Annotated in this window: 105 protein-coding genes, 1 tRNA gene and 3 pseudogenes (2 of these 109 only partly in view); 56 read left to right on the forward strand and 53 right to left on the reverse strand. The window is 58.3% G+C overall.

Going from position 1 to position 114,321, the window contains the following annotated elements:
• The 5 genes in view from trbL to FIU93_RS06900 are tightly spaced (at most 2 nt apart) and all read left to right on the forward strand, a layout consistent with a single transcriptional unit that may run on beyond the window.
• Positions 1 to 768: the 3' portion of a P-type conjugative transfer protein TrbL gene (gene trbL, locus FIU93_RS06880; RefSeq protein WP_152505170.1), read on the forward strand. The gene continues 597 nt to the left of window position 1, outside the view; the window shows 768 of its 1,365 coding nt (coding positions 598-1,365); its start codon lies beyond the left edge, outside the window; the stop codon is at positions 766 to 768.
• The gene (gene trbF, locus FIU93_RS06885; RefSeq protein ID WP_152505171.1) at positions 765 to 1,454 is read left to right on the forward strand and encodes a conjugal transfer protein TrbF; all 690 of its coding nucleotides are present in this window, start codon (positions 765 to 767) and stop codon (positions 1,452 to 1,454) included. Before trbL ends, trbF begins: the two co-directional genes overlap by 4 nt.
• Positions 1,451 to 2,500, forward strand: a complete 1,050-nt coding sequence (gene trbG / locus FIU93_RS06890; protein WP_152505172.1) for a P-type conjugative transfer protein TrbG — start codon at positions 1,451 to 1,453, stop codon at positions 2,498 to 2,500. Before trbF ends, trbG begins: the two co-directional genes overlap by 4 nt.
• Positions 2,497 to 3,663 (forward strand): TrbI/VirB10 family protein, encoded by a 1,167-nt coding sequence (locus FIU93_RS06895; protein ID WP_152505173.1) that lies wholly within the window; start codon positions 2,497 to 2,499, stop codon positions 3,661 to 3,663. Before trbG ends, FIU93_RS06895 begins: the two co-directional genes overlap by 4 nt.
• A gap of 2 nt (positions 3,664 to 3,665) precedes the next feature.
• Positions 3,666 to 3,929, forward strand: a complete 264-nt coding sequence (locus FIU93_RS06900; protein WP_152505174.1) for a DUF2274 domain-containing protein — start codon at positions 3,666 to 3,668, stop codon at positions 3,927 to 3,929.
• On the opposite strand, the gene FIU93_RS06905 is transcribed toward FIU93_RS06900, so the two are convergent.
• The 5 genes and pseudogenes from FIU93_RS06905 to FIU93_RS06920 form a co-directional block, all read right to left on the reverse strand.
• Positions 3,880 to 4,758 carry a LysR family transcriptional regulator gene (locus tag FIU93_RS06905; RefSeq protein WP_269586234.1) on the reverse strand — a complete coding sequence of 293 codons (879 nt, stop codon included), beginning with the start codon at positions 4,756 to 4,758 and terminating at the stop codon, positions 3,880 to 3,882. The two genes, FIU93_RS06900 and FIU93_RS06905, sit on opposite strands and share 50 nt — an antisense overlap.
• A 179-nt stretch (positions 4,759 to 4,937) precedes the next feature.
• Positions 4,938 to 5,342 (reverse strand): annotated as a pseudogene (locus FIU93_RS31670) (IS3 family transposase); the annotation flags it as partial.
• Positions 5,343 to 5,772: 430 nt separating this feature from the next.
• Entirely contained in the window at positions 5,773 to 6,981 is a 1,209-nt protein-coding gene (gene pcaF / locus FIU93_RS06910; protein WP_152505175.1) for a 3-oxoadipyl-CoA thiolase, read from the reverse strand.
• A gap of 10 nt (positions 6,982 to 6,991) precedes the next feature.
• On the reverse strand, positions 6,992 to 7,669 hold the full coding sequence (locus tag FIU93_RS06915; RefSeq protein ID WP_152505176.1) for a CoA transferase subunit B: 678 nt from the start codon (positions 7,667 to 7,669) through the stop codon (positions 6,992 to 6,994).
• Positions 7,669 to 8,388 (reverse strand): 3-oxoacid CoA-transferase subunit A, encoded by a 720-nt coding sequence (locus FIU93_RS06920; RefSeq protein ID WP_152505177.1) that lies wholly within the window; start codon positions 8,386 to 8,388, stop codon positions 7,669 to 7,671. The genes FIU93_RS06915 and FIU93_RS06920 overlap by 1 nt, the downstream gene beginning before the upstream one ends.
• Positions 8,389 to 8,492: 104 nt before the next feature.
• On the opposite strand from FIU93_RS06920, the gene FIU93_RS06925 reads away from it, so the two are divergent.
• The gene (locus tag FIU93_RS06925) at positions 8,493 to 9,254 is read left to right on the forward strand and encodes an IclR family transcriptional regulator C-terminal domain-containing protein (RefSeq protein ID WP_152505178.1); all 762 of its coding nucleotides are present in this window, start codon (positions 8,493 to 8,495) and stop codon (positions 9,252 to 9,254) included.
• A 37-nt stretch (positions 9,255 to 9,291) separates the two neighbouring features.
• Here FIU93_RS06925 and FIU93_RS31335 read toward each other — a convergent pair whose 3' ends face one another.
• Positions 9,292 to 9,432, reverse strand: coding sequence for a hypothetical protein (locus tag FIU93_RS31335; RefSeq protein ID WP_173013793.1), 141 nt, complete (start codon positions 9,430 to 9,432; stop codon positions 9,292 to 9,294).
• Positions 9,433 to 10,208: 776 nt separating this feature from the next.
• Here FIU93_RS31335 and FIU93_RS06930 point away from each other — a divergent pair.
• The 7 genes from FIU93_RS06930 (at position 10,209) to FIU93_RS06960 (ending at position 19,443) form a co-directional block, all read left to right on the forward strand.
• Positions 10,209 to 10,898, forward strand: coding sequence for an HAD-IA family hydrolase (locus FIU93_RS06930; RefSeq protein ID WP_269586235.1), 690 nt, complete (start codon positions 10,209 to 10,211; stop codon positions 10,896 to 10,898).
• A 709-nt stretch (positions 10,899 to 11,607) separates the two neighbouring features.
• Positions 11,608 to 12,594, forward strand: coding sequence for an ABC transporter permease (locus tag FIU93_RS06935; RefSeq protein WP_269585038.1), 987 nt, complete (start codon positions 11,608 to 11,610; stop codon positions 12,592 to 12,594).
• A 60-nt stretch (positions 12,595 to 12,654) separates the two neighbouring features.
• Complete coding sequence (locus FIU93_RS06940) at positions 12,655 to 13,680, forward strand: sugar ABC transporter substrate-binding protein (protein ID WP_152505180.1); 1,026 nt, start codon at positions 12,655 to 12,657, stop codon at positions 13,678 to 13,680.
• A gap of 68 nt (positions 13,681 to 13,748) precedes the next feature.
• A complete protein-coding gene (locus FIU93_RS06945) occupies positions 13,749 to 15,878 on the forward strand; it encodes an SMP-30/gluconolactonase/LRE family protein (protein WP_152505181.1) in 2,130 nt (709 codons plus the stop codon).
• A complete protein-coding gene (locus tag FIU93_RS06950; protein ID WP_152505182.1) occupies positions 15,871 to 16,950 on the forward strand; it encodes a strictosidine synthase in 1,080 nt (359 codons plus the stop codon). The genes FIU93_RS06945 and FIU93_RS06950 overlap by 8 nt, the downstream gene beginning before the upstream one ends.
• Positions 16,951 to 16,960: 10 nt before the next feature.
• On the forward strand, positions 16,961 to 18,463 hold the full coding sequence (locus FIU93_RS06955; protein WP_152505183.1) for a sugar ABC transporter ATP-binding protein: 1,503 nt from the start codon (positions 16,961 to 16,963) through the stop codon (positions 18,461 to 18,463).
• A complete protein-coding gene (locus FIU93_RS06960) occupies positions 18,463 to 19,443 on the forward strand; it encodes a 3-hydroxyacyl-CoA dehydrogenase family protein (protein WP_152505184.1) in 981 nt (326 codons plus the stop codon). Before FIU93_RS06955 ends, FIU93_RS06960 begins: the two co-directional genes overlap by 1 nt.
• 192 nt (positions 19,444 to 19,635) lie before the next feature.
• Here FIU93_RS06960 and FIU93_RS06965 read toward each other — a convergent pair whose 3' ends face one another.
• The 5 genes from FIU93_RS06965 to FIU93_RS06985 all read right to left on the reverse strand — a co-directional run bounded on the left by FIU93_RS06965 (position 19,636) and on the right by FIU93_RS06985 (position 25,312).
• Positions 19,636 to 21,126 carry an aldehyde dehydrogenase gene (locus tag FIU93_RS06965; RefSeq protein WP_152505185.1) on the reverse strand — a complete coding sequence of 497 codons (1,491 nt, stop codon included), beginning with the start codon at positions 21,124 to 21,126 and terminating at the stop codon, positions 19,636 to 19,638.
• A 123-nt stretch (positions 21,127 to 21,249) separates the two neighbouring features.
• Positions 21,250 to 22,560, reverse strand: a complete 1,311-nt coding sequence (locus FIU93_RS06970; protein ID WP_152505186.1) for a TRAP transporter large permease — start codon at positions 22,558 to 22,560, stop codon at positions 21,250 to 21,252.
• Entirely contained in the window at positions 22,557 to 23,081 is a 525-nt protein-coding gene (locus FIU93_RS06975) for a TRAP transporter small permease (RefSeq protein ID WP_173013794.1), read from the reverse strand. The genes FIU93_RS06970 and FIU93_RS06975 overlap by 4 nt, the downstream gene beginning before the upstream one ends.
• A 63-nt stretch (positions 23,082 to 23,144) precedes the next feature.
• Positions 23,145 to 24,122: a TRAP transporter substrate-binding protein DctP gene (gene dctP, locus FIU93_RS06980; RefSeq protein ID WP_152505188.1), complete on the reverse strand. Its 978-nt coding sequence runs from the start codon at positions 24,120 to 24,122 to the stop codon at positions 23,145 to 23,147.
• Between the two features lie 116 nt (positions 24,123 to 24,238).
• The gene (locus FIU93_RS06985; protein WP_152505189.1) at positions 24,239 to 25,312 is read right to left on the reverse strand and encodes a zinc-binding dehydrogenase; all 1,074 of its coding nucleotides are present in this window, start codon (positions 25,310 to 25,312) and stop codon (positions 24,239 to 24,241) included.
• 514 nt (positions 25,313 to 25,826) lie between these two features.
• Between FIU93_RS06985 and FIU93_RS06990 the strand changes: the two genes are divergently transcribed.
• Complete coding sequence (locus FIU93_RS06990; RefSeq protein ID WP_152505190.1) at positions 25,827 to 26,837, forward strand: LysR family transcriptional regulator; 1,011 nt, start codon at positions 25,827 to 25,829, stop codon at positions 26,835 to 26,837.
• Between the two features lie 175 nt (positions 26,838 to 27,012).
• On the opposite strand, the gene FIU93_RS06995 is transcribed toward FIU93_RS06990, so the two are convergent.
• From FIU93_RS06995 to pcaD, 5 genes are all read right to left on the reverse strand, one after another.
• Positions 27,013 to 28,071 (reverse strand): 3-carboxy-cis,cis-muconate cycloisomerase, encoded by a 1,059-nt coding sequence (locus tag FIU93_RS06995; RefSeq protein WP_152505191.1) that lies wholly within the window; start codon positions 28,069 to 28,071, stop codon positions 27,013 to 27,015.
• 75 nt (positions 28,072 to 28,146) lie between these two features.
• Positions 28,147 to 28,746, reverse strand: a complete 600-nt coding sequence (pcaG, locus tag FIU93_RS07000; RefSeq protein WP_152505192.1) for a protocatechuate 3,4-dioxygenase subunit alpha — start codon at positions 28,744 to 28,746, stop codon at positions 28,147 to 28,149.
• A gap of 2 nt (positions 28,747 to 28,748) precedes the next feature.
• The gene (gene pcaH, locus FIU93_RS07005; RefSeq protein WP_152505193.1) at positions 28,749 to 29,492 is read right to left on the reverse strand and encodes a protocatechuate 3,4-dioxygenase subunit beta; all 744 of its coding nucleotides are present in this window, start codon (positions 29,490 to 29,492) and stop codon (positions 28,749 to 28,751) included.
• The gene (pcaC, locus tag FIU93_RS07010) at positions 29,489 to 29,869 is read right to left on the reverse strand and encodes a 4-carboxymuconolactone decarboxylase (protein ID WP_152505194.1); all 381 of its coding nucleotides are present in this window, start codon (positions 29,867 to 29,869) and stop codon (positions 29,489 to 29,491) included. The genes pcaH and pcaC overlap by 4 nt, the downstream gene beginning before the upstream one ends.
• Positions 29,866 to 30,648, reverse strand: a complete 783-nt coding sequence (gene pcaD / locus FIU93_RS07015) for a 3-oxoadipate enol-lactonase (RefSeq protein ID WP_152505195.1) — start codon at positions 30,646 to 30,648, stop codon at positions 29,866 to 29,868. The genes pcaC and pcaD overlap by 4 nt, the downstream gene beginning before the upstream one ends.
• A gap of 75 nt (positions 30,649 to 30,723) precedes the next feature.
• Here pcaD and FIU93_RS07020 point away from each other — a divergent pair, with 75 nt between their 5' ends.
• The 13 genes from FIU93_RS07020 to FIU93_RS07080 all read left to right on the forward strand — a co-directional run bounded on the left by FIU93_RS07020 (position 30,724) and on the right by FIU93_RS07080 (position 46,195).
• A complete protein-coding gene (locus tag FIU93_RS07020) occupies positions 30,724 to 31,635 on the forward strand; it encodes a LysR substrate-binding domain-containing protein (RefSeq protein WP_152505196.1) in 912 nt (303 codons plus the stop codon).
• A gap of 394 nt (positions 31,636 to 32,029) precedes the next feature.
• Positions 32,030 to 33,508: an aldehyde dehydrogenase family protein gene (locus FIU93_RS07025; RefSeq protein ID WP_152505197.1), complete on the forward strand. Its 1,479-nt coding sequence runs from the start codon at positions 32,030 to 32,032 to the stop codon at positions 33,506 to 33,508.
• 163 nt (positions 33,509 to 33,671) lie between these two features.
• Positions 33,672 to 34,526 carry a carboxylating nicotinate-nucleotide diphosphorylase gene (gene nadC, locus FIU93_RS07030; protein ID WP_152505198.1) on the forward strand — a complete coding sequence of 285 codons (855 nt, stop codon included), beginning with the start codon at positions 33,672 to 33,674 and terminating at the stop codon, positions 34,524 to 34,526.
• 139 nt (positions 34,527 to 34,665) lie between these two features.
• On the forward strand, positions 34,666 to 36,162 hold the full coding sequence (locus tag FIU93_RS07035; RefSeq protein WP_152505199.1) for a hydantoinase/oxoprolinase family protein: 1,497 nt from the start codon (positions 34,666 to 34,668) through the stop codon (positions 36,160 to 36,162).
• A gap of 15 nt (positions 36,163 to 36,177) precedes the next feature.
• A complete protein-coding gene (locus tag FIU93_RS07040) occupies positions 36,178 to 36,711 on the forward strand; it encodes a hypothetical protein (protein WP_152505200.1) in 534 nt (177 codons plus the stop codon).
• Between the two features lie 11 nt (positions 36,712 to 36,722).
• On the forward strand, positions 36,723 to 38,786 hold the full coding sequence (locus FIU93_RS07045; RefSeq protein ID WP_152505201.1) for a hydantoinase B/oxoprolinase family protein: 2,064 nt from the start codon (positions 36,723 to 36,725) through the stop codon (positions 38,784 to 38,786).
• A 71-nt stretch (positions 38,787 to 38,857) separates the two neighbouring features.
• Complete coding sequence (locus FIU93_RS07050; protein ID WP_152505202.1) at positions 38,858 to 39,361, forward strand: TRAP transporter small permease; 504 nt, start codon at positions 38,858 to 38,860, stop codon at positions 39,359 to 39,361.
• 26 nt (positions 39,362 to 39,387) lie between these two features.
• Complete coding sequence (locus FIU93_RS07055) at positions 39,388 to 40,668, forward strand: TRAP transporter large permease subunit (protein ID WP_286202302.1); 1,281 nt, start codon at positions 39,388 to 39,390, stop codon at positions 40,666 to 40,668.
• Positions 40,669 to 40,707: 39 nt separating this feature from the next.
• Positions 40,708 to 41,814, forward strand: a complete 1,107-nt coding sequence (dctP, locus tag FIU93_RS07060) for a TRAP transporter substrate-binding protein DctP (RefSeq protein ID WP_173013795.1) — start codon at positions 40,708 to 40,710, stop codon at positions 41,812 to 41,814.
• A gap of 67 nt (positions 41,815 to 41,881) precedes the next feature.
• Entirely contained in the window at positions 41,882 to 42,655 is a 774-nt protein-coding gene (locus FIU93_RS07065; RefSeq protein WP_152505204.1) for a hypothetical protein, read from the forward strand.
• Between the two features lie 25 nt (positions 42,656 to 42,680).
• Entirely contained in the window at positions 42,681 to 44,450 is a 1,770-nt protein-coding gene (locus FIU93_RS07070; protein ID WP_152505205.1) for a thiamine pyrophosphate-dependent enzyme, read from the forward strand.
• A gap of 2 nt (positions 44,451 to 44,452) precedes the next feature.
• Positions 44,453 to 45,490 (forward strand): 2-hydroxyacid dehydrogenase, encoded by a 1,038-nt coding sequence (locus tag FIU93_RS07075; protein WP_152505206.1) that lies wholly within the window; start codon positions 44,453 to 44,455, stop codon positions 45,488 to 45,490.
• A 186-nt stretch (positions 45,491 to 45,676) separates the two neighbouring features.
• Positions 45,677 to 46,195 (forward strand): MarR family transcriptional regulator, encoded by a 519-nt coding sequence (locus FIU93_RS07080; protein ID WP_209009886.1) that lies wholly within the window; start codon positions 45,677 to 45,679, stop codon positions 46,193 to 46,195.
• A gap of 32 nt (positions 46,196 to 46,227) precedes the next feature.
• Here FIU93_RS07080 and FIU93_RS31675 read toward each other — a convergent pair.
• Positions 46,228 to 46,566 (reverse strand): annotated as a pseudogene (locus FIU93_RS31675) (IS3 family transposase); the annotation flags it as partial.
• Positions 46,567 to 46,664: 98 nt separating this feature from the next.
• Between FIU93_RS31675 and FIU93_RS07090 the strand changes: the two are divergent.
• From FIU93_RS07090 to FIU93_RS07135, 10 genes are all read left to right on the forward strand, one after another.
• A complete protein-coding gene (locus FIU93_RS07090; RefSeq protein ID WP_152505207.1) occupies positions 46,665 to 47,654 on the forward strand; it encodes a TAXI family TRAP transporter solute-binding subunit in 990 nt (329 codons plus the stop codon).
• Between the two features lie 213 nt (positions 47,655 to 47,867).
• On the forward strand, positions 47,868 to 49,718 hold the full coding sequence (locus FIU93_RS07095; RefSeq protein ID WP_152505208.1) for a TRAP transporter fused permease subunit: 1,851 nt from the start codon (positions 47,868 to 47,870) through the stop codon (positions 49,716 to 49,718).
• A 125-nt stretch (positions 49,719 to 49,843) separates the two neighbouring features.
• Positions 49,844 to 50,398 (forward strand): hypothetical protein, encoded by a 555-nt coding sequence (locus tag FIU93_RS07100; protein WP_152505209.1) that lies wholly within the window; start codon positions 49,844 to 49,846, stop codon positions 50,396 to 50,398.
• A gap of 329 nt (positions 50,399 to 50,727) precedes the next feature.
• A complete protein-coding gene (locus FIU93_RS07105) occupies positions 50,728 to 52,026 on the forward strand; it encodes a Rieske 2Fe-2S domain-containing protein (protein ID WP_286202271.1) in 1,299 nt (432 codons plus the stop codon).
• Positions 52,027 to 52,173: 147 nt separating this feature from the next.
• Positions 52,174 to 53,346: an alpha-hydroxy acid oxidase gene (locus FIU93_RS07110; RefSeq protein WP_152505210.1), complete on the forward strand. Its 1,173-nt coding sequence runs from the start codon at positions 52,174 to 52,176 to the stop codon at positions 53,344 to 53,346.
• Between the two features lie 112 nt (positions 53,347 to 53,458).
• The gene (locus FIU93_RS07115) at positions 53,459 to 54,397 is read left to right on the forward strand and encodes a PDR/VanB family oxidoreductase (protein ID WP_152505211.1); all 939 of its coding nucleotides are present in this window, start codon (positions 53,459 to 53,461) and stop codon (positions 54,395 to 54,397) included.
• The gene (locus FIU93_RS07120) at positions 54,387 to 55,574 is read left to right on the forward strand and encodes a Gfo/Idh/MocA family oxidoreductase (protein ID WP_152505212.1); all 1,188 of its coding nucleotides are present in this window, start codon (positions 54,387 to 54,389) and stop codon (positions 55,572 to 55,574) included. Before FIU93_RS07115 ends, FIU93_RS07120 begins: the two co-directional genes overlap by 11 nt.
• On the forward strand, positions 55,571 to 56,563 hold the full coding sequence (locus FIU93_RS07125; RefSeq protein WP_173013797.1) for an ABC transporter substrate-binding protein: 993 nt from the start codon (positions 55,571 to 55,573) through the stop codon (positions 56,561 to 56,563). The genes FIU93_RS07120 and FIU93_RS07125 overlap by 4 nt, the downstream gene beginning before the upstream one ends.
• A gap of 13 nt (positions 56,564 to 56,576) precedes the next feature.
• Positions 56,577 to 57,020 (forward strand): hypothetical protein, encoded by a 444-nt coding sequence (locus FIU93_RS07130; protein WP_152505213.1) that lies wholly within the window; start codon positions 56,577 to 56,579, stop codon positions 57,018 to 57,020.
• A gap of 27 nt (positions 57,021 to 57,047) precedes the next feature.
• A complete protein-coding gene (locus tag FIU93_RS07135) occupies positions 57,048 to 57,974 on the forward strand; it encodes a DMT family transporter (RefSeq protein WP_152505214.1) in 927 nt (308 codons plus the stop codon).
• Between the two features lie 45 nt (positions 57,975 to 58,019).
• Here FIU93_RS07135 and FIU93_RS07140 read toward each other — a convergent pair whose 3' ends face one another.
• Complete coding sequence (locus FIU93_RS07140; RefSeq protein WP_209009887.1) at positions 58,020 to 58,406, reverse strand: MarR family transcriptional regulator; 387 nt, start codon at positions 58,404 to 58,406, stop codon at positions 58,020 to 58,022.
• Between the two features lie 171 nt (positions 58,407 to 58,577).
• Between FIU93_RS07140 and FIU93_RS07145 the strand changes: the two genes are divergently transcribed.
• The 3 genes from FIU93_RS07145 to FIU93_RS07155 are packed head-to-tail and all read left to right on the forward strand — an operon-like array spanning position 58,578 to position 60,477.
• A complete protein-coding gene (locus FIU93_RS07145) occupies positions 58,578 to 58,943 on the forward strand; it encodes a Rieske (2Fe-2S) protein (protein ID WP_152505215.1) in 366 nt (121 codons plus the stop codon).
• The gene (locus tag FIU93_RS07150) at positions 58,930 to 59,229 is read left to right on the forward strand and encodes a hypothetical protein (protein ID WP_152505216.1); all 300 of its coding nucleotides are present in this window, start codon (positions 58,930 to 58,932) and stop codon (positions 59,227 to 59,229) included. The genes FIU93_RS07145 and FIU93_RS07150 overlap by 14 nt, the downstream gene beginning before the upstream one ends.
• A 21-nt stretch (positions 59,230 to 59,250) precedes the next feature.
• Positions 59,251 to 60,477, forward strand: a complete 1,227-nt coding sequence (locus tag FIU93_RS07155) for an amidohydrolase family protein (RefSeq protein WP_152505217.1) — start codon at positions 59,251 to 59,253, stop codon at positions 60,475 to 60,477.
• A gap of 291 nt (positions 60,478 to 60,768) precedes the next feature.
• On the opposite strand, the gene FIU93_RS07160 is transcribed toward FIU93_RS07155, so the two are convergent.
• Both FIU93_RS07160 and FIU93_RS07165 read right to left on the reverse strand, forming a co-directional pair.
• Positions 60,769 to 61,560: an IclR family transcriptional regulator gene (locus FIU93_RS07160; RefSeq protein WP_173013798.1), complete on the reverse strand. Its 792-nt coding sequence runs from the start codon at positions 61,558 to 61,560 to the stop codon at positions 60,769 to 60,771.
• A 573-nt stretch (positions 61,561 to 62,133) separates the two neighbouring features.
• Positions 62,134 to 62,958: a universal stress protein gene (locus FIU93_RS07165; RefSeq protein WP_209009888.1), complete on the reverse strand. Its 825-nt coding sequence runs from the start codon at positions 62,956 to 62,958 to the stop codon at positions 62,134 to 62,136.
• Between the two features lie 352 nt (positions 62,959 to 63,310).
• Between FIU93_RS07165 and FIU93_RS07170 the strand changes: the two are divergent.
• Positions 63,311 to 63,845 (forward strand): annotated as a pseudogene (locus FIU93_RS07170) (methylase); the annotation flags it as partial.
• Between the two features lie 751 nt (positions 63,846 to 64,596).
• Here the strand turns inward: FIU93_RS07170 and FIU93_RS07175 are convergent.
• Entirely contained in the window at positions 64,597 to 65,625 is a 1,029-nt protein-coding gene (locus tag FIU93_RS07175; RefSeq protein WP_152505219.1) for an IS110 family transposase, read from the reverse strand.
• Between the two features lie 225 nt (positions 65,626 to 65,850).
• Positions 65,851 to 65,927 (reverse strand) — tRNA-Arg (locus FIU93_RS07180).
• 336 nt (positions 65,928 to 66,263) lie between these two features.
• Between FIU93_RS07180 and FIU93_RS07185 the strand changes: the two genes are divergently transcribed.
• Positions 66,264 to 67,208, forward strand: coding sequence for a hypothetical protein (locus FIU93_RS07185; protein WP_152505220.1), 945 nt, complete (start codon positions 66,264 to 66,266; stop codon positions 67,206 to 67,208).
• Positions 67,168 to 68,694 carry a M48 family metalloprotease gene (locus FIU93_RS07190; protein ID WP_208992226.1) on the forward strand — a complete coding sequence of 509 codons (1,527 nt, stop codon included), beginning with the start codon at positions 67,168 to 67,170 and terminating at the stop codon, positions 68,692 to 68,694. Before FIU93_RS07185 ends, FIU93_RS07190 begins: the two co-directional genes overlap by 41 nt.
• Positions 68,695 to 68,804: 110 nt before the next feature.
• On the opposite strand, the gene FIU93_RS07195 is transcribed toward FIU93_RS07190, so the two are convergent.
• The 5 genes from FIU93_RS07195 to FIU93_RS07215 form a co-directional block, all read right to left on the reverse strand.
• Entirely contained in the window at positions 68,805 to 69,668 is an 864-nt protein-coding gene (locus tag FIU93_RS07195; protein ID WP_055660074.1) for an RNA polymerase factor sigma-32, read from the reverse strand.
• 190 nt (positions 69,669 to 69,858) lie between these two features.
• Positions 69,859 to 70,443, reverse strand: coding sequence for a CarD family transcriptional regulator (locus FIU93_RS07200; protein ID WP_023002626.1), 585 nt, complete (start codon positions 70,441 to 70,443; stop codon positions 69,859 to 69,861).
• 456 nt (positions 70,444 to 70,899) lie between these two features.
• Positions 70,900 to 71,232, reverse strand: coding sequence for a ferredoxin FdxA (gene fdxA, locus FIU93_RS07205; protein ID WP_031270075.1), 333 nt, complete (start codon positions 71,230 to 71,232; stop codon positions 70,900 to 70,902).
• Between the two features lie 215 nt (positions 71,233 to 71,447).
• Positions 71,448 to 71,813 (reverse strand): RNA-binding S4 domain-containing protein, encoded by a 366-nt coding sequence (locus tag FIU93_RS07210; RefSeq protein ID WP_088665223.1) that lies wholly within the window; start codon positions 71,811 to 71,813, stop codon positions 71,448 to 71,450.
• Between the two features lie 35 nt (positions 71,814 to 71,848).
• Positions 71,849 to 74,911 (reverse strand): helicase-related protein, encoded by a 3,063-nt coding sequence (locus FIU93_RS07215; RefSeq protein WP_152505221.1) that lies wholly within the window; start codon positions 74,909 to 74,911, stop codon positions 71,849 to 71,851.
• Positions 74,912 to 75,710: 799 nt separating this feature from the next.
• On the opposite strand from FIU93_RS07215, the gene pyc reads away from it, so the two are divergent.
• Positions 75,711 to 79,151, forward strand: coding sequence for a pyruvate carboxylase (gene pyc / locus FIU93_RS07220; RefSeq protein WP_152505222.1), 3,441 nt, complete (start codon positions 75,711 to 75,713; stop codon positions 79,149 to 79,151).
• 261 nt (positions 79,152 to 79,412) lie between these two features.
• Here pyc and FIU93_RS07225 read toward each other — a convergent pair whose 3' ends face one another.
• The 3 genes from FIU93_RS07225 to FIU93_RS07235 all read right to left on the reverse strand — a co-directional run bounded on the left by FIU93_RS07225 (position 79,413) and on the right by FIU93_RS07235 (position 81,595).
• Positions 79,413 to 79,928 carry a DUF1697 domain-containing protein gene (locus FIU93_RS07225; RefSeq protein ID WP_152505223.1) on the reverse strand — a complete coding sequence of 172 codons (516 nt, stop codon included), beginning with the start codon at positions 79,926 to 79,928 and terminating at the stop codon, positions 79,413 to 79,415.
• Positions 79,929 to 80,268: 340 nt separating this feature from the next.
• Complete coding sequence (locus FIU93_RS07230; RefSeq protein WP_055660066.1) at positions 80,269 to 81,024, reverse strand: glutamine amidotransferase; 756 nt, start codon at positions 81,022 to 81,024, stop codon at positions 80,269 to 80,271.
• Positions 81,025 to 81,118: 94 nt separating this feature from the next.
• Positions 81,119 to 81,595 carry a TerB family tellurite resistance protein gene (locus tag FIU93_RS07235; protein WP_023002633.1) on the reverse strand — a complete coding sequence of 159 codons (477 nt, stop codon included), beginning with the start codon at positions 81,593 to 81,595 and terminating at the stop codon, positions 81,119 to 81,121.
• Between the two features lie 308 nt (positions 81,596 to 81,903).
• Between FIU93_RS07235 and FIU93_RS07240 the strand changes: the two genes are divergently transcribed.
• The 5 genes from FIU93_RS07240 (at position 81,904) to FIU93_RS07260 (ending at position 90,194) form a co-directional block, all read left to right on the forward strand.
• On the forward strand, positions 81,904 to 83,166 hold the full coding sequence (locus tag FIU93_RS07240) for an imelysin family protein (RefSeq protein ID WP_152505224.1): 1,263 nt from the start codon (positions 81,904 to 81,906) through the stop codon (positions 83,164 to 83,166).
• 82 nt (positions 83,167 to 83,248) lie between these two features.
• Positions 83,249 to 84,778, forward strand: coding sequence for a di-heme oxidoredictase family protein (locus FIU93_RS07245; protein ID WP_152505225.1), 1,530 nt, complete (start codon positions 83,249 to 83,251; stop codon positions 84,776 to 84,778).
• Positions 84,778 to 85,857 carry an imelysin family protein gene (locus FIU93_RS07250; protein WP_152505226.1) on the forward strand — a complete coding sequence of 360 codons (1,080 nt, stop codon included), beginning with the start codon at positions 84,778 to 84,780 and terminating at the stop codon, positions 85,855 to 85,857. Before FIU93_RS07245 ends, FIU93_RS07250 begins: the two co-directional genes overlap by 1 nt.
• Positions 85,838 to 86,989 carry a DUF1513 domain-containing protein gene (locus tag FIU93_RS07255; protein ID WP_209010299.1) on the forward strand — a complete coding sequence of 384 codons (1,152 nt, stop codon included), beginning with the start codon at positions 85,838 to 85,840 and terminating at the stop codon, positions 86,987 to 86,989. The genes FIU93_RS07250 and FIU93_RS07255 overlap by 20 nt, the downstream gene beginning before the upstream one ends.
• 283 nt (positions 86,990 to 87,272) lie before the next feature.
• Positions 87,273 to 90,194: an AsmA family protein gene (locus FIU93_RS07260; RefSeq protein WP_152505227.1), complete on the forward strand. Its 2,922-nt coding sequence runs from the start codon at positions 87,273 to 87,275 to the stop codon at positions 90,192 to 90,194.
• Between the two features lie 118 nt (positions 90,195 to 90,312).
• On the opposite strand, the gene FIU93_RS07265 is transcribed toward FIU93_RS07260, so the two are convergent.
• The 3 genes from FIU93_RS07265 to FIU93_RS07275 all read right to left on the reverse strand — a co-directional run bounded on the left by FIU93_RS07265 (position 90,313) and on the right by FIU93_RS07275 (position 92,364).
• Positions 90,313 to 91,365, reverse strand: coding sequence for an adenylate/guanylate cyclase domain-containing protein (locus FIU93_RS07265; protein ID WP_152505228.1), 1,053 nt, complete (start codon positions 91,363 to 91,365; stop codon positions 90,313 to 90,315).
• Positions 91,362 to 91,730, reverse strand: a complete 369-nt coding sequence (locus tag FIU93_RS07270) for a group 1 truncated hemoglobin (RefSeq protein ID WP_075282204.1) — start codon at positions 91,728 to 91,730, stop codon at positions 91,362 to 91,364. The genes FIU93_RS07265 and FIU93_RS07270 overlap by 4 nt, the downstream gene beginning before the upstream one ends.
• 262 nt (positions 91,731 to 91,992) lie before the next feature.
• The gene (locus tag FIU93_RS07275) at positions 91,993 to 92,364 is read right to left on the reverse strand and encodes a VOC family protein (protein WP_152505229.1); all 372 of its coding nucleotides are present in this window, start codon (positions 92,362 to 92,364) and stop codon (positions 91,993 to 91,995) included.
• Positions 92,365 to 92,410: 46 nt separating this feature from the next.
• Between FIU93_RS07275 and FIU93_RS07280 the strand changes: the two genes are divergently transcribed.
• Positions 92,411 to 92,944, forward strand: a complete 534-nt coding sequence (locus FIU93_RS07280; protein ID WP_209010300.1) for a winged helix-turn-helix transcriptional regulator — start codon at positions 92,411 to 92,413, stop codon at positions 92,942 to 92,944.
• Between the two features lie 220 nt (positions 92,945 to 93,164).
• Positions 93,165 to 93,515: a hypothetical protein gene (locus tag FIU93_RS07285; protein WP_023002643.1), complete on the forward strand. Its 351-nt coding sequence runs from the start codon at positions 93,165 to 93,167 to the stop codon at positions 93,513 to 93,515.
• A gap of 18 nt (positions 93,516 to 93,533) precedes the next feature.
• Here the strand turns inward: FIU93_RS07285 and phnN are convergent, their stop codons facing one another.
• The 10 genes from phnN to phnG all read right to left on the reverse strand — a co-directional run bounded on the left by phnN (position 93,534) and on the right by phnG (position 101,231).
• The gene (gene phnN, locus FIU93_RS07290) at positions 93,534 to 94,091 is read right to left on the reverse strand and encodes a phosphonate metabolism protein/1,5-bisphosphokinase (PRPP-forming) PhnN (RefSeq protein WP_077291443.1); all 558 of its coding nucleotides are present in this window, start codon (positions 94,089 to 94,091) and stop codon (positions 93,534 to 93,536) included.
• 13 nt (positions 94,092 to 94,104) lie between these two features.
• Positions 94,105 to 95,250 carry an alpha-D-ribose 1-methylphosphonate 5-triphosphate diphosphatase gene (locus FIU93_RS07295; protein ID WP_077291444.1) on the reverse strand — a complete coding sequence of 382 codons (1,146 nt, stop codon included), beginning with the start codon at positions 95,248 to 95,250 and terminating at the stop codon, positions 94,105 to 94,107.
• Positions 95,247 to 95,996 (reverse strand): DUF1045 domain-containing protein, encoded by a 750-nt coding sequence (locus tag FIU93_RS07300; protein ID WP_031270085.1) that lies wholly within the window; start codon positions 95,994 to 95,996, stop codon positions 95,247 to 95,249. The genes FIU93_RS07295 and FIU93_RS07300 overlap by 4 nt, the downstream gene beginning before the upstream one ends.
• A 146-nt stretch (positions 95,997 to 96,142) precedes the next feature.
• A complete protein-coding gene (gene phnL / locus FIU93_RS07305; RefSeq protein ID WP_035907933.1) occupies positions 96,143 to 96,847 on the reverse strand; it encodes a phosphonate C-P lyase system protein PhnL in 705 nt (234 codons plus the stop codon).
• A gap of 8 nt (positions 96,848 to 96,855) precedes the next feature.
• Positions 96,856 to 97,644, reverse strand: coding sequence for a phosphonate C-P lyase system protein PhnK (gene phnK, locus FIU93_RS07310; protein WP_055660045.1), 789 nt, complete (start codon positions 97,642 to 97,644; stop codon positions 96,856 to 96,858).
• Positions 97,641 to 98,570, reverse strand: a complete 930-nt coding sequence (locus FIU93_RS07315; protein ID WP_055660043.1) for an alpha-D-ribose 1-methylphosphonate 5-phosphate C-P-lyase PhnJ — start codon at positions 98,568 to 98,570, stop codon at positions 97,641 to 97,643. The genes phnK and FIU93_RS07315 overlap by 4 nt, the downstream gene beginning before the upstream one ends.
• Positions 98,567 to 98,995, reverse strand: a complete 429-nt coding sequence (gene fosX / locus FIU93_RS07320; protein WP_031270086.1) for a FosX/FosE/FosI family fosfomycin resistance hydrolase — start codon at positions 98,993 to 98,995, stop codon at positions 98,567 to 98,569. Before fosX ends, FIU93_RS07315 begins: the two co-directional genes overlap by 4 nt.
• Positions 98,992 to 100,116, reverse strand: coding sequence for a carbon-phosphorus lyase complex subunit PhnI (locus FIU93_RS07325; protein ID WP_152505231.1), 1,125 nt, complete (start codon positions 100,114 to 100,116; stop codon positions 98,992 to 98,994). Before FIU93_RS07325 ends, fosX begins: the two co-directional genes overlap by 4 nt.
• Positions 100,117 to 100,119: 3 nt before the next feature.
• Complete coding sequence (gene phnH / locus FIU93_RS07330; protein ID WP_152505232.1) at positions 100,120 to 100,746, reverse strand: phosphonate C-P lyase system protein PhnH; 627 nt, start codon at positions 100,744 to 100,746, stop codon at positions 100,120 to 100,122.
• A complete protein-coding gene (gene phnG / locus FIU93_RS07335) occupies positions 100,746 to 101,231 on the reverse strand; it encodes a phosphonate C-P lyase system protein PhnG (RefSeq protein WP_055660035.1) in 486 nt (161 codons plus the stop codon). Before phnG ends, phnH begins: the two co-directional genes overlap by 1 nt.
• Before the next feature lie 132 nt (positions 101,232 to 101,363).
• Between phnG and phnF the strand changes: the two genes are divergently transcribed.
• Complete coding sequence (gene phnF, locus FIU93_RS07340) at positions 101,364 to 102,104, forward strand: phosphonate metabolism transcriptional regulator PhnF (protein ID WP_023002654.1); 741 nt, start codon at positions 101,364 to 101,366, stop codon at positions 102,102 to 102,104.
• Positions 102,105 to 102,164: 60 nt separating this feature from the next.
• Here the strand turns inward: phnF and FIU93_RS07345 are convergent, their stop codons facing one another.
• Complete coding sequence (locus tag FIU93_RS07345; protein WP_173017285.1) at positions 102,165 to 103,220, reverse strand: AraC family transcriptional regulator; 1,056 nt, start codon at positions 103,218 to 103,220, stop codon at positions 102,165 to 102,167.
• 56 nt (positions 103,221 to 103,276) lie between these two features.
• On the opposite strand from FIU93_RS07345, the gene FIU93_RS07350 reads away from it, so the two are divergent.
• Positions 103,277 to 103,585, forward strand: a complete 309-nt coding sequence (locus tag FIU93_RS07350; RefSeq protein WP_173017286.1) for a DUF1330 domain-containing protein — start codon at positions 103,277 to 103,279, stop codon at positions 103,583 to 103,585.
• 40 nt (positions 103,586 to 103,625) lie between these two features.
• Here the strand turns inward: FIU93_RS07350 and FIU93_RS07355 are convergent, their stop codons facing one another.
• The gene (locus FIU93_RS07355; RefSeq protein WP_152505235.1) at positions 103,626 to 104,159 is read right to left on the reverse strand and encodes a hypothetical protein; all 534 of its coding nucleotides are present in this window, start codon (positions 104,157 to 104,159) and stop codon (positions 103,626 to 103,628) included.
• Between the two features lie 343 nt (positions 104,160 to 104,502).
• On the opposite strand from FIU93_RS07355, the gene FIU93_RS07360 reads away from it, so the two are divergent.
• Positions 104,503 to 105,237, forward strand: coding sequence for a Stf0 family sulfotransferase (locus FIU93_RS07360; protein ID WP_173017287.1), 735 nt, complete (start codon positions 104,503 to 104,505; stop codon positions 105,235 to 105,237).
• Between the two features lie 114 nt (positions 105,238 to 105,351).
• On the opposite strand, the gene FIU93_RS07365 is transcribed toward FIU93_RS07360, so the two are convergent.
• From FIU93_RS07365 to FIU93_RS07390, 6 genes are all read right to left on the reverse strand, one after another.
• Complete coding sequence (locus tag FIU93_RS07365; RefSeq protein ID WP_152505237.1) at positions 105,352 to 106,899, reverse strand: permease; 1,548 nt, start codon at positions 106,897 to 106,899, stop codon at positions 105,352 to 105,354.
• Complete coding sequence (locus FIU93_RS07370; protein WP_152505238.1) at positions 106,896 to 107,687, reverse strand: ABC transporter ATP-binding protein; 792 nt, start codon at positions 107,685 to 107,687, stop codon at positions 106,896 to 106,898. The genes FIU93_RS07365 and FIU93_RS07370 overlap by 4 nt, the downstream gene beginning before the upstream one ends.
• 125 nt (positions 107,688 to 107,812) lie before the next feature.
• Positions 107,813 to 108,640, reverse strand: a complete 828-nt coding sequence (locus FIU93_RS07375) for a hypothetical protein (RefSeq protein WP_152505239.1) — start codon at positions 108,638 to 108,640, stop codon at positions 107,813 to 107,815.
• A gap of 71 nt (positions 108,641 to 108,711) precedes the next feature.
• Positions 108,712 to 109,560: a hypothetical protein gene (locus tag FIU93_RS07380; RefSeq protein ID WP_139314088.1), complete on the reverse strand. Its 849-nt coding sequence runs from the start codon at positions 109,558 to 109,560 to the stop codon at positions 108,712 to 108,714.
• A 471-nt stretch (positions 109,561 to 110,031) separates the two neighbouring features.
• On the reverse strand, positions 110,032 to 110,775 hold the full coding sequence (locus FIU93_RS07385; protein ID WP_152505240.1) for a sulfite exporter TauE/SafE family protein: 744 nt from the start codon (positions 110,773 to 110,775) through the stop codon (positions 110,032 to 110,034).
• 27 nt (positions 110,776 to 110,802) lie between these two features.
• Entirely contained in the window at positions 110,803 to 111,840 is a 1,038-nt protein-coding gene (locus FIU93_RS07390; protein WP_152505241.1) for a TerC family protein, read from the reverse strand.
• Between the two features lie 460 nt (positions 111,841 to 112,300).
• On the opposite strand from FIU93_RS07390, the gene FIU93_RS07395 reads away from it, so the two are divergent.
• Positions 112,301 to 112,579 (forward strand): hypothetical protein, encoded by a 279-nt coding sequence (locus FIU93_RS07395; protein WP_152505242.1) that lies wholly within the window; start codon positions 112,301 to 112,303, stop codon positions 112,577 to 112,579.
• A 59-nt stretch (positions 112,580 to 112,638) separates the two neighbouring features.
• Here the strand turns inward: FIU93_RS07395 and FIU93_RS31340 are convergent, their stop codons facing one another.
• Complete coding sequence (locus FIU93_RS31340) at positions 112,639 to 112,782, reverse strand: hypothetical protein (protein WP_173017288.1); 144 nt, start codon at positions 112,780 to 112,782, stop codon at positions 112,639 to 112,641.
• A 367-nt stretch (positions 112,783 to 113,149) separates the two neighbouring features.
• Between FIU93_RS31340 and FIU93_RS07400 the strand changes: the two genes are divergently transcribed.
• Positions 113,150 to 113,758: a hypothetical protein gene (locus tag FIU93_RS07400; protein ID WP_152505243.1), complete on the forward strand. Its 609-nt coding sequence runs from the start codon at positions 113,150 to 113,152 to the stop codon at positions 113,756 to 113,758.
• A 213-nt stretch (positions 113,759 to 113,971) separates the two neighbouring features.
• On the opposite strand, the gene FIU93_RS07405 is transcribed toward FIU93_RS07400, so the two are convergent.
• On the reverse strand, positions 113,972 to 114,321 hold the 3' end of the coding sequence (locus tag FIU93_RS07405; protein ID WP_152505244.1) for a linear amide C-N hydrolase. Its footprint extends 718 nt past the window's final position; only the last 350 of its 1,068 coding nucleotides appear in the window; its start codon lies beyond the right edge, outside the window — the gene reads right to left on this strand; it ends in the stop codon at positions 113,972 to 113,974.

Raw genomic sequence — 114,321 nt, forward strand, 5'->3', positions numbered from 1 at the left:
GTCATCTCTTCCGGCATCAAGGTGCTGGTGCTGGCCGTCATCATCGGCATTGGCTCGACGCTGTTCGCGCAATTCACTGCCGGTTTCGGCAGTATCACGCCGACCATCGACGAGGCGATGGCCGTGGTGCTTGCGGCTTTGTCCCTGCTCGGCCTCGGGATCTTCGGTCCAGGCATCGCGAACGGTCTCGTCTCCGGCGGACCGCAGCTGGGTGCAGGATCCGCTGTCGGCACCGGCCTTGCGGTTGGCGGTGCTGCTGTCGCCGGAGTAGGGGCTGCTGGATTGGCAGCTCGTGGAGGCGCGCTCGCCTTGTCCAGGACCGCGGCGGCCGCACGCGGCGGTGCTGCCATCGCGGGTGGAGCGTCAACAGCCTACGGACTCGGATCGGCCGGGCAATCAGGCACAAGTGGTGTCGCCTCCGGCATCAGTGCTGTGGCAAGTGCTGGAGCGCGAGCCGCAGCATCGCCGCTCAAAAGACTGCAGTCAAAGGCAGCGGAAAGTTTTCAGGCGAGCCATCAATCCGGAGCCCGGACGGCCTTCGAGGCAACGGGCGGCACGGTTGGCAACACAGATAGTTCAGACGCCTCGTCTGCGTCTCCAGCACCCGCAGTACCTGCCGCCGCCGATGGCCCGCCGGCCTGGGCAAAACGCATGAAGCGTTCCCAGCAACTTTCCCACGGTGTTTCCGCAGCCGCTCATGCCGTCCGTTCGGGCGATAGTCACGGGGGCGGTGCTTCCATCAATCTTCAGACAGGCGACCGCTCATGAGCCTCTTCAAACGATCTACCGTTCACTACGGCAAATCCCCAGAGCCCGTAACGCCCTACCAGAAGGCCGCCCAGGTCTGGGACGAGCGCATCGGCTCGGCTCGCGTTCAGGCAAAGAACTGGCGGCTGATGGCCTTCGGCTCTCTCATCCTCTCCGGTGGTTTTGCCGCGGCACTCATCTGGCAGACCGTCGACGGCTCCGTCGTGCCCTGGGTGGTGCAGGTGGACAAGCTTGGTGAGGCGCAAGTTGTAGCGGCCGCCACCGCCGATTATGAACCGTCCGATCCACAGATCGCGTTTCATCTGGCGCGGTTCATCGAGAAGGTCCGCAGCATTCCGGCCGATGCCATCATCGTCCGGCAGAACTGGCTCCGGGCCTATGAGTTCACCACCGACCGCGGGGCGCTCGCGCTCAACGACTATGCGCGGTCAAACGATCCCTTCGCCCGGGTCGGCAGGCAGCAGATCGCGGTCGAGGTTTCCAGTGTCATCCGGGCCTCGCCGGGAAGCTTCCGCGTCGCCTGGACAGAGCGGCACTATGAGAACGGACAGTTATCCGCGACAGAGCGCTGGACCGCGATCCTGACCATCGTCATCCAGCCGCCCCGCGATGCAGCACGGCTGCGGGCCAATCCGCTCGGCATCTATGTCAACGCCATCAACTGGTCGCGGGAGATGGGGCAATGAAGACGGCTTTGCGTAAACCCGCGCTTCCGGCATTCCGGTTCTCCGCAAGTGCGGCAGTCCTTCTTTGTGCAACCGCGTTGGCGAGCTGTGCCACCTACAAGCCTCCGCAGATCAGCTACGATGCCAGCGTGCCGCCCCTGCCGGCGGTACCAAAAACTGCGAGCGACGATCGGCCCAAGCCTCTTCATGTGCCTCCGGCCTGGACCCCGGCAAAAGGAGGCGACGCGGCAACAACGTCAGCCGGCAGGATCGAGAATGCCAATGCGGCTGCGCGCATCGAGCCGCGCCGCGAAGGCTACTACAATGCCATCCAGATCTATCCCTGGTCGGAAGGGGCGCTCTATCAGGTCTATACGACTCCCGGAAAGATCACTGACATTGCGCTGGAACCGGGCGAAGCCCTGACTGGCGCCGGCCCGGTCGCGGCCGGCGATACGGCCCGCTGGATCATCGGCGATACCACCAGCGGCTCCGGCGAAGAGCCGCAGGTCCACATCCTCGTCAAACCGGCGCGCCCGGACATAGAGACCAATCTAGTCGTCACCACCGACCGGCGGGTTTACAGGATCGAGCTGCGCTCAGGCGAGGGTTTCTATATGCCCGCGGTCGCCTGGAACTATCCGCAGTCTTCGTTTTCACAGCGTCCCGTCGTCCCGACAACGCCTCGCATTCCGGCGCTCGCGGCACGGAACTATCGATATGCGCTCACCGGCGACACTCCGCCCTGGCGCCCGGTCTCCATCTATGACGATGGCAGGCGGGTCTATGTCGAATTTCCGGGTGGAATCGTCCAGGGGGAGATGCCGCCGGTCTTCGTTCTCGGGCCCGACGGAAACCCGGAAATCGTCAACAGCCGCGTTTACAGGAATATCCTGATCGTCGACCGGATATTTGGGGCTGCGGAACTCCGGTTTGGCAGCGGCAAGCACCAGCAGACGGTCAGGATTGTTCGGACCGATGGAAAACGCCATGACCTGACAAAGGGACATGGTGCTGGTGAGCCTTCAGAGCAACCAACGATCGGCGATGGAGGTGAGGGGGCATGAGCAGTCCGCAGCAGAATAGGGAAGACGACGATCCTCACCCGAACGCTGACGTCAGGGCGGCAATGCGTTTGCGAGTGGATCCGCCGCGGGTGACGCGTCTCTCGCGCAAGGTGCTGGCAGGGGTCGGGTTCGTTGCCTTGCTCGGCATCGGAGGGGCTTTGATCTACGCGCTCCAGGCACCGGACAGGAGGGGCGGCAGCGAGGAACTGTTTTCGACGGAAAACCGCAACACCGCTGACGGATTGAGTACCCTGCCGAGCGACTATGCCGGCCCGGTTCTAGGACCGCCCTTGCCGGGAGATCTAGGCCGGCCGATCCTCAAGGCGCAGGAACGCGGTCAGCCGGTCGTGCCTCCAGCGATCCAAACGCCCACGCTCGATGAACAGGAACAGCGCCGTCTTGCCGAGGTAGAGGCTGCCCGCACCAGCCGGGTCTTCTTCCAGACGGGACAGGCGGCATCGGGCGGAGCAAGGCTGGGTACAGTGCCGTCGATCGGCGGCAGTGTTTCAGGTGGAGTTTCGGCACAAGACAGCAATCTTGCGTTTTTGAATGCGTCCGTGGACCGACGGACCACGGCATCCGATCGCGTTACGGCACCGGCATCGCCCTATGTGCTGCAGGCCGGGTCCGTCATTCCCGCTGCACTCATCACCGGGATCCGCTCCGACCTGCCCGGGCAGATCACCGCCCAAGTCACGCAGCATGTCTATGACAGTCCAACCGGAAGACTGCTCCTGGTCCCTCAAGGCACGCGCATCGTCGGCGAATATTCCAACGATGTCGGGTTCGGTCAGCGCCGTGTGCTGCTCGTCTGGAACCGGCTGATCCTCCCGAACGGCCGCTCCATCGTGCTCGAACGCCAGCCGGGAGCGGACCCAAGTGGCTATGCCGGTCTGGAAGACGGTGTGGATTACCACTGGTGGGATCTCGCCAAGGCGGCCGGGCTGTCGACGCTGCTTAGCGTCGGTGCGGAACTCGCAGCAAGTGACGACGACCGCCTGGTTCAGGCGGTCCGTGAAGGTGCCCAGGACACGATCGATGATGCCGGGCAGCAGATCGTTCAGCGCCAGTTGCAGGTCGCGCCCACGCTGACGATCCGGCCGGGGTTCCCGGTGAGGGTGATCGTCACCCGTGATTTGGTGCTCGAACCTTACGGAGGATGACCATGGTGAGACTGAAGCTGGGGCCGTTACCGGACGACAAGCCGGTCAAGGTGAGTGTGGAACTGCCGGCGAAGCTGCATCGGGATCTGGTGGACTATGCCGAGATTCTCGGTCGGCAGAGCGGGCAGACCGTCGAGGATCCTTCTAGGCTGATCGTTCCGATGCTGGAACGGTTTATTGCGACGGATCGTGGGTTTGCGAAGGCGCGTCGGATTCTTAGTCACGGCCGGCAGGTGAGGGATAGCGTTCTTCCAGGAGAGCAATGAAGTTGCTCAAAGCCGGATTGTTGTTGTCGCTACGCCAACGCGCGGAAAAGCTGATGCGGTTTGCGCCAGTCCCGTCACGGACTTCGAGAAACGAAACGCCGGGAAAACTGGACCCCAGGCTTGCTTCGAGAATGAGGCTTATGCCGAAACCGGCTGAGACCAGACCTTTGATATTTTCCTGGCTGACATTGTGGGCAACCAACTTTGGTTGTCCGCCGAGCAGCGCAAGCTTGGAAACAAGGACATCTCGCAATTCAGGACCTGGATCATGATCGCTAATAAGGAAAGTTTCGTCTTTCAGGTCGGTCCAATGGAGGACTTTGTTTTGAGCTAGCGGATGCGTGCTGGGCATGAGGACCATAATACGTTCTGTCCAAAGAGACTTTGCGCCAACTTCTCCAGGAGAAGGATCGCCAGTGACTATGGCTATATCCAGGAAACCGCCAGCAAGATCAGACAAAAGACGCGAGCGCGAAGCTTCAATCGTGAGGATCTCCATATTGGGGAACCTTGTTGCAAATTCTGTGAGCCTTGCGCGTAATTTGCCCATCGAGAGGGACGTATAAAATCCAAGACGAAACTGTCCCGTATTGCCTCGGCTTAGCTCCTGGGCGTTTAGTGTCATTTGGTCCAATGACTGGATGAGATAGCGGGAAGTCTTCACGATCTCGGCACCCGCCTCTGTTAAGCGCGCACCGCCACTCGTTCGTTCGAAAAGGATCAGACCCAGACGAGCTTCCATCTGAGAAATGGTCCGACTGAGTGTCGATTGCTTCACTCTGAGCGCGAGTGCGGCTTTTCTGAAACTTCCATGACTTTCGACCGCCACAGCGTGGCGCAGGTGTCTTATTTCTATCGGCCCTGCGAGGCGTCTTTTGTGTTTCAAAGAATCAACCGACTTCAATTTCTTGCCCAGTTTTCCATGTCGCTCCTGTTAATTGTGAATGCTCTGGAACATCGTTAGCTCAATCGGGGATTTGGAAGATTAGAGTCGGCGACTGCGTGAAATCGAGAACACACCCTGCTCAGGGTTCTCGCAACATCCTCTCCCCGATCACTTGGCCGTGGATCAAGCCCCGGCACATAGCGAGAGAACGTATCGAACACGGTCAAAACGCGGATTTTCGATCAGTTGCGTGCTGGTCATGCATGAAGTCCATAGCCCAACGTCATTCGGCCCGACGGCCGATTGGCGATCTTCCTGAAGCGTTGCTTTCATCCGGCGCTCCAGAAACTTGTTCCTCATTGGAGGCCCAACTCGTTGTAGATCTGACGGGTTTTCTTCTGACTGATCATCCAGCACTCTCGGCACAGCAATACATCCAAGCATTGCTATCCGAACCGGATATGCCTCTGACAAATCTCTCTGATCCGCTGTTCCAAAGCGGCCTGACCGGGCCGACGGGATCTGTAACGTTTGTTCGTTGGGTCAAGCCGGTTCACCGCGTAAGTTCGGCAAACGGAAACCTACCACCCGAACGCAACTCATCGACTACGTTCTCTTCCGAGTAGGTCTATGATGCTCAAAAAGCCATGTTGATGTCCCTTTCATGTGACCTCCTCTCAGGCTCAATTGTTTTGGCGGACCGGCACATGATGCCGATGCAATTCGAGAGCTGAGTATAGTCTTGGGTGCTTTTCCAAAACATACCTCATGTGCCCCATCGCCGACGTAAATAAACTTTCTCCATATGCCTCCAGAAATGATAGATGTAGTGGAAAAGGTCAAAAATATACCTGCACCTTTCAATATGATATCAGATCGACCTTGGATCAATTTTAATAAATCCATCATCTAGTCTTGGTTCGTGTTTTGAAAGACGTGCAGCTCAGGTTCACGAAACTAGTTGCAAGCTCCCAGTGCAATTGCAATTCCTTGGCCAACTCCGATGCACATGGTCGAGAGGGCATAACGGCCGTTTTTCTCCGACAGTTCCAGAGCCGCCGTGCCGGTGATCCGGGCGCCGGACATGCCGAGCGGGTGGCCGAGGGCGATGGCGCCGCCATTGGGGTTCACCCGCGGATCGTCGTCGGCGATGCCGAGATCGCGCAAGGTGGCAAGCCCTTGGGAAGCGAAAGCCTCGTTCAGTTCGATCACGTCGAAGTCCGCCTGCGCCAGGCCGAGCCGCGCCATGAGCTTTTTGGAGGCGATCGCCGGACCGAAGCCCATGATCCGGGGCGCCACGCCGGCGGTCGCGCCGCCGAGCACCTGGACAATCGGCTTGAGGCCGTATTTTGCTGCCGCTTCGCCGGAGGCCACGATCAGGGCCGCCGCGCCGTCATTGACGCCGGAGGCATTGCCGGCCGTAACCGAGCCGCCGTCCCGGAAGGGTGCGCGCAGCTTGGCGAAACCTTCGAGCGTCGTTTCCGGGCGCGGGTGCTCGTCGATATCGATGATGACGGGGTCGCCCTTGCGCCTCGGGATCGAGACGGGCGTGATTTCGCGGGCGAGCCTGCCATTGTCCATCGCGGCCTTGGCTTTCTGCTGGGAGCGAAAGGCGAAGGCGTCCTGATCGGTCCGGGAAACGTTGAAATCCTCGGCGACGTTTTCGCCGGTTTCCGGCATGCTGTCGACGCCGTATTGGGCTTTCATCAGCGGGTTGACGAAGCGCCAGCCGATGGTGGTGTCGTGGATTTCGCTGGTGCGGGAAAAGGCACTTTCGGCCTTGGGCATGACAAACGGCGCGCGCGACATGCTCTCGACGCCTCCGGCGACGATCAGTTCGGCCTCGCCGGCCTTGATCGCACGGGCGGCGGTGATGACGGCATCCATGCCCGAGCCGCACAGGCGGTTCATCGTGGTGCCCGGCACCGTTTCCGGGTAGCCGGCGAGCAGAAGAGACATGCGCGCCACGTTGCGGTTGTCTTCGCCCGCCTGGTTGGCACAGCCGAAGATCACCTCGTCGATCGCCGCGAGATCCAGGCCCGGGTTGCGGGCCGCGAGCGCCTTGAGGGGGATCGCGCCGAGGTCGTCGGTGCGCACCGGGGCGAGGGCACCGCCGAAGCGGCCGATGGGTGTGCGGATGTAGTCGCAGATAAATACGTCTTGCACAGGTCTTTCCTCAGTCCAGAGCGGGTACGGTCAGGTCGGCGGGGTCGCCCTCGAGATGCAGCGGTGCTCCGGTCACGTCCTGCAATTCCTCCAGTGTCATTCCGGGAAGCTTTTCGCGCAGGACGAAATGACCGTCGACGATGTCGACCACGGCAAGGGAGGTGTAGACGCGGGTGACGCAGCCGACGCCGGTGAGCGGGAAGGTGCAGGTTTCGACCAGCTTCGGCTTGCCGTCCTTGGTGACGTGGTCGGTGACGACCGCGACCCGCTTGGCGCCGTGGACGAGGTCCATCGCGCCGCCGACGGCGGGCACGCCCTTCGAGCCGACACGCCAGTTCGCCAGATCGCCGTTCTGGGCCACCTGGTAAGCGCCGAGGACCGCAAGGTCGAGATGGCCGCCGCGCACCATGGAGAAGCTGTCGGCATGGTGAAAGAAGGAGGCACCCGGTTTCAGCGTGATCGCCTTCTTGCCGGCATTGATCAGGTCCCAGTCCTCTTCGCCCTCTTTCGGAGCTCCGCCGAACCCGAGCACGCCGTTTTCGGTGTGATAGATCACGTCCCGGCCTTCGGGCTGGAACTTGGCGATCATTTCGGGAAAGCCGATGCCGAGGTTGACATAGGCGCCGTCCTCGATGTCCTGGGCGGCGCGCCAGGCGATCTGGGCGTTGGTGAGTTTCGTATAGGCCATCAGTAAACCACTCCCGCGCGGACGAGCACTTCTTCCTGTTCAGGTTCCGGAACTGCGACCAGTCCGTCGACGAAGATGCCGGGCGTGACGACGGTTTCGGGGTCGATGCCGCCGGGTGCGACCAGATGGCTGACCTGGACGATGGTGCGGTCCGCGGCCATGGCCATCAAAGGGCTGAAGTTGCGGCCCGCACACCGGTAGGTGAGGTTGCCGAGCGTGTCGCCGACCTGCGCCTTGATGATCGCAAAGTCGGCTTTCAGCCAGCGTTCGCGCACATACATCTTGCCGTCGAATTCTTCCGTGGGCTTGCCTTCCGCCAGCTCGGTGCCGAAGGAGCTCGGCGTGTAGAAGGCGGGGATGCCGGCACCGGCTGCGCGGATGCGTTCCGCGAGTGTGCCTTGGGGAACGAGCTCCAGCTCGATTTCACCGGCCAGATATTTTTCGTTGAAGGCTTCCGCATTCGACGAGCGCGGGAAGGAGCAGATCATCTTGCGGACCATGCCGGCCTTGATCATCGCGGCGATGCCGATGCCGCCGTTGCCCGCATTGTTATTGATCACCGTCAGGTCCCTGGGGCTGCCGGTTTCGCGGAAACGGTCGATCAGGGCGTGGATCAACTCGATCGGCGCGCCGGAGCCGCCGAAGCCGCCGATCATCAGTCGGGAACCGTCCTTTATGTCCGCGACCGCAGCCGTAAGGGACGTTATTGTCTTATCCATGGAAACCTCCTCGGTTGAGGATTGTCTAGGCCCGCTGCTTCGGTTCGGCCAGTCAATTTGTTCGCATGTTGACATTTGTTCAAATAGAACTGAATTTTGTGCGCATGTTGAACAAACCGACGGATCACATCGCTTCGCTCGCCAAGGGACTGAGGGTGATCGAGTGTTTCGGGGCCGACACCCCCCGTCTGTCGATATCCGATGTCGCCGACGCCACGGGGCTGGACCGGGCGACCGCGCGCCGCTGCCTGCTCACCCTTCATCACGAGGGGTATGCGGACTACGACGGCAAGTTCTTCACGTTGACGCCACGCGCGCTCCGGCTGGGTCTCGGGGCGCTCGCCTCGCTGCCGCTGCCGCAGGTGGTGCAGCCGTGGCTCGACCAGCTTACCGAGCAGATCTGCCAGTCCTGCTCGGTATCGATCCTCGACGGCACGGAAATCGTCTATCTGGCGCGGGCCGCGCAGAAACGGGTGATGTCCATCGGACTGACGCCCGGCTCACGGCTGCCCGCGCATTGCACGTCGATGGGCCGCGTGCTGCTGGCGGCGCTGCCGGAAGAAGAGGCCCGGGCACTCGTGGAGCGCTCGGACCTGACCCCGCGCACGGCGCTGAGCCTGACCGATCCGGACGAGATCATGAACCGTATCGGTGAAACGCGCACGCAAGGCTTTGCCGTCATCGATCAGGAAGTGGAGATCGGCCTCAGGTCGCTCGCCGTGCCGGTCTACGATAGCCGCGACCGGGTGGTGGCGGCGCTCAACACGGGCATGGCCGCCGCGCAGGCGAGCCTGGACGACCTCGTCGCCATCTACCTGCCGGCGCTCCTCAAGGTGCAGTCGGGCGTGCGGCGGGTGCTGCACTAGGTCTTTCAGTCCTTGTCGTCCGGTTCCTGTTTGAGCATTACGCTTTCCGGCGAGAGTTCGGGGCGGGCCGGCCAGCGAGTTCGACAGCAGCGTTGATGCGGATGCCCGTTATGCACAGCAGTTCGGCGATGATCTGCTGCTTGCTACTTTCAGGAAAGCCACCGCTGGTAATATCCATATTGGCTCCGATTAGCGCATGAGTGTTGATCAGAGCTCGGAGTTCAACCCACTGAAGCTGGATTTTTGATCCTACCAAGGGGATCGCACTGGACTTCTCTAGACCTGAGAAACCGATGGATAATGCCTGCATATAGGCGGTAAATGGATGGTTCGAACAGAGTTCCTGGACTTGTATTGGTTCTGACCCTTGCGGACTCCCGCGAAAATTTGGAGGTTTGGCGTAGACATTACTATGAGGATCAGCCTCGCTTTGCGATCAGAATCAATGTTCCGAATGCGCTGTATTATCCCAGTCATCTCCAGCCCGGAACCGTGATACTAGATGGAGAACTCCATGATCCTGTGGTTCCTACTTGGGGATTGGAGCACTGGTCAGGTAAGAACCTATTCATCGCGTCTCTAGTTGAGTGCTTCCGTTAATTCAATTCTATCTTAAGCGTAATGCACAAACTTCCCTCTCACCTCCCAGTTGATCGTAGCTTATTGCTAAAAACATCTCATTCCAGAGAGCGAAGAATAGATGGAGAGATTTTTTTAAATTTGGTGCAGCAAGTTAGGCTAACCATACCACGTCCCGTAATTCCAGAAGGAAACGCTTATGGTGGCGTCCTTACGGCTTACACTGTGAACGTCGTCACAACTGCTTCAGATTCCAGTTAAGTTGATGGTTCGGCGCTGGAGCCGGTTGCTGAGTGCGTGCTCAGGGGCACTATAGATTTAGTTAGTTCTCTGATCGTTGACGACGCTAATATCTTTGAAAGGCTCTATGTGGCTATGATTCCAGGTAAGAGACATATTGCGGTGCAGCATCCAGATCGCATTCCGCAGCTTATTATATTTGATTGCGATGGTGTGCTTGTGGATTCCGAAACGATCTCCAATCGGCATCTTCATAGATTTCTGCTTTCACGCGGCGCTGACATATCCTTTTCCGAATGTTGCGACAGGTTCATAGGAAAAAGCAGGCATGATGTCGAAAGGTATTTATCGGAACAAGGCTTGAAAGTGCCCGAAAATTGGTTGGTTCCGTTCTCGAAGGAATTGATAGCTTCGTTGAAGAGCGAAATAAAGCCAATTAAAGGTGCAAAAAAGGCGCTGAAAGTACTAAAGAATCATGAAGTAAAATTTTGCGTTGCTTCAAATGGATTGATGGAAAAGATGTGCGCAACGTTGGAGACAACGGGTATGCTTCCTTGGTTTGAAGGCAATATGTTCTCGGCGCATGAAGTTGGAGCAAGCAAGCCTGCCCCGGACGTGTTTCTCCACGCTGCGCAAGCAAATCGTATCCTGCCTGAGCATTGCCTGGTTGTAGAAGACAGCTCCAGTGGTTTTGAAGCCGCCGCAAGAGCGGGCATGTCGTGTCTCGCTTATGTGCCGAAAGAAACGAAGTCGACCCCAGATCTTTTCGGTGCACGGCAATTTGGCGACATGGCACTGTTGCCGTCCGAATTAGGGATCGCCTAAGTAATAAATTAGATTTGTTCATAATTTTATTTCTTTGTCGCCAGTAAGCCTTTTTTTGATAAAGTATTAATGTCCTGCTTGTGAGATCGTCTTGCGGTTGAGAAAATTCGACATCAGTGGAAAAGCAAAAAGAGATATCGCCATCTTCATCTGAAGGGTCGGCATCCTCCTCAATCCGCTTGCCTCCAAGCCCGGTGCGCACGGCGCGTGCCACTGGCTCCGGATGGCCGAATTCCACTACGCTTCGTGTCTGAACGAAACCGGGAGATGTCAAGCTTGTGCCCTGTCAGACTTCTTAGGCGAAGGTACCTGTCGGATAATTCATTCAACAAAGTCCCGGTGTCGTAATTACGCTTTTCAGTTATGATTCTGGCTGTTTCCCGCGAACGGGTTGGCATCGACCCACCATCGAGTGGAGTTTTCGTCCGATGCTCCAATTTCCGGAAAATCCCTAAAATCTCCGTGCAAACCCAGGAAATCCGGGGGTCCGGACATAATTTAATACCGGCCTACACACCGGCCGCCTGCTCTTTTCATAAGGATAAGGTTATATATTTCTCGTTTCTCAATATTGGACAAACGCAGATCGCTTCGCCAGCGTGAGGCTGCCTTCAGTGCATAATGGAACACGCACCAGGCGGCGGGCCTGTGTCGGATCGCTGGGACCAACCCCGGGGAATTCGGCTTGGGTCATGGGGAGGAAAATACATTGAAGTTTGACCGGAATGCCGTTCTGTCGCTGAATCAGGAACAGATGGTTATGGCCATCTCGGCGGTTCTGTTCGTCCTGTTTTCGATTTTTCTCGATGGGTTTTTCCGGATATCGAACTTGCTCTCTCTTTTGCAGAGCGTCTCGATCCTGGGAATTCTGGCGATCGGAATGGCGGTCGTCGTGATCGGTCGCGGCATCGACCTTACGATGGTCGCGGTGATGGTGTTCTCGACTGGCTGGAGCTTCACGCTTTTCTCCGGAGGAATGCAGGTGGAGACGGCCCTTCTTTTGGGTCTGCTGCTGGCGGTGGCCTTCGGCGCGGTCAACGGATTCCTGATCGCCTATGTCGAGATTCCGGCCATCTTCGCCACGCTTGCGATGGCGACCGTGATTTCCGGGCTGGGACGCTTTGCCCTTGTGTCGAGCGAGAACATCTTCATCAGCGGCGATGTGGGCTGGTTTGCGTCTCTCGGAACCGGTGCGCTCGCGGCGGTTCCCATGCCGGTTCTGCTGTTCCTCATCATCTCCTGTCTCGCGTTCGTGGCCTTGCGCCTGACGCGTTATGGCGCCTTCGTCTACGCGATCGGTGACAATCCGCTCGCTTCGCGCAACAGCGGAATGTCTATCCGGCCCATGACGGTCCTGATGTACAGCTTCGCATCCCTCGTCGCTTTCTGCGCGGGCCTGATCATGGCGATGACCGTGTCATCGGTAAACACCAAGCTGGCCAGCTCGACGATGATCTACGACATCATCCTGGTCGTGGTGATCGGAGGGATCGGTCTGGCGGGCGGCAAGGGCAGTATCCGGAATGTCATTTCGGGCACGGTTCTCATCGGACTGCTGTTGAACGGTCTGACGATCATGAACGTGGATTATTCGGCTCAAAATATCATCAAGAGTCTGATCTTGCTGCTGGCCATCATCGTGGACTCGCTGCTCAACCCCCGCGACGAACAGACATCGCAGCAAGGCGACATCTAGAATTCCGGGTGGTCCAGACGGGCGATCCGGAAAAAGAACCACATTTCTAGGGAGGAAGACATGAAACTTTCTATGTTCAAGAGGATAGGTGCGGTCGCAGCCGTAATGCTGGGTGTCCTAGGTCAGGTCGCGCCGGCCTCGGCGGAGCGCCCGGATGACGGCCTGATCCTGAAGTACCAGAAGGCGTTTGAGGGCAAGACCGTCGCTTTCGTTCCGGTCACGATGGGATGGGACCTGACACAAGGCTGGATGGCCGCAGTGCAGCGGGATGCCGATAGGCTTGGCTACGAGCTGACGATCAGGGATGCCAACTATAGCGTCGATGCAGGCGCACAGGCTATCTCGCAACTTATCAACGAGAAGCCGGACATAATAATAATTCAGAACGCAGACATGCAGGCCTACGTCAAGCTTATCCGACGCGCAATGGACGCCGGCATCAACGTCATCCAGATGAACATGAAGACACCGGTCAACTCGGATGCTTTCGTCGGAGGAGACTGGTATGGCGTGGGCGTGGAAACCGCGAAAGAAGCGGCCCGTCTTTGTGGTTCTGGAACATCCGGAAAAATTGCCCTGATTCAGGGCCCGGTGACCGCACCGCCCAACCAGCTCGGCGTTGCCGGGGTCGAAGATACCTTGGTGGATTACCCGGATGCGACACTTGTGGCCACTCAGGCCGCGGATTGGGATGCCTCGAAAGCGCATTCCATCGCCTCCACGATCATCAAGCAGCACGACGATTTGTGCGGCTTTATCGGGCTGTGGGACAACATGGACGTGGGAATTGCCGCGGCCATCCGGGAATCCGGCAAGCAGGACCAAATCAAACTTGTCTCGACTGGCGGCGGAAACAAGGATCTCGGCTGCACCAATGTCGAAAGCGGGGCGTTCTCGTCGTATGTGAAGGTCGATACGCGCGATCAGGCCAAGGTGCTTGCCTCCGCGATCCAGATGTTGTTGCAGACGCAGCCGGAACCCGGCACGCAGCCCTTTGCCGTCTATACAGAGAACCAGATCCTGACACCGGATACGGTAGCTCCGACGTCCTGCTGGACCGTTGACCAGATCAAACTCGGCAACTGATCTCCAGGCACGGGCGATCGACCTATCTGGCGACGATCGTCCGAAGCCAAAACCCCCGGAGTATACGTATGAGTGCGCGCGAAGCCTATTTGCGCTGGCGATATCGCTTGTTTCCCGACCACGTCATGGGCGAGATCCTGTCGAAGAACTGGATCGACAATGCGATCCCGTTCATGTTCCTTGCCATCGCCGTCGCCGTCTTTTCCTTCATCATCCCGAACTTCCTGGCGATAGGAAGCCTCGGCACGATGGGCGAACTCCTGGCGGAATATCTGTTCGTCGCCATCGGTATGACGCTGGTTCTGAAAGCCGGCGGCATCGATCTCAGCGTCGGATCGGTCTTCGCCCTGTGCAATTTCTGCGCGCTTTATCTGGTCAATGCCCTGGGAATGCCGCTGATCGTCGTCATCCCGGCCGTTCTGGCACTTGGCGGTCTCGTCGGGGCGTTGAACGGAGTCCTCGTCGGATTCCTCGGGCTTCGCGCGTTTCTGACCACCTTGGTCACGCTCATCCTCGTACGCGCCATAGTGGAGCTGCTGTCCCTGAACTACGGTGTCGATGCCTCTTACTCGGAAACGCCGGTGCCAATGTGGGACTATCTGGGCTCAGCCCGGATCCTGGGAATGCCGCTCTCGCTGTTCGTTGCCGTCATTGTGGCGATCCTGACCCATATATTGATGACTCGCATGCGGTTCGGCTGGCATCTGAGCGCTGTCGGCGGGTCGCGCCGTTCCGCCTACAATATCGGCCTGCCGGTCAAGTGGATCGTGGCCCAGACCTACATCCTGTCGGGGGTCTTCACAGCGGCAGCCGCCTTGTTCTATGCCTCGCGACTCGGCAGCATAGGCGGCTCCGTCGGCGTCGGGCTGGAGATTGTTATCCTGACTGCCGCGGTCCTCGGAGGTAACAGTCTGGGCGGCGGGCGCGGGTCGGTCGCGAAGGCGATTATCGGAACCGTCATAGTGGTCATGGTCACCAATGCCTTGGTGCGCATGGGCTTGCGCACCGGCGCCGGCGACCTCGTGTTGGGTCTCATTCTGCTCGTGGCCGTGGCCATAGACGTGAAGTGGATGAAGAACCGCCTCAAGATCCTCAATCGCGCTTATGTCTCACCCACCTATTTTGCCCTGCCGCCGTGCCCGCCCACCGCCGAAGGGTCCGGTTCGCCCTATGAGGTCAACAACAAGCTCGCCTCTGCGCAACCGATCGGCAAGGGGGAGCTCGACGGGCCCGAGGACATCATCCTCGACGAGGACGACAATCTTTACTGCGGCAGCCGGCATGGCGACATCATCCGGTTCTTTGCGCCCGACTACCAACGACATGAGGTCTACGTACATATCGGCGGCCATCCGTTGGGAATGGCGTTCAACCGGGACCGGGAACTTGTCGTCTGTGTCGGCGGGATGGGGCTCTACAAGGTTACGAAGGATCGCAAGCCCGTAAAGCTCTCGGACGAGACGAACCGGTCCATGTTTTCGATCATCGACGACTCGCGCATGCGGCTCGCCGACGATCTCGACATCGCGCCGGACGGCCGGATCTTCTTTTCGGAAGCCACGATCCGCTACGAGATTCACGACTGGGTGCTCGACGCACTGGAATCGCGGGGCAATGGCCGCATCATTTGCTACGACCCGCGTGACGGGTCATCGCGCACTATTTTGCCCAAGCTGCAGTTTCCAAACGGAATCACGATGGCGGGTGACGGCGAATCCTTCCTCTTCGCGGAGACCTGGGGCTGTCGGATCAGCCGATACTGGTTCGACGGCCCCCGCAAGGGACAAAGAGAAGTCGTGATACCGGATCTTCCAGGTTACCCCGACAATATCAACAAGGCCTCCGACGGCACCTTCTGGTGCGCCATCATCGGCATGAGATCGCCCACCTTCGACCTCGCCCAGCGAATGCCGCAGCTCCGCCGGCGCATGGTCTACCGCGTGGCAAGCGACGAATGGATGTATCCGAACATGAATTCAGGATGCGTCTTCAAATTCGATCTGACCGGTCAGGTGCTCGACGTGCTCTGGGATCGCGACGGCATCAAGCATCCTTCGATCACGTCGATCCGGGAGCACAAGGGACGTCTGTTCCTGGGAGGGCTCTTCAACGACCGGATCGGTGTCTACGACATTCCCGGAGCCGACATGGAATGGACAGGCATCAGCCATTACTGGGGAGGCAAGTCCGGTGAGTAACCTCTTTGCCCGTATGTTCGACCGCTTCCGCGGCAGCGGCAGCGCCGCCATCACCCTGCCACCGATGGACGGGGCATTGCGTCCCAACACCCGCATCGATGAAGCCGAGGAAATGGCCGCCGTGACGGCTCCGGACAATATCGCGTTAGGAACGGATGGCATCCTGCTGTCGTCCGGCGCCCGGTTGCTGGGCCTGAGCCCATCGAAAACCATCGATACTCTCTGGACGGCGTCAAGCGACATCGTGTGTCTGGCGGCTCATCCGTCGGGCATGCTGGCCCTGGGGCTTGACGAGGGGCGTCTCGTCATCCGGGGCGGAGCGCATGACGGACGCGAGTTCACCAAACTGGGAGATCTGCCCATCGTGTCCCCTTCCGCCCTTGCCTTTGCCGATGACAATACCCTGTTCGTCTGTCTGGGCAGCCAGGATCACGGAATGAGCGACTGGAAGGTCGATCTGATGACACACAGCGCCAGCGGGTCTGTCTGGAAAATCGACCTTGGCAGTGGCGCAGCGGCCTGTATGGCGCAAGAACTCGCTTTCCCATATGGCGTCCACGTGACCGAAAACGGCAATATCGTCGTTTCGGAAAGCTGGCGTCATCGCCTGCTGCGGATCTCGCCGGATGGGAAAATCGGGGTCGTTGTCGATGAACTGCCGGGGTATCCGGCACGCATGGCACACGAGCGCGAGGGCGGAGACTTTTGGCTTTCAATCTTTGCTCCGCGCACGCAACTTATCGAATTCGTCCTGCGCGAAGACGAATACCGTCGTCGCATGGTGGATACGATCGACCCTGAATACTGGATCGCGCCCTCCCTGCATCACCCGCAGTCCTATCTCGAGCCCATGCAGGGCGGCAGCCTCAAGCAGCTCGGGGAACTCAAGCCCTGGGCGCCATCGCGATCGCTGGGGATTGCGGTGCGTCTGGATGGCAACGGGCATCCCGTCGAGAGCCTGCACTCCCGAGCGGACGGAGTGCGTCACGGCGTCACCAGTTGCCTCCCCACCGGCGATGGCCTGCTGATGACGTGCAGGGGTGGCGATATCGTCGTGCGAGCGAAGATATAGGGAGAGGATCATGGAGACATCCAAACTGATCGAAATGCGGTCCGTGACCAAGGAGTATCGCGGGGTTGCAGCGGTCCGAAACGTCGATTTCACGCTCATGCCCGGTGAGGTTCACGCCCTCTTGGGCGAGAACGGGGCGGGCAAGTCCACATTGACGAAGATGATGGCGGGGGTCACCCAACTGACCGAGGGCATGATGCTGCTCGACGGCCGGCCGGTTACCTTTATGACGCCCGGCGAAGCCTTGTCGCATGGTGTGGCCATGGTGTTTCAGGAAACCAGCCTCGTTCCCAGCATGACGGTCGCCCAGAACCTCTTCCTGGGCGAGGAGAAACTCTTCAACCGTCTTCGCGGCATCTACATCAGCGCCCAGCAGTTCATGCAATCGCTGAACTTCCAGGTGAACCCCTGGGCCGATGTCGGGACGCTCGGCGCCGCCCAGAAGCAGATGGTGGAGATCGCAAGGGCGGTGCGGCAGAACGCCCGGGTGATCATTTTCGACGAGCCCACGGCCACGCTCACGCCCGAGGAAAAGCGGCATTTCTTTGCGCTGGTCAAGGACCTCAGGCAGCGGGGTGTCGCGGTGATCTTTATCAGTCACGCCCTCGAGGAGGCGCTGAGCATCGCCGATCGGATCACCGTTCTCAGGGATGGTGAACTGGTGGTGAGCGATACCGTCGACAAGTTCGACCGGGAAAAGATCGTTCAGGCCATGGTGGGCCGCACCTTGTCGGACGATCTTTATCACAGCCACGGGGAAGACAAGATCCGCCGGCCGGGCCGGAAAATCCTGTCGGTGCAGAACCTCTCCATGTCGCGGGTCGTCAAGAACACGTCGTTTTCGATCTATGGCGGCCAGGTGACCGGCATATTCGGCCTGATCGGCTCCGGGCGCACCGAAGCCGCCAAGGTGATCTCCGGCATCTACAAGCGCGACTTCTTTCATGGCGGCGAGGTCAGGCTCGAGAACAAGCCCATTCGCTACCGGACCCCGCGCCCGGCCGTACAGGATGGAATCGTCTATGTGACCGAAGATCGAAAGGTCGAGGGGTTCTATGAAAGCATGTCGATCGCCGACAACATTCATCGTGCTGCACAGGCTGCCAATGTCAGTTCGAGCCTCTTCCTCAACTATTCCGAGATCAAGGAGATGGCCGCCGAATGGACGCGGAAACTCAACATCAGGGCCATCAATTCCAATGCGCGCGTCATCGAGCTGTCTGGGGGTAATCAGCAGAAGGTCGTGATCGCGCGGTCGCTGGTTCAGAAGCCGAAGGTGATCTTCTTCGATGAGCCGACGCGCGGCGTCGACGTGGGGGCGATCTCGGAAATCCACCATCTGATCAATACGCTGGCAGAAGAAGGAATCGCCGTCGTGGTAATCTCGTCTTACCTACCTGAAATCATGAATATATCCGACCGCATCCTCGTTTGCCGGGCCGGGCGTATCGTCGAAGAATTCACACCCGAAGATGCCACAGAGGAACGCATCATGTATGCGGCGGTGCACTGATGGCCGGGAGGATTGCTTCTGCGCCGCCTTCGGGTGGTCGCGTCTGCGTTGTCGGTGCGGGTTTCATGGGGTGCGTGATCGCAACGCTTTATGCGCGCCACGGCTATGACGTGGTCATCTGCGACAGTCAGGCAGCCATGCTCGAAAGTTATGCCGAACGTGCGCGGCCCATCGCTGCAAGCTTTTCCGATGACAGCACCGAAGTCGAGGCGATGGTGAACCGCGTCGCCACCGTGTCGTCCCTGAAGGATGCGGTTGCCGGCGCCTTCATGGTGCATGAGGCGGTGCAGGAGGTGCTTGAGACGAAGCAGGCTGTCTTCGAGGAACTGGATCGGCTGTGTCCGCCGGATGTTGTCCTGGCCTCGAACACCTCCTCGTTTCTCATTTCCGACATCGCCGAAGGTGTCTCCAGTCGTGAGCGTGTTCTCGGAATTCACTATATCACGCCGGGCCACATCATCCCGGTGATTGAGATCATCCACAGCAGCTTCACTCCGCCCGAGCTGATCGACTGGGCGCGCGCGTTTATCCATTCCATCGATCATGTGGGGGTGGCCTGTCCCGAACGGCCCGGCTTTCTGATTAACAAGATCCAGTTCGCGATGCTGACCGAAGTCTACCGGCTAGTCGACGAGGGTCTTGCCAGCCGCGATGATATCGACGCTGCCGTGCGCCTGAGCCTCGGGCCCCGGCTTGCCCTTTGGGGACCGCTATTGACGGAGGATCTGATCGTTTCGAAGAAAACCGCCCTGGCGGTGACGGATTCTCTTTACGAGCAGACGGGTGACGAAAACTACAAGGGGCGAAAGGCGCTTCGGGACTTGGTGGAGCGGGGCGATCTCGGCCTCATGACGGGGCAGGGTTGGTATGCATTCGAGGGTGATCGGAGCGAGACCATCATGGAACGCGACCGGCAGCTTACGGCACTTTTCGACTGGCTGCGCGAAGCCAACGCCGTCGACCGCCTCAAGGTAGAGTAGCGCATGTTTCCTGCTCCTCCCATGAGCTGGAGACGCAGATCATGGTGCAGATAACTCTGCACCATTTGACCGGATCTCCTTTTGTCCGCCGACGAGGCGGATTGCGCTTGTCGGGGTGGTGTATCGGGCAAGCGGCGCAACGTTGCCGAAGGGCTGCCTGCCAACATCAAATGATTAATTCCTGACCGAGACCTAGCGCATGACGAATGGATTGCTAATCTCAGTACTATAGGAAAGCCAAACCGATTTGGTTTCAAGATAGGGATCGATGGCCTCAATCCCGTTCTCGCGGCCAAGACCCGACGTTTTTAAGCCGCCAAACGGCATGAGGAAACTGGCGGCACGATATGTATTTACCCAAACAGTTCCCGCCTGCAGACGTTTGGGCGCAACGGTCGCGCGTTTAATACTGCTTGTCCAAACGCCGGCTGCCAGACCATAGGCGGTGTCATTTGCCAATTGATAAGCTTCGTCGTCATTCTTGAATGGGATGACCGACACCACAGGACCAAATACTTCCTCCTGTGCAATACGCATCTTGTTGTCCACATCGGCGAAAACCGTCGGCTCGACGAACCAACCGTTCCCGCATTCCGGACGCTCGGCTGGAGCACCGCCCAAGGCGCATCTCGCACCTTCGGATTTGGCAATATCGATATAAGAGAGAATCCGTTCGTATTGTGGCCTTGTCGTCACCGGACCGACTTGGGTTGTCAGGTCCATTGGATCACCCATCCTCGTTTTTTTTGCGAGCCCTACAAATCTTTCCAGATAATCGTCATAGATGCTTTCATGTACGAGCAGGCGAGAACCCGCGATGCAGGTTTGTCCCGTGGCCGCGAAAATTCCCGCGATTCCACCCGCGACAGCCGCCTCCAGATCCGTATCGGGAAAGACAATCTGCGCTGATTTTCCGCCCAGTTCCAACGTTAATCTTTTGAAGGTCGGAGCGGCATTCTGCATTATCTTCTGGCCTGCCAGTTCGCCACCCGTGAACGCGACCTTTGAAATTTTCGGATGCGAGGTCAACGGATCTCCGACATCCTGCCCAAACCCCGTAATGATATTGATCACCCCCTCCGGGAATCCCGCCTCTTTAACCAGGGCGGCGAATTCAAGCGCTGAAGCCGACGTGTGCTCTGATGGTTTGATCACTAGCGTGCAGCCTGCGGCCAAAGCCGGAGCCAGCTTCCACATCATCAGCATGAGCGGCGAATTCCACGGTACGATTGCCGCAACGACGCCCACCGGCTCGCGAAGCGTGTATGCAAACATATCCGGCTTATCGATCGGAACCACCGCCCCGTTGATCTTGTCGGCCAGCCCGCCATAAAAATACAGCCACTGGGGAATATAGCGGATCTGACCACCTACCTCTGCCAAAAGCTTTCCGTTGTCGCGAACTTCCACCGCTGAAAGATGATCGGCGTCGCGTTCAACAAGACCGGCGAGTTTTCTCATCAATGCTCCGCGCTCGGTCGGAGACATCTTACCCCAGACCCCGGCGTAAAGTGCACAATGCGCAGCTTCGATGGCATCGTTGACATCGCGTTCGTCACAACGCGGAATTTCCGCCCACGGTTCTCCGGAATACGGATTATAGCTCAGAAAGGTTTCCTTTGACGCGCTGTCACGCCAGCTGTTACCAATAAACATTCGATATTTCTTGAGTTCATCTTTCATTTCTGTCTCCCGGCATACCCGTCATGTTTCGCAAGAAAGCTCAAACCGGGCGTGACGATTTCACCGTCATCTCAACCGGTTGTCATGCCGTGGTTTAAATCTCGGCATTCGTTCCGGATCGGATCAGAGCATTGATGGCAAAAAAGTCGTCAACCCTGGAACCAACGCAAGAATCACCATGCCAATCACGAACAACCCGACAAAAGGCCAGGCCGCAGCAAACACCGATGACAGGGATCCTTCGTTCCAGGCGCTCTTTAGGGCGAAAAGGGTGTAACCGAATGGCGGGGTTATGCCGCCGACGGTGATGTTCACCAAAAACAGGAGCCAGAACCAGATCGGATCATATTCGAACCTGTCGATGATCGGCAGGTAGATCGGGATCACGATAAGCATCAGCGCGATCTGGTCGATAAACATGCACAGTATAAATGGCAGGAGCATCAGCATGAAGAGCATGAACCATGACGATACCTGCAATTCGACGATCCACTGCGTCAGGGCCGAAGCCCCTCCCGAAAATGCAAGCAGTTGGCTGAACAGCTTGGAACTTGCCATGATGATGAGGATCATGGCCGAGATCTTGGCTGACTCTCCTACCGCCTCCACGACCATTCGAATGCTGAGGTTCCGGTAAATGGCAGCGGTCATCAGCGAGCCCAACACCCCCATTGCTCCCGCTTCGGTCGGTGTGGCGACGCCCATCAGGATCAGCCCCATCACCAGTGCGATAATAATTGTGAACGGCAGAAGTTTTATAAGCGCCGTCGCCGCCTCAAGGAGACTGGGTCGGCTTTTAGCATCCTCATCCACAGGGGCGAGTGCCGGATTGCGCCAAATTCTGATGAACACGTAGGCCGCAAATAGCAAAGAGAAAACCAGCCCCGGAATAATCCCGGCAATAAGGAGACCTGCGATGGACACACCGGCCAGGGTGCCGATTATGATGACCAGCACACTGGGCGGTATCAGCGGCGCGAGGCTGGCTCCCGCGAGGATCGTGCCGATAGAAAGACGCGCGTCATACCCCCTGGAAACCATGCCCGGCAACAAAGAACGACCGAGCATTGCCGCAACGCCCATGGCGGCCCCTGACAATGTGCTGAAGACTGTGGCGAGCACTATGGACAAAATAAACTGCCGGCCGCGGACGCGCCCAACCAGCGTATCGATCGACTGGAAAAGAACCTCGACGGCTCTGCTCCTGAAAAGCAACTCGCCCATAAGAATGAATAACGGGATCGTCACCAGGGAGGAACTGGTCGCCGTTTCGAAGAAACTACCCGAGAACATGCCGAAACCTGCCGGTCCCAACAGCAGCATCGAAGCCCCGAGATTGACAACGAGAAAAGCCACGAAGACCGGCATGCCGCTGCCCATCGCCAGCAATAGCAGTCCCACGCCAACCAGAACAGCTGGAATTCCCTCGATCATTGGAACTGCCCCTTTGAGCCTTGAAAGCTTTGCCCGAACGCCATGCGCAGAAAACTCAGGCCGGTATTCAACATGCCCAGGAAAACAAATGAGAATAAGATCCATTTTGGAAACTGGATTGTTGTGAGCGTGACGGTCCCCCGCATGTACAATCGTTGGGTTTCACCAAAGAAAATATACGCTGTCCAAAGACAAACCCCGGCACCGACGAGAAAACCGAACCTTCGCAATATCCTGGCTTTGCGTTCGTCGAGCACGTCAAGAAATATAGAAACCGAAACGTTCCCATGGATTCGGGTGACATGGGGAATGACAAGAAAAACGGAAATCAGCAGAAGAAAAGAGACTGAATCGCTTGCCCATTTTGTCGGTGCGCCCAGGAAATATCGCATCACGACTTCATAGGCAAAAATCGCAACGATAACAGCGAGTGCCATAGATCCGAGTTGGTAGCCGATACTGATAGTAACGTCGTGAAGGCGCAAAAGCGTCCTGAACGAACGGTGGAACAAAGCCCTCATCCCTGACTCCGTTGTTAGCGTGAAAGATGGTTGCCCCAGAGGGGCAACCATCTGCATCTGCGGTCAGTCTGAGATATTGGCTTTGTTTGCCATGGTCCGAATTTCGGCAATCGCTTCGGGGTTGACGGTACTCGCCAACTCCGTCACGCCGTTGAACCAGGCGCTTTTGAGCGTGGCCGCAAATTCGGGCTGGAAATCGGTGGCTTCCATTCCTTCGGCGATCAGCATCTCCATTTCGGTCGTCGCAAGACCATCGAAAATTGTCGAGCTTTCTTTCTCATAAGCCAGTGCCGCAGCCTCGATCTCAGCTTTGGTTGTTTCATCGAGGCTGTTCCATGTATCGAGATTCATCAAAAGCATATGGCTGACTTGGCCAAAGGTCGGCCGCACGAAGTAATCGGCAACCTCGAACCAGCGATAGTTCACCGCGCCGACGGTCGGCCATGCGGCACCATCGACTACCCCACGTTCGAGTGCGGGGTAGATTTCCGGCCCAGGCAGAACAACCGGAGAGCCGCCGAGTTTCTCGATCACGGGATGATAAAGTGGAGTTCCCCGGATGCGACGGCCATTCAGTGCGTCTTCACCCAGAGGCTCTTTCAGGAGCATGTGGAAGCCGTTGCGATCATAGAACACGGCGATCAGTTTCAGTCCGACTTTCTGGTATTCTTGGTCGGCGAAATCCCAAATGCCGGAGTCATGAAGTTCTTCGCTGGAACCGCTTAATGCGTCTAAAGACATACCAACGGCAATATCGTTGTAGTGATATCCTCCATTTGTATAGAGCATATTGAATACGCCTTGCGCGACCGGATTGAACTGTTCGAAAGGCGGTACCGTTTCGGGACCAAACCTGGATAAGTTCAGATTTTCGGTGGTCTCGTTTTCGAGATACTCCATAAATGGCATCAAAACCTCACCGACGGCGGCATAGCTCTGATCCCAGCTTGAAAGGATTTTCAAATCGGCCGCCATCGCATGGTTCGTCGCGACATGTGGCAGTACAATTGACGCGACAAGGCCGTATATTATGTTTTTCATCTGCGTTCCTCCTGTTTTATTTTAAGCACATGGCTGATGGATACTTTGCCCCCAAAGAACCGACCGAATACAACTCCCGAATTCGGTTTGGTTCTCGTCTCGATCCATTCGGTTCCCTAGAAAACGATCACTCCTTTTCCAGACGCTTGTTTGTCCAAAAGCTCATAAGCTTTTCCGGCCTGATCGAGCGTCCAGCGATTGGAGAAAATTGCCTCGACGTCGACGCCGCGATCCACCGAGAACGTTCCGCATTCCTCCATGATGTTCGTTGAGAAGGTGAAAGACCCGACCACATTGATCTGCCTGAAAATCACGTCGGCGGAAAAATCGACTGACGCCGGCCTGCCCAGTCCGACAAACACAGCGGTTCCCCACAGCCGAAGGCACTTTATTGCATCGGTTATCGCCTGCTGCGCCCCCGATGTTTCGATCGAGAAATGTGCGCCTTTGCCGTGTGTCAGATCCCTGATCGCCTCGACCGCATTTGTATCCGCAGGGTTAATCGTTTCGGCGGCGCCGAAGCGATTGGCCATCTCGAGACGTTCTGCGTTAACGTCGAGTGCGATAACCCGTGCGCCCATTGCGGCAGCGAACTGGGTGCCGGATAACCCGACCGGACCCTGGCCGAATATTGCAACCGTATGGCTCGAATTCGGCTGGACCTTGCGAAGAGCTGAGTAAGAAGTGCCTGAGCCGCATGCGATCGCCGCACCGGCTTCGAACGAAAGGCTGTCCGGGAGCGTAACCAGCGTATGAGCTGCGCATTTCATGTATTTGGCATGCGCGCCATGTGCGGTCCAACCATAGATATCGGGAACCATGGTCTCGCAAATTTGAGGCCATCCCGTCCGGCATTGGTCGCATATGTGACAGCCGGAATAGTGATGTATCATGACGCGTTGGCCGATGCGGGCGACACGCTCGCTCACTCCCGGACCGACCGCAACCACAACACCGGAAGGTTCATGGCCTCCGATCATTGGCCCGTTGTCGCGCATGGTCTCGTAAGGTTTTCCCTTGGCCAGCTCACGAAATGCCTGATCGTCTGACGGTGCCCGATAGGCGTGCAGATCGCTCCCGCACAGACCTGACGCCTTAACTTCGATCACGACCTCTCCCGGCCCTGGAGTCGGATCATCGAATGTCATGATTTCAACCTTGCGATCCCCGGGAAACGTTACGCCTCGCATGTAATTCTCCCCTTTGCGCCATGCTTGAATTGGCAATTCCGCAGACGTGCGCATCCACTTGGCGCGTCGTTTTCCTGCATTTTCTAGCGAGTATTCATTTGGCCGGTCGGCCTGGTCTCCGCGAGCCAGTCACACAGCTCTTGAAGTCACGCCAGCTGCGCAAATGCTTCAGCCTGCCGGGAATTTTCTTCCAAAGCCATGCATGGTCACCTTGGGTCTCTCCTCCATGTCCAACCCCTTTAACTGGTAAGGCTCAAAGTCAGTCGCCTGAGCCGAAAAGCGGATCTCTTTGCTTTTTTTCTCGATATGACGTGCCTGGCGGCGCGCCTTGATCTGCGAAATCGTGGTGTACTGCGACGATGATTGTCCAATATGAATTTGGCGATGATTTATATTGTTCAGGTTATGTATTGAGTGATAAGAATAAGCTGTTGTCCGGCGTCGGCCTGCTTTCAGATAAAGCGTTTTCGAAGCGTCGATTTCGATAGCGTGCAGGTTGAGGGGAAGAGCAGGTATGTCTAAGTCGCTTTTGCAAAACGTAGATTTGCAGCTGCCAAACAGCTTTCTGCGTTCAAGGAATTTGACACTCCACAAACTCAATGTTTTCTGCAAGGTCGCTCAACTCAACAGTGTAACGCGCGCAGCGGAGCAACTTAATATTGCTCAACCTGCGGTGACGGCGCATCTGCGCGGTCTGGAGGAAAGTGTTGGCGCTCAGTTGGTGCAGAAAGTCGGTCGTAACATAGAGCTGACCCATGCCGGAAAACGGATATATACTTGGGCATCCGAGATCTTGCATCGCAGTTCTGAGATGTTTCTCGACCTTGTGGACATCAACAATGGCGGTCTGGAGAGAACGAAGATCGCAGCGTCGATGGTCGTGGGGACTTATAAGCTACCGGATATAATACTCGAAAATCATAGATCAAACCCATCGCACAAGGTTTCTGTGTCGGTCCTGACACCCTATTTGGCGACTGAGGCGGTCTTGAACGGCGAATGCGATTTTGGGGTGACGCTGATCAACCCAAACAAGGACACGTCCAAGCTTGAAATTGAATTGCTTTGGAGAGAGCCTCTCTACCTGGTCGCGGCTATCGAAAGCGACCTGGTCCAAGACGTGGCCGGGCTTCAAGAGCTTTCGTCCTTACCTCTCGTAACACCTCCCCGAGGTCAGATTGCCCGAGAACTAATCGATGAAGCGCTTCGGACAGTGGGATTGTTCAGAACGAATAGCGTAATGGCATTCGGTCATCCGGAACCGATTCTGAAGGCTATCCGAGCTGACGTAGGAGTGGGTTTCGTTTTCGAGAGCGCGCTCCCGCCTGACATGAACCAATACGGGCTGCGTTTCGTGAAAACTCCCGAAATCAGTTTATCAATGCCACTCTATCTCGTTTACAACAGCCAGGCCGTATTCACTGAAGCGCAAAAACAATTGATGGAGCGGATCAGAGCTGCGTTTGCCAGGAACTCGAGCGCCGCGTTGCAAAATCCCGCTGAGGCAACCAGCCCGTCATCGTGATCGAAGTCGGAAAAACGCCGGCTTCCAGCGCTCCAGACTTCGGTCTCAGCGCATCGACCAAAGGACTCCGCGCTAATGCGGAGGAAAAGGGATCTCAGATCAACTTGTCTGACAGTCCCGATGCTGGCTGAGCCGTAAACGTCTCATTCAATCGAGAAAACCTCGGAAACTCAACTTAGCTTTGCATGGATCCAATATGCTCAATACTTTTGCAGATGGTATGGGCAACAGCAATGGCCCTTGCGGTTGCCATCAGCATCTGCGGCAACACCATCCACTCAAGCGTCCAGGCCTTGCCCGATCGTTCCTGCTCATGCACCACCGAATGGTGCATGGCTGAGACCTGCACAGCGTTGAACTGAGCCAACGTCACCAGCAACTCTGCGCCGATAGGGTTTTTCTTATGCGGCATTGCCGAGGAGCCTCCTCCTCCAGACAGCGTTATTTCTTCGATGCCCTGCTGCTTCATCAATGCCACGTCCTGGCCGAATTTACCGAGCGTACCGGAGACAAGCGACAGGTAGCCTGCATATTCCGCCACTCCGTCGCGTGTCGCGTGCCATGCTTTATCAGTCGGGGCTAGCCTGAGTGCGGCGGCAATCTCCACAACTACTCTATCGGCTTTTTGACCCAGTGCTTTCCGATCGCCGGAAGCGCCTCCGATCTGAACCTTTTCCACGCGGGGCCGCAATTCGGACAGCCGCGCCAAGTGGTCGTTCAACGGCAATCTCCACGTTTGAACCCGATCGCGTACCTTGATCTTGGTGGCCGACTGCATCCTGGTACGTCCCATAAGAGGCTCATCGCCAAAACGTTTCTCTACGTCCTCGAAACTGCGATAAAGCGCTACCAGGCGCTGAGATAATAGGTCGGATGCTTCGCGCAACGTCAGTGCCAGCGCGGTGTCCATCACATCTTGTGAGGTTGCACCCTTGTGCACCACGTTATCCGGGGAAACGGCTTTCAACTGATCTACAAGCCGCGGAACCGGAACCCCGTCTTGACTCATGCCCCTGGCAATGTCGTCCAGGTCAATTTCCGCTGTTTCGATTGCCTCCGCCGCTGTCTCGGCCGTATCCGCATCAAACAACCCGACCTTTGCGCAAGCGCGCGACCACGCTGCCTCGAAGGCCAGCATATGTCTAATCTGGCGTTCCGGCGACAATATCCTGGCCATCTCCGCATCGCCAAAAAGACCGGAGAGCCAAGGGTGGTCGAAAACAGATAAGCTCACAAAAAAGGCCCTGAATTAAAGGGGCGACCCATGCCGCCCCCTTGGCAAAACAAACCGGAAATATCGCACGATGCTCTAGATATCGAGAAAGACGGTTTCTCCCTCGCCCTGGAGACGAATGTCGAAGCGGTATTTGCCCTCGCCGGTTTTCTTTGCGACGAGCGTTTCCACGCGATGGCGCTGTTCTATCCGGTTTAGCAGCGGGTCTTTCGAATTGTCCTCATCCTCGAAGTAAAGCCGAGTGTTGAGGCCGATGTTGATCCCGCGGGACACCACCCAAAGAGAGATATGCGGCGCACTTTCGACACCGCCACGGCCTTTGTAACGGCCGGGTTTGACCGTGCGCAGCGTGAACTCACCAGAGTCCGCATCCGCGGCAAAACGACAATGGCCGGTAAAGGCGGGATCGGCTCCTTCGGTGCCCGGGAAAATACCTCCCGCGTCACACTGCCAGCTTTCGATCAGTGCGTCCCGCATTGCCCAACCCGTGCCGTCGTAGACCGAGCCTACGATCTCAATGATATCGCCCTTCACGTCGCCCTGTATGGGGGTGGTGCCGATCTCTTCGTGATAATAGCCGGCATTGCCCGCATAGGTCGGCATCAAGCCGATATGAACATAAGGTCCAGCCGTTTGGGACGGAGTTTCGATCAAGTTGTCGAGTTTCTGTACCATTATCACATGCCCTCCAGTTTATTCTCAAACATGGTTTGGCGGCGACCGCGCAACACGATGTCAAATTTATAGGCGAGGAAATCGAGCGGCCGGGATTTCGAGAAGTCGAGCGGTGCGACGAGACGGTCAAGCTGACTGCGATCCTTGATCGTAGCGGCAATCGGACAATGATTGATGAGCGGATCGCCCTCGAAATACATCTGGGTGATCAGGCGTTGGCCGAAGCTGTTGCCATAAATAGATATGTGGATATGCATCGGACGCCAGTCATTGCCGCCGTTCGGCCAAGGGTAAGCTCCTGGACGCACAGTGAGGAATTCGTAATAGCCGTTTTCGTCTGTGATGGTCCGGCCGCAGCCACCGAAATTTGGATCGAGCGGAGCAAAGTAAGTGTCTTTCTTGTGGCGGTAACGCCCGCCCGCGTTGGCCTGCCAAATCTCGATTAGCGTATTGCGTACGGGTCGGCCCATCTCGTCCAGCACGCGACCATGCATCAGAATACGTTCCCCCACAGCCGGAGCTGCGCCCTTGGTCCAGTTTAGAACCAGATTGTTGTCCAACGGACCGAGCTTGCTGTGACCGAAGGTCGGGCCCGTCTCTTCCGACGGGGAACTTTCCATCGACAGAAGCGGCAGGTTGGGCGAGCGTGTTACGCTCGTTTTGTAACCGACATCGTAAGGGTTGGGATGGATTGCACGATTGCGCGGGATTAGTGGTCCTTGATCCCGGTTCGATAGGCCAGTCATTCTCTCTCCTCCATTTCAGCAAAGGTTTCCTTGGCAAGTTTCAGGGCATGGTTTGCTTTTGGAACTCCCGCATAGATAGCCACATGCTGCAGCGCTTCCGCGACATCGTCTTTTGACGCGCCCGTGCGCGCGGTGGCCCGGATATGCATCGGAATTTCATCGAAATTGCCTGTCGCCGCCAGAAGCGCGATGGTCAGCATGGACCGCTCTCTGCGCGAGATTTTGTCCGAGGACCACACTACACCCCAAGCCCCCTCGGTGATGAGGGTTTGAAACGGCAGGTCGAATTCAGTCTTCTTTGCCTCGGCACGATCCACGTGGGCATCGCCCAAAACCTCGCGCCGGGTCTTCATGCCCTGATCGAATCTGTTGTTCATTCGCTAATCCTTTCTACAAACTGCGTCAGCGCTTCGGTAAAAGCATCAGGCGCTTCAATCGCAGGCAAATGCCCGGTGTCTCCGAACATCACCAAACAGGCGAATGGAAGGTTGACGGCAAGCGCTTCGATCACTTCAGGTGGGGTTGCCAGATCGTACTTGCCGCCGAGTACCAGCGTGGGCTGTGTGATTTCACCCAGACGATCAGAAATGTCCGTGCCGGCAATCGCGGCACAGGTGGCGATGTACCCTTCTTGACATGTGCGTGCCAAAAGTGTGTGCCACAAAAACGCTTTGTTGTCCGCGAGCATCTTTGGTCCAAACCACCGTGGCAGAATTCCCTCGGCCATCGCTGCCATGCCGTGTTCGCGCACATCCGCGATACGCGTGTGCCAGCCCTCGGCGGCACCCAGCGTCGATGCGGTGTTGGACAAGACCAGGCCGTCAACGCGTTCTGGAGCCATTAAAGCGATGTGTTGCGCGATCAGCCCCCCGACAGAGCAACCGACGATGACTGCGCGATCCATGGCCGCCTGATCCATCGCGGCCAAAACATCGCTGGCCAGTTCCGGAATGCCATAGCCGGGAGGGGCGGTTTCGGACAGGCCGTGACCGCGCTTGTCCATGCGCAAACAGGCCCAGTCGGTCGGCAGGGCTGCTACCACCGCGTCCCACATCCGCAGATCCGTACCGAGTGAATTGACGAAAACCAGCTGGCTGCCCTCACCGGAACGGTGATTGGTGTGCATTATTCCCCAGTCGCGTGTTAGTGCTTGCATCGGTCCCTCCCGAGCAATCCTTCACATAATTTTTAGGTTTCGAAAAATACAAAAACGTGCCAAAAATATAACCAAATGAATATACCACCTGGTTTGAAACTGCGCCATATCGAGGCGTTTCTAGCGGTCGCGCGGAGTGGCACGATTTCAGCTGCTGCGCGGGTGCGCAATGTCTCGCAGCCCGCATTGTCCAAAACGGTCAATGAGCTCGAAACCATTTTAGGGACAGCGCTATTCGAACGGACCGGAAGGCGCGCAATCCTTACGCCGGCAGGAGAGGGCTTTCGCGCGCATGCATTGGCCGCGCTACAGAGTCTTGAGGCGGGGGTGCGCGATCTTTCGGGAAAAGTTCCGGTCGGATTGGTCAAAGTCGGGGTGTTGCCCACGGTTGCGGGGGGATTTTTTCCAACGGTTGCACTGGATTATCATCGCACGCATCGGGATGCGCGGGTTGGAATCATCACCGGGCCTAACCGCTATTTGTTGGAGATGCTGCGATCGGGGGGGATTGACTTCATGGTTGGGCGAATGCCGTCAGCCAAGAACATGCCGGGCCTGACCTTCGAACATCTTTATGACGAGCCGGTACTCCTCGTGGCGCGGGCCGATCATCCCGCGCTGGCAATGCCCGCGCCAAAGGCGCTGACCACTTTTCCGCTGATAGCCCCGAACCCCGGAGCGATCATCCGACAGATCGTGGATCAGTATCTGGTCGCGCAGGGACTGAGCGGGCTTGTTCCGGCCTTCGAGACGGTGGCCCTTCCCTTGGCGCTGTCTCTGGTCGAACAATCCGACATGCTGTGGTTTATCTCGCGCGGGGTCGTTGAGCGCGAATTGCGGCGGGGCACGCTAGCGGCAATCGAACTCAGGTCGGACTATATGGCTGGTTCGGTAGGGATTACGCGCAGGTTCACCTTCAACGAAGACAGCCCCGCCGATTTATTGGCGAGGCTGTTGCACAAGCGTGCGGAGGAAATGGTCGGCTGAGGGGTCTCGGGCCACTTTGGGAGCGATTTCGTTCCCTGGTCAAATCGGGTGCCAATTTCGAGGGGTCCTTCTCTCCGAGTTTCAGGTCGAACATGGTGCTGCTCGTGGCGCGCGCCGGACATTTCCGGCAAATGCCCCGGAGCGATGGCGCCGCCATGCCTGGCCCTTGGAAACAGAACTCGGCCAGGATCGGCTGCGTCCAGCTGATCGGTCGGTGCGGTACCGCCGGTGCGGTGTTCGGCATCGGATTGGCAGCGGCAGACGAGCCCCAGACGCAAAGGCCATGGAACATTTGTCCCATCTGCGGCGCCTCCGGTTGGCGACGGATGCGTTCTCCGATTGACAGTAATTAGAACTCTAAGATAACAGGTGTGCATGCAGGAGGACAAATCTGATGGACACCTTGAACCTTGACGCGAACCTGAAGCTCTCGAAACAGGCCGATCTTTATTACGGTGGCGCATGGGTTCCACCGGTCGAAGGCAGCTACGAACAAACGCTGAATCCGGGAACCGGCCAGCCGATTGGCATGGTCGCCACCGCGAGTCGTGCCGATGTCGATAGAGCGGTGGCGGAAGCGCTCAAAGGGTTCCATGAATGGCGTGATGTTTTGCCCCTGGAGCGGGCACGGATCCTGAAGGAAATTGCTACCCTTCTCCGTAAGCATGGAGACGAACTCGCACTGATCGACGCCGCGAATTGCGGGAATCCCTATACGGAAATGCGCGGGGATGCCGCGATTGCGGCGGCTCAAATGGACTTTTTTGCAGGCCTCGTGACCGAGATGAAAGGCGACACGATTCCGATGGGGCCGGACCGCGTCAACATGACATCGCGCCAGCCGCTCGGCGTGGTCGCACGTATCCTTGCCTTCAATCATCCTTTCATGTTCTGCGGCGGTAAGATGGCTGCGCCCCTTGCGGCGGGCAATGCCGTTATCATCAAGCCGCCGGTGCAAGCGCCTCTCTCGGCTCTTCGCCTCGCCGAAATCGTTGAAGGGTTGTTGCCGAAGGGCACCTTCAGCGTTTTGCCTGGCGGTGTTGAAGCCGGTGCGGGTTTGGCCGAGCATCCAGGCGTGGCCAAGGTAACGCTGATTGGTTCGGTGCCGGCCGGGCGCGCGGTGATGCGCAGTGCGAGCGCCACAGTTAAACCTGTCCTGCTGGAATTGGGCGGCAAGAATGCCTTGATCGCCTATCCGGACAGCGATCCCAAGAAGATCGCCGATGCGATCGTTGCCGGAATGAACTTTGGCTGGTGCGGACAGTCATGCGGTTCGACCAGCAGAGCCTTTGTTCATGAAGACATTCACGACGAGGTCGTTTCTCTCCTGGCTAAAGCAGTCGAGCGTTACAAGCCGGGCGTCCCGACCGATCCGACGACAACCATGGGAGCTATTGTCAGCCGAACTCAATTCGATCGCGTGCTGAGCTTCATCGAGTCGGCCGTGAACGAGGGCGCGCGTACGGTGACGGGCGGGCACGCGGTGACCGATGGCGCTTTGGCCGAGGGTTGTTTCATCGCGCCGACGATCTTCGCCGATGTGACACCGGACATGAGGATCGCTCGCGAAGAAATATTTGGTCCTGTACTGGCTATTCGGAAGTGGAGCGACGAAGTCGAAATGCTGAGAGAGGTCAATGCGCTCGAGCTTGGCCTGACCTGCGCAATATGGACACGCGATCTCGCTACCGCGCATCGAACGGCTGCACGCGTCGAGGCAGGCTTTGTCTGGGTCAACGAGGTCGGCCGCCATTTCCTGGGGGCTCCCTTCGGTGGGGTGAAGCAATCCGGTATCGGACGGGAAGAAGGGATCGGAGAGCTGATTTCCTTCACTCACGAAAAGAACATCCACATCAATTTGCTGGGCCAATAAGTTTGCGGTCGGGTGGCGTCCCGGCACGGCGCCACTCCATGGGTTTGCCGTCGATTGTATTCATTTGACAGCAGCCGACGAGGGCATCCGCGATCCTGCAGGCAGGCGCCCCTCGTTGTGAGACCGGCGAGTGCGCGGTGACAACCGAGAAGGAGCAAACACAGTGAACAGCTTTGCTAGGGTTCCGGACATCATATTGGAGCCTATGGTCCGAAACGCCATCATGGAGGATCTAGGAGGCGCCGGCGACGTTACGACGCGTGCCGTTCTTCCGGAAACCACGCGTTATCGGGCCGAACTGAAAGCCAGGCAGGCCGCGGTTGTTTCCGGTATGCAAGTTGCAGCCCTGACGTTTCGTCTGATCGATCCCACCCTGAAGATTGAAACGGTCGTTGCGGACGGTTCCGCTTGCAAAGCCGGCGATACGCTTTTGAAAGTCGAGGGACTGGCGTCGTCGATCCTCGCTGCCGAGCGTGTGGCGCTGAACTTCGCGGGCCGACTTTCAGGGACGGCAACGCTTACAGCTGCATACGGGCAGGCTCTCGAAGGGACCGGAGCCAGAATAACGTGCACCCGAAAAACGACGCCAGGCATGAAGCTTGTCGAGAAGCTCGCTGTTCTTCACGGTGGAGGCCATAATCACCGGTTCTCATTATCGGACGCCATCCTGATCAAGGATAATCACATCGCCGCGGCCGGAGGAATCAGGCCGGTTCTGGAAGCGGTCAAGCGTTCTGCGGGGCATATGGTCGTTGTCGAGATCGAAATCGACGGGCTTGGGCAATTGGATGAAGTGTTAGAGGCAGGAGGCGCCGATGTCATTCTGTTTGACAACATGTCGACCCAGGACATGGCAGAGGCCGTGCGCCGGATAGACGACGGTCGGATGAAGACCGAAGCGAGCGGCAATGTACGCATCGACCGGCTGCAAGAGATCGCTGCAACGGGAGTTGATTACATATCATCGGGAGCGTTGACCCATTCGGCTGGCACGGTCGATTTCGGACTGGATTTCTGATCTCACAGACAAAAAAGCGCGCGGCGGCGAAAATTCGCCGCTTTTTTTCGTCCAGCGCCCGGACCGTCAGTTGACTTGATTTACGTAATATGTGATTGAGTTATTTAATAAGTAATTCGCCTGAGTTTGGGAGGACGATGTGAGCGAAGACTGTTTCCAGCTCGGAATCGATATCGGTGGCACCTTTACGGACCTCAGCCTGTTGTCTCATGACGGCAGCGCATCGCACGCTCACAAGGTCGCAAGCACGCCGAGTTCTCCGTCGAAAGCCGTGGCACGCGGCATCAGCGAATTGATGGCTTCGATCGGCCGGCCGGCGGATGCGATCACCTATTTCGTGCACGGCCAGACGATCGCGCTGAACGCGGTCCTGGAGCGGCGCGGCGCGCGAGGTGCGCTGATCGTCAGCCAGGGAAATCGAGATATCCTGGAAATTGCCAGGCTGCGAAAGCCTGACATCTTTAATCTGAAGGCCGCGCTGCCGGATGCCATAGTCGCGCGGCAGGACGTGTTTGAGATCCCGGCGCGTGGGGATGACGAGGACTTCTCGGTTGCCGATGACGCGATAGAGGCGACGATCTCGAGCCTGCCCGCCGAGATAGAAAGTGTCGCGATCTGCCTTTTGGGGTCTTACAGAGGCCCGGCGGTCGAAAAGAAGATCGCCGATCGGCTACGTGAGGTGCGGCCTGAGCTTTACATTTCGTGCTCATCCGACCTTTGGCCGGAAATCCGTGAATACGAGCGGGCAAGTGTAGCCTCGCTGAATGCATACGTTCAGCCGATCATGAGCCGCTATGTTGATGACCTGTCTATCGACACGCAGCGGGTGGGGCTCGATACCGCCTTGCAGATCACTCAGTCGAATGGCGGCATTCTCAGCGCGTCCAGCGCCAAGGTAAAACCCGTGAACACCATGCTGTCCGGACCTGCGTCAGGCGTGGTCGGCGCAGCCTATGTCGCGGCGCTGAGCGGCATTTGCGACGCGGTGACGCTGGACATCGGCGGCACCAGCGCCGATTTTTCAATCATTCGAGACCGGGAGCCGGTCTACTCCACCGATGCGGCGGTCGGCGATTTTCCAATCGTCATGCCAACGGTCGATGTTTTCGCAGTGGGAGCCGGGGGCGGCTCCATCGCATGGTTCGATCCGTTTGGAATCCTTAAATTGGGTCCGCAAAGTGCAGGCGCCGATCCGGGGCCAGCCTGTTACGACCGTGGCGGCACCGAGACGACAGTCACCGACGCTTACTTGGTTGCCGGCTACATTGACCCCGACAAATTCGCTGCGGGGAACCTGCCATTGAAGCGTGAGAACGCTTTGGCGGCGGTGGGTCGCATTGCCAGCCGACTGGACTGCTCTGTCGAAGCTGCGTCCGAGGCCATTCTGCGTCTGGCTACCGCCACGATGACCAGCGCAATTCTTCCGATGATGACCAAGCGGGGTTTGGATCCACGCGATTTCACGTTGATCTCTTTTGGCGGTGCCGGGCCGACGCATGCCTGCCTTTTGGCCGAAGAGGTCGGCATAAAACAAATTCTCGTGCCGCGATCGCCAGGCACCATGTGCGCTCTGGGAGCGACTATTGCTGACTATCAATATAACTTCATCCGAAGTTTGAGGCGTCCGCTGGCGTAACTGGATTCCGGGGTCTTGCGCGAGGTTTATCGCCAGCTAGAGCAGGAGGGACGCAACAGCCTCGCTTCGGAAAGCCCGATAATCGAACGTGTCGAAGTCTTGCGTTCTGCAAACATGCGGTATCGCGGCCAATCTTTCGATGTCGACGTCACGTTGCCGGCAACGCTGGAGGTGGACGCCCTGACGCCAGAGCTGCTGGCGCAGAATTTTCACGATACCTACGAGACGCTGTATCACAACAGCGATCCCGGGTCGGCGGTTGAACTTGTGTCATTGCGGGTCAAGGTCGTCGGGCGGAGGCGGAAACCCATGCTGCCACCGGCAAGAGAACGGACCAACTCCGCCAAACTGGAGCCCACCGGCCAACGACCGATCTTTCATAGCGGGCGGCCTCATGTCGCTTCCGTTTTCAGTCGCGACGACATACGCGATGGAGACCGTGTCGAAGGACCTGCCGTAATCGAGCAGGCTGACACGACCACCATTGTCACGCCGGGTTTTGCGGCGCGCTGCGATGGCGCCGGCAACCTTCTCATCCATGCTACGTAGAGGATAACACAATGAAAGAAAAAACGTTTTCTCTGCGCACCGATTCAGCCCAACTTGATATCTTCGTCCAGCGGTTCCGATCAATCGCCGAAGAAATGGGATATTCGCTTCAACGGACCGGGCACACGGCGTTTGTAAATGAAACCGCTGATCTAGGTGTTGCTCTGGTAACCCGCGATGGCGAGATTTTCGGTTATCCTCACAGCATTGGCATCACGATGTTTGCCAATCTGAACTTCAAGAAGACGATCGACAGCATCGGCAGTTTCGAACCGGGCGATATCGTCGTCTGCAACGATCCATACGCGAGCGGCGGCCTGTCTTCACATCTGCCCGACATCAGCGTTTTGGCTCCAATCTATGCTGGCACAAAGCTGATCTGCTTTGCCTACGCCTACGTCCATTCGACCGATGTGGGAGGGCGTGTTGCCGGGAGCCTTTCGCCGTCGAGTTACGAGATCTATCAGGAAGGGATCCGGATCCCTCCATCCCATCTCTACAAGGCAGGCAAGCTGAACGAAGAACTCTTGCACCTGATCCTGTGCAATTGCCGGGTTCCGAACGACAACTGGGGCGATCTGAAGGCGATGGTTACCGCGCTTCGTGTCGCCCAGCACCGGATGACTGAATGCTTCGAGAAATACAGCGTCGACGGCGTTGTGCTCGCGATGGAAGATGTGCTGAATTACAGTGAAATGCGAGCCCGTGCGGTAATTGAAGGTATTCCCGACGGTACGTACCGTTTTTCAGACTATCTGGATGACGATGTCATCTCAGAAATTCCGATCAAATTCTGTGTCGCGTTAACCGTAGCCGGCGACGAGATCACAATAGATTTTACCGGCAGCGATACCCAGTTAAGAACCGCCTTCAATATCTATTCGGACGGGAAGGCGCATCCTTGGTTGGTGTATACGATAATGTTCGTATTGCTGACGATCGATCGCGACATTCCCGTCAACGCAGGTCTGATGCGATCGGTGAACGTGATTGCTCAACCCGGGTCGGTTGTGAACTGTCAGGCACCTGCAGCGGTCGGGCTGCGAACGACAACCGGGGTGCGGGTGCAGGACGCCATTCGCGGCGCGCTGGCGCAGGCCTTGCCGAAAGTCATTCCGGCGGCGGGTGCGGGCTACATCGCGCCGATCGTCTTCACCGAGCCGAATTTGGCCGAAGGCGGCCTGAAGGTGAATGTGCTGGAGCCGCTGGTTGGTGGCACAGGCGCACACGAGGATGGCGATGGGTTGAACGCGCGCGATGTGGTGGACATCGCAAATTTGCGCAACAGTCCCCTCGAGGTGGTCGAAAGCACTTCGGGCGTTCGTATTCTGAACTATGCGCTGCGGCCGGATTCAGGCGGCGCGGGCAAATATCGCGGCGGCCTGGGCATCATCTTTGATTTCGAGGTTCTCCAGCATGACTGTCTCGTAACCGCTCGCGGGCAGGAGCGGCATCGGTTCAGCCCATGGGGTTTATTGGGCGGCTGCTGCGGCGAAATGGCCGGCGTATTCATCCGGCGAGCTGGAACAAAGGATTTCCAGCCTCTCGCCAAGATCGACTCGCTCAACGTGAATTGCGGTGACGTTATTCGGGTCCTTACGCCGGGCGGCGGCGGGTACGGGTCTCCGCAAGACCGCGATCCGGCCAAGGTTTTACATGACGTAGGGAACGGGCTGGTCTCCGAGAAGGCGGCCAGGGAAACATACAAGGTCGTTATCGAGGACGGGGCGCTCGACCTGGCTGGGACTGAACGGCTGAGGAACGAGCTGGGTTCTCGGGAGGCTCCAGCCATTTTCAGTTTCGGGCCGGAACGCGAGGCGTATGAAGCTGTCTGGAGCGAAGAAGCATGGTCGCGCCTGATAACCAACATCTTCACCCTTCCGATCCCTCTGCGCGCTTCTATTCGTGGCCGTGTCTGGGCAGCCGCGCGTCGGCGTGCAGAAGAGACCGGCAAATCGCTGAGCGCAGCCGATATCGACGATTGCTGGTTGGAAACCGTCCCGGCAGGTCTGCTCAACGAGCGCGCCGCAGCTGCCGGTTTCAGCAATTGTGAAGTAAAGGTGCCGGCAGAGTGACTGGGACAAATTCTCAATCGTTGTTCGGACGCGCCCTGCAATGTGTGAGCTGGCTTAGCGAGCTCGCAGTCATGATTTCCGGTGTCGTAATGGCGCTGATGGTGGCGCATGTCGTTCTAGACGTAAGCTTGCGCTATGTAATCGGCGTTCCGCTGGCGGGCACGACCGAGATTGTGTCGCGCTATTACATGGTTACGCTGATCTTTTTGCCGATCGCTTTTGTTCAGATCACTGACCAGCACATCAGCGCAAGCCTGATCAGCGATATGTTGTCAACAAGATCGCGCTTTTTGCTCGACTGTCTGACTTCGCTATTGATGGCGGTCTTCGCGATGTTGCTTGCTTGGTGCGCGGGGGCCGAAGCATTGCGCGCAACCGAAATCACCGAACAGATCCAGACACCATCCTATTTTTTGCCGACTTGGCCCGCGCGCTGGATTCCGGTTCTGGCGTTATCGCTGGTCGTTATCGTCTCGGTCCTGAACCTTGTGATGCAGATGGTTCGGTTCATCACCTACGGATCCGCGAAGGCGACCGTTTCTGGAGCCGACAAAGCGAAAGTACTGTCCCAATGACTCCACTGGCCATCGGATTTTGGGGTATGGGGATTGCGCTTGTGCTTGTTGCGCTGCGGGTGCCGATCGGGCTGGCTTTGGGGATTGTGGCATTCGTCGGAATAGCCGCTGTGTCGAGCTGGAGCGCGGCTTTCAGCATTCTGAGCCTGATACCTTACGAAACGGCCGCCAGTTGGGAACTTTCGGCAATCCCGATGTTTCTTCTCATGGGAGCGCTTGCCTTCCGGTCGGGCCTGACAAGCGCTCTTTTCGACGCGGCCAGACTTTGGCTGGGCTGGTTACCCGGCGGGCTTGCCGTGGCCACGAACTTCGCCTGTGCGGGGTTCGCCGCCGCCTCGGGCTCCAGCCTGGCGACGACCCTTACCATGGGCCGAATTGCCTTACCCGAGATGAAGAAAGCCGGATATGACATGGGTCTTGCGACCGGCGTTGTCGCCTCTGCAGGGACCTTAGGATCATTGATCCCGCCCAGCGTCATGATGATCCTGATTGGGGTTTTTGCGCAGACTTCGATACTCAAGCTCTTTGCAGCCGGTATTGCGCCGGGTCTTCTGTCCGCGCTCGCCTTTGCCCTGATGGTTATTCTGCGGGCCAAGCTTCAACCTGATACGGCGCCGCGTATGGTCGAAAAACCGACTCTGCGCGAAAAACTAACCGTCACCGCAGCGATTTGGCCGCTTCCGGTACTGGTCCTCGGCGTGATCGGTGGCATCTACAGCGGCGTCGTCACGGCGACCGAAGCGGGAGCGTTCGGCGCCGCACTGACATTTGTCATTGCGCTACTGAACGGCGCGCTGTCTTGGCCGGTTGTTAAATCCAGTTTCTGGGATGCGCTGGTTGGGACCGCCACCTTGTTCTTCATTGTGCTTGGAGCCGTGCTTCTAACCCGGTTTTTGGCATTTTCCGGGTTGCCGATGTTTCTGGCGCAAATCATGACCGACGCGAATGTCTCGCCGCTCGGGATCATTCTGATCGCCGGCGCCTGTTATCTCGTGCTCGGCATGTTCCTGGACCCACTGGGCCTGCTGTTTCTCACGCTCCCGATAATGCTGCCGATGTTCAAGTCTGTTGGTCTCGACATGACCTTGATGGGCATCTTGATCGTTAAATTTGTAGAGATCGGGCTGATGTCGCCACCGGTCGGGTTGAACGTCTTTGCGGTCAAATCGCTGGTGGGGCCGGATGTGCCGCTGAGTATGATTTATCGCGGAGTTCTGTGGTTCTTGGTCGTTGACCTTCTGGTCATAGGCCTGCTGATCGCATTTCCGGACATAACGCTTTTGTTGCCGAGGCTGATGGGGCTTTGAAAACAGTCGAACAGTAAGTCCAAAATGGGAGGAGGAAGTATGAAGAATAGAGTGATAAAAACTGCCGCAGTCGCAGCTTTTCTAGGGTTGACCTGCAGCGCAAATGCAGATGAACTCAGGTACAACACATTCATGCCGCCGCTGGCCATTGAAGCCGTGCAGGCGCAAGAATTCTTCGATGAACTCGCGGCTGCCACGGACGGTGCCCTCGAAACGCAGGTTTTCGTCGGAGGCCAGATGTTGGGTGGCCAAGCTAGCCTGGGCGGAATTCGCGCCGGCGTCATGGACGCCGGATTTATCGTGCCTACGCTGAATTCCAGCGAAATCCCACATGTTGCAATGCTGCCGGAGCTTCTGCCGTTTGCGGCCAACTTCTGGGCTGCCGCAGGCGCGACCAACGAAACGATGTTGCTGAACTGCGACGAATGCATCGCCGATCTTGAAAAGCAAAACGCGGTCTGGTTGGGAGGGCATGCAGCTTCGCCATGGTATCTGATGTGCGCGCAACCGATTTCTAGCTCGGACGATATTGCCGGGAAGAAAATTCGTGTGACGGGTGGATTTGCTGTGCGCCTCATCAATGCCCTGGGAGCTGTACCTGTGTCGCTGCCGGCGAGTGAAGTCGGGCCTGCTTTGCAGCAGGGCCAGGTCGACTGCGCGGTAGGTAATCTCGCCTGGCTTCAAACGCTGGGTTTGATCGACTCCGTGCGCGGTATCGTCGATCAACCGATCGGAAGCTATCACGGCCTGGGTGAATTCATCTTCAACCGTGATGCTGTTGCAAATCTGGACGAAGCGAACCGCTCGGCGCTGATTTCGGCAATCCCCGGACGGATTGCGAAGATCAGCAAGACCTACGCCGACCAGGAGGCTGCTGCGCGCATGGCGGCCGACGAAAAGGGCGTGGTCTTCTGGAAACCTGATGACGCGTTCAACGAAGCGATGGAAGATTTTCGCGCCAGCGAGCTTGAGGCGGTAGCGAACGACATCGTCAAATTGGGTGGGTCGTCTGACGCCAAGGCGATTGTTCAGCAACATATCGAGACATTGCAGCGCTGGGACGGCCTCGTTCAGGGCGTCGAGGGCGATGTCGATGCATTCACCGCACTGCTGGAAAGAGAAGTCTTCTCCAAGGTCAAGCAATAAATGGCATTGGGTTCGGTGACATCCGTCGTGTCACCGAGCCCGGACAACCCTTGAACCATCTGTACAAATGATGAGCGATAATCGCGATCTCGTAGCGCCGCCCCGGTTGAACAGTCTTGCGTGTGGGTTCCGTTTTGGCGGGCGCGCGCGTTTCGGAGTGATCTTGCCGTCCGGCAACATTGTGGCTGAGGGAGATTTGGCCGCATTGTTACCGCGGGATATCACTTTGCATGTGACGCGCCTGCGACTGACCGGCAGTTCGCGCGAACAACTAAACGCCATGGCAGAAGATGTCGAAACTGCGGCTTCGCTTGTGGGCGATGTCGATCCTGCGGTCGTCGGATTTCATTGTACTGCTGTTTCCACGCTGAGCGAGCAACTGGAGAGAGATATTCTGGCGCGCGCGTGTTCAGCCTCCGGCAGACGGGTCGTCGCTACGTCTGAAGCGATCGTAAGCGCTCTAAATGCACTGACGGCGCGAACGCTGGTCTTGATTACCCCCTATGTCGACCACATCGTCAAAAGCGAAGTCGCATTTCTCAATCGGCATGGATTTGACGTCATCGATGCCCATGGTCTCGGAATAGACCATCCAAGGGATATGGCCGCCTTGCCGCCGGAAGACTGGCTTGCGTTAACGAAAGAACATTACGCCCAAAAAGCCGATGCATATTTTGTCAGCTGCACGGCGATCCGTTCGCTCGAGGTCGTCAGCCTCCTCGAGGAGCAGCTTGGCAAACCCGTGATCACAAGCAATCAGGTCATGGCTTGGCATCTGCTGAGAACAGCCGGGTTCAACGATCAACCACATGGTTTCGGCCATCTGCTGAGCCACCACTGAAACCTCAATAACATGGACTTATCGCATGACTGATCAAAGACCTTCGGGAGTTGAACGGCCGGTTGCCTCTGACAGCGACGGAGTTTGGGGGAGCGACGTTTTTGCGGAGATGCTTAGGGGTCTTCGCGTTAAATACGTCACCCTTAATCCAGGATCGAGCTTTCGTGGGCTACATGACAGCCTGGTGAACCACCTGGGCAACGAAGACCCACAGATGTTGCTTTGCCTGCATGAGGAACATGCAGTGGCAATCGCGCACGGATATGCCAAGGTTACAGGTGAACCTCTTGCTGTGATCCTGCACAGCAATGTCGGGCTGATGCATGGAACGATGGCAATTTTCAACGCCTGGTGCGACCGCGTGCCTGTGTTGATCTACGGTGCGACCGGACCTGTGGATGCGGCGTTGCGCCGTCCATGGATCGACTGGTTGCATACCTGCCGCGACCAGGCTTCAATGATACGCAACTATGTGAAATGGGATGACCAGCCTGCTTCGATGGAGGCAGCGATCGAATCCATGCTGAGGGCAAATCTGATTGCCCGGGCGGAACCGCACGGCCCGACTTATGTAAATTTTGATGTGTCGATCCAGGAAAAACAGCATGCCGAAGCGCCGGCATTGCCCGACTTTTCGCGTTACCGGTCGCCACTGCCGGCGGACCCTTCCGCTGAGGGGGTGGCGCGTGCCGCCGAGTTGCTGAAAAACGCCAAAAATCCGGTTGTCCTGGCGGGGCGGGTGTCGCGCGATCCGGCTGACTGGGCGCGGCGTGTGGCATTGGTCGAAGCTTTGGGAGCGAAGGTTCTGACCGACATCCGGATCGGCGCTTCTTTCCCGACGAACCATTCTCTGCACCGTGGCAAACCTGCATTCTTTATCGACGATGCGGCGGGCGAAGTTCTGCGGGAAGCCGATGTGATCCTCAGCCTCGACTGGCTTGACGTTGCCGGAACGCTCAAGCTGGCAGGCAAGGTTGAAGCCAAGATTATCCAGGCCTCTCTCGATTATCAGTTGCACAATGGCTGGGGCATGGAGCATCAGGGGCTGTCGGCACTCGATCTCCACCTGGCCAGTTCGCCGGACCGCGCGATGCATGCCATTGCGGATTTGCTGGGTGTTGGCGCTGGCGACGAGCCCGAAAACCTGCCGGTGAAACCCGCCCTGAATGCTCCCGCTCCGGAAGCGCCGCTGGATATCATGACGCTGGCCGGGGCACTTGGCGAAGGGCTGGACGGGATTTGCGCCAGCATGGTGCGCTTGCCGCTCGGTTGGGCGGGCGAGGCGTGGCATTTCCGCCACCCACTCGATTTCCTTGGCTCCGATGGCGGTGCCGGGATCGGCTCCGGTCCGGGTATGCTGATCGGTGCCGCGCTGGCATTGAAAGGCAGCGAGCGTATGCCGGTCGCGGTTCTCGGGGATGGCGACTTCATGATGGCGGCCTCGGCGTTCTGGACCGCAGCGCACTATGGAGCACCGTTTCTGGCGGTGGTGTCGAACAACCGCTCTTTCTACAATGACGAGGTTCACCAGGAGCGTGTTGCTGTCGCTCGCAACCGTCCGGTGGAGAACAAGTGGATCGGTCAGCGTATCGGCGATCCGGACATCGACATCGCAGGCGTTGCTCGTGCACAGGGATGCGAGGGGATCGGGCCTGTCTTTACCGCGGGCGAACTGGTCGAAGCGGTCAAGAAAGGCATCGAGTTGGTTCGTGAAGGCAAGAGCGTTGTGATCGATGCGCGCGTTCAGCCTGGTTACAACCCCAACATGGTTGCTGGCCTGACCCGGAGCGAATGAAGATGAAACCCAAGATCTATATAGCACAGGATCCTGTGCTCGCGGACGTACTCGAAAGCGCTTCGACCAAGCTTTCCGATCTTGGCTGGGATGTGGTGCGGGGGCCGGCAATAGTTCCAGGCGTGCCTTTACGCCTGTCTGCAGAGCAGCGGCAGACACTATTGTCGGACGTGGATATCATCGTGGCCAGCTCCCGCTCTCGGCTCAGCGAAGAAGATCTCGACGCGTCTTCGCGCTTGCGGGCGCTGGTGTTTCCCACGATCGGGGTCGACGCGGTCGATCTCGAGGCCTGCGGAATGCGCGGGCTAATCGTGGGGAACGGAGCGACCCCCGAGAATTTTCTCGCGATGTCCGAGGCAACCGTGATGCTGATGCTCGTGCTTCTCTACAAGCTGCACACATCTGAGCGTCTCTTGCATGAAAACGCCAAACGTCCGCAGCAGATGTATGCCCGTATGCTGCGCGGCAGGACTGTCGGGTTAATTGGTTCGGGCCGGATCGGCGGCGGGGTGATCGACCGCCTCCGGGCATTCGAACCGGCTGAGATCTTGGTTCACGATCCCTTCCTGACGCCGGAGACCGCACCTGAAGGCGTATGTCTGGTCGATCGCGACGCGTTACTGGTGCAGTCCGACGTGATCAGCCTGCATGTGCCTCTCAATGCACAAACTCGCGGAATGATCGGGGAGGCCGAACTGCGGAAAATGAAACGTGACGCGATCCTGGTGAACACATCCCGTGGCGGACTGATCGACGAAGACGCTTTGGTCGAGGTCATGTCCGAAGGTCATCTTTCGGGAGTTGGCCTCGATGTGACTGAGACCGAACCGCTACCGGCGGATCACCCGCTGCGCGGGCTTGATCGTGTCGTCCTTACGCCGCACATCCTGGGTCATACGATCGATCTTTATTCGATCATGCCGGAGGTTCTGGTGGAAAACGCCACCCGCCTCATGGATGGCGATCTGCCGAAATACACCCGCAATCTCGAAGTCGAACCTGCTTGGAGAGAGCGGTTGGCGAACATGCAGGAGGGTTGACGTGAACTGGCCGGACTTCGCTTGATGCTTGATGAGAGTCCGCTCCATGTAAACTGCAAACCCCGAGGCGATCTCCCTGCGAAAAAGAGCACCCGGCTGTGCAGCAATGCAGTTTGTTGTGCTGTAAGTGGCTGCGGTGCTTTTCAGGGACTTGGCAATAGCTCGTCGTGCTGATCTTATGAGGCCATGAGCGAGCAAATTGAGTATAGCGCGGCAGATGAGGCGGGCGTTGAACGTATAGCGAGGCTGGTGCGCCTGGCTGCGCGCGGTTTCAACCGTTCTCTTCAGATCCGCCTTCAAACCCAAAATGTTACCTTCGGGCAGTGGATATTCCTCCGCATTCTCTGGCAAGAGGACGGGCTGTCTCAACGCGAACTGAGCGATAGAGCGCACCTCACGGAACCGACCGCACATACCGCACTCATTCGCATGGAGGAACTGGGCTACATTGTTCGGCGCAATGTCGAGGGCAATAAACGTCGTCTGCATGCGTTCCTGACCGCGAAAGGTTGGGAACTTCGTGAACTGCTTGAACCGCTTGCGCTCGAAGCCAATGATATCGCCCTTTCCAGCCTCACGAAGGACGAGCAAACCACGTTGCGAAAAGCGCTGACTGTCATGATCCGAAATCTTGAGGAAGATGAACGACGTGCCGCATCGCGTGGGGTTCGGGTGCCGCCAACCAAGGGCCACGCTTCCTCTTAGCCATCGTAGGCCAGTGAGCCGACAGCATTGTCGAACGGGCGGTTCATACGGTCGAGCGGGTTTGGCGCGGACTTGTCCGGAAACGTCGTTTTGAGCCGCTTGCCCCGAATGTTCCCCTGAAGCCCCATGACCCTCATAAGCCTGGCCACGTGAAACGGGCGATATCGAAGCCCTCCCGCTGCAATTGCCGCCGGATCTTGCGCGTACCATAGACGCGGAAGTTTTCCTCGAAGACACGGCGCCTCGATCTTCAGAGCGATACCGCGGCGGGGGCGGACCGAAAGCCGCTCCGCGCCCTGTCGCTTGGCGACATTCTCGTGACGAGCCGATGGGGCAATCGGCAGAACTCTGCAAATCGGCTCCACCCAAAAACCCTGATCTTAGTTGACTAAGATCAGGCAATCCATTATGCCTATATAACATAGATATCTAACATTAGATGTCTATGAGGATGGAGAGGGAGGAACCTGTGAAAAAGAGTTTTAAAGCCGTTATTGCGGCCATCGGAATGTGTGCAATTGCAGGCAGCGCAGTTGCGGAAAGCGTCACCGTCACACTTTCGGGAGGAAACCCGTCCGGTCTTTGGTCTCTGCTTGGTGCTGGCATTGACCGAGCAGTTAAGGCTGACGATCCCAGTGGTGTCGTTACATACCAAGCAACCGGAGGCGGGTTTGCAAACATTGCTTTGCTGGGCGCAGGTCGGACGGACTTAGGTTTGGCCCACGACGCCGAGATCAAGTTGGCGCTCGCCGGGGAAGAGCCGTTCAAGGCACCCATCAACAATATTCAGGCCATCGGGTATATGTACAATTGGGCGCCGATGCATTTTTTTCTTAGAAAATCCATTGCCGATGAATACGGGATCGACAGTATTGACGATCTGGCGAAATCAGGTGCGGCTATACGCGTCGCGAACAACAATGCGGGCAACATCGTGGCCAATATCACGACGTTCATGCTCGAAGAAGCCGGCTATGATGAGGCTACTATCGAAGCGAACGGCGGAGTTCTGGTTCGGGGCGGCTCTGCACAGCAAGCGGACCTGATAACCGACGGTCGGACCGACATGGTTATTAACGGCATCTTTGTGGGACATTCGTCGTTCCGGAAAGTTGACAAAAGTAATGAAGTTGTACTTCTGAGTGTTCCCCAGGAAATCATTGAGAAGACGAACGCAAAATTTGGAACGGGAACCTATACAATTCCCGGCGAAAGTTACGCCAACCAATCTGATGACGTTGTTACGGTCGCGCTGGGTGCAATGGTGATCACGACCGAGAGCCTGCCCGAAGAAACCGGCTATATGCTCGCAAAAGATATCGCAGAAAACATCGATGAAATTCGCGGTGTGCACAACGCGATGAAGCAGTTGACGCCAGAACTGCTTGTTTCTCAGACCACACTTCCGTTCCATGCCGGTGCAAAGCGCGCTTACATGGAATTGGGTCTTATTAAGTAACACCTTTCAGACAATGCAGCCGGCCCGCAAAAGCAACAGCGCGCTGGCTGCATACTGCTGCCAAGTGCATTGCTGCGGACTTTGCATGTGTAAACACAGGCAAGGCACGTTCAGTGCAGGCAATTTACTTTCAAACAACAAACGTGAAACGGTGTAGGCATGGACTTCCCTTCGCTGACTGAAACAGGCCGCCGTAGAAAACTCGCGCCTACCATGAGTACCGTTGTCAAGGTACTGTCGGCGGCCTTCGCCATATGGGTAGTTCATTCAAATCTGTTCATTATCGCTGACCCGCTTATTCAGGGTATTCTCTTTATTTCGGGGATATTCACCATTCTTTTTCTGGCGATTGGAGCGACCTCCAGAGCGCCGGACCGGATTCCTTTCTACGACTGGATTCTAGCGGCTCTCAGTCTTGCTTGCGGCGTCTATTTCTTCATGACTTCGGGAGCGATAGCGAACCGGATAAGCATTCTGGATGAGTTCACGATTGATCAGTTGTTCTTCGGTTCCTCGCTCCTGTTTCTGACGCTCGAAGCGACCCGGCGTACTACCGGCTTGGGGCTCACCGGGGTTGTCTTGCTCTTTCTGTTCTACAATCTTTTTGGCTATCTGCTGCCACCTCCGTTCGGTCATCGGGTTAGTGAGTTTACATATCTGCTCGATATCCTCGTTTTTACGACCGACGGCTTGTTTGGCGTTCCGATTCAGGTGGTGGCGAGCTACGTTTTCCTTTTCGTGATGTTCGGAACATTTCTGTCAAAGGCAGGAGGCGGCGATTTCTTCTTTAACCTTGCGGCTCTGGTCACCGGGCGCGCAAGAGGAGGACCTGCCAAGATCGCGATCATCTCGTCTGGATTATATGGAACGATGTCCGGCAGCCCCACTTCCGATGTCGTCGCAACCGGTTCGATCACTATCCCTGTGATGAAACGGCTTGGATATCGCGCCCGATTTGCAGGAGCGGTGGAGGTCGCAGCATCCACCGGTGGTAGCGCGATGCCCCCGATCATGGGGTCAGCGGCGTTCATCATGGCCGAATACTCGGGGATTTCCTATAACTCGATTGTGCTCGCGGCCCTGATACCAGCTTTGCTTTATTATACCGGCGTTTTCGCCCAGGTGCACTTGCGCTCGGTCAAATACGACCTGCGGCCGTCGGAAGACGAGGTTCCGACCGCTACGGAAACGTTCAAAACCGGCTGGGTCTTTTTGCTGCCTATCATCGGTATTATCGTTGCGCTGATACTCGGTTATTCACCGACGTTTACGGCTGGTGTCGGCGTCCTTGTCACGATTGTCGCTTCATTGATCCTGAAAGAAACGCGGCTTTCGCCTTGGCAAATCGTGGAAGGTCTTGGAACAACCACTCTGCAGATCTTGCCGGTTGCCGGTGCATGTGCTGCTGCGGGCCTGGTTATTGGCGGATTGTCCATGACCGGCCTTGGGATGAAATCAGCGAATGTGATTCTAACCGTTAGCGATGCGCAGCCAATACTGACGCTCGTGATTGCCGCAACCGTCACGATCGTTCTCGGTCTGGGGATGCCGACCCCGAGCGCCTATATTCTGGCGGCCGTGCTCGTGGGACCGGCGCTATCCAAGCTCGGCTTCCCGATCCTTCCGAGCCAAATGTTCTTGCTCTACTATGCGATCTTGTCTGCACTAACTCCTCCGATCGCTGTTGCAGCCATTGCCGCGTCTGCGATCGCCGACGAGGATCCCTTCAAAATTGCCTTCTCGGCCGTAAGGCTTGCAATCGTTGGATTTTTGTTACCTTTCGCCTTCGTCTGGAATCCGGGAATACTTCTGGAGCTCGGGCCTTTGGCAAACACTCTCGCAGTGGTCGGGGCGTTCTTCGGCGCGTTCGCCATCGCAGCCTCGATAGAGGGATTGATCAAGACCGAACTGCTCACCTGGGAAAGAGTCCTTCTAACGGTTGCGGCGGTGGGGGCTGTAAGCCCTTATCCCGTCGTATCCGGCTTGTGCATCTTGCTGATTGCCGGGTTGATCGTACGACAGTTCGTGTTTTCTGCGAGGGTGAGAAACGTCGAAAATCCTTAGTCCCGGTCGACGTGCGAATGGAATATGGAAAACATTCACTCGACCGGACGGCACCTGCGTTTTGAAGAATTACGATCAGTTCGACCGCTTGATTGGACTTGCTGATACCAACGGGTGGTCTACACATGTCAAAAATTCAGGCAGGTCAACCGGCACCGGTAGGCAACGGGTCGGGCTTGATACTTACAATTACAGCTCTGCCGGAAGATCTGACGCGCGTAACGCAAGCTATTCATGATTTAACCGTCGATATCGTTTCTGCGGACAGGAACGCGGAGAGCAGCGGGCAAATGCGAAGCGCCCATGGTGGCGAAGTTTTATTTTCCTTGAGTTTCGACGTCAGCCAGCTCAAATCAGATGGTCGGGATTTGCCCGGCTACATCGGTCGAGAACTCCGACACCAACTGAGCAATTCTTCCGCAAAGATTCGCTGCGACGCTGTCGTCAACGAGCCGATTGAGGATGTGCAAAAGCAACCGCTTTTTTGGAAACGCTGGGTGGTCAGTATGCTAGGTGTCTATCCGTTGCTGATCATAATATACCACGCGTTAAAGCCGCTAACCGAAAACGTATCTGCACCGATTTCTTTGTTTTTGGTGGCATTCGTTCTGACAGGTTTGAATACGCGTTACGTAATGCCGTTGCTCATGAGAAAAATGCATTCGTGGTTGGAACTCTAGCAAGATTTTTCTCAAAAGGCGCAAATAGATCGTGCATCGGCCATGAACCTTTCACGCTTAGGTCAGTTGCCGGAACCTCCCATAAAAGCATCGCACGATGCTCTGAATTCATAGAGTTTTCATCTCCAACAACAGCCGTTGTGCGGCCTTCGCGTTGGACGAGGGGAGGCCGGATTTCACGGCAGCGGGAAACTCCGAAGTCAGGGTTTCGGGATCCTGCAATAGCAGGCGAAAAAATTCTGCCCTCCAGTTGACAGCTTAAACTTAGAAAGCTAAGAATACTGGAGAAGCCATAAGCCGCCCGATGGTGTTTTTTAACGTGGCGGTCCGTGGAGGAGGGAGATCAAATGCTTACACCCGAAGAGAATGAACTGCTGACCCGTGTGACCGGCGACGCCCCGATGGCGCGGCTGATGCGTCAGCATTGGACTCCTGTTTGCCTGATCGAAGAGGTGGAAGAGCCGGACGGCAAGCCGCTTCGCGTTGAAGTTCTCGGCGAAAGCTATGTGGCATTTCGCGATTCAAAGGGGCGCTTGGGCCTGTTGGATGAGCTTTGCCCGCACCGCAAGGCTTCGCTGGTCTTTGGCCGAAATGAGGAATGCGGGCTTCGCTGCCTCTATCATGGCTGGAAAATGGACGTTGACGGCAACGTTGTCGCTATGTCGTCGGAGCCGGAAGGCAGTCCTCTGATGGACAAGGTGAAGCACCGTTCCTACCCCGTTCGCGAGTGGGGCGGTTTCGTCTGGGCTTGGCTTGGCGACAAAGACGAAATGCCGGAGTTTCAACCGCCGGCATTTGCACCGCGCGCGGATTCTCCGATCGCAATCCTAAAGATCCGAATCCCCGCGAATTGGGCGCAGATCCACGAAGGCCAGATCGACAGCGCGCACTCGTCTTCGCTGCATTCATCTGACATGGTTCCAGCCAAAGTCGAAGGTGCGGCGGCGGACGAAAAGTCATGGTATCGGCCCTCGACCGACAAATCGCCTCGCATGCAAACGGAAACGACAAGTTATGGGTTTCACTATGCCGCGATCCGTACTCCCATCAAGAACGCGGCTACGCACAATTACATTCGGGTTACCGAATTCGTTGCGCCCTACTACTCGCTGATACCGCCCAACAACAATTACAGGGTGGCCGCGGTGATTGTGCCAATCAATGATGAGGAAACCGCTTTCCACTTCATTGCTTGGGATGGGCCGAACGTCCCGACAACGGACGAGTGGCGCCGGTTCACGCATGCGGTGCCGGGTGTGGATGTCGATGACAAATGGCGTTGCCTGCGCACCTTGGACAACGATTTCCTTCAGGATCGTGATGCGATGAAGGAAGGCAATTTTACTGGTATCAAGGGCATTCCCAACCAGGATATTGCGATGTGGGTGTCGATGGGCGCGCGCGTCCAGCGCCACACCGATGTCCTCGGTGCGTCAGACCTGGCCATTGTCGAATTCCGCCGCCTGATGGCGGATGCGGCTAAAAAAGTAGCCGAAGGTGGTCAGGCAATCGGAACGGATTCCGAGATCCCGCAGGTTTTGATCAACTCCCACGAGGGGGTTTACCCGAAAGAAACCGACTGGCGAACACTTCTCAACACTTCGGGAAAAACAGTCGCTGCAGAATAGGTTCTGCTGAAATTTCCTCCCGGATCCGCCTGAGGCCGCACGCGGTCTTGGGTGGTTCTTTCGTGAGCGGAGGGGGCGATGTGTCGTCGCTGCAAGGGTGTAATCTTGGGGTGTCGCGGGCTGTGGCAAAGCAAATCGGCAAGTAAGATGAGCCAACCCATCAACATTGACGACTTGCGACGATTGGCCCGCATTCGCTTGCCACGGGTGGTGTTCGATTTTCTTGACGGCGGGGCTGAAGACGAAGTTACTCTGCAGAGAAACAGGCAGGCATATGAGGATATTCAGTTAAGACCCAAAATTCTTAACGGTGGCATGGTCGATCTTTCGGTCAATCTATTTGGCCAAAAATTCTCTGCACCTTTCATTATTGGCCCGACGGGTTTGAACGGGATCTATTGGCCGAAAGGGGATTTGCATCTGGCAAGTGCCGCCCAAGGTGCGGGTGTCGGTTTCGCGGTTTCCACGGCGTCCAACACATCAATGGAAGCGATTGCACAACAAACGGATAGTCCTCTTTGGTTCCAGCTTTATCCGTGGGGAAAACCGGGCTTTTCCGAGGCGCTCATAGAGCGTGCCGCCAATGCCGGCTATGCGGCGCTGATTGTCACGGTCGACTCTTTGGTTGGGGGAAAACGCGAGCGTGATTTACGGCACGGTTTCTCACATGAAATCAAAATGAGCGCTCCCGTAATCCTGGACGGGCTGATGCATCCTAGATGGCTGGGTTCGGTTTGGCTTGGCAGAAACAGGCCACGATTACAGAATCTTGTGGCGTTCCTGGGGGAGGGGGTAAGCGACGCAGCGCTGGCGGATTTCACCCGTTCCCAACGGAATCCTCATTTTTCCTGGGACGATGTTCGGCGTATTCGCAAACAATGGAACGGACCGCTGCTGATCAAAGGCATAATGTGCGGGGAGGACGCGTTACGCGCCTGCAAGGAGGGCGCTGATGGAGTCATCGTGTCAAATCACGGGGGTCGCCAACTCGATGGTGCGCCCGCGACCATCGAAGTCATTGAGGACATTGCCGGACAACTAGACCGCGATGCAACCGTTCTGCTGGACGGCGGCATTCGGCGGGGCAGCGATATCGTAAAGGCGCTTGCTTTGGGGGCACACGGCGTACTTCTCGGCCGGGCGACATTATACGGCCTGGCGGCCGGTGGCCGCGATGGGGCGGCGCAAGCCCTGTCGATACTGGAGGACGAAGTGCGCAGAACACTGATTTTCATTGGCTGCAAATCGGTTCAACAGCTCGGACAGCATCATATCGCGGGTAGAAGAAACGCCGCGGCACTGCCTGGACGGAATACTTAAGCAACTCGTTAGGCCACGGAAAATACGTAACGTTTCAGCAGATTGCCAAGCGGTTGACTTCAATAACTTAGCTATCTAATAAATTCTATCGCGATCCGACTGGGAGGAATTCATGCAGCAAATGAGAATGCGAGTCGCAAGTAGAATCGTTTTGACACCGAGCATCGTGGAATTCACGTTGGTTCCGGTCGGCGACTGTAAGCTTCCCAGTTTCGATCCAGGTGCGCATATCACAGTCGAAACGCCGTCAGGTGCCATGCGCCGTTACTCGCTCGTGAACGACGGTTTCGAGCCGACTGAATACGTCGTTGCCATCAAACGTGAGCCGCAATCTCGAGGCGGATCCGCGTCGATGCATGACGATGCGCATGTTGGTTCCGAGCTGAATATTGAGCCGCCGGAGAACGATTTCCCCCTGACGGATGTTCAGAAGTATCTACTGATAGCAGGCGGCATTGGTATTACGCCGATTTATTCCATGGCGCGATATCTCGACAAAAAAGGCAAAGCGCTACGCATCATATACGTCACTCGAAGCGCAGAAGAGGCTGCCTATCTTGCGGAGCTGAACGAAGCCTTCGAGGGCAGGATCATAGTTCATCATGACAACGGCGATCCTGACGCGGTTTATGATTTCTGGGACGATCTAGTCACGCCAAGAGCAACACATGTCTTTTGCTGTGGACCAAAGCCTTTAATGGACGAGATCAAGGCAGTTTCCGGCCATTGGCCGGAGGGGCGGATCCATTTTGAGGACTTTAAACCGGTCGATGTGGTGCGTCAGGACGACGTCGCCTTCGAAGTGGAACTGAAAAAGAGCGGGGAAACAGTCACCGTTCCTAAAGATCGCTCAATCTTGGAAGCGCTTCGGGATGCCGGTTTTGCGACGAGCAGTTCATGTGAAAGCGGAACATGTGGAACGTGCAAGACCCGTCTCCTGGTGGGGGAAGCCGATCATCGCGACATGGTTTTGATGGACGAGGAAAAAGGCGATTACATCATGATCTGCGTGTCGCGGGCGAAATCGGGGAGGCTGGTTCTTGACCTGTGATCCGGTTCGCCTCGGCGTCGCTGGCCTTGGGCGTGCGTTCATGCTCATGGTGCCGACGTTCGATGTCGATTCCCGTGTAAAGCTCATCGCTGCCGCCGCTCCCAGAGAGCAAAGCCGTGCCGCCTTCGAAACAGAATATGGCGGCAAGAGTTATGAGACCGTTGAAGCGTTATGCGCCGATCCGTCTGTCGAAGCGATTTACATCGCCACCCCTCATCAGATGCATGTGGACCATGTCCTGGCGGCGGCGAGTGCCGGTAAGCATGTTCTTGTCGAAAAACCGTTGGCGATCTCCATGGCAGATGCCGAAAAAATGATAACCGCCACGCGCAAGGCAGGTGTGCATTTGATCGTTGGTCCCAGTCACAGTTTCGACCCTCCTGTTGAGCTTGCCGCGCAGCTGATTGAAAGCGGTGAATTTGGTCGACTGCGTATGATCCAGGCGCTGAACTATACCGATTTTCTCTATCGGCCGCGACGACCTGAAGAACTGCGCACGGAAGAGGGGGGAGGCGTTCTCTTCAGTCAGGCAATTCACCAAATCGATGTCGTCCGGAGACTGGCTGGCGGGATAGCCGAAAAGATCTATGCAATGACCGGAGCTTGGGATTCCAAGCGACCGACCGAAGGCGCGTTCAGCGCGCTCATGACCTTCGAGACAGGTTGCATCGCCAATTTGACCTATTCAGGTTATGCCCATTTCGACAGCGATATCTGGATGAATAATGTCGGTGAGTTGGGGCAACCCAAGACCCCCGGATCATATGGAGGGGCGCGCCGAGCCCTGATGGACCTTACGCCAGAAGACGAGGTTCGCCTTAAGACGACCCGAACTTTTGGCAATGGAACGACGATCCAAGCCAAACACAACGAACATTTCGGTCCGGTGATCGCCCTTTGCGATCGAGCGGATCTTAAACTGATGCCGGACGGTATCGAGGTCTTTGGCGATACCAGGCGTAGCTTCATTGAAGCGCAATTCGGTCCTGCTCCGCGCAGAACGGTCATTGATGCGCTGGTCGCGGCAGTTCGAGAGGATGCCCCCCCCGTCCAGAGCGGGGAGTGGGGATTGGCGAGCCTTGAGGTTTGCCATGCAATTCTACGCTCTGCCAGATCCGGCCAGCCGGTCGAACTTCAGCATCAACGCAACACAAAACATCGAAAGCCGACAGGATGAGCAATCTGAAACTTTCTCTTGCAATGGGAAACTATGACCGGACGCGTGCGATCGTGGATGGCCGAGTGCAAATCGACGGGGTCGACCCCATTCCGATGCTGCTGTCGCCGGAGGAGATGTTCTTCCGTGCCTTCCGGCATCATGCGTTCGATATCAGCGAGCTTTCGCTGTCGTCCTATTCGATCTCCGTTGCCAGGGGCGATCCGCATTATGTTGCGATCCCTGTTTTCCTGAGCCGTGCCTTCCGGCACACGTCGGTTTATATCCGGACGGACAAGGGTATAGAAAAGCCCGGTGACCTGAAGGGGAAGCGCATTGGCATTGCCGAATACCAGCTTTCCGCCAATGTGTGGGTGCGTGGTATTCTCGAAGAAGAACACGGCGTGAAGCCGTCCGATATCATCTGGGTGCGAGGCGGGATGGACACGCCCGGCCGGCCTGAGAAGATCAAGGTTCAGTTGCCGGACGATATCGTGATGGAGGAGGCGCCGGAGGGCAGCACCTTGAACGGCATGCTCGCGGCGGGCGAGATCGACGGTTTCGTCGGGCCGCGATGGCCTCGTTGCTTCTCCGAAGGTCATCCACATGTCGGGCGCTTGTTTTCCGACAGTATCTCCGCGGCTGAAGCCTATTTCCAACGTACTCGGATCTTCCCGATCATGCATGTTCTGGGAGTACGGCGAAGCTTGGCGGAGGAATATCCATTCCTGCCGGCTGCCTTGCTCAAGGCTTTCACCCAGTCAAAGCGGCTGGCGGAAGACGCGCTTTCGGACACCTCCGCGACCAAAGTTACGATGCCGTTCGTCGAGGATAACCTGAACCGCGTTCACACCCTGATGGGGAACGATCCCTGGAGTTACGGCGTTGCCGAGAACTCCCATGTCCTGAACCGGTTTCTCGATTATCACGCAAGCCAAGGGCTTTCGCCACGCCGGGTCGAGATCGAGGAGCTGTTTCATCCTTCGACGTTGGAAGCTTACAGCCTTTAGCGGGAGTTTCAAAATGGAAGAGTATTTGCCTGGAGATATCGTTGAGGTCGAAACGCCCAATGGTTTGGCCTACATTCAGCTAACGCACATCCATCCAAGCTATCCTCCGGTGGTCAAGTTTCTCAAGGGTCCGTACGAGAGCCGGCCCGAGAATGTCGCCGTTCTGACAGCCGAAAATGCACCCTTGGCGATGGTTCCATTGTCGGCGGTTCTGAAGAAGCTTGAGTTGAAACATTCTCGCGTGGGCAATGCCGAAATCCCGCATAGCGAACGTAAATTTCCGATCTTTAGAATGCCCATTCGAGGAAAGAAGGGTGAAATCATCTACTGGTGGTTCTGGGATGGACGGGGTTTGACGTTTTCATCGGATCTCATGGAAGCTCAGGAGAACCTGCCGTTGCGTGAGATCATGTCGTCCGAGCGTTTCATGGAGCAACTTGTCACAAATGCCAGGTAACTCCGAAACCCGGTCCGACTATAGCCGATGACGGCTGGTTTCGGCGGCTTGCTGGCCGCGTTCGGGGCGTTTTGTTATGCGCTAAGTTCCGTTGCCATCGCCAAGAGCTCACAGTCCGTTCAGGGCCGGGGAAACGACGTGTTTCTGTCGGTTCTGATGACGGCCCTGGTTTCAGGCCTGCTTTGGCTGGCGATAGGGTCGCCGTTTCCAGCCTATGGAGAAGCGGCGCTCATCGGGGTTGGCTATTTTGTTCTTGCCGGCTTGCTGGGAAATGTGCTGGGCCGGCTAACTCTTTTCCGGTCGGTTGAGCTGGCCGGGGCGGTTGAGACAGGGTTCATTCGGAGACTGATCCCTGTGTTCGCTGCGATCTTTGCGTTTCTGCTGCTCGGCGAAATCATCACATCGACAATCGTGATTGCCTTTCTCCTTGTCACAGGAGGCGTTCTGATCATGATGGCGAACACTCCTTCAAGACCGACTGCCGTCAGGTCCGTACCAGAGCGCACGACCAAGGAAAAAACCGAAGGGCGTGTAATGGCGTTTAGCTCTGCAGCAGGTTACGGAGGATCATTCGTCGCTCGAAAACTGGCAATGCAGACGCTTCCGGACCCGCTTGCAGGCGTTTTTATCGGAGCGGTGACCGGATTGGTTTGCTTTGGCGCCTCCGCGGGCTTTCGTTTCCGCAATTGGTCCACATTCATGTTGCGCATACATAAGCCAACCGGCTGGCAATTGCTTGCGGGCAGCTCGATGACACTGGGTCAGGTGGCATTGTTCTTTTCGTTGATGTTCACCAATGTAACGGTGGTCGCGATAATTTCTTCGGTCGAGATGTTCTTCGCAGCCTGGCTGGCCGGTCACGTTTTCAAAACCGAGAACCGGCCGGGTTCCAGATTCTACTTTGCTTCGATACTGGCCGGAGCCGGCGTGATAATATTGGCTGTCGCCCCGTAATATATTTTGCGTTCCTGAATTGCCTGTGGATCGGGGCAACGACAATCACGAGGAGAGGTTGTCGATCAGTTTGTCCATTGCTTTGAAAAGCTGGGCAAGCTCCTCTTCTTCGAAGCCCTTCGATGCGTGATCGGCCGCAACCCTTGCGGATTTCATGACCTGGTCGATTTTCTCCCGGCCTTGATCCGAAAGGCGAACGACAACGACACGTCTATCTTTCGCACTTCGTTCGCGCAGCAAGAGATCTCTCTTGTCAAGTTCATCCAGAACGCGCGTCGAAGAAGCCTTTTCGATGCCCAGGATCGCAGAAAGCTCGGATTGGGTAAGGCAAGTTTCTTCCCGCAGAACTCTGAGATGAATGTACTGCGCCATGCTCAGTTTCGAATCGATCAGCTGCTTCTGCAACAGCTTGCCATAGAGATGATAGGCCAAACGAAGCGATGCTCCGAGGCCGCGTTTGCGGGAGGGGGACTGAACCTGGTCGATGTCGCGGAGCCTTAACTTAGAGTTCTTATATTATTGACAATGGTAGCATGCGTCTTATAGTAAGGCAATCTTACTATTTTTGGTGAGGCAGCCTGGCAATAAACGGAGGAGCTCTTAATGCCGGAAAAACTGTTGTGTGCATCGTCGGACCTCAACGACACGACCGCCAAGATCTGCGAGATCGAAGGTGTCGAGATCGGCGTTATCCGCCACAAAGGAAATGTCGTCGCATATAAAAACGTGTGCCCGCATCAGGGTGGCCCCGTCTGCGAAGGGCTCAAAATGCCCAAGGTATGTGTCGAGTTTGACGACCAGCAACGCGCTCTCAGGCAGAACTTCGACGATAGCGAGATGCACTTCGTATGCCCCTGGCACGGCTGGGAGTTCAAAATGGAAACAGGGGAAGCGGTAGGCGATCCGAAAATTCGCCTTAAGCGCTACAAAGTGACCGAACGGGATGGAGGTATCTATGTCGAGATTTGAAAAAGTAACACCGGAAACCCCGGCGCTGAACGTATCGGTCAACGAAGTCCTGGGCGCGCTTCGCGCGCTTGAAACCAGTCAACTGAGCTCCGCGCAGTTGCAGGCGCTATTTGCGGAAATCGTGACCGCGTTTGCGAAAATGCGGGAAAATGACAAGGAATTCTCTGCGTTCCCGGAAAACAACGACGTTTCGGCGACGGATGTTGCGGTTGCCGCGACAGGAATTCTCGAGGCTGCCGATGTGGCGGTATTCGAGCTGGGTATGTGGCAGACGCTGAAACAATAAATTTTATGGGAGTGAGATAATATGTCTCTTACATCGAATACCATGAGCTTCGGTTCGGATAGCGACCCCGCGATCAAGGAGTTCAATACAACCAAACTTTTGAAAAATGCGAGAAAGCAAGCAGAGGACCGGAATTACAAAGATTTTTTCATTTGTGACGTGGATAGCCACCACTATGAAACGGAAGCTCTTCCCGAGATCCTGCAGTACATGGACGACCCTGTCATGCGGCACCTTGGTCTGTCCGCGGGAAATGTGGGGCGTGCAGGCCTGATCCCGCAAGCGATCGGCTCTCAGGACATGGCGGGGCGCGTGACACGCTATGCCGGGCGTAACAAGGAAATTGTTCCCGAGAAGCCGCATCGCGACATTACCCTCGCGCGACGTTGGATGGATGCGATGGGGGTCGATATGGCCTGCCTGTTTCCAACACCGATGTTGCTGCTTGCGACCCACCCGCAGGTCGAAGTCGAGGTTGCGATGGCCCGCGCCTATAACCGCTGGCTTTGTGAGCGTATCCTGGAGGAAGATAAACGCATCGTCTCGATGGTCTACCTTCCAATGAACGAACCGCATGAAGCTGAAAAGATCATTGACGAGTTCACCGAGCGGAAAGGAGTCGTAGGATTTCTGTCAACCGGTTATTTGAAACGCCCGGTGCATGACAACGCGAATATGCGTATCTATGCCAAGCTGGAAGAGCACGGTATGCCGCTCGGTTTTCATGCGGCCTATCATTGGGCGGATACATCTCTCGCTCAGCTCAACAAGTTCATCTCGGTTCATGCTCTTGGGTTCAGTTTTTGTAATATTATTCACATGACGAACTGGGTGTTGAATGGTATGCCTGAGCGCTTCCCTAAGCTGAACACCATGTGGATTGAGAGCGGGCTTGCATGGATTCCTTTCCTTATGCAGAGATTGGACAATGAATACATGATGCGCACATCGGATGCGCCGCTCCTCAAGAAGAAGCCAAGCGATTACATGCGTGAGATGTTCTATTCCTCACAACCCATCGAACTCGTGGACAACAAAGAGGCCCTCGAGGTCACATTCAAGATGATGAATGCGGAAACACAATTGCTGTATTCCTCTGACTATCCGCATTGGGATATGGATTTGCCCAGCACCATCTATGACATTCCCTTTCTGGATGAGGCGGCAAAACGCAATATTCTGGGTGGAAACGCGCAAAAGTTGTTTAACCTGGATCCGGTCATGTCCGAGTGGAAGCAAAACGCGTAAAAGAACAAGCGTATCCTGCGTTCGAAGAAACGCAGACAAGATGCTCTTACATATTAGGATCGACGGACGTTCAACCGAGTCCGGTCGGATGTCCGTCGATCTGGTAAGAACGCTGTGTGGTTTCGAATGCTGCGGAACAGCACCGATGAACCGCGCGGAAACCTAGGCCTGTGACCTGTCTCCTTGAATGGCCGTTTGCCAGGGCTAAAGGGGCAGGTTACGATCAGGGACCCTTGCGGAAAGAGGTCGGGCTCCGATGTGGCCGTTCTATCGGCGCGCAAGCCTAAAAAATCAGCTCTCTAACTTGGCGCCAAGTTTCTTTGATACCGTAGCAGCGGTCTTGCGCAATTTTGCGGCGACGGAACTGTCGGTTTCGGTAGAGATCGTTTTGGTGACGCCGACTACCGTCAGGGCAGCGGTAATCGAGTTTTCCCGATCAAAAACAGGACAACTCAGCGAGGAAATTGACGGAACGACTAAACCGACAGCCTCGGAAATGCCTCGCTCGCGCGTTTTTTTCAGCAATTCGTCAATTTTTTTCCGCGTCCCAAGGCCTGCTTTCTCCAGGGAAACCATGTTTTGACGAAGCTCGGCTTCAATCATGGGTTCGATCTTTTCAGGCTCGGAGTATGCGGCAAATATTCGACCGTTGGAGGAGGTCAGGAGCGGCAGCACAGAGCCTACATTTACAGATATACTGACAGGTGCGTTACTGGGCACCCATCGTACGAGAGTCGGCCCGAAATTGCCCCATACGGACAAAGAGGTGGTTTCACCCGTTTCGTCTCTAAGTTCGATCATGTGAGGATGGGCGATCTCCAACACGTTCAGGCGTCGGATCGATGCCAGGCCAAGATCGAGCGCCAAAGGGCCAAGATCGTACAGTCCCGTGTTTTCATCCTGGACGATCAGACCGGTTGCGACATAGCTGGCGAGATAGCGATGCGCTTTTGCCGGCACCATTTCAGCGGCCTTGGACAATGCTGTTAAAGATATAGCATCGTTTCTTTGAATTAAAACTTCCAGAAGTCTTGATCCAACGACTACAGACTCGATTCTCTGTCGACCCGCTATCTTCTGCACCAAATACTTCTCCTTTTCACACCGATGCCACAAGTCGAACATGTACAGATATAAGCTACTGGCCGAGGCCGGGAAAATTTACGATATGATTTAAGCAACTTTTCCCTTCCGGCGGGATTCGATTTGGTTGAAGTAAACCACGGTAGGCAGCTGACCGCCATGGTGCAGGGTTATCGCACGATGCTCTAAGCGTATGCCAGTTCATAAGAGTGAACAAAGCTGGAGCCTGCCGCGCACCGGCAAATCAAGTAAAGCCGGGCGCCGGATTTCCATGGGCCTTCGAAACACCGAGCCCATCCAGCCGATCAAACCTTCTGCCCTGGGGCTTGGGAGTGCCGGCGTTCGGCCGTTGGCAGCTTGACATCTGGCTCATAAGACACATCGGCTACTGCTGGCTGCAGGATGAGCATCGTTTTAATATGCTAAATGAGGTTACTGGACAAAAGAGCCCGAAGTGTCGCGTATTTCCGGGATATCAAATACATGGTGTCTGGGTTGTCGGGCTTTGGTCCCACCGGCATCGTGGTGCAGACTGCGAGACGGATCTGGCACATGCCTGCGAAATCAATCGGGTTAGTGCGACATGAATACCGGTACCTTGGTTGACCGTATCAGTTCATGGGTCACGCCGCCAAACAGATCTTGTGAGAACTTGCTGTGCTCATAGGCACCCATCACAACCAATTTAGCGCCAATTTCGGCGGCTGTTTTTTGGATCGTTTTTGCAACGCTGTTGGTAGGTTTGGGGCACGCTATTTTTTCAACGTTAACGCCGTGCCGTTCCAAGTGGGTAAAAATGTCCGTTCCTTCAGGAAAGCTCGGCAATATGTCACCCACCGTCAGCAATGAGACCTTTCGGGGCCTTTCTTCAAGGATATTCATTGCGTCATTCAATGCTCTGGCGGCGGCTCGCTTGCCATCCCAGGCGACAAGCGTATGACTGCCCAACTGTTCTGCTTCGAATTGATCGGGAACAACAAGAACAGGCCTGCCGCTCTGCAGCGCCAACAGATCCGGGCTAACGGCGCGAAATTCGTCTGTCGGCAACTTGGGTTGACACCCTGTTACGACAAAGTCGAAGTTTCGGGCAATTTCAGGCAACGAGAGATTGCCAACTGTTTCGGGCATGAGGAATTGAGCCCGATCTGTCAGGCCTAACGAATTGGTAACGTCTTCGAATAGCTCGTGTGACGATTCAATTTTGGCATTTCTCACCACGCCTAGTTTCTTGACCAGATCTTCTGTCAGTCCCAATACCTGATCGAAAAAAGAAATATCGCTTCCGTACACTCCAGTTAACCATGCATTGTGCTTGGCGGCGATTTTTGAGGCGTGACGAAGACTGCTTGGGAAGCCGGAGGTGCCTGAATGTACAAGCAAGATATTCTTGATAGTCATGTTTGCCTCACGATTTCAGAACGCTTAAGGCGCAGTAGCAGAGAATAACATAGATGTCTATGATTATTGAATTGATATGAGCGATCGCAACCGGGAGGGAATATATCTCACCTGCTGATCTGGCATGCTTCGATGCGCCCGGTATGCGATTGGGTTCAACGGGTTCAGCCCTACCTGTTTTGACAATTACTCTTCAAGCTCGCCACAGTCGGCCGCATGGCTCGGATCCCATGTTGGCGATGCGTCACGCCCGGAGCGTGAGAGGGAGAGTGCGACCGGACGGATATGAGTCGGTGCGGTTGAGAGAATACTGCACGGCTCGATCCCGTCCCGCTCTCCCAAGGTCTTCCCAATGAACATAACTTTCCCTTCCGCAGTGGCGCCTTCTGCCGCTCCGTTTCCGTCGTTCCGCGATCTTCGTGGCGGCGCAGTTCCTTCCATCGCATATCGACCGAGGCGAACGCATCGACACCGCCCCGCTCCGTTCTGCGATGGAAATCGCCTTCGATGCCTCCGACGCCAGCGGCGCCTGGGACTGGAAGATGGCCTACGAGACTTGCGAGGGGGCAACCGTTCTCTTCCTGCGCAAATACGGAAAGGCGCTTTTCCGTAAAGCCGGGTCTCAGGATTTACGGCTTTCCACCCTCACCAGGATTGCGGATCTCCTGCCAACGCAAACGGGTGGATCGGAGGAAAGCCAGACCTTTCAGCAATTCTCGACGCCTATTCCGCTTGGCCTTGCGGTTCTGACGGCAGCGGCGGTCGGGCCGGACGATCTGGTGCTCGAACCTTCGGCAGGCACCGGCCTTCTCGCCATCCTTGCCGAGATCGACGGTGGATCCATGGTCCTGAACGAACTTGCCGAGACACGCGCAAACCTGCTCGCTCGACAAGAACGCGGGGCGCCCTTACCGTCAACGCGCGGCGCACGAGCTGGCCGCCTACAACCGCCTCAGGCTGCTTGATGCCCTGCGCGAATTACTGGAGCTCGGCGGAACCATCCTCCGGCCAGTTGGCGCATAGATGATGGGGGCCGATGATGAGCGTACCATGCACTGTGCGACATAGACCTTGAAACCCTCGCCTGTCTCACCGACAATTCCGCACCGCGGGCCGCCTGCCGTTGTGGCCCGATCAGCCTCAGATATCTCCGGAAGTTGGTAATCTAACGCGGCTTGCTGGGACATTGTACATTCTCACCATTGTCGACCATCGCAATTGACCGTCCGCACTCAGAAACGGGATGCTGTCACCCGTTGAGTTTGAACGGCAGCAGGAAATGAACTCCGAAGGCGTCTAGAAAACGCGGGGCTATTCAGATATCGCTTCATCGTCTGTTTCCTTCAATTGGGAACAGACTAACCTCAAAACGAGGATTTTTCAGGGGAGCATGTATGAACTGCCTTCCCCTGCAAGCGATTTGTCGATGCACCGTTGACCCTGCTTCTATGTATTCGGTCTGTTTGTGAGGCCATTCGATTTGCCTCTGACCAAGATGGGAAGTCGCGCGTCCTGTGTCTCGTTAGCTCATCGGCACTCGAGAGCCATGCTCCCCGTCAGACTTACAGAACGCCGATTGGTCGTTGGTCCATCTCCTTCTCGCCCGCAGTTTCCTTTGTCTTTTCGTCTCGCCCGGATTTACGAACCAACCAACGCAGTGGCTCGGTATCGCTCACCTTTCGTCAAAACGGCCCAGGCAATCCGCGCCATCTTGTTGGCCATAGCCACCGCGGCGACGTTCACATGCGTTCGCTCTTTCAGACCATCCGCCCATCGCGTTATCGGCGACGTCCTGTTCTGCACGAGGTGAAGCACCGTTCGTGCTCCATGGATGAAGAGCTTGCGCAAGTAGCGATTTCCATGCTTCGAAATGCCGATCAGCTTTGCCTTTCCACCCGTTGTGATTTGTCGTGGAACGAGCCCGAGCCAAGCTGCAAGATCGCGGCCTTTGCTAAAGCTGCTTCCCGTGCCGACGGCCGCGACGAGAGCTGAGGCGATCGTCGGACCAACGCCGGGGATCTCCATCAGTCGCTGCATGTCGGCGTCGGTTTTGGCCAGCGATTTGATCTCGGCATCCATGGCAGCAACCCGCCGGTTGATCTCGCCCAGCTCAGATGCCATGTCTGAGAGCATCAAGACGATCCGGGGAGATAGATCGACGGTGCCCTGCGTCGTCAACTTTGTCAGCTCTTTCTGGAATACGTGACGGCCTGTGCCGACACGGATGCCGCGTTCCATCAGAAAGCCACGCCCCTGATTGATCAGTCGAGTTCTGTCTGACACCAGACGTTCCCGCGCGCGGTGTAATGCCTGGAGGTCGAGCTGTTCTTCGGATTTGATTGCGACGAATGACATGGTCGGTCGGGTGGCGGCTTCGGCGATCGCCTCCGCATCGCGGTCGTCATTCTTGTGAACCTTCACATAAGGTCGGACATACAGCGGCGACATCAATCGGGGCTCATGCCCATGTTCGAGGCAGAAGCGCCCGATGTGATGTGCGCCCCCGCAGGCTTCCATTGCGACAATACAGCTTGGCAACTCCGCCAAGAAATCCAGCAACCGGAATCGTTGGAGGCGTTTGCGAAAAACTACAGCGCCGCTGGCATCAAGCCCCGCAAGGCTACAAACCGACTTGCCCAGATCAATCCCAAGAACCGTGATGTCCATCAGAATGCTCCTTCTTCTCCACCAATACGCGCAACAATAGCTGCGTCTCGGTGGGAAGGCAGTTCATCCCATTAGGTCAAGAGCTACGTGTCATTGATCAGCATGTGACCGTCGAATCGGTTGATCATGCCTCGACCGGAGCTTTCGTTTAGCGAAAACCGTTTCAAAAACCGTTTCAAATCTTCCAATTGAAACGGTGCAGTGTACGTAACTCATTGAAAAGATTGGTGACCCCGACAGGATTCGAACCTGTGACCCTCAGATTAGGAATCTGATGCTCTATCCTGCTGAGCTACGGGGCCTTGATGCGGTCGATTAGCATGATTTGACGTCCGTGGCGACCCCTGGCTGCAACAGACTGTAGCTGCCGATGGGGATTGTTTGTCGAGGACGCCGGTGCGCGGCGAGGGGGATGCTGACGCGCCTTGGGCTGCTCCCGCGTTGTCCTGATTTTTACTGCCGTTTTACTGGCGTGTCTTGGACTTGCCTTATTCGCTGCTTAGCAGTTTGGATCATCGTGACCGCTTTCTCAGCCTTGCCCGATGCCATGCATGTTGTCGGGTGATGTGTGCCTTGCGCTGCCTGCCTGCAGGAAGCGTTCCGGAAAAGGGTCGGGTAACAAGGTGAAGGAAGCGGACGTGCCACAACGGCGACAGAAAACGGGATGGAAAAAAGCCGGGCGGGTGACAACCCTGCGCACGGCTGCCGCGCCGTTGCTTGCCGGCTGTGCTGCCGTTCTGCTGACCCAGGCCGTTGCCGCTGACGAGCGCGCGCCGATGAAGCGCCCGGAAATACCCGTGGCCGCCGATGTTTGTGCCGGGGTGCGGGAACAACCCGTTCAGGTGACCTTCGACAGCAGTGAAGCCTTGTTCGTGTCCGCCGCCGGAGACCGTTTCCTTGCGAGCGATATCCAGATGCCGATGCAGGCGTCAGGACAGGCGGGCGGCGAAGATGCTCGCCGGAACACCTTGCAAGCCTATCTGGAAAGTCGGCCTGATCTGGAGCTGGCCGCAGTCGCGGCTGGACCGGAAAACCGCTGGGGGCTAACGCCCGGCTGGGTGTTCGTTTCGGATGATGGCCATTCCGCACTTCTGCAGGAACAACTTTTGAAGGCAGGCGTTGCCATTTTTGCTCCGGGTCATGCCGGAGCTGAGTGTGCAGACGCCTTGCGGGCCGCGGAAACGCAGGCAAGCCTGGCACGAGCGGGCCTTTGGGGCGAGACATCGCCGCGTCTTGTCTATTCCGCAGCCGCGCCAAAGTCTTTCAGCGACGCTTCCGGGCACTATGTTATTGCAAGAGGACGTATTGTTTCCCTTGGAAAAACGCGCAGCACCCGTTATCTGAACTTCGGAAAATACTGGAAAACAGATTTCACGGTCACGCTGAAGGCTTCAGCTGAGGACGACGTCAACACGGCCCTCGGGCGATCCGGCTGGACGCTGGATGCCCTGGAAGGGCAGGTTGTCGAAATACGCGGCTCCGTTCAGGAAAGGGACGGACCGTCTATGGTGCTCCGCCATCCGGAGCAACTGGTGGTACTGAATGACAAAAGGGCAGGACGTGACGGCCAAAGCAGCAACTGATTTCCGTCAGCCGGCATGTTTGCCCGCACGGCGCGGCCTGCGCCGGACCTGGCTGCGCAACCTTGTTGCAGGCGGTTCCGCGCTTCTGGTGGCTTCCTGCCAGCTGCTTGGCGATGGACCGACCGTCGGCACGGTAACGCCCGGTACACTGCGCCCCAACCTTGCGGCCGATATCGGTGAGCGCGAGCACCCGCGCGTGGTGGCCACCTATGGCGGTGTCTACAAGGACGCCGGCGCGGAGCGGGCTGTTGCGAGCGTTGTCGGCCGGCTGGTGGCGGCATCGGAAGACCCCTCGCAGAGCTACAAGATTACCATTTTGAATTCGCCGGCCATCAACGCCTTCGCCTTGCCGGGCGGCTATCTTTATGTCACGCGCGGTCTGCTCGCCCTTGCCAACGACACGTCGGAAGTTGCCGCCGTGCTGGCGCACGAGATGGCGCATGTGACGGCGAACCACGCAATCAAGCGCCAGCAACGCGCTGAAGCCAAGCAGCTTGCCAACAAGATCCTGACCGACGTGGTGCAGGACAGCGAGGAAGCCCGCAAGGCGATCATCTCGTCGCAGCTTTCCTTTGCCCGCTTCAGCCAGGTGCAGGAGTTGGAAGCCGACGATATCGGTGTGAAGACCCTCGCAAGGGCCGGTTTCGACCCCTATGCCGCTGCACGGTTCCTGCGGTCCATGGCAGCCTTCGCCCGCTACCAGTCCGCCGACAAGTCGGGCTCGACCGCGCCAGACTTTCTGTCTTCCCACCCCTCCACGCCGGAGCGCTTGCAGATTGCCATCCGCGCGGCCCGTCAGATCGGTGCACCGGGCATCGGCGAACGTGACCGCACCCGCTATCTCAGCCAGATCGACGGCATGCTGTTCGGCGACGACCCGCTTGAAGGCTTCGTCCGTGGACGTTCCTTCCTGCACAAGGCGCTCGGCATCAGCTACACCGTGCCTTCCGGCTACATTCTGGAAAACACACCCGAAGCGGTTCTGGCCAGCAATGGCGACGGCACGGCGATCCGGTTCGACGGGGCAGATGTCAGCAGCTATTCCGGCCTGCGTGATTACATGAACTCCGGCTGGATCAACGGCCTGCTGCCCGAAAGCGTCCGCGAAACGACGATCAACGGTCTTCCGGCGGTCACCGGGGCGGCCATCACCCAGGGCTGGTCCTTCCGCATCGCAGTGATCCGGATCGGCAAGACAGGCTATCGCTTCATCTTTGCCAGCCGCTCGCCCAATGAAACGTTCGACCGGGATTTCCACCAGACGGTGGAAAGCTTCCAGCAGCTGTCGCCGACCGAGCGTGCCCGCCTGCGCTCGCTCCGGATCAAGGTCGTCACCTCCAAGCCGGGCGACACACCGCGGAAACTGGCGATCGGCATGAGCGGTGTCGAGCCTTCACGGCGGCTGGAATTCTTCTCCATCCTGAACGATCTGAACGCCGATCAGGCGATCCCGACAGGCACGGCGATCAAGCTGATCGTCGACTGACGGTTTTTCTCCCGGTTCGGCTCCGGCATTTGTCTGGCTGAAAACTGACGGAGCTCAAAAAAGGCGGACTGGAAGGTCCGCCCGTCAGAGTTACTTGGAGGAGATAGAGGTCAGGTGCTGTAGGCGGCCCTGTCCGGCTGTGCTGCCAGCAGGGCAGATTTCAGTTTTTCCATGGCCCGGCTTTCAATCTGCCGCACGCGTTCCTTGGAAATGCCGAGTTTCACGCCAAGCGATTCAAGCGTGGCACCCTCTTCCGACAGGCGTCTTTCACGCACGATCTTCAATTCGCGCTCGCTGAGAACCTCCAGGGCAGAGGACAGCCAGCGACGCCGGCGTTCGGCATCGATGTTGACGGTCACGATCTCGTCCGGCAACGGGGCATCGGACACCAGGAAGTCCTGACGGTCCGCGCTGGAGCCTTCGCTGTCGGTCACAGGAGCGTTCAGGGACGTATCAGGGCCGGACAGACGCGCATTCATGAGGGCGACATCGGACTGCTTGACGCCGATTGCGTCGGCGATCTTCTGGTGAAGCTCGCTGTCGGTCAGAGGAGTCTGATTGCCGGAGAGCTTGGCACGCAGGCGCCGAAGGTTGAAGAACAGGGCTTTCTGGGAAGAAGAGGTGCCACCGCGAACGATCGACCAGTTGCGCAGGATATAGTCCTGGATGGAAGCGCGGATCCACCACGTGGCATAGGTGGAAAAGCGCACTTCCCGTTCCGGTTCGAACCGGGCGGCAGCCTCCAGAAGACCGACATGGCCCTCCTGGATCAGATCGCCAAGAGACAGCCCGAAGTTGCGGAAGCGTGAGGCAACGGCAATGACCAGGCGCATGTGCGAGAGCGACAATTTCTCAAGCGCTTTCTCATCCCGGTTATGTCGCCAGCGGATCGCAAGCTCCAGTTCCTCTTCGCGCGTGAGGTAGGGGGCTTTCATCGCGGCCCTTACCAGTTGACGTTTCTCGCTCTGGGACATGATCGACGCTCCGATATGTTATCGGGGGAAATACGTACCGAAGCGTAGGTTAGATCACTTATCGCTACCGTTGGGGCAGTTTTTGTGCACTTTCGCGTGAACAGCGCGCGAGGTGTTGGTGCCAAAACGAATAAGGGCCCGGATTTCTCCAGGCCCTCGTCGATTTTCGCGTTCGGAAAATCCGCTTGGATCAAGCGGCTTCTTCCTTGTCCTCGTCGTCTTCCGCTGCAGCTTCCTCAGCGGCTTTGATGCGGCTCGGAGATTTTGCCAGGTTCTGTTCGATCTGCTTGACCGCTTCGGTTTCGGAACATTTGTTCACTGCCGCGATTTCGCGGGCCATACGGTCGAGCGCAGCTTCGTAGAGCTGGCGTTCAGAGTAGGACTGTTCCGGCTGGTTTTCAGAGCGGAATAGATCGCGAACCACTTCAGAGATCGCGATCAGGTCGCCGGAGTTGATCTTGGCTTCATATTCCTGAGCGCGGCGGCTCCACATCGTCCGCTTAACGCGCGGGCGGCCACGAACGGTCTCGAGAGCCTTCTTGACGGCCGCAGGGTCGCCAAGCTTGCGCATGCCGACGGAGGCAATCTTTGCCACCGGGACACGAAGGGTCATCTTGTCCTGTTCAAAAACGATAACGAGCAACTCCAAAGAGTGACCTGCAACGTTCTGCTCTTCAATGGCGGTAATCTGGCCGACGCCATGCGCCGGATAAACAATGTACTCGCCCGTCTTGAAACCTTGGCGCTGCGCGGTCTTTTTGGTGTTCGTTGCCATACTCGTATTCTCTCCTGCGCAGTTGGCGGTCCGGGTTCGGACCGATGACGGACCGCGGTGCGGTCCCCTGTTCTTGTGCGACACGAACCCCGCAGAGCGATCCGTAATGGAACGCCTGTTGATATGCGGCGTGTCAGGGCTGGTCAGTCGACGTTTTCCACTTTAGAACCTTGATCAGTCATATGAGCTGCCGGGAGCTTGATCTGTCCGGTTGTTGATACCCGGGACAGTTTTCAAAGACTCCGTTTTGGGGGTTGTTCTCGTGGTTGGCGACTATCTTCCATGTGTACCACACTTTTGTGGAAAATTAAAGTACTGAGCTTTAATGGTGCCAAAACACCACAAGGGCCCCGCCCGGTCGCCACGGGCAGGTACCTGAAAAAGATGGAAGAATCGCCGTTTTAAGCAGTTCTTGTTTGTCTTGCGGCAGTCTGCCGCACAAGCAGTTTTCGCGAATCAGGACGCAGGATTCGGCGAAAAATACTTTTCGAACTTGTTTTCCTTGCCGTCAAACTCTTCAGCGTCCGGCAACGGTTCTTTTTTCTCAGTGATGTTCGGCCACTTCTCAGAGTATTCGGCATTGACCTCGATCCATTTCTCGAGGCCGGGCTCCGTGTCAGGCAAAATCGCCTCCGCCGGGCATTCCGGCTCGCAGACGCCGCAGTCGATACATTCGTCCGGATTGATGACGAGGAAATTCTCACCCTCGTAGAAACAGTCCACCGGGCAGACTTCAACACAGTCGGTGTATTTGCATTTGATGCAATTGTCCGTGACGACGTAGGTCATCGCTATCCTCATTCGGCGCCGGGCAGCCTGCAGCCGATTTGCGCAAGGCCCTGGCGGTCAGTTTCGTGCCGCTCTCGCAAAGAAGGCGCACGTATAACGTCTGGTGCAGATGTTGGGTATCGTTTTTGTCAAACGGGCGCAAGCGCTCTGGATGACGCAGTCCGGGCCTGAAAGAGAAAGTTTTTCTGTTTTCCGGGCTTTGTCAGGAAACAGCGTCAATCGCCGCCGCGGAACGCGTCGATTTTCCGCCGCTCGCGCTTGGTCGGGCGACCGGCACCGGCTTCGCGCTGTGCAGGCGCAGGTGGCGGCGGGGCATCCTTCGGCGGGGGAGGCGGCGACAGATCCTCGTAAAGCTTGCGGGCCTCTTCATAGGGACCGCGCCTGGTGCCGAGAGCAAGGATCTTGAGGACGAGGATACGGCGATCCAGTCCGATGGTCAGAACGTCGCCGGTTCGGACAGTCTTGCTGGCGGAATCGATCTTGTCCTTGTTCACCCGGACATGACCGGATGTCGCCAGCTTCTGGGCAAGAGAGCGGGATTTGGTGACCCTGGCGTACCAGAGCCACTTGTCGATGCGCAGGCTGCCGGCGGCAGCATTGTTTTCAGGCGCAGGAATTACTTCTTGTCCTTGCTGTCCATATTCGCCTTCAAGGCCATCAGGGCCGCGAAGGGCGAGTTCGGATCGATCGGCTTGTCCCTTGGGGCCTTGTCGCGGCGGTTGCCACCGTCAAAGCCCTTCTGGCCGCCATGACCACCACGGCCACGGCCTTCGCCTTTCGGTCCGCCCTTGCCGTGACGCTTCTCGCCCTGACCACCTTTGGCACCCTGACCTTGGCCCTGGCCCCGGCGGTTGTCGCCGCCACGGCGCTGGTCCTGACGGCCGCGTGGACGGCGGTCGTGCCGGCCCGGACGCCAGATCTCGATGGTCACTGTTTCCAGTTCGGTTTCACCCGCAGTGGCCTCAGCAGTAGCGGTTTCGCCTTCCGTCTGTGCATCCGGCGTTGCTTCCGCCGGTTCGGACACCGCTTCAGCTTCGGCAGTGGCCGGTTCAGCAGCGGCTTCGGCGGCCACGGCTTCGGTCGTCTCTTCCGTAGCCGGTGCTTCCGTTGCGGTTGCTTCGGCGGGAGTGTCCGCTTCGGTCGCAGCAGTTTCCGCCGCCGGCGCCTCTGCAGTTGCTTCCGTTGCCGGTTTGGCTGCTACTGGGCGCTGCACTTCCTTGGTCTCGGACCGGTAGCCGAGGGATTTCAGCACGGCGGAGAAGTCCTCACCGGCGCAGCCGAGCAGCGATGTCATGGCAACGGTAACGGTGAAGCCGCCTCCGGTTGCGACCGCGCCTTCCGGCGGGCTGACTTCCGCATCAAGCGGCTTCCAGGCGATCAGCGGACGGATCAGGTCAGCCAGGCGTTCCAGAATGTCGACGCGAACAGCACGCGGGCCACAGACGCGGAAACCGACAACCTTGTAAAGCGCCTTGTCGATGGTTTCATCAACCGGGATGGACGTGCGGCCGGATGCAGACAGCTGTGGCAGCTCGGCCATGCCGTTCATGTCCAGCGAACCGTGCTTCAAGGCCCAGAGCTGTGCCAGCAGCTGGCTCGGCGCAGGCTTCAGCAGGGCGGGCACGAACACGGTGTAAGCACCAAAGCGGATGCCGTGCTTGCGCAGGCTGGCGCGCATGTCCTGGTCGAGCTGACGGATCTCGTCGGCCGCTTCCTGGCGTTCCAGAATGCCGAGGCCTTCAACGATGCGGAACGCGATGCCGCGGGCAAGACCTTCCAGGCCTTCGCCGGCCTTCAGGTCGACAAGCGGTTTCAGCAGGGTATCGATCTGTGCCTTGACCCACAGATCAAGCCGCGCCTGTACATTGTCGCGTGCCGGGCCGGTCAGATGTTCATCGGCCAGCAGCAGCACGACCGGCGTCAGCACCTCTTCTCCGGAGACGAGCTTGGCCACGGGTTCTCCGCGCCAGCGGATCACGGCTTCGGACGTCAGCACGAAATCGGAGTTCTCGGACTTGCCGAGCTTGTCCGCACGGGATTCGATTTCGGTGGTCAGGGCCTTTTGGGCTGCGGCACGCACGGTCTTGCCGTCCGGTCCTTCAGCTGCCGCGTCAGGGGCAAACCGGAAGCCAAGCAGATTCCCGATGTGCTGACCTTCCACGAGCACATCGCCGCTCGATGTAATTTCCGCTTCCAGCATTGCGTTCTCTCTCAAACGTCGCATCAATACACTTGTACGCCGATCCACGAACCGCTGCGTCAGCCGCTCGTGAAGGGCGTCAGATAGTTTGTCTTCTATGTCGCGCGTCTCGCCCTGCCAGTGGGCCGGATCGGCCAGCCAGTCGGGACGGTTGGCGACATAGGTCCAGGTCCGGATATGTGCAATCCGGTTTGCGAGAGTGTCGATATCACCATCTGTCCGGTCTGCGAAGGCCAATTGACGCGAGAACCAGTCATCGGCAATCGCATTGTCCTGCATCAGGTGGGTGTAAATGGTGTTGAGCAACTCTGCGTGGTTCGCCGGGGCGATCTTACGATAGTCGGGGACCTGACACACGTCCCATAACAATTCGACCGCATTTCCGCCCTTTGCCATGCCGGATATTGCGGGATCGCGCAATAAATGTTCAAGAGCGGTGATGTCGTCGCCAATGGGTGCCCTTGCGAGACCCTCTTCACGCGGCACCATGTCGAGGCTTGAGCGCAAGGCGTTTGCCGACGAAAAATCCAGCGCACTGTTGCGCCATTGCAGCACTTTCAGGCTGTCGAAGTGGTGGCTTTCGATCTGTTCGACCAGGTCGTCGTCCAGCGGATCGACCCGTCCGGTCACCCCGAAGGTGCCATCCTTAGTGTGGCGGCCGGCCCGTCCAGCGATCTGACCCATCTCCGAGGCGGTCAGCTGGCGGTACTGATAGCCGTCGTATTTGCGGTTGCCGGCAAAGGCGATGTGATGGACGTCGAGGTTCAGCCCCATGCCGATGGCATCGGTCGCCACCAGATGGTCGACATCGCCGTTCTGGAACAGTTCCACTTGTGCATTGCGCGTGCGCGGACTCAGCGAGCCGAGCACCACGGCCGCCCCGCCGCGTTGGCGACGGATGAGCTCTGCAATGGAATAGACTTCGTCTGACGAGAAGGCGACGATGGCCGAACGGGCCGGCAGGCGCGAGACCTTCTTGGAGCCCGCATATTCCAGCACGGACATGCGCGGCCGCGTGACCACATTGATGCCCGGCAGCAGTTTTTCCAGCAGCGGGCGTGCGGTCGCCGCACCCAGCAGGAGCGTTTCGGATTGACCGCGGACATTCAGGATGCGGTCGGTGAAGACATGACCGCGATCGAGGTTGCCCGCCAGCTGCACTTCGTCGATAGCGACGAAATCCGTCTTCAGGTCCAGCGGCATGGCCTCAACCGTCGAGACCCAGAACCGCGGGTTCTTCGGGACGATCTTTTCTTCGCCGGTGACCAGCGCCACCGCTTCCGGACCCGCGCGGTCGGCAACACGGTTATAGACTTCACGCGCGAGCAGGCGCAGCGGCAGCCCTATCAGCCCTGAAGGCTGGGCCAGCATGCGTTCAATGGCGAGGTGGGTCTTGCCGGTATTGGTCGGTCCGAGCACGGCCGTCACAGTGCGGGACCGGGCAGACGGCGGCAGCGGCAGGGTCTGGGGACGGGGCATGGGGAGGCTTGTGATCGGCTTTCTTCGGATCGGCGCAAACGGATGGCGCCTATATCTGGTGTCGCGTGTCTAGCACAGCCGGGGCGGGCATGTCCTTATTCTTTTGGCCAGCCGGTCAGGTTTTTGACGGTTGAAATATATTGTGGAGAACGACTCTGGAACAAACCGAAACCGAATCGGCGACTCCGGACGATTCAGGATTTGTTCCCTACGACATGTGGCTTGCAAGGTAGGTAGAGCCACAAAATCCTGAATCTGGTCAAGAGGTTGAGTCGTTTTGCGCGGTTGTGGCTGATTTGCTCCGAATCTCTGTCAATGATTAATTTTCCATAAACGCGTATCATCGCCGGAGGGAGAATGCCGTTTACCCGGGGACACAGGGTGAACGAATCTTGGACGAATCGCTGATTCATAAAGGTTGCGGATTTGTTCTCACAAGATCTAGTGGGTTTCCGGTGGAGCGGTGTCTACGCAGTTGGGCCGTCCGGAGGGTGAATTTGTCTTGCCGACAGGAATGTGTCCCGAAATGGTCAGCAGCCACGCAAGCCGGTTTTTGCGGTTTCGGCGCCTGTCCCGATCTGAAAATTGCTGCGCTGCACCTTTTTCAAAAAGTCCGGGAGGATCTGGGGTTCAATCGAATTAGTGTTCGTTTTCCTACAGTTACGGGCGCAGACGCAAAATTATTTTCCAAGTTAAAAAAAGGACATAGCTTCTGCCCCTTTTCAAGCGCCTCCGACCAAAGTAGAAATCTTGCCGAAACTGGCTTTTCGTTTTGCGTAAAATTAGGGGGAGAAGGCGTTTGGCGATAACAAAAATTCTCGTTGCTAACCGATCTGAAATCGCGATCCGGGTGTTCCGTGCCGCCAACGAGCTGGGCATGAAGACCGTTGCGATCTATGCCGAGCAGGACAAACTGGCATTGCACCGGTTCAAGTCCGACGAAGCGTATCAGGTCGGCAAGGGGCTCGGGCCGATCGAGGCGTACCTCTCCATCGACGAGATTATCCGCGTTGCCAAACTCTCCGGTGCAGACGCCATTCACCCCGGTTACGGCCTTCTGTCCGAAAGCCCGGAATTCGTGGATGCCTGCGAACAAGCCGGCATCACCTTCATTGGGCCGAAGTCCGAAACCATGCGCCGCCTGGGCAACAAGGTGGCCGCGCGCAATCTGGCCATCGAGGCGGGTGTGCCGGTGATGCCGGCAACGGATCCGCTGCCAGACGACATGGACGAAATCAAGCGCCAGGCCGCCGAGATCGGCTACCCGGTCATGCTGAAGGCCTCCTGGGGCGGTGGTGGCCGCGGCATGCGCGTCATTCCGGACGAAGCGACCCTGGCCAAGGAAGTTCTGGCGGCCAAGCGCGAAGCCATGGCGGCATTCGGCAAGGACGAGATCTATCTGGAGAAACTGGTCCAGCGGGCGCGCCACGTCGAAGTTCAGATCCTGGGCGACGGCGAGAACGTGGTTCATCTGTTCGAGCGCGACTGTTCCATCCAGCGCCGCCACCAGAAGGTGGTCGAGCGCGCTCCGGCGCCGTATCTTTCGGCCGAAAAGCGGGCCGAGCTCTGTGAATATGGTCTGAAGATCGGCCGGGCCGTGAATTACCGCGGCGCCGGCACGGTCGAGTTCCTGATGGATGCCGACACCGGTGCCATCTACTTCATTGAAGTGAACCCGCGCGTTCAGGTGGAACACACGGTGACGGAAGAGGTCACCGGCATCGACATCGTCCAGGCACAGATCAAGATCTGCGAAGGCGAGAAGATCGGTACGCCGGAAAGCGGCGTTCCCTCCCAGGACAAGATCCGTCTCAACGGCCATGCCCTGCAGTGCCGCATCACGACGGAAGATCCGGAGCAGAACTTCATTCCGGATTACGGGCGCATCACCGCCTATCGCGGGGCGACGGGCTTCGGCATCCGTCTGGACGGCGGCACGGCGTATTCCGGTGCGGTCATCACCCGTTTCTACGATCCGCTTCTTGAAAAGGTCACGGCCTGGGCCCCGACGGCGGAAGACGCCCGCAAGCGCATGGACCGCGCCCTGCGCGAATTCCGTATCCGCGGTGTGGCGACAAACCTGGTGTTCCTGGAGAACATCATCAGCCATGCCGACTTCAAGGCCAACAACTACACGACCCGGTTCATCGACGAGACGCCGGCCCTGTTCGAGCAGACCAAGCGTCAGGACCGCGCAACCAAGCTCTTGACCTATATCGCCGACGTTTCGGTGAACGGTCATCCGGAAACCAAGAGCCGCGCACGTCCGCCGAAGGATGTGGCCGCGCCCGTTATCCCGAACTTTGGCGATGCCAAGCCCTCCGGCACACGCCAGTTGCTGGACGAATTGGGTCCGAAGGGTTTTGCCGACTGGATGAAGGACCAGAAGCGGACGCTGGTGACCGACACGACCATGCGCGATGCGCACCAGTCGTTGCTGGCAACCCGCATGCGGACCCACGATATCGTCAACATCGCGGATGCCTATGCAGCCGGTCTGCCGAGCCTGTTCTCGCTGGAATGCTGGGGTGGCGCGACCTTCGACGTTGCCATGCGTTTCCTGACCGAAAGCCCGTGGGAACGCCTGCACAAGATCCGCGAAAAGGCGCCGAATATCATGTTGCAGATGCTGCTGCGCGGCTCCAACGGTGTCGGTTACACCAATTATCCGGACAATGTGGTCAAGTATTTCGTGGCGGAAGCCGCTGAAAACGGCATTGACCTCTTCCGCGTGTTCGACTGCCTCAACTGGGTGGAGAACATGCGTGTGTCCATGGATGCGGTCCAGGAAGCAGGCAAGCTGTGCGAAGGCGTGCTCTGCTATACCGGCGACATGCTGGACAGTGCCCGGCCGAAATACGACCTGAAATACTATGTCGGCCTTGCCAAGGAACTGGAAGCAGCCGGCGCACACATCCTGGGTCTCAAGGACATGGCCGGCCTGTTGAAGCCGGAAGCAGCCAAGGTCCTGATCCGGACGCTGAAACAGGAAGTCGGCCTGCCGATCCATTTCCACACGCACGATACGTCCGGCATCGCCGCGGCCACTGTTCTGGCAGCGGTCGAAGCGGGCGCCGACGCGGTGGATGCAGCCATGGACGCGCTGTCCGGCCTGACCTCCCAGCCGTGCCTTGGCTCCATCGTGGAAGCTCTGCGCGGTTCCGACCGTGATACCGACCTCGATGCCAAGACGATCCGCCAGATCTCGTTCTACTGGGAAGCTGTGCGGACCCAATACCGTGCCTTCGAAAGCGACCTGCGCTTCGGGGCATCGGAAGTCTACCTGCACGAAATGCCGGGCGGCCAGTTCACCAACCTCAAGGAACAGGCCCGTTCGCTTGGCCTGGAAACCCGCTGGCACGAAGTGGCGCAGGCCTATGCCGACGTCAACATGATGTTTGGTGACATCGTCAAGGTGACCCCGTCTTCCAAGGTCGTCGGCGACATGGCGCTGATGATGGTCAGCCAGGGGCTGAGCGTGGCGGAGGTCGAGGATCCGGCGAAGGACGTCGCGTTCCCGGACAGCGTCGTCAAGATGCTGCACGGCGACCTCGGCCAGTCTCCGGGCGGATGGCCGGAAGCGCTTCAGAAGAAGGTTCTGAAGGGCGAAACCCCGATCACCGTGCGGCCGGGGTCGCTCCTGAAGGATGCTGATCTGGACGCGGAGCGAAAGACTGTTTCCGACAAGACCGGCCACGGCATCAGCAACACCGAGCTTGCCTCCTATCTGATGTACCCGAAGGTGTTCACCGACTTCGACAAGGCCCAGCAGCAATATGGTCCGACGTCCGTCCTGCCGACTCCGGTCTATTTCTACGGCCTGGAACCGGGTGACGAGATCTCCGTCGATCTGGAGGCCGGCAAGACGCTGGTGATCCGCTGCCAGGCGATCGGCGAGACCGACGAGAAGGGCGAGAAGAAGGTCTTCTTCGAGCTCAACGGCCAGCCGCGCAATGTCAAGGTTCCGGACCGCGCCCATGGCGCCACCGGAGCTGCCGCAATGCGCAAGGCCGAGGACGGCAACGCGGCGCATGTCGGAGCACCGATGCCGGGCGTCATTTCCACGGTGGCGATCACCGCCGGTCAGGATGTCACCGCCGGTGATGTGCTGGTCTCCATCGAAGCCATGAAAATGGAAACCGCGCTCCACGCCGAACGCGACGGCAAGGTCAAGGAAGTCCTGGTCTCACCGGGTTCGCAGATCGACGCCAAGGACCTTCTGGTGGTCTTCGAAAGTTAAGATGCTGGCGACAGCACCAAACAAAGGCCGTCCGGGTCCATTCCGGGCGGCCTTTTTGTGTCCACCTCGCCCGTCATTCCGGACCAGCGCGGCGGAGCGCACGCAGATCCGGAAGCCGGATTTCATTCGCGCTTCAAGCGCGTCTTTCTTCCAGCTTGAGTGTTCGCTGCGCTCACGCTGACATCTGGTTTCCAGATCGGCGTGCTGCCTCGCTGCACTTGTCCGGAATGACGGTGGAGGAGAGCCGGATTGTCTTCCTGGTCAGCCCCGTTCCCGAGCCATTTCCAGCAGCTTGCGGACAGTGTTGAGGTTTCTGGCGGTGCCGGGCTTCAAGGCCGGGAACTTCAATTTGGAGGGACCAGAGCCGTCAGGGTAACGGACGACGATTTCACGTCCAAGGACGACGGCCTCTTCGCCATCGGGTGCTACCATCGCCTCGAGGGCATCGGAGGGAGCAGCCTCCGGCAGAAAGGTCACCAGTACGCGGTTTGGCGGGGCGTCCGGAAACGGCATTTGCGCGCAAAGAGTTTCGAGTTCCGGGATGGTCCGAAGCATGACGCCCGGCGTCTTGCCGAAATAAGCCGTGAGGGCTTCGGTGAGCCGGCACAGAACGTCCTCGGCTTCCAGATCTGACGTGAAGACAAGATTTCCGCTCTGTATATAGGTGGCAACAGCTTGAAGGCCGATGTCCTCAGCCATGGACCGAAGATCCGCCATCGGCAGCTTTCCGGTTCCGCCGACATTCACGGCGCGGAGCAGGGCGACAAAGACAGTCATCGTGGTGTCCCGGTGGTTTCTGTTTCGCCGCATAGACAGCCTTATTCGCAAGCGTTGCGCAATCGGCGTCATTAAAAGATTGGGTGCTTGCGACACTCATTTCAAAAGCCGTTCGGGATTATCTGGGGCGACTTTTGTTTTTCTTTCGTCTGTCACCGGAGGTGAGACGCGCAAGGGGAGCCCGGTGACAATTGTTGCAGAATGCGAGGCGCCTGAGCCCCAGCCACTGTCGTTCCGGATCTGCGCACGGCTTCGCCTTGCTTGTCCGGAATGACGGTGGAGGCAGTTCAGGGCCACGTTAAAGCAATGTCTTGCCGGGGTATCGGGTCTGATACGCCGGTTATTCCGCTGCCTTCAACATGCCGTGGCAAACCGGGGCGGCGGCCGTGCCGATCCAGAGGTCCAGAAAACGGTCAAGCCATTTCCGAACAGCGGGATCGTAAACGAAGCGTCCGGCAAAATGGTCGCGGCGTTGCTGGGCACCGGGCAGCTCCATGCGCGGGGCGCCCTTGGTCGTCCAGCGGACCATCATCTGGTGGGTCAGTTCCGGGTGAAACTGGATGCCGTAGGCGCAAGACCCGACGCGGATCGCCTGGTTCGGATAAGTCGGTCCGGAGGCCAGCAGATCGGCGCCGCGGGGCAGGTCGAACCCTTCCCGATGCCATTGATAGACCTTTTTCGGCCAGTCCATCAGGGATTTGCCTGCCTCGGTCGGCTGCAGCGGATAATAGCCGATCTCAACCAGGCTCTCATGATGGCCCGTGACTGTGCCGCCCATATGCTTGACCATCATCTGCGCACCAAGGCAGATGCCGAGAAAGGGTTTTTCCTCGGCAAGCGGAACACCGATCCAGTCGATTTCCTTTTGAATGAAGGCATCGGGATCGTTGGCGCTCATCGGGCCGCCGAAAATAACGGCGCCGGCATGGTTTTCCATGGTGTCGGGGAGAAGGTCGCCGAACCGAGGCTTGCGGATGTCCAGCGCGAAGCCGCGCTTTACAAGCTCAAGGCCCACTCGTCCGGGCGAGGAATGCTCCTGATGCAGGACAATCAGGACTTTCGGTCGGTTCTTCACGGGATCGGACTGAAAAAGCATGGACTTAATATGAGGGAGGTCGGCACGAAAATCGAGTCCCGTTGCCACTTCATCCTGCATAAATACGCGTCCCGGCTGATTATCGCGTGGGCGATCAGTCCAGTTCGTCGGTCTCCGGGGCAGTTTGGGCAACCTTGTGGCGCAGGGTCATGCGATCACGTGTGGAGACACCGAGAAGCTCGGCAACCCGCCAGATTGTGTTGTCCTCAAACTCGTGCACGTGGCCGTCGGCATAGACGATTTCCCACATCATCTCGACGATCGCGAGGCGCTCTTCCTCGTCGGTTGTGCGCTTCAGCACCGATGTGAAGCCGTACAGATCGACCGCTTCCTCGTCGCGCTGCTTGGCGGCGGCGATCAGTTCGGTGGTTTCCTTGTCCGTCAGGTCATAGTGCTTGCGCAGGATTTCCCGCAGCTTCGAGCTTTCGCTTTCCTCGATCACGCCGTCGATATCGATCAGGTGAAACAAGAGAGCCGCCGCAGCCAGGCGCTTGTCGTCTTCGGCGAAGGTCTTTTCTCCGCTGTCACCAAAGGTCAGCTCCCGAACAAAACTTTTCAGCGCATTGAGCATGTCTGTCGTTCCTGTTGCCTGGCCCCCCAAACAGGCCGGCTTTTATTGCTATACCATTCCCTCTTTACCATCAAAGGGTTGATGTCGGCTTTAAGACTTTGAGATGGGAATCAAATCCGGCATTTATAAGTCAACTTTTTGGAACTGTTCTAAACTATTGATTTTTTTGGAATTATAACTTGACTTCCTGCCTCATGAAATGGTTTCCCTCTCCCTGCGGCGCGTGTTTCCGCGCCACAAAATCATTCAGGTTTCGCCCAGAGACGGTCCACGCGCACTGCGGGCGACACATATTACGGGATGGATCAATGAATACTTTCAAGCTTGGCCTTCTGGCCGCTTCTGCCCTTTTCGTCACACCGGCCCTGGCTGCAGCACCTTCCGACGTTCTGTCGACCTACGGCGACATCGCCCAGGCGAAATATGCGGACTCGCTCGCAACGGCCAAGACGCTCAAGTCCGCGATCGACAAGCTCGTAGCTGAGCCGACCGAAGCAAACCTGGAAGCCGCGCGCACCGCCTGGAAGGAAGCACGCGACCCTTACCAGCAGACAGAGGCGTACCGTTTCGGCAACGCCATTGTCGACGATTGGGAAGGCAAGGTGAATGCCTGGCCGCTCGACGAAGGCCTGATCGACTATGTCGACGCGTCCTACGGTGATGAATCGGAAGAAAACGATCTCTACGTCGCCAACGTGATTGCAAATCCGACACTCAAGGTCGGTGGTGAAACCATCGATGCCACCGAAATCACGCCGACCCTGCTTGCTGAATCCTTGCAGGAAGCCGGCGAAGTGGAAACGAACGTTGCGACCGGCTACCACGCCATCGAATTCCTGCTGTGGGGTCAGGACCTCAACGGCACCGAAGCTGGTGCCGGCAACCGCCCTGCCACCGACTTTGATCCGGCCAACTGCACCGGTGGCAATTGCGAGCGCCGCATTCAGTATCTGCAGGCCGCAACCGATCTTCTGATTTCGGATCTTGAAGAAATGGCCAATGCTTGGGCTCCTGACGGGGCTGCGCGCGAAGAGCTGGCCGGCAAGGGCGAGGCCGGTGGTCTTGCTACCATTCTGACCGGCATGGGATCTCTGTCCTATGGCGAACTGGCCGGTGAGCGCATCAAGCTTGGCCTTATGCTGCATGATCCGGAAGAAGAGCATGACTGCTTCTCCGACAACACCCACATGTCGCACTACAACGACGTGGTCGGTATCCGGAACGTCTATTTCGGGTCGTACAAGAGCCCGGTCGGCAACGATGTTTCCGGTGCTTCCCTAGCCGATCTGGTGGCGGAAAAGGATCCGGCGCTGGCAGAAGAAATGAAGACGAAGCTCGACGCCACGCTGGCGGCTTTCGAAGCCATGAAGGCCCGGGCCGAAGGCGGCGAAGCCTATGACCAGATGATCGGCGAAGGCAATGACGAGGGCAACGCCGTCGTGCAGGCCGCTGTCGATGCACTGGTTGACCAGACAGCTTCCATCGAGCGGGTCGTCAAGGTGCTTGAACTCGACGATATCGCGTTTGAAGGTTCCGACAGCCTGGACAACCCGGGCGCCGTTTTCGAATAATCGAACAGATCGTCAGGCGGCATCGGCCGCCTGACGGCTTGTCCGCGAATTGGGGCTCGCGGATTACAGTCAGGATGCGAATATGAGACTGGTCCCCAGACCGGGCGCCATGACGGGCGTCTTTTTGTGTTTCTGCCTGGCGGCAGGAACCGCTCTTTCAGATGATACGCTGTCTCACCGGGATGATCTGTCGGCCAAGGACAGGATCAAGGCCGCGAAGGTTCTGCAGCCGCCGGCCGATTTCGAAGCCGCTGAAGCCTTTGAAATCATGCAGGGCGGGGCCGGTACGTCCCGAAAGCGGATCAACCGGGATGCCTATTCCCACTCCAATGCCAATCTGACCTTCGAAGAACAGGCCACCTTCAAGGTGGGCAACGGGCTGTTCAAGAAGCTCTGGGCGTCTTCTCCCTCGTCGACACAGGCATCGGATGGCCTGGGACCGCTCTATAACGCGCGCTCCTGCCAGGGGTGTCACTTGAAGGATGGCCGGGGCCGACCGCCGCGGGCGGGTGAAGACGCGGTTTCCATGTTCCTTCGCCTGTCCATCCCGCCTCAGTCCGAGGCGCAGCGTCAGGCACTTGCCGACAAGGATATCCTGCTGGTGCCGGAGCCGACCTACGGCGGTCAGTTCCAGACCTTTGCGGTGCCAGGCCTGCCCGGTGAAGGACGCTTCGATATAGAGGTGGAGGAGATTGAAGTTCCGCTGGCCGGTGGGGAAAAGGCTGTGTTGCAGAAGCCCGTCTATAAGATCCGGGATCTTGGATATGGCGACATGCACCCCGACACCATGATTTCTGCCCGCGCGGCCCCGCCCATGATCGGCCTCGGTCTGGTGCAGGCCATTCACCCCGGCGACATTGAAGCGCTTGCGGACCCCGACGACATCGACAGTGATGGAATTTCCGGCAAGGTCAGCCGGGTTCGTGACCCCGCGACGGGTGCGTTAACGCTTGGCCGTTTCGGCTGGAAGGCTTCCAAACCCTCGATCCGTGCCCAGTCCGCGGCAGCGTTTGCCGGTGATATCGGCATTTCGACGCCCGAGACGCCGGACAATTACGGCGACTGCACCAAGGCGCAGACAGCTTGCCGCGCCTTGCCTCATGGCGAACAGGCAAACCTCGGTGTCTCGGAAGCTCCGGACCCGGTCATGGATCTCGTCACTTTCTACTCGGAAAACCTGGCGGTGCCGATGCGCCGCGATGTGGATGATCCCGAGGTGCTGAAAGGCAAGCAGGTTTTCTACCAGTCGGGCTGTCCGGCCTGCCACCAATCGAAATTCGTGACCAGTCGAAAGGCGGAAAATCCGGCGCACAGGTTCCAGTTGATCTGGCCTTATTCGGATTTCCTGTTACATGACATGGGCGAAGCCCTTGCCGACAATCGCCCGGTGGGTGACGCCAGTGGACAGGAGTGGCGTACGCCGCCGCTATGGGGCATTGGCCTGACCGAGACTGTCAACAATCACACCCGGTTCCTGCACGACGGCCGCGCCCGCAATCTGCTGGAAGCGGTCCTGTGGCACGACGGCGAAGCCCGACAGGCGCGCGACGCTGTGGTTGCGCTTCCGCCCGCCGACCGACAATCGCTTTTACGTTTTCTGGAGTCCCTTTGATGCGCTGTTTGCTATTTGCCGCTCTCGTTTCCGGAGCCGTTATCGCCCAGCCCGCGTTCGCCACGGACTACGAGCCGAAACTCGACAATCTGATCAAGGCCTATATCCAACCGGCAACCGGTGCGTTTGCCGAAACCTCTGCAAATCTGCCGGACGCTGTTCGAGCGGTCTGCGCAAATGCGGACGAAGCATCGGTCGAGGGGTTCAGGACGGCCTTTTCAGACACTGTGCGGGACTTCTCCCATGTGCATTTCTTGCGGTTTGGTCCGTTGATCGACAACGATCGCCTCAGTCGGCTGGCTTTCCTGCCTGACCCGCGTGGCATCACGCAACGCCAGATCCGCAAACTTCTCGCTTCTGAAGACAAGGGCGCCTTGTCTGCGGCGACGCTTAAGGACAAGAGCGTCGCGGTTCAGGGACTGACAGCATTGGAATTGCTCGCTTTCGACAAGGACAGTGCGGTTCGGCTTGGGCAGGCGGACGACGGCAAGGACTTCAGCTGCGGCTATGCACTGGCAATTTCGGAAAACCTTGCGGCCATGGCCAGCGAAATCGCTGCCGGCTGGCAGGATCCCGGCGGATACAGCGAGGTGCTCTTGACAGCCGAAGGTGGCAACGAGCGGTTCCATACGTCGAAGGAAGCGCTGGAAAGCGTGTTCAACGCGCTGGTCACGGGGCTGATCATCGCGCGGGATCAGGATGTGCTTCCGGCATTGGGAACCGGCAAGGACAAGGCCAGGGCGACGCGCTTTCCGTTCTCGCGCTCCGGCAACAGCGTGGTCTATCTCAACGGCGAGCTGCTCGGCATTCAGAAGGCCATTGCTTCCCTGGACCTGAAGGACCTGACGCCGGACGATTTCACCTGGATTTACGACACGCTCAACTTCGAGTTTGGCAATGCTGTCACTCTTCTGGGGACCCTAGATCCGCCCTTGCGCCAGTCCTTTGAAGAAGGCGATGCCTACGACAAGATGGTTGTCCTGGCGATCACGCTGAAATCGCTTCGCGACACGATTGCCCTTGAACTTGCAGGTGCCCTGGAACTTGCTGGAGGTTTCAATGCGCTCGATGGTGACTAAGCCCCTTTCCCGGCGTGGTTTTCTGGCAGCACTCGGCGGCCTTGCCGCCTTGCCGGCATTTTCCGGCTCGACGCTGGCGGCAAGCCTTCTGAACCGGGAAGCTTCCGACGGCGTGCCGCTGTTCGTGAGCGCCTACAAGCTTGAAAACGGCGATTATGGGGTTGGTGTTGTCGACGACCTTGGACAGGTTCTGGCCAGGATCGGTCTGCCGGGACGGGGCCACGGCGTCGCGGTTTCTCCCGACAGGACCAGGTTTGTGGCCTTTGCCCGCCGGCCCGGCACTTTCGCGGTCGTGGTTCGGCCATATCAGGATGTGGAGCCGGAGGTTCTCACGGCGGAACCTGGCCGCCATTACTATGGACATGGCTGTTTTTCCGCTGATGGCAGACTGCTCTATGCGGTCGAAAACGACTATGCCGCAGCCCGTGGCGTGATTGGCGTTTACGACATGAGTGGCCGTCAGGTTCAGCGGATCGGCGAGATCGAGACCCATGGCATCGGTCCGCACGACCTCCTGCTCGCGCCGGACGGGCGCACGCTTGTCGTTGCCAATGGCGGCATCATGACCCATCCGGACAAGGGGCGTGAAAAGCTCAATCTCGACACCATGGCGCCGACCGTGGTGTTCCTGGATCGCGAAACCGGTGATCTTCATGCCAGCCACGCTCTGGACGCTTCCCTGCACCAGCTGTCGCTCCGGCATATGGCGCTGGACGGACAAGGGCGGGCTTGGGTCGGCGGTCAGTTCGAGGGACCGGAAACAGACCTGCCGCCTCTGGTTGGCGTGTTTTCGCGGGACGAAGCACCCCTCCTGACGGAAATTCCGACAGGTATCGCGTCAGGCCTTCAGAACTACATCGGCTCGGTGACTGCAAACGCAAGCGGTGAGGTCATTGCAACGTCCGCTCCAAGGGGTGGGCAGACGTTGTTCTGGAAGGCCGATACCGGCGCATTCCTGGGTGCCGAGGCCATTGCCGACGGATGCGGCGTTGCGCCGATCGATCAGGGCAGCTTTCTGATATCTGACGGCAACGGGGCATTGTCTCTTGTTGAGGATCCTGCCCAGCCGGCGGAAATTCTGGCTCGCCCACCGGGCATTTCCTGGGACAATCACATGTTTGCCCTGTCCTGAGACAGAGCATCGGACGGCCGGATCCTGCACCATTCAGGCTGTTTTCAGCCTGAAAGGTGCCAACCGGGGGCAAATTCGGCAGACTTCCTGCTTTTGTCAAAATCGACTGGCACAGTGATCGCGATCGTATGCCGGTCCCAGGGGCGGTATGCGGTGTTGTAGACCGATTTGCCGGTATTTGATCGTTCTGTCTCCTTTCCTGCGCAAGCGTTTGCTTCTGCTTGGGGACGTTCCGGCCCGATTGGTCTACATTGGGGACCGATTCGCGACGGGGAGACACTAAATGCGTCGGCTTTTGATCGGACTGGGCAGTCTGCTGTTCATGCTGGTAACCATCATTCTGGTGGTGCCGCTGTTCCTGCCCAAGGACGAAATCAAGCGTCAGGTAGTTGAGCAGGTGGACAAGCGCTTTGGCTGGCGCGTGCGCCTGGACGGACCTGTGTCCTTGTCGCTGTTTCCCGGATTTTCGCTGGTTGCGGAAGATATCGGCCTGGCCGGCGAGGCCGGTGCCGACGGGATCGAGTTTGCCAAGGCCGAGCGTGTCGAATTTGGTCTCGCCTGGGGTGGTCTGGTTTCCGGCAATATCCAGGTGACCGGAATTGCCCTGGACAAGCCGGACATCTATCTGGAAATCGGCCCGAACGGCACCACGAGCTGGGAGCCCCGCCGCGACATCAGCGACATTGGCGACTTGATCGAGGCTGAAACCGGCGACGCTGAAGCCGATGCGGTGGCGGAAGCCACGCCTGCGCCTGCGTCTGAAGCAGAGCCGGCAGAAACAGCCGCAGCTCCCGAGGGCTATCTCAAGAGCATTGGTGTCGACAGCCTGCAGATCACCGGTGGCACGGTGACCTACAAGGCGCCGGATGCTGCCGAGCCGGTTCGTATCTCCAACCTTGATCTCAGCCTGCAGGCGCCCAGCCTGTCGGGTGAGGTGGACCTGACATCCAGCTTCACGTTCCGCGAAATGCCGGTCGCCGTCGCAGGATCCCTGACCAACCCGCTCGCTCTCATGGGCGGGGAGCAGGTTCCGGTAGACCTGAAAATTTCCAGTGGTGAAAACAGCGTCTCGGTCACCGGTCAATCCGGCCTGGATCCGATGCGCGCTGAGCTGGCTCTCACAGCCGCCGGGCCATCCCTGAAGGCTCTCGCGGCGTTGGCCGGGCAGGACCTTGCCGCCGATCCGGGTGCTTTTGCCGTGTCGGCCAAGGTTGCAGGCACCGAGGCCATGCTGTCGCTGGCTGATCTCGACATCACGCTTGGCCAACTGTCTCTTGGCGGTGCGGCGGACGCGGATCTGTCGGGGAGCGTTCCTGAAGTCTCCGGCCGGCTGGTGCTGAAAGACGGTTCGATTGCCGATCTCCTGCAGCTGGCGGGCAGGGATTTGCCTGCAAGCGGCAAACTCAGCCTCGACCTTGCCTTTGCAACCGTGGGGCAGACAGGGGAGGAACTGCTTGCCGGTCTTGATATCACGGGGTCCGTACGTATCGCCGAGGGCGAGATTGGCGGACTTGGGCTTGCTTCGGCGGTCGGCGGCGATCCGGAAGCGGACCGCCTGACGAACCTTGCCATGGATATCGATCTGCAGGGACTGGAAAACCCGATATCGCTCAGCGGTGCCTTGTCCTGGCGCGGCGAAGCGTTCAGCCTGACCGGCGAAGGCGACACCGCTCGCCTGCTGGCGGGGGGAGCTGCGCCGGTTTCCGTGAGCGTGAAAGGCAATCGCGTGAGCGCCGGTTTCAATGGTCGGGCTTCGCGCGACGGTGCGCTTGATGGTGCGGTCAGCGTCGATACTGCCGACCTGCGCGGGCTCATGGCGTGGCTCGGCAAACCGCTTGGCAGCGGTGGCGGTCTGAAGCGCTTCAAGGCTTCGGGTATCTTCGGCGTTGCAGGCGAGACGATTTCATTCGAGGAAACACGGTTCACGCTGGACGATACGTCGGGTGAAGCCAACGGACGGATCGTCCTTGGTGGCAAGCCAAGCGTTACGGCGCGGCTGGATCTGCGGGAACTTGTGCTCGACCCCTATCTCGGCGGCGCATCGTCTTCGGGTACAGGCAGCGGCGGTGGCGGCGGTTCTGGCGGTTCTGGCCAGGCGTCCGGAAATTCGTCGGCTGGCGGCGGCAAACGCGGTGGGGCAGGTGGCTGGAGTACAGAGCCGATAGATTTCTCCGGTCTCAATGCGATCGACGCGGACTTCAAGCTGACCACCAGCGAAATCCGCTGGGACAAGATCAAGATCGACCAGAGCGCCCTGTCGACCACCATCAAGAACGGTGTGCTGACTGCGAACCTGGAAAAGCTGGCACTTTACGGCGGCTCCGGCACCGGTACGGTTACGCTCAACGGGGCGTCCGCAACACCTCAAGTTGCCGCGAAATTTGCTCTCGCCAACCTCAATGCCTATCCGTTGCTGCGCGATGCAGCCGATTTCAGCTGGATCGAAGGCAAGGCCAACATCAACCTGGATGTTACCTCCAAAGGCGGCAGCGAACAGGCATTGGTGCAGGCCCTGAACGGGACAGCCAACTACACGTTCGCCGACGGCGCGATCAAGGGTATCAACGTGCCGCAGATGGTGCGTGGCCTGTCGGTGGAGACGTTGCTCGGGTGGCAGGCCAATCCGTCGGCCAAGACCGATTTCAGCTCGCTCGGGTCAACGTTCCAGATCCAGAACGGCATTGCCAAGACCGACGATCTGTCGCTGATCGGGCCGCTGGTTCGCATGACCGGCAAGGGCACGACGGACATGCCGGCGCAGCGACTTTCCTGGCGTGTAGAGCCGAAGATCGTGCCGACGCTGGAAGGCCAGGCCCCGCAGCCTCGGCGGAAGGGCGAAGACAAGAAGTTGGCCGGCCTAGGTGTGCCCATAGTGATCGAAGGTCCGTGGAACGATCCGCGGATCTATCCGGACATCAAGGGTATTCTGGAAAACCCGGAGGCAGCCTACAAGCAACTGCAGCAGACAGGTGGTGAGCTGATCTCCATTCTTCAGGGAAAGAAGGAACCGTCCCAGGAGCTGGTTGACCAGGCCAACAAGGTCATCAACCAGGCGACCGGCGGCAAGACCCAGATCGACGTTCAGAAGGTTCTGGACGGCGAGGTCGATGACGAGGAAGTTCTGAAAGCGGTAGAAGAAGGTTTCGGTCTGCCTTCCGGCCTTTTGGGCAACGTTTTCGGGAACAAGAAGAAAAACAAGAACTGACGGCACATTGGCGCAAAGGTGCTGCGTTCGGGGGCTGCACCTTTGCTTTTGCCGTGGGACTGAGCGGGCGGGTTTCGTTCAGGTGTGCGAGTGGCCTGGCAGCGGACCTGTTGTCCGGTCAGAACTGCCGCGCCCGATGGGCCAGTTCGACACCGGGGCTGACCCGCATCAGCCGCATTTCTCCAAAGCTGCGGATCTCGCGTTTGCCAAGGTCTTCCAGGTGAAACTCGTCTACCAGGAATTCCTTCATGGCATCCGGCGCAACGACGCACATGGGATTGGCGAATTCCTGCAGTCGTGCAGCAAGGTTCACTGCCGAGCCGAAGACGTCATAAACGTACTTCTGGATTCCGACGACGGAACCGACTGCCGATCCCGTACCCAGTCCGACACGCGCCCGCCACTTGTGTTGATGGCTCTGGTTCCGACGCTCCAGGTAACGAATGAAGCGCACGGCGCAGTTGACAACAGCGCGCATGTGATCCGGTGAGGGCTCGGGCATGCCTGAAACGGCAAGATAGGCATCGCCGATGGTCTTGATGCGCTCACAGCCGAATTGCTCGGCGATACGGTCGAATGCGGTAAAGATGTCGTTCAGCTCTCCAAGCGTCACCGTCGGGTCGTGCTCTGCGGAGAATTTCGTGAAGTCCACGAAGTCGAGCATGACCACGGAAACGCTCTCGTAAAGCTGCGGCGTGACGACGCCGAAGGTCTTGAACTCCTCGTAGACCGAACGCGGCATCAGGTTGAGCAGCAGGCGCTCGACACGTTCCTTCTCGCGTTCCAGTTCCCGCGTATTCCGCTCTACCATGGAGGAATAACTGTCGATCATCGACTCCAGTTCGCGGATCCGCGTGATGTTCTGGCACTCAACGACGAGGAAGTCCTGCTCTTCAGCTGGCGAAACGGTCAGGGCGATGACCAGGGTCCGGCGCTTGAGCTTGACGGAGACTTCTCCGGAAAAGCGTCCCTGGTCTTTGATTGTTTCGCGAAGCTGTTCGATGTCGATATCCGGCAGCAGATCGGCAAGCGTGGTGACGGCTTCCGGCTTGCCGAACCAATCGGAAAACGGAGCGTTCTGGAACAGGAACTGGAGGTCCTTGCTGTTGACGACGGCAATGCCAACCCCGATCGCGCGCAAGAGCTGCTGGTTGATGGCGGTGATGCTCATGTCGCACCGGTCGAAAGAATGGCGGAACGTCGCGCTTCGATTGCCGACATCACGGACTTGATGTCTGCAGGGTCGAACTTGTGTTCCACCAGCGTCTCGCGCAGGAGACGTGCAACTTCGTCAAAGTCCTCGTTTTTCAGGTCAAGGGTGGCATGGGTTCGTCTCAGCCGCTCTTCCGAATAGCTGACCGGCCCGCCCAACAGATAGGAGATAAACTTGGTCTGATGATCGATCAGGCGGGTCATGTCGACGTCGTCGAAAAAGTCACCGATCTCGTCGGAATCGAGAACCTTGTCGTAAAAGGTCATTACGATGCGGCTCACCGACCCGAAGCCGCCGTACTTTTCAAACAATGTCGCAGGCATGCCGCAGAACTCGATTTTCAGAATGAGATCAAGAATAAGAGAGTAGTCGACTATTCTGGCAATGCAAAGATTTTGTGTCGACTATTCCTTTGCGTCATTCTCCTGCTTCCTCTGGGAAGCATGACGTATTTCTGTCGCCTGCTGCCTGTCAGATCGTAAATTCGTGCCTTGGATGTTTGCGAAACCCGCTGCAGACAGTATCCGGTCGGTCGTCCGACCGGATGTGCCGATGTTCTTCGGGGGGCTGTTCCTTGTGAGCCGCCTATTTGGACAGGTCCTGAGCAAGCATGAGGGCGTTGCCATCGGGATCGTAGAAGGTTGCGGTGCTGACCATGCCTTCGATGGTCTCCGTCGCTCCGTCGAATTTGACACCGGCCTCTTCCAGCGCACTGCGGGCACCTGCGATATCGGCCACGCCGAAGACGGGAACCGTGTTTCCGGGCGTCGGTTCGGATTGTTCGCCCAGTCCCAGGGTTACGCCTTCGGTTCGGGTTGTCAGCTCGCTCCAGCCAGCTTCGTCCATATGATAGAGCAACTCGAATCCGAGTTTTTGCGCGTACCAGTCGGCACTTGCATGCCTGTCGCGAACGGAGAGGGCGAGAGTGATCGTATTATCCAGAGAAACGACAGGCATGAGACTTTCCTATGTATCAAAAGTATAGTAGCTATAAAATATGAATATGCAGCTTCTTGTCAACCTCACATCCAAAGCCTGGTCGCTGAAAATTCTGGCTCAGTTGCATGCAGGTGTTTCCGGTCGGCAAGCCCCGTTGATCGCGGCGACAGGGGCGAGTCGCAGTTCTTTTGCAGCAAGCCTTGAACATCTGTTCCAGCTTGGACTGCTGGAGCGGAACCCCGGCCACGGCCATCCCCTGCGGCCCGAGTTTCGGCTGACGGACAAAAGCAAGGTTGTTGCTGCCATGGCGAGCCGGATCGAGGAGATCGTTCCGAACGAGGATGCCTTTTCGGTACTGCGACGCAGCTGGACGGTGCCTATCCTGGCAGTAACCGGGGCGCCAAGCCGGTTTTCGGCGATCAAGTCAGACCTCGGTCCGGTGACGGACCGGGCCCTGTCGAAGTCCCTTGGTGTTCTGGAAGAGCAGGCGTGGCTGAGGCGGGACATTGACCTGTCACAGCGCACACCTTTCCCGATCTATCACGCCGTTAATGCGGGTTTGAAAATCAACCAGGCGATCGCTGCGGATGCCCGTTGACCCGGATGTGAACCAAAGTTCTACCCTATGGTTGTATTTTCTGGCCTCGAAATGAAGTTTTTCCGGCCGCAGTCCACCGCACAAGTCTTTGTCCAAGAACAATAATTTCGAAATCAATGAATCTGGGCGTGTAATGACGCATCATGACTCTTCTGGTTCATTGCAGTTTCCGGGTGTAGCGCTACGCTTGAGTGGTCGAGGCGAATCTTGCGAGGCAAGCATGTCCCGGTCAGACGAAGAGAAATGCGGTCGCCTGATGCGCACCGCTTGCAGGAATGTCATCGGATTCTGGCAGCTTTTGCAGGAACCGGATGTTCACAGGCTCGATCATGTCAAACGCCTGCAGTATCGGGCCTACATGATCGGTTCCGCCCTCCATCTGGCAGACCTTGTGGTCAGGCACGAACACGCCCTGATCCATCTCCGCCGGGCGGTCGGGGAGCCCGAACTGGGCGAAGAAGCAAAACAGTTCCGCACCATGGTTCACGCGTTCGACGGTGATCATCAGGACGCACTGGATGCCAGGGCCCTGATTTTCAGTCAGGCCGTTCAGAGCGCGTTTGCGGATTAGAGACGGGTACGGTTGAGGTCAAAGGCCGAGTGCGGCGACCATCCTGTCGACCGCATCCTCCACCGTGCCGGTGTTTTCAATGCGGATCAGATTGGCGACGTTTTCCGGTTCAAGGTCGGCACGGCGCAGCCGTTCCTCTATTTCCTGTCTGCTTTCGCGGCCACGTGCGGCGAGGCGTTCGGCAAGGACTTCGACTGGCGCGGTGATCAGCAGAACGCTGGCGTTTCGGTACTTGTCCTCTGCGTGCTTCAACACCTTGCGCGAGCCATTGGCAATCACGGTTGCGCCCGCTTCGATTGCCCGGTCGTAGCTTTGCGGGATGACGTAGCCGAGCCCGTGGGCCTCCCAGCACAGGGCAATCTTTCCGGCAGCTTTCAGCTGATCGAATTCGGCGCGCGAAAGCGTGTCGTGATCCTCGGCCTCGACATCGGCCTGTCGGGTGATCGCTCTCCGGGCGAAGCTGACGTCCGTCCGGCCCGCCAGACGGGCCTTGAGTGCGGCCATCAATGTGTCCTTGCCGGCTCCGCTCGGCCCAACCACGAGCACCATGCGGCCGGGGCCGAGTTTTTCTGTCATGTCTGACGCAGCCTCAGGCAACCCGTTTGCCCTCGCGCCAGACACCGCGCACGATCGGGATGTCACCAACCATTTTCACCTGGATGAGATCGGCCCTGAGGCCGGGTTCCAGGGTGCCGCGGTCTTGCAGGCCAATGGCCTTCGCGGGCGTCGCCGTGACCATGGCGACTGCCTGTGGCAGGGCAATCGCCTCGACCTCCGCAGCCAGCTGGAACGCAGCCTGCAGCAGCGAAATCGGCACATAGTCCGAGGAGAGCACATCCAGAACGCCCGCTTCGGCAAGCGCCTTCGCCGAGATATTACCGGAATGGGATCCGCCGCGCACGACGTTCGGCGCCCCCATCAGAACAGCCATACCGGCTTCGTGCGAAGCCTTGGCGGCTTCCAGCGTGGTTGGAAACTCGGCGATTTTCGTCTGCAGTGAAATCGCCTCGTCCACATGGGCAGTGGTGGCGTCGTCGTGGCTGGCGATGGCGATGCCGCGCGATTGGGCGATGGCCGAGAGATGCTTGCGGTTTTCAGGGGCAAGACTGCTGGCGCGCGCCTGGCGCTTGCGGATGAAGTCGTCCATCTGGGCGTCGGTGAAGCCCTTCTTGCCCTGATAGTAGATCTTGTAGGCATCCATCGACACGAACTGGCGCTGGCCGGGTGTGTGGTCCATCAGCGAGATCAGGCGGATGCTGTCGTCGTCCTCGAACACCTTGAAGGCGCTGAGCACGTCGGGTGCAGACACTTCGCAGCGCAGGTGGATGAAATGGTCGGCGCGCAGGCGGTTTTCCCGCTGACCGGTTTCAATGGCATCCGCAAGCGCGCGCATATCCGAATAGCCAAGGTCCGCGTCTTCATCCATGCCGACGCGCAGCGCATCGAACACGGTGGTGATGCCGGAACATGCGATCTGGGCGTCGTGGGCCTGCACGGCGGAAACCGGGCTCCAGCGCACCTTGGGACGCGGCGCATAGTGGGTTTCGAGGTGGTCGGTATGCAGTTCGACCAGGCCTGGCAGCAGGTAGTCGCCTTCGCAATCATGCCCGTCGACCTCGGTCGGTGACCCGATGCCGGAAATCAGACCAGCATCATCGACCGTCAGGGAACCGTCGAACACTTCGCCTGCGAGAACCAGACTGGCATTCTTGAAGACTTTGGGATGCTTGCTCATGCAGATTCCTCTTGGGAAAGACGCTCGGCCTGGCTGAGCGCGTCGGCGGGAGCGACGCTGCCGGTCAGCTGAAAGACGGTATGGACCTGGAAAGGCGCGCCGCGTTCGGCTTCGGTGTAGAGCGCAACGTGGCGGCACAGCCGCTTCTTGCCGATGACATCCGCAAAGTGGTCCTGGGCGGCATTTGCCATCCGCTCCATATCGGTGTCGTCTTCCAGTTTGTTGGAAAGGGTCAGGTGGAAGCGGAATTCATCGAAGATATAGGGATAGCCCCACCTGACGAGATAGGTGTCATGCCTTTCCGACAGTCCGCTCTTGCGGCGGCGCTCAAGATCCGCCTCGGACAGTGGTGCGCGGAACGGCTCGAAGCGACGCACGCACAGGCCGGCGAAGGCGCGCAGGGCCGGCTCTTCTGCCTCAGGGGTCAGTGCCAGAAAACGGCCAAGCCTGTTCACGCCGAGCGCTTCTATCTCATAAGGGGCGATTTCTGCAGCAAATGCTGCGCAGGCGTCCAGCAGGTCTGCCTCGGTCTGATCGGCTGCAAGGGAAAACGGGGCTTTCAAAGTCCCGTGAAATCCATAGCGCCGGGGGTCGGTCGTCAACTCCTGGAAACGTGCCGATGTCATGCCGGGCAGCTCCGGTTGCGGAAGGGCCGTGCCGGAAAAGGGATCGCGCCCGAGCCAGGAATTTCCGAGCTGCATCAGGCGGTCGTCGGCATCGGCGGCGAAATAGAGGGCGTAGCGCATGAAGAAAATCGCGATTTTGAAATGTGGTTTGGCCGGGATGTGGCAGGGCCACATCCTTCAACTTTCTGAGGGAGTGACCTAAAGGCGGGCGGTGACTTTTCTGTGACAGTTTCCGCCCGTCTGCAAGCCTTTCCTCATCTCGTGGCTCAGGCGGCTGCCTCCGCGCTGAAACCGGTCACGTCGATGATACGGTCGGCGATCTGTTCCCGGACGTCCTGGTCGTGAAGAATGCCCACCATTGCAACGCCCTGGGTTTTCTTTTCTTCCACCAGACGCACGACCACGGCCCGGTTGGCAGCGTCGAGAGAGGCGGTAGGCTCATCCAGCAGCAGGATCGGATAATGGGCAATGAATCCCCTCGCGATGTTCACGCGCTGCTGCTCGCCGCCGGAGAACGTGGCGGGTGGCAGGGTCCAGAGGCGCTCGGGCACATTCAGCCGCGACAGCAGGGAGCGGGCCTTGTCGACGCCCTCTGCCTCGCTGGTGCCCTGGGCGATAAGCGGCTCGGCGACGACGTCTTCGGCCGAAACACGCGGGATGGTGCGCAGGAACTGGCTGACATAGCCGATCGTGTCTTCACGCAGGCGCAGGACCTTGCGCGGCTCGGCCCCGGCAATGTTGACGATTTCATCGCCAACCGTCACCAGGATCTGACCCTCGTCACAGCGGTAGTTGCCGTAGATCATCTTGAGGATCGAGCTCTTGCCAGCACCGGAGGGGCCGCCAAGGACGACACATTCGCCGGAATTTACCGAGAATTCGACCTTCTCGACCACGGGAATGACGGTTCCGCCCTGCAGGTGCATGGTGAAGGACTTGCCGACGTTGTTGAGATAGAGGCGTACGGGCATTTCGGTCCTCATACCTGGAGAATGGAAGAAACAAGCAGCTGGGTATAGGGCTCGCGCGGATCGTCGAGAACCTGGTCCGTCAAGCCGCTTTCGATGACGTTGCCGTGGCGCATCACCATGATCCGGTGCGACAGCAGCCGGGCGACCGCAAGGTCGTGGGTGACGATGACCACGGAAAGTCCGAGATCGGCCACAAGACGGCGCAAGAGGTCGAGAAGACGTGCCTGCACGGAGACGTCCAGACCGCCGGTCGGCTCGTCCATGAAGACCAGCCGTGGTCTCGTGACGAGGTTGCGAGCGATCTGCAGGCGCTGGCGCATGCCGCCGGAGAAGGAGCGCGGATCGTCATCGATCCGGTCGCTGTCGATTTCCACCCGTCCCAGCCAGTCGTCGGCGGTGGAGCGGATGTTGCCGTAGTGGCGCTCGCCAACCGCCATCAGCCTTTCGCCGACGTTGGCGCCTGCGGAAACGTTCATGCGCAGCCCGTCCGCAGCATTCTGGTGCACGAACCCCCAGTCGGTGCGCATCAGCAGGCGGCGCTCGGCCTCGGTCAGCTGATAGAGGTTGCGCATGGTGCCGTCGCGCATGCGGTATTCGATGGCTCCCGCCGTCGGCGCGAGACGTGTCGACAGGCAGTTGAGCAACGTGGTCTTGCCGGATCCGCTTTCGCCGACGATGGCAAGCACCTCACCGGGCCAGAGATCGAAGGAGACATCGGCGCAGCCGATGCGGTCGCCATAATAGCGGGTGACGTTATGAACCTGCAGCAGCGGGTCGGCGGAGGGAAAGGCGTTCATCGGGCGGTCTCCTCTGCCTGGGTGGCGCCGAACTGGTGTGCCGCCGGATCGGCCGCCATCGGACCGAGATGGCCGTCCGCGCGCCGTTCCTCGCAATAGTCGCTGTCGGAGCAGACGAACATGCGCCCGCCCTTGTCATCCAGGATCACCTCGTCGAGATAGACATTCTCCGCACCGCACAGGCCGCAGGGCTTGTCGAACTTCTGCACCTCGAAAGGATAGTCCTCGAAGTCGAGGCTCTTCACCTTGGTGTAGGGCGGAATGGCGTAGATGCGTTTCTCACGTCCGGCACCGTAAAGCTGAAGCGCTGCCATCTGGTCGATCTTCGGGTTGTCGAACTTCGGCGTCGGCGACGGATCCATCACGTAGCGGTCGTTGACCTTCACCGGATAGGCGTAGGTAGTGGCGATATGGCCGTTCTTGGCGATGTCCTCGTAAAGCTTCACATGCATGAGGCCGTAATCCTCGAGCGCATGCATCTTCCGGGTCTCGGTTTCGCGTGGCTCCAGGAAACGCAGGGGCTCGGGAATCGGGACCTGGAAGACGATGATCTGGTCTTCGCGCAGGGCCTTTTCCGGAATCCGGTGGCGGGTCTGGATGACGCTTGCCTCCGACGTCTCGTAGGTCGTGCGCACGCCGGCGGTCTTTTCAAAGAAACCGCGCAGGGAAACCGCATTGGTGGTGTCGTCGGAGCCCTGGTCGATCATCTTCAGGCAATCGTCCTTGCCCAGAATTGCCGCTGTGACCTGCACCCCGCCGGTGCCCCAGCCATAGGGCATCGGCATTTCGCGCGAGGCGAAAGGCACCTGGTAACCCGGTATCGCGATGCCCTTCAGGATTGCCCGGCGGATCATGCGCTTGGTCTGCTCGTCCAGATAGGCGAAGTTGTATTCGCCCTGTTCGAAAATCTGAGCCGTGTCGTTCATTGCGCAGCACTCCGTTCCCTGAGTATCCGGCGATAGTGGTCGAGGCGCATGTCCAGCGTTCCGGTGTGCAGCTCGAACAGGTGATTGTCGTTGTCGTAGAAGTAGATGGACCTGCCTTCACCTTCGACGCGGGCGCGCGGTGGTTTGACTTCCAGGCCAAGGCGCTCGACGGCTGCCAGCTTCGTGTCGAAGTCTTCCTCTTCGATCTTGAAAGCCACGTGATTGTAGGTGCGTTCGTTCAGGGCATCGCCCTGCATGATCGCGATCCAGACGTCGCCGACCAGAAAGAACTTTTCCTGGGAGAGGGAAAAGGTAGCCTCTTCACTGGAGTAGACTTCCCGAGCTTCGAGCACCGTCGTCAGCAGGTTCGTCATCCTGTCGAGATCACTGACGATGAACGTCATATGACTGAGTCCGCTGCTCATTCCGCCGCCTCCTGGGCGGTGTTGCCCTCTTCTTCTTCCTGGCGTCGTTTCTCGAACCATTCGCCGCGCATCCGGCGCACCAGATCGAGTTCGGCCTGGAAATCGACGTAATGCGGCAGCTTCAGGTGTTCGACGAAACCGGTCGCCTGGATGTTGTCTGAATGGGACAGGACGAATTCGACATCCTGAGCCGGGGCGGACTGTTCCTCGCCCAGTTCCTGCCACCGCATGGAACGGTCGACCATGGCCATGGACATGGCCTTTCTCTCCACTTGCCCGAACACGAGGCCGTACCCCCGGGTGAAGGTCGGGGCGGTCTTTGCCGAACCCTTGAACTGGTTGACCATCTGGCACTCGGTTACCTTGATGGCGCCGAGCGTCACGGCAAAGCCGAGTTCCTCAGCGAAGAATTCCACCTCGACCTCGCCGTAGCGGATTTCGCCGGCGAAAGGGTGTGTGCGGCCATAGCCGCGCTGGGTGGAATAGGCCAATGCCAGCAGGAAGCCTTCGTCGCCACGGGCAAGGTTCTGCAGGCGCAAGTCCCGGTCGGCCGGGAAGGACAGGGGCTCGCGGGTCAGGTCGCCGACGGGCGCGTCCTCGTCGGTTACCGGGTCCGGCTCCATCAGGCCTTCGTCGCCAAGCAGGTCGGTGACGCGCGGCATGCTGCCTTCTTCAGCGGCAGCTGTTTCGACAGGCTTTTCGAGACCGTCCTCTTCGGCGGCCAACGCGAAATCCAGAAGGCGGTGGCTGTAGTCGAAGGTCGGGCCCAGCACCTGGCCGCCCGGCAGGTCCTTGTAAGTGGCTGAAACGCGCCGTTCCACCAGCATCTTCGCGGTGTCAATCGGCTGGCTGTAGCCGAACCGTGGCAGGGTCGTGCGGTAGGCACGCATCAGAAACGCGGCTTCGATCAGGTCTCCGCGCGCCTGCTTGATGGCAAGTGCGGCCAGCATCTCGTCATAGAGCGAGCCTTCGCCCATGACACGGGCGACAGCATGGGACAGCTGCTGGGCGATCTGCTCCAGCGTCAGCGAGGGAACGGAGGTGTCGCCCCGGCGGCGCTTGGCCATGAGCTTGTGGGCGTTGCGGATGGCCTTTTCACCACCCTTTACGGCTACATACATGGATCAGACCTCCGCTTTGAGGATGCGGGTGGAACGGGGCAGGGCAGACAGCGCTTCCTGTCCGGCAAAAACCAGATCGATACCCCGTGGAAACTGGCGGTTGTTGGCAACCACCTGGTCCCAGAACACTGGCGGAACCGGACCGGTGCCAAAGGAAACGGTGTCCTTGATGCCCGGGCCGCTAAAGGAGACGGCCGGATGGGACCCGAAGTCCTGACCGGTCAGGATCACCGTTGTCGATCGGTCCGGATATTCGGCGGATCCCTGGTTGAAACTTGCCAGCGGGATCATGCTCACCGGTGCACTGACCAGCGCAAAGGCCGCTTCCACCGGTTCGGTGACGATCGGGCAGCCGGTGTGGAAGCGCAGAAAGGTCTTCACGGCGTCCGACGTCATCAGAGGCTTGTCGAGCCAGATCGGCGTGTCGTAGTCGAACAGGGTCAGGGCAATGGCGGCGGCCACCTGCGTCAGCGGTGCGGGCGGCTTCAGATTGCCGGCGGAAATCGCCTGCCGCGTACCCGGCCGGGCCATGGCATTCATGATCGCGCGAAAGCAGCCCTGCGCATCGTGAACCGGGTCCTGAAATCCTGCGGCCAGCGGGGCGGCGGCGGTCTGTTGTGCTGCGGTCATCAGTTGTCTCCCCGCACCATGGTGAAGAAGTTGACCTTGGTGGCCTCGGTTTCCTCGCGAACGGTTTCCTGCGTTCCTGCCTGGGCTTCGGCCAGCGGCGCGATGATGTCCGTCTCGATGCGCTCCTGCATTGCAGGGCGTTGCCACAGGGCGTCGATCACGGCGGACTGCAGCGCTTTCTGCTTATTGCGGCCAAGGCTGTAGGCATTGCCGGTTTCACCGGTTTCCAGGCGAACCACGCAGCGGGTGACGGTGACCTCACCCAGGTTGAACGGACTGCCGGTGCCGCCCATGCGGCCGCGCACCATCACAAGGCCGGTTTCGGGCTGGCGCACCAGCTCGTAGCTTTGCGGCGGGAGTGCGCTGAATTTTTCCGCGACGGCCTCGGCGGAGGCTGCGGCCAGTGTCGCGATCACCTTCTGGCGGGCGCTCACGGCTGCGCCGGGTTGGGTGTCTGGGGAGGCGGAAGAGGTAATGTCTGTCATGAAGCGCGCCTTTTGGGTTGGGCGGTTCTTCGGAAGGCGTTCGAAAACGCCCTTGTCCTAGACTTGATTTGTCTATTTGTCTAGACAAATAATCCGGTTGACTCTTTGGTACCGAAATTTGATGACGGGCTCATGACGACGAACAGCACTCTCGACCGCAGCGCCGGAATTGCGGTGTGGCGCCAGATCATGGAAACGCTGAAGGCGGAAATCGTGAGCGGGGCCTTTGAAAAAGGCAGCCGCCTGCCTCCGGAATCCGAGCTTGCAAGCCGGTTCGGCGTCAACCGCCACACGGTGCGCCGGGCAATCGCCGCGCTGACGTCGGATGGTATTCTGCGGGCCGACCAGGGCCGTGGCACCTTTGTTGCCTCAGCCCCGCTCAGCTATCCCATCGGGCCACGCACGCGCTTTTCGGAAATCGTTTCCGGCCAACTTCGGGCACCGTCCGGCCGGTTGATCGGCTCGGCTGTCGAGGAAGCCGACGCCCTTCTGGCGCATCAGCTTGGCGTGCCGCTCGGAACGCTGCTCATTCGCGTGGAAACCCTGCGCGTTGCCGACGGTGTGCCGATGATCGCGGCCACAAGCTGGTTCGAACAGTCCCGCGTGCCCAATTTCGTCGCTGATTATGCCGACACCGGATCAATCACCGCGGCTTTGCAACGCGCCGGCATTTCCGACTACCGTCGCAAGGAAACGCGCATCACGGCCGAGCTGGTGGAAAACCGCGATGCCCAGCAGCTTGGTCTGGCGCTGGGCCAGCCGGTGATGGTGATGGAAAGCGTCAACCTGGACATGACCGGCAAGCCCCTGCAATACACCCGCGCCCGCGTGGCGGCCGACCGCATGCAGCTGGTGGTCAGCGGCGAGGTTTAGACGCTCGCTTTGATGCGAGGTTGGTTCGCCTTATTCGCCCGGTGAGCCATGTCCGCAGGATCAGCCAATCCGCCGCCAGGCTCCGGGTGACATGCCCGCCATCTTCTTGAACGCACGGGAAAACGCCGCTTCCGACCGGTAGCCCACGCTCCAGGCGATTTCCGCAATTGTAGACCTGCTGTCCCGCAATTGGCGCGCCGCGAGCTGCAGGCGCCACGACGTCACATATTGCATCGGTCCCTGGCCCATTTTTCCGGCAAACCGTTCGGTCAGCACCGTACGGGAGGTGTTGATCTGCCGGGCAAGGCGTTCCAGCGTCCAGTCCGATGCCGGGTCGGCGTGTATGGCGGTAATCGCGGCACCGGCGACCGGGTCGGTGAGGGCGCCGAGCCAGCCTTCGCTCGCCGGGGCCTGCGACAGCACATGGCGGCGAAGCGTTTCGATGAAGATCAGTTCGCACAGATGCAGGCGTACACTGCGGCTGCCAGGCTGGTCTGACTGTATTTCTGTCCGGGCTATGTCGATCAGCCTTTGCAGACTGTCATCAGTCCTTTCGGATGGCGAGACAAGAAGTCGGCGTTCGAGCCTTGCAAGCAGCGGGTTGAAGGGTCTTGCGTCGCAGGAGAGGAACCCGCACAGGAACAAGGCCCGCGGGTCTCCGCCACCGCCTTCCGGAACGATGCTCGGCAAGCGTCCGGCGGCAAGGTTTTCGAAAAAGTCGACAACCTCGTCCGCACTGAACTCGGGAGGCGTTCCAGCTGCGCTTTCCATCCGGTACCCATCGCCCTGCGGGAAGACGAGAACGTCACCCCGGTTGAACCGGATGGGCGCCTCGCCCGGTATGGAGGCCAGGCCTGAGCCTTCCAGGACGACATGATAGGACAGCACGTGCTGCCCGGGATCTGCAAGGATCGCGCGGTAGGCATTCGTGTGGGGAATATCGACGCACCAGGGGTCGCTGGCATCCACCAGGAACATCAGCGCACCGGTCAGGCGCACGAGGTTCAGAACGTCGGCGAGTGGATCCTGTGCCGGTCCAGACCCGGCAGGGGTTGCCGTTTCCCGCGCGGATGCGGGGGCAGAACTTGCGGACGGTGGAGCATGGAGCCGGGACATGTCCGAGTTTAGCATTTCCAGCCGCAGGTAAGAAATCAACGGAAGGACACTTCGCCATGACAGCATTCGTGTTTTTCGACGTAAGGGAAATCCACGATCCGGAACGCCTGGGTGCCTATCGCGCCAAGGTCTTTGAAACCGTGGAACACTTTGGCGGGCGCTACCGTGTTCTCGGCGACATGGATAGCGTTCTGGAAGGTGACTGGACGCCAAATATCCCGGTGCTGATCGAGTTTCCCGACAGCCAGACTGCCCGAGCCTGGTATGAGTCCGATCTTTATGCCCCGCTTAAGAAAGACAGGATTGCCGCAGCCCGGTGTGACGGCGTTCTGTTGGGCGGGTTCGAGCATGGTCCGGGCACTTGAGGAAACAAGCGCCCGTGACGGGTGCGTGGCCGACGCTTGATCAGGATTCCGGCAAATTGGCCGGGTCGAAGTCGCACATCTCGGCAGCCTTGGCGAGGCTCTCGCTGAAGCCGGCCGGCGAGAAGCGGCCGTAGAGCCATGTTTCGCCTAGGCTTTCGCGCTCGACGGAAATGTCGATCGTTGTCTGCGCATCTGCCACCGCGGCGGCCATGTCCTTCACGAAGCCGGACGTCATCGAGATCTGGTAAGGGTCCTGCAATCCGACGGGAAACATCTCACCTCCCAGCCAGGAATCTTCTCCGTCGATGGTGATTTCAACCAGGTCGGTCTCGGCCCAGGGGTCCTCTTCGTTTTCGGTGTAGGGCGCATATTCGTATGTGAAATCCGCGTTGTAGCCTTTGACGTCGAAGCTGAACTGCAATGAGCCGGAGGTGTCGCGCGCCGGGGCGTTGTTATAGACAAGGCAGGTGCTGCCGATCCTGGCGGCTTCCCAATCGCCGTTGCTGAACGGCGCGGCAGCCGCACCTGTTGCCGGCAGCAAGGCCAGCACCGAGACAAAAGCTCTGAAATTCATTTCAAAATACCTCAAATGCATATTGATATGCGGACACCGGCCCCTCGCGCGGCGGTAAGCTCTGCGCACGCTCGAACCTTTGCCGTTTCCGGCAACGCGGCGCATGCACATTGCCGACTAGACGCGAATTTGCTTAAGGACAGGTTCAGTAAACTGCATGTCCGGCTTCTGAGCACGCGGGAGGCAGTGATCGGCTCGCTGTCTCTTGCAGGCAGGAGGAAAAGGCTCCTCCGGTTTTGCCTGCCTGCCGTATCAAGACGATGTGTCGGAACGCCTGTTGACCCGCAAATCCAGGCGGCCCAAGCTTGCGGTTGCAAACATTTCTCCCGGGCGAGGTACCTTTGTGACAGCCCCACACCGCCTTGCGTGCGACACGATCGTATTTGCGTCCACCCAGAGAACGGGCAGCACGGCGCTGGCAACGACGCTGAGTGCGTCGAAGGTGACCCGGCAAAGCTACGAGTGGTTCGGGCAGGGGCATTTCGACAAGAAGATCCGGCACTTCCTGCCGGAGTTTCACGATCTGCCCGCAACGGCAGAAGAGCTGAAGCGCTATGTGCGGGCGATCCGGGATTTTGACGCCGGTTCCGGTCTGCCGGTCTCGCTGATGCTGCACAATTATCAGTTCGACCTGTTGCGGGAGCTCGGCGTGAGGAGGCTGGAGGAGCTCTTCGGCGACTGCCTCTACGTCTACAATCTCCGGGGCGACATCTACTATCAGGCCGTATCGCTTCACATTGCCATCCAGACCCAGCAATGGGTTTCCGCGCAGGAGCGTATCGCCGAGCCCAGCTACGATTTTGAAAGCATCGACAGGCTTGTGAACTGGATTTCGCAGGACTGCGAAAGCTGGCTGGCCTATTTCAGACAGAACGGCATCGTGCCGTTCCATGCCGCCTATGAGCGCTTCGCCCGGGATCCCCGTGCGGCAACACAGCTCCTGCTGGACTGGATGGGCATGCCCGGCCAGGCTATCGAAACGACTTCACTGCAACGCCAGGCGAGCGACCTGAACACGGATTTCTATCATCGATATCTTGCCGAATGCGGCACCCGCAGAGCTTTGCAGGATCCTTGAGCGAACTTGCTTGGGCGTCGTTCCGGCGGTCGATTTGCCCCTTCGCACCGCCCCATAGGCGGGTTGGCTGGCGATGCTTCAGTCAACAGCCACTTGCCTGAAGTGTGGTGCCCCTCAGGCGCTTGCACTGTGTTTCGGGCGGATGCTCCAGGAGATCCCAAGCACACTCAGGAGCAGGAAGACCGGGAGGATCGCCAGCGGGCTTGCCGCCGCGACGAGGGCCGTGCCGGCCGCGCAGGCAATGGATGCGGCGGCCTCCGCAAGCGTGGAGGCCTTGGAAGCGACCTGACGGCGCCGGAAGGTTGTGCGCTTTACCTGCGCCCGGAACCAGAGTTGAACAAGCACTGCGCTTGCTGCCGCGGTCATGGCGCCGGCGGCGGTGATGGCAGCGCCCCAGAGCGATATGAGCGCCAGACCCAGGGAGATCGGCAGCACGATTGCTGCGATAATCGTCAGCACCGACAGCACTTTCGCCCACAGGCGTGTGAACGCAGAGATGGGGGCTGTCGCAATCAGGTCGGGCGCGTCCTCACCGGAGATGGTCAGCCAGGCGAGGCCGCCGGCAAGCTGCCCAACTGCCATGACGACAACCGGCGCGACGATCACGGAAATCTCGGTTTTCTCGCCAAAGCTGACCCAGAGCATGACCGCCGGCGGGATGAGATAGAGAACCTGCATCAGCGTCTGGGAAATCAGCCAGGGATCGCGTGCGATGAGCTTGAGTTCCTTCAGGACGAGCGCGCCGAGCGGCGAATAACTGCGAAAGGTCCGCTCGGAAACGCGGCCGCGCGGGGTCTTTTCCGTGACGCCAAGTGCGAGCACGACAATGCTGCGAAACTGGACCGCGCCGCGCCAGGCTCCGACCGAAAAAAACGCGACGGAAAGCGCCAGGAACAGGAACACGGCATTGGTCTGTCCGGCCACCGTGTGGGCGAGGAACCACCACGGCGAGCCCTCACCCGGCGCATGGCTTGCCAGAAAGGCAGGGTCGAACAGCGTAAACCGCGACATCGACCCGAAGGACAGGATCGCCACCACCTGCATCCCGATGAGGAAGGCCGCGCCAACGACCGCTGCCAGAATTTGTGCGTAGAAGCGCGTGCGCTGCGCGCCCACCGTTCGGAACAGCGCGAGCGTGATCAAAACGCCTGCCCCGGTCGCGTTCAGCGATACCGCCAGAAGAACCACATATCCCGCCAGCCAGTGCTTCCCACCAAGCACCACCGCAACGTTGAGGAACGGTGAGATGACCAGCGCCGACATGGCCCAGCTCGTCAAGGCCATCATGACGATGCGCACGAGAAACAGGTCACGCGAGGGGGCGGGGGAAGACAGGATCAGGTCCAGGTCATCCCTTGCGTAGAACGCACGTGTTACCGACTCCATCGCCTGTGACAGCATCATGGTGAAGCTGAGCAGCACCGTGACCGAAAGCGCTGCCTGTGCTGTCTGGTCGAGAACAAACCCGGTGGCAAAGCGGGGAGAAAGCACCGCATAGGCGATCAGGTGCATGACCGCGTAGAAGAGGCTCATGCCGATCAGGGCGCGCCGCAGGCTCGTGCTGCGCCAGCCTGAAAACATCCAGGCCCAGTCGCGCCATGCCAGCCGCAGTTCATGGCGGGAGAAGCGCAACAGGGCGGAAGGGGCCGCCAACGCTCTCATGCCACCTTCTCATCAAGGAGTTCGGCCGTGTTCGCATGTGCGCCGGCATCGCCGCCCACGATTTCCAGGAAAATATCCTCCAGGGAATGGCCGCCGGCGCTTGCCCGTTGGCGCAGCTCTTCCAGCGTTCCTTCGGCAACAAGCTGTCCGCGGGCGATAATGCCGATCCGGTCGGCCATGCGCTCCGCCACCTCCAGGATATGGGTCGTCATGATGATCGACACGCCCTGCGCGACAAGCCCGGTCAGCACCTTCTTCACCTGGCGGGCAGAGCCTGCATCAAGGCCGGTGAGCGGTTCGTCGAGGATGATCAGGCGCGGTTCATGGATCAGGGCACCGGCAAGCGCCACCTTCTGGCGCATGCCTTTCGAGAACCCGCCGCAGCGCTCATTGGCATGGGGGGCAAGCCCGAAGGCGTCCAGAAGGCTGTCGGCCTTGAACCTTGCAAGGTCCGGCTGCATGCTCCAGAGGCCTGCCACGAACTCGAGATATTCAAGCGGCGTCAGCTTGTCGTAGACCATGGGTTCGTCCGGAATCCAGGCCAGAACCTGCTTGGCGGCAATCGGATCCGCAAACGCATCGATGCCGCAGACCCTGACCGCCCCCGCATCGGCCTGAAGCAGGCCGGCGACCATGCGCAGCGTGGTGGTTTTGCCCGCACCATTGGGGCCCAGCAAGGCGTAGAATTCGCCTTCCCGCACCTTCAACGAGAGATCGTTGACCGCAGGTTCGCTGAAACGCTTGTGAAGATTGAGAATTTCGAGAGCGGCGTTACTGGAAGACGGCATCACTTTCTCGTCTCTGGAAGGTTTTCTCCAGTTTACCGATGGGACCTTTCGTTAATGTAAAATCCGGTCATTTGTCCTGGGCTGAAGTATCAGGGGCAAAAAAGAAAGTTGGAAGACCGGTTTGTCTAGTTCGGGATGGAGCCCGTGATGAGCCTTTCAACTTCGGCCCGTTGGTCTGCAGTGTAGATGGCACCCGGCGTCACCTTGAAGCCAGGGCTGAGGTTCAGGCGCGCGACAAACGCCTCGACCGCGACGTCGGCCACCTCCCGGGCGGGTTCCGCTCCGCTTGGCAGACCGTCTGCGACGGGGGCGTCTGAGGAAAGGGTGGTTGCGGCCAGGGCATGCAGAACTTCGGGCGCATCAATCAGGGGCAAGGCCTTCAGCATGAAGACGAGACTGTCCGGCTCGGCCTCGGGGATTTGCCTCAGGAGGCTGGTTCGCGCTTCATCGTCCCCCAAGGCCGAAAGCGCCAGCCGGGCTGCCAGGGCTGCGGGGGCCGTGGGCTCCTGTGGTTGTGCCTTGACCAGGCGTGTGCCGGAGAGGTGAGTTTCAAGCGCGTCTTCCGCTCCGGGTGCCAGTGCCCCCAGCAGCAACACGCCGCCTTCCGCGTCCGGCGCTTCCAGCGCGGCTGTTACTTCGGTCTGAAGCTGCTCGGCGACGGGGCCTGACGGTGGGCCATTGGCCAGCACGACTTTCAGCGCTGCGGCGCTGGCGCGTGCGCGCAGGTCCGGGTCGGCATCACCGATGTAGGGCAAGACGGGCGCCAGGGCGTCTGCACCACCGACGGCTGACAGCAGATCCACCAGGGCCGATTTTTCCCCGGTGGTCTTCGCCGCGGCGAGGCGCGCGGCCAGGGGGGCGACGGCGGCCGGGCCTGCCTCCACCACAGCCTCCGGCGAGCCTCCGGCCAGCGCGGTGTCGATCTCTGCCTCAAGGTTCATGTCGTCTGCCATAGTGCTTCCTGCAAGCCAGGTGACCAGAAACGCCCCTGCGATGCATCCGGCCAGGTTGCGGTGTCGAACCATCATGTGCCCGACGGATTGATGATGTTGGCCTGGGCGCGCGAAATCAGCTGCCCCGTCCGCACCGCGCCACTGGCGATCAGGTGCGTTGCGGTTCCGCTGTGCGGGCCGATGCCACGCAGGTGTATGGTCTCGTGTGCCAGGGTTTCGGCATGGGTCGAGCCGGTGATCGTATCTTGCATCAGGCAGTTCTTCTCGGCGGCCAGAGTTCCGGCCCGGGTGTTGTTGACCGCAGGCGTCGCATCCTGCTCATACTGCCACACGAAGAAGACATTGAAATCCGCGGCAGCATCGGCAAAGGCCGTGACATCATCCCATTCATGTTCGGCGGCCGCAACGCCTGCCAGGTGGCTGGAAAATCGTACCGTGGCGCCCAGGTTCTGTGGAACCGTTATCGTGCGTGCGCTCTTTCTGTACATCCGCACGTTGGCCTGGGTGTCCAGCAACCGGTTGACGCCCCGTATCAGGGCGTTGAGGTCACCCATGTTGCGGTTGGTCTTGTGGCCTGCGTTGTCCTTCACATAGTGAAACGCCGTGTTGATCTTGACCTCGGTCTTGACCGAGATTTCCAGAATGTCGCTGTTGGGAACAGGCCCCGCAAACCCGGCATTCGGCACAAAGCGGACAAACCCCTTGCCGGCCTTGAGGCCCTTGAGCGTCAGATGGTGTTCGGCGCCGACACGGCGATAGGTGACCCTGGCAATGTCGTTGGGGGTCAATTCGGGAATAAGGGCACCTGCCCCCCGCACCACAATCGTGCGCTCCCACCCCCTGGGCACCATTTGCCATTTGGGCGAGGCCGTGGCGTCAAAGCCGAACATGGCGATACGAGGTGCGAAGGTAATTGGCATACGTCAGGTTCCAGATCGACTGTCGCGCCTTGAATGCCTTCCGCAGGCACATCTTTCTTTTGCTTTGAAACGCACAAGAAATGGCGCGTCACAGGGCTTTGTATGACAAGTAACTGCTCTGGATAGTGAGCCCATGTGTGCGGCAATGCAAGAATTAACGTAAGGGAAGATGGGGAAATTTTATTAGGCGGTTCCAGTAAAAGGGTAAACCGACGGACGCATTGCCGACTGGCAGATTTGGGGGTAGGAGCGGACGGTCGGCTTACGTGCCTCGAACGGGTTTAGCTGACATTCGTTGGTCCGGCATGCGTTGGCAATTTCGGCCCTTTGCCGTCATTCACCCGCTTGTAGAATGCTGCGACGCAACCCGTTGAAGCCGCCATTCGGTGCCTCTGCAAAGACTATTGTCTGCCAGATTCTGCGAATCCGGCTTAGAATCAGCACACGCCATCTACCGCTTACTTGCCCCCCTCAAAGCCCAATCATTTGCGCGAGCTCGCGCACCGACAGGAGCAGGATCAAAGCACCGACCATCAGCATCATCGGGCGATCGGGCATGTGCTTGATGACAAGCGCCGCCAGGGGCGCGGCGAGCACACCGCCGACGATCAGACCCAGGATGATCGGCCAAAGCTCCAGCCCGACCGTCAGCACAAAGGTGCCGGAGATTGCGAGCGTAACCAGAAACTCGCTCGCGTTCGTCGAGCCGATCGCCGTGCGCGCGGCGCCGCCCTGACCGATCAGGCTCGAGGTTACGATGGGTCCCCACCCTCCTCCACCGATCGAGTCAAGGAATCCGCCGGCAAGACCGAGCGCCGGCAGCATACGTGGCTCAGCGGGTGGCCGTTGTTTGCGGAACGCGGCTTTGGCCACGATCCATAAACCCATGATCGCGAGGTAAATGGCGATGACCGGTCTCACCTTGTCGCCGTCAGTGAAGGAAAGGACCATGGCGCCGCAAAAGCCGCCAATCGCACCAGGGATGGCGAGCCGGGCGACCATGTTCCATCGCACGTTTCCAAACCGCCAATGCGAAAGCGCTGAAGCCCCGGTCGTGAACACTTCTGCCGCGTGCACGCTAGCACTGGCCGTCACCGGTGGAAATCCGAGTCCGAGGAGCACGGCCGTGCTCGCCAGGCCGTAGGCCATGCCGATGGCGCCATCGATGAGCTGCGCGGCGAAACCAACGGCCACGAAGAGAAGAAAGTCTGACATCTCGGGAATTGACCTCTTTATCGCCGATCACGAACGCCGCGGCACCTTCGGAACAGTCCGGCAAATTGAGATGCCGGTTGTGGGATGAGGTGGCAGGTCGATCACAGTCGGCTGCGGCGTGCTCGCTCGCGGTACAAACAGGGATATCAACATGCCCCCGCAGATGAGGAGGAGTGTGATTGCAAGTGACAGAGACGGCGGGAATTTCTCCCAGTCGAAGAGATCGGCAACAAAAATCTTGCTGCCGATAAAGACCAACACCAGGGACAGCGCGTATTTCAGATAGGTAAACCGGTCCATCATGACGGCCAGAACGAAATAGAGAGCCCGAAGACCAAGGATCGCGAAGATGTTGGATGTGTAGACGATATAGGGGTCCGTGGTGATCGAGAAGATGGCGGGGATTGAGTCGACCGCGAAAATCAGATCGGTGAATTCAACGGTCACCAGAGCCAGGAGCAGAGGTGTCGCCAGGAACCGAGAACCGGACCGCACAAAGAACCGGTCTCCATGAAGGCTTGCGGTCAGAGGAAGCCATTTGCGCAGCATTCGCTGGACCGGGTTTGCGGCCACGTCATATTCGCGCTCGCAATTGAACAGCATTTTCACGCCGGTAAAGACGAGGAATGCCGCAAACAGGTAGAGGACCCATTCGAACCTGGAAACGATTGCCGTGCCTGCGCCAATCATCAGCCCTCGCAGCACGATGACACCCAGGATCCCGTAAATGAGGACCCTGTGCTGGTACTGCTTCGGGATCGCGAAGAAGGAAAAGATGACGGCGATGACGAAGACGTTGTCGAGAGAAAGGCTCTTTTCGACGACGAAACCCGTTAGATACATGGCGGCTTCACGCGCACCGAGCATCAGCCAGATCCATAGGCTGAAGAGCAATCCGAGGCTTATGTAGAACGCTGAAAGGAGGAGGCTTTCCCGTGTGCCTATCTCGTGGGGGCGGCGATGGAGCACGCCCAAGTCGAAGGCCAGCAAAGCGAGCACGAGCGTGAGGAAGACTCCCCACATCCATACCGCTTCACCCATCACCTCGCTCAGCAACAGGTTCATGATTTGTGTTCCGCCAGCGCCAATGTCTGACACCGAGCACGGAACAAGGCTGGTTTGCCGTGCAGCGTGCGCCTGGATCGCGCGGAAGCGCAGATAAGGCGCGAATTTTGACATTACAAGTAGACCTCAAGCACGGCCTAATTTTTTTTATCCGAAAATCATACTTTTTCTAATATGTGGGTGCGAATTGCTTGTCTTCTTATCAAGATCGCTCCGATACATAAGATAATTTAAGAACATTTCCTCCATTTTCTGATGGTCAGAGAAGCAAACGCGGCGCTTTTGAGGCGAAGGCGGTCGCCGAATAAATATTTTTAGTCTAGTTGCCAGCGGTTGTGGAACGCATACGATCAGCAGCGATCCGAACAGCGTCCGCTCTGGTGCTTCAGCTCGCTCCAGGCGATCGCCACGGTGTCTTTCCGGCCAGCCGAGGCGCGCGGCCGGATCTGGATTGAAGATCATGTCCCTGAAATTCGAAGATGAAGATTTCGTCGACCGCCACCGGGTAATCACCGCGAGCAGTCTTTTCAGCGTGGCGTGCGCCACCATACTCATTGACACTCTGATCCTCGTATTCGCCTTCCTGATGGTGTGGGCAATAGGTGGGTACCTGATGCTGTCAGGCCCGCTCCTGCTGGTCTTGGTGGCGTTGATTTCGGGGCCTACGGCGTGGCTCTGCGTGAAAGTTGGCTTCGTCGCCTTCGAAGCCGAAACCAACCCTGAAAACAACCAACCATGAACGGCCAGATTTTAGGCAAAACGTTCGCTTTGGGAGGCCTGGCATTCGCCAAAGCATCGTCAAGTCCTGTCGGCGATCTGACGACCGACATTGCCCGTACCGGACAGGAAGTCGAACAACCTGGATGCGACGACTGGAGAAGCCTTGTCTTCCCCGAAGGCTATCAGACATGGGTGCTCGTAGGTGCCAGGAAGATGGACCATCAAAGGTTTTAACCTGTACCGGGCTTCGTCAGCATCCCTAATACGCAGAAAATACCGCCGTTCTCTAGTTTGGACGCTTAGCAGGCAACGGGTGCGCTCATATCAGAATTTGGAAACTATAATTCTACAAGCCACGCCTTATGCAAATCGGCCCCTGAGTGGTCATTCAACAGCTATAAATTCAATGGCGGATTTGCGCCCCCATTTTGGTCGTTTGATTTACCGCAGAGTTTTCCTAAAAGCGGCCGATCACCAACCGAGTTTGTGAAGTCTGCGTAGATGCCGTGATCGAATCGGGATGGATTTTGCGTATCCTGTTGGTGTCTCTTGGGAGCTAACGTACGATGCCAATCACAAGGGGCAGCAAATGGATGCTCATCAGTTAAAGATTGACATTGCTAGGGCGCAGCTCGGGGCGGCGACCGATCTGTTTCTCCGGGACAGAGATCCAATATCAGTTCACGCTCTAGCATGCGGTGCCTGTGAACTCCTGGAAGGTGTCGGCCAAGTTGAGAATGTTGAAGTGCTCTCAGCGCTGGTATTGAAACTTAATCCAGATATGCAACCCGGGAAAATCGTTCGCTTGCGTAATCAATACTGGAACGCAATTAAGCACTTTTACGCGCAGGACAAAAAGACTGTTCGCGAAGATGCAGAGCTCCTAGCTCACTTTAGTGATGTGCAGAACGACACAGTCATCTGGCAAGGGTGGCATGACTATCAGGCGTTGGCCGGTATGCTTCCGATTGAGGCGCAAGTCTTGCAAGTCTGGTACTTTGCGATTAACGAGGACAAGCTTGCACCTGAAGTCGACAAAGGTCCCTATCGAAAGTTTTTCCCAAACATTCAGTCAGATCAGAGGACTGAGCAGAAGCGGCGACTGAAGCGGGCCTGCGAGAAGTTCCGAAAAAACCGGCAAATCATGGCAGACCGAAAAACAGAAAATAGACCCTTGCTATATCGGCGACCGGAATAACACCGCGAACAGTTGCCGGCAATTTGATCACTCTCGACGAAAGCTGCCATTCCGCATCCGGCCCAATCCGGTCATTCGTTCCGTCCGCAGCAAAAGTCCACTTCCCGCCCTCTATGAACCTTCGTGTGTAGCGTAACGATCGGCGGCTTTGCAGATCGGACCGAAAACCAGTGATAGTCCGCCTTGGCGACGCAAAGCCGCCCTTCCCGCGCCCTACCGCCCCAGAAACCGGAACGGTTCTGCTTCCTGGAAGTGCGCGTTGGCCATGCCGGAGTAGATGTTGGTCTGGTTGGGGCCAAGGTCGAGTTTCATGACCTTGCCGCTTTCCGGCGAGAAGTCGGCCTGGCTGAAATCGATCCAGAAGATGTTCGGGGTCACCACGGATTCGAAGAAGTAGAGATTGCGCTTCTGGTCGGCGACGGTGCGCCAGCGGGTGGAGGAGATGTTTGGCTGGTCGGGCGTGGTGATGCCGAGCGGCACGGAGACATTGCGGATGACGCCGAAGACGCTGGCAATCGTCTCGACCGGGCTTTCGGTTCTCGGGATGGCGTCGACATAGAACG

The organism is Labrenzia sp. THAF35 (assembly GCF_009363595.1).
Lineage (GTDB): Bacteria > Pseudomonadota > Alphaproteobacteria > Rhizobiales > Stappiaceae > Roseibium > Roseibium algicola.

Bases quoted from the DNA above. Each gene is read 5' to 3' on its own strand.
- trbF (WP_152505171.1), top strand. From the start codon at position 765: ATGAGCCTCTTCAAACGATCTACCGTTCACTACGGCAAATCCCCAGAG.
- trbG (WP_152505172.1), top strand. From the start codon at position 1,451: ATGAAGACGGCTTTGCGTAAACCCGCGCTTCCGGCATTCCGGTTCTCC.
- FIU93_RS06895 (WP_152505173.1), top strand. From the start codon at position 2,497: ATGAGCAGTCCGCAGCAGAATAGGGAAGACGACGATCCTCACCCGAAC.
- FIU93_RS06900 (WP_152505174.1), top strand. From the start codon at position 3,666: ATGGTGAGACTGAAGCTGGGGCCGTTACCGGACGACAAGCCGGTCAAG.
- FIU93_RS06915 (WP_152505176.1), bottom strand. From the start codon at position 7,669: ATGGCCTATACGAAACTCACCAACGCCCAGATCGCCTGGCGCGCCGCC.
- FIU93_RS06920 (WP_152505177.1), bottom strand. From the start codon at position 8,388: ATGGATAAGACAATAACGTCCCTTACGGCTGCGGTCGCGGACATAAAG.
- FIU93_RS06925 (WP_152505178.1), top strand. From the start codon at position 8,493: ATGTTGAACAAACCGACGGATCACATCGCTTCGCTCGCCAAGGGACTG.
- FIU93_RS31335 (WP_173013793.1), bottom strand. From the start codon at position 9,432: ATGGATATTACCAGCGGTGGCTTTCCTGAAAGTAGCAAGCAGCAGATC.
- FIU93_RS06930 (WP_269586235.1), top strand. From the start codon at position 10,209: ATGATTCCAGGTAAGAGACATATTGCGGTGCAGCATCCAGATCGCATT.
- FIU93_RS06940 (WP_152505180.1), top strand. From the start codon at position 12,655: ATGAAACTTTCTATGTTCAAGAGGATAGGTGCGGTCGCAGCCGTAATG.
- FIU93_RS06945 (WP_152505181.1), top strand. From the start codon at position 13,749: ATGAGTGCGCGCGAAGCCTATTTGCGCTGGCGATATCGCTTGTTTCCC.
- FIU93_RS06955 (WP_152505183.1), top strand. From the start codon at position 16,961: ATGGAGACATCCAAACTGATCGAAATGCGGTCCGTGACCAAGGAGTAT.
- FIU93_RS06960 (WP_152505184.1), top strand. From the start codon at position 18,463: ATGGCCGGGAGGATTGCTTCTGCGCCGCCTTCGGGTGGTCGCGTCTGC.
- FIU93_RS06965 (WP_152505185.1), bottom strand. From the start codon at position 21,126: ATGAAAGATGAACTCAAGAAATATCGAATGTTTATTGGTAACAGCTGG.
- FIU93_RS06970 (WP_152505186.1), bottom strand. From the start codon at position 22,560: ATGATCGAGGGAATTCCAGCTGTTCTGGTTGGCGTGGGACTGCTATTG.
- FIU93_RS06975 (WP_173013794.1), bottom strand. From the start codon at position 23,081: ATGAGGGCTTTGTTCCACCGTTCGTTCAGGACGCTTTTGCGCCTTCAC.
- dctP (WP_152505188.1), bottom strand. From the start codon at position 24,122: ATGAAAAACATAATATACGGCCTTGTCGCGTCAATTGTACTGCCACAT.
- FIU93_RS06985 (WP_152505189.1), bottom strand. From the start codon at position 25,312: ATGCGAGGCGTAACGTTTCCCGGGGATCGCAAGGTTGAAATCATGACA.
- FIU93_RS06990 (WP_152505190.1), top strand. From the start codon at position 25,827: ATGTCTAAGTCGCTTTTGCAAAACGTAGATTTGCAGCTGCCAAACAGC.
- pcaG (WP_152505192.1), bottom strand. From the start codon at position 28,746: ATGGTACAGAAACTCGACAACTTGATCGAAACTCCGTCCCAAACGGCT.
- pcaH (WP_152505193.1), bottom strand. From the start codon at position 29,492: ATGACTGGCCTATCGAACCGGGATCAAGGACCACTAATCCCGCGCAAT.
- pcaC (WP_152505194.1), bottom strand. From the start codon at position 29,869: ATGAACAACAGATTCGATCAGGGCATGAAGACCCGGCGCGAGGTTTTG.
- pcaD (WP_152505195.1), bottom strand. From the start codon at position 30,648: ATGCAAGCACTAACACGCGACTGGGGAATAATGCACACCAATCACCGT.
- FIU93_RS07020 (WP_152505196.1), top strand. From the start codon at position 30,724: ATGAATATACCACCTGGTTTGAAACTGCGCCATATCGAGGCGTTTCTA.
- FIU93_RS07025 (WP_152505197.1), top strand. From the start codon at position 32,030: ATGGACACCTTGAACCTTGACGCGAACCTGAAGCTCTCGAAACAGGCC.
- FIU93_RS07045 (WP_152505201.1), top strand. From the start codon at position 36,723: ATGAAAGAAAAAACGTTTTCTCTGCGCACCGATTCAGCCCAACTTGAT.
- FIU93_RS07050 (WP_152505202.1), top strand. From the start codon at position 38,858: ATGATTTCCGGTGTCGTAATGGCGCTGATGGTGGCGCATGTCGTTCTA.
- FIU93_RS07055 (WP_286202302.1), top strand. From the start codon at position 39,388: ATGGGGATTGCGCTTGTGCTTGTTGCGCTGCGGGTGCCGATCGGGCTG.
- dctP (WP_173013795.1), top strand. From the start codon at position 40,708: ATGAAGAATAGAGTGATAAAAACTGCCGCAGTCGCAGCTTTTCTAGGG.
- FIU93_RS07065 (WP_152505204.1), top strand. From the start codon at position 41,882: ATGATGAGCGATAATCGCGATCTCGTAGCGCCGCCCCGGTTGAACAGT.
- FIU93_RS07070 (WP_152505205.1), top strand. From the start codon at position 42,681: ATGACTGATCAAAGACCTTCGGGAGTTGAACGGCCGGTTGCCTCTGAC.
- FIU93_RS07075 (WP_152505206.1), top strand. From the start codon at position 44,453: ATGAAACCCAAGATCTATATAGCACAGGATCCTGTGCTCGCGGACGTA.
- FIU93_RS07080 (WP_209009886.1), top strand. From the start codon at position 45,677: ATGAGCGAGCAAATTGAGTATAGCGCGGCAGATGAGGCGGGCGTTGAA.
- FIU93_RS07095 (WP_152505208.1), top strand. From the start codon at position 47,868: ATGAGTACCGTTGTCAAGGTACTGTCGGCGGCCTTCGCCATATGGGTA.
- FIU93_RS07100 (WP_152505209.1), top strand. From the start codon at position 49,844: ATGTCAAAAATTCAGGCAGGTCAACCGGCACCGGTAGGCAACGGGTCG.
- FIU93_RS07110 (WP_152505210.1), top strand. From the start codon at position 52,174: ATGAGCCAACCCATCAACATTGACGACTTGCGACGATTGGCCCGCATT.
- FIU93_RS07115 (WP_152505211.1), top strand. From the start codon at position 53,459: ATGCAGCAAATGAGAATGCGAGTCGCAAGTAGAATCGTTTTGACACCG.
- FIU93_RS07125 (WP_173013797.1), top strand. From the start codon at position 55,571: ATGAGCAATCTGAAACTTTCTCTTGCAATGGGAAACTATGACCGGACG.
- FIU93_RS07130 (WP_152505213.1), top strand. From the start codon at position 56,577: ATGGAAGAGTATTTGCCTGGAGATATCGTTGAGGTCGAAACGCCCAAT.
- FIU93_RS07135 (WP_152505214.1), top strand. From the start codon at position 57,048: ATGACGGCTGGTTTCGGCGGCTTGCTGGCCGCGTTCGGGGCGTTTTGT.
- FIU93_RS07145 (WP_152505215.1), top strand. From the start codon at position 58,578: ATGCCGGAAAAACTGTTGTGTGCATCGTCGGACCTCAACGACACGACC.
- FIU93_RS07150 (WP_152505216.1), top strand. From the start codon at position 58,930: ATGTCGAGATTTGAAAAAGTAACACCGGAAACCCCGGCGCTGAACGTA.
- FIU93_RS07155 (WP_152505217.1), top strand. From the start codon at position 59,251: ATGTCTCTTACATCGAATACCATGAGCTTCGGTTCGGATAGCGACCCC.
- FIU93_RS07165 (WP_209009888.1), bottom strand. From the start codon at position 62,958: ATGACTATCAAGAATATCTTGCTTGTACATTCAGGCACCTCCGGCTTC.
- FIU93_RS07175 (WP_152505219.1), bottom strand. From the start codon at position 65,625: ATGGACATCACGGTTCTTGGGATTGATCTGGGCAAGTCGGTTTGTAGC.
- FIU93_RS07190 (WP_208992226.1), top strand. From the start codon at position 67,168: ATGACAAAAGGGCAGGACGTGACGGCCAAAGCAGCAACTGATTTCCGT.
- FIU93_RS07195 (WP_055660074.1), bottom strand. From the start codon at position 69,668: ATGTCCCAGAGCGAGAAACGTCAACTGGTAAGGGCCGCGATGAAAGCC.
- FIU93_RS07200 (WP_023002626.1), bottom strand. From the start codon at position 70,443: ATGGCAACGAACACCAAAAAGACCGCGCAGCGCCAAGGTTTCAAGACG.
- fdxA (WP_031270075.1), bottom strand. From the start codon at position 71,232: ATGACCTACGTCGTCACGGACAATTGCATCAAATGCAAATACACCGAC.
- FIU93_RS07215 (WP_152505221.1), bottom strand. From the start codon at position 74,911: ATGCCCCGTCCCCAGACCCTGCCGCTGCCGCCGTCTGCCCGGTCCCGC.
- FIU93_RS07225 (WP_152505223.1), bottom strand. From the start codon at position 79,928: ATGACTGTCTTTGTCGCCCTGCTCCGCGCCGTGAATGTCGGCGGAACC.
- FIU93_RS07230 (WP_055660066.1), bottom strand. From the start codon at position 81,024: ATGCTTTTTCAGTCCGATCCCGTGAAGAACCGACCGAAAGTCCTGATT.
- FIU93_RS07235 (WP_023002633.1), bottom strand. From the start codon at position 81,595: ATGCTCAATGCGCTGAAAAGTTTTGTTCGGGAGCTGACCTTTGGTGAC.
- FIU93_RS07240 (WP_152505224.1), top strand. From the start codon at position 81,904: ATGAATACTTTCAAGCTTGGCCTTCTGGCCGCTTCTGCCCTTTTCGTC.
- FIU93_RS07245 (WP_152505225.1), top strand. From the start codon at position 83,249: ATGAGACTGGTCCCCAGACCGGGCGCCATGACGGGCGTCTTTTTGTGT.
- FIU93_RS07250 (WP_152505226.1), top strand. From the start codon at position 84,778: ATGCGCTGTTTGCTATTTGCCGCTCTCGTTTCCGGAGCCGTTATCGCC.
- FIU93_RS07255 (WP_209010299.1), top strand. From the start codon at position 85,838: ATGCGCTCGATGGTGACTAAGCCCCTTTCCCGGCGTGGTTTTCTGGCA.
- FIU93_RS07260 (WP_152505227.1), top strand. From the start codon at position 87,273: ATGCGTCGGCTTTTGATCGGACTGGGCAGTCTGCTGTTCATGCTGGTA.
- FIU93_RS07265 (WP_152505228.1), bottom strand. From the start codon at position 91,365: ATGAGCATCACCGCCATCAACCAGCAGCTCTTGCGCGCGATCGGGGTT.
- FIU93_RS07270 (WP_075282204.1), bottom strand. From the start codon at position 91,730: ATGCCTGCGACATTGTTTGAAAAGTACGGCGGCTTCGGGTCGGTGAGC.
- FIU93_RS07275 (WP_152505229.1), bottom strand. From the start codon at position 92,364: ATGCCTGTCGTTTCTCTGGATAATACGATCACTCTCGCCCTCTCCGTT.
- FIU93_RS07280 (WP_209010300.1), top strand. From the start codon at position 92,411: ATGCAGCTTCTTGTCAACCTCACATCCAAAGCCTGGTCGCTGAAAATT.
- FIU93_RS07285 (WP_023002643.1), top strand. From the start codon at position 93,165: ATGTCCCGGTCAGACGAAGAGAAATGCGGTCGCCTGATGCGCACCGCT.
- phnN (WP_077291443.1), bottom strand. From the start codon at position 94,091: ATGACAGAAAAACTCGGCCCCGGCCGCATGGTGCTCGTGGTTGGGCCG.
- FIU93_RS07295 (WP_077291444.1), bottom strand. From the start codon at position 95,250: ATGAGCAAGCATCCCAAAGTCTTCAAGAATGCCAGTCTGGTTCTCGCA.
- FIU93_RS07300 (WP_031270085.1), bottom strand. From the start codon at position 95,996: ATGCGCTACGCCCTCTATTTCGCCGCCGATGCCGACGACCGCCTGATG.
- phnL (WP_035907933.1), bottom strand. From the start codon at position 96,847: ATGCCCGTACGCCTCTATCTCAACAACGTCGGCAAGTCCTTCACCATG.
- phnK (WP_055660045.1), bottom strand. From the start codon at position 97,644: ATGAACGCCTTTCCCTCCGCCGACCCGCTGCTGCAGGTTCATAACGTC.
- FIU93_RS07315 (WP_055660043.1), bottom strand. From the start codon at position 98,570: ATGAACGACACGGCTCAGATTTTCGAACAGGGCGAATACAACTTCGCC.
- fosX (WP_031270086.1), bottom strand. From the start codon at position 98,995: ATGAGCAGCGGACTCAGTCATATGACGTTCATCGTCAGTGATCTCGAC.
- FIU93_RS07325 (WP_152505231.1), bottom strand. From the start codon at position 100,116: ATGTATGTAGCCGTAAAGGGTGGTGAAAAGGCCATCCGCAACGCCCAC.
- phnH (WP_152505232.1), bottom strand. From the start codon at position 100,746: ATGACCGCAGCACAACAGACCGCCGCCGCCCCGCTGGCCGCAGGATTT.
- phnG (WP_055660035.1), bottom strand. From the start codon at position 101,231: ATGACAGACATTACCTCTTCCGCCTCCCCAGACACCCAACCCGGCGCA.
- phnF (WP_023002654.1), top strand. From the start codon at position 101,364: ATGACGACGAACAGCACTCTCGACCGCAGCGCCGGAATTGCGGTGTGG.
- FIU93_RS07345 (WP_173017285.1), bottom strand. From the start codon at position 103,220: ATGTCCCGGCTCCATGCTCCACCGTCCGCAAGTTCTGCCCCCGCATCC.
- FIU93_RS07350 (WP_173017286.1), top strand. From the start codon at position 103,277: ATGACAGCATTCGTGTTTTTCGACGTAAGGGAAATCCACGATCCGGAA.
- FIU93_RS07355 (WP_152505235.1), bottom strand. From the start codon at position 104,159: ATGAATTTCAGAGCTTTTGTCTCGGTGCTGGCCTTGCTGCCGGCAACA.
- FIU93_RS07365 (WP_152505237.1), bottom strand. From the start codon at position 106,899: ATGAGAGCGTTGGCGGCCCCTTCCGCCCTGTTGCGCTTCTCCCGCCAT.
- FIU93_RS07370 (WP_152505238.1), bottom strand. From the start codon at position 107,687: ATGCCGTCTTCCAGTAACGCCGCTCTCGAAATTCTCAATCTTCACAAG.
- FIU93_RS07375 (WP_152505239.1), bottom strand. From the start codon at position 108,640: ATGGCAGACGACATGAACCTTGAGGCAGAGATCGACACCGCGCTGGCC.
- FIU93_RS07380 (WP_139314088.1), bottom strand. From the start codon at position 109,560: ATGCCAATTACCTTCGCACCTCGTATCGCCATGTTCGGCTTTGACGCC.
- FIU93_RS07385 (WP_152505240.1), bottom strand. From the start codon at position 110,775: ATGTCAGACTTTCTTCTCTTCGTGGCCGTTGGTTTCGCCGCGCAGCTC.
- FIU93_RS07390 (WP_152505241.1), bottom strand. From the start codon at position 111,840: ATGAACCTGTTGCTGAGCGAGGTGATGGGTGAAGCGGTATGGATGTGG.
- FIU93_RS07395 (WP_152505242.1), top strand. From the start codon at position 112,301: ATGTCCCTGAAATTCGAAGATGAAGATTTCGTCGACCGCCACCGGGTA.
- FIU93_RS31340 (WP_173017288.1), bottom strand. From the start codon at position 112,782: ATGGTCCATCTTCCTGGCACCTACGAGCACCCATGTCTGATAGCCTTC.
- FIU93_RS07400 (WP_152505243.1), top strand. From the start codon at position 113,150: ATGGATGCTCATCAGTTAAAGATTGACATTGCTAGGGCGCAGCTCGGG.